Below are 112733 nucleotides of genomic sequence, written 5' to 3'. Positions count from 1 at the left end.
GCAGTGGACGACCTGACCCGGATCGTCGCCATCGAGCTGTATGCCGCCACCCGTGCCATCGAGCTCCGCGAGGGCCTCACCCCGGCTCCCGCCTCCCGCGCCGTCATAGACGCGGTCCGTGCGGCGGGCGTCCAGGGGCCGGGCCCGGACCGTTTCCTCGCACCGGACCTGGAGGCCGCCGACGCCTTCGTGCGCGGGGGGCATCTGGTCGCGGCGGTCGAGCCCGTGACGGGCCCGCTGGCGTAGGAGTTCCGGGGGTCCCTCGGAAGGTGTGAGCGGGGGCACGCCGACAGACCGTGCCCCCGCCGGGATCTGTGCTAGGGTTCGTAACGAAACGTTTTTGGTACCCATTAACTTTGTGCGCCTGAAAGGAATCCTCTCTCAGGCGCGTTTTGTTTTACCGGTCATTTCCGGATGGGGCCCACCTATCAGGAGAAATGACACATGGCAACTGGCACCGTGAAGTGGTTCAACTCGGAAAAGGGCTTCGGCTTCATCGAGCAGGAGGGTGGCGGCCCGGACGTGTTCGCCCACTACTCCAACATCGCCACCTCGGGCTTCCGTGAGCTGCAGGAGGGCCAGAAGGTCACCTTCGACGTCACGCAGGGCCAGAAGGGCCCGCAGGCGGAGAACATCGTCCCCGCCTAATTTTTAGGGACACGCTCAAATCGAGCCGGGGTCCGCACCTTCGGGTGCGGGCCCCGGCTCGTGCCGTCCGCGCGTCCAGCAGGTCCTTGAGGCCCGCGATAGGAAGGAATTTCCCATCAGCATGACTCGATTCGAACGCCCTGAACGACCCGCCGGTAAACGGCCGGCGAATTCTCGAGGTGCTCGCGGTTCCCGTGGCGCTCGCGGCGGGGCTCCCGCTGCCGTGAACGGCGGCGCCAGGAACGTACGCAAGAAGCCGTCGTCGCCCGCCACCCCTCCGCGGGAGTTCACGCTGCCGGTGACCGTCACGCCCGCGCTGCCCGCCGTCGAGTCCTTCGACGCGCTGGACATGCCGCCCGCGCTGACGAAGACCCTGGCGGCTCAGGGCGTCATCGAGCCTTTCCCGATCCAGGGCGCGACCCTGCCCAACTCACTTGCCGGGCGTGACATTCTGGGCCGGGGCCGGACCGGTTCCGGAAAGACCCTCGCCTTCGGTCTCGCGCTGCTCGCCCGCAATGCCGGCCGCCGCGCCGAGCCCAAGGCGCCGCTCGCGCTGGTCCTGGTGCCCACGCGCGAGCTCGCGCAGCAGGTCACCGACGCACTCACGCCGTACGCCACCGCCGTCAACCTGCGGCTCACCACCGTCGTCGGCGGAATGTCCATCGGCCGACAGGCGGGCTCGCTGCGGCGCGGCGCCGAAGTGCTCGTGGCCACGCCCGGGCGGCTCAAGGACCTCATAGACCGCGGCGACTGCTCCCTTGCCCGGGTCGGGATCACCGTCCTCGACGAGGCCGACCAGATGGCCGACATGGGCTTCATGCCGCAGGTCACGGCGCTGCTGAAGCAGGTCGAGCCGGACGGGCAGCGGATGCTGTTCTCGGCGACGCTGGACAAGAACATCGACAAGCTCGTACGGATGTTCCTCTCGGACCCGGTCGTGCACTCCGTCGACCCCTCGGCCGGCGCGGTGACGACCATGGAGCACCACGTGCTGCACGTCCTCGACGAGACCGACAAGAAGGCCGTCGCCCTGCGGATCGCGGCCCGCGACGGTCGCGTGATCCTCTTCGTGGACACCAAGCGCGGCGCCGACCGCTTCGCCAAGCGGCTGCTGGCCAACGGCGTACGGGCCTCCGCGCTGCACGGCGGTCGCTCGCAGCCCCAACGCAACCGCACCCTCGACCAGTTCAAGAACGGTCAGGTCACCGCGTTGGTCGCCACGAACGTCGCGGCCCGCGGCATCCATGTCGACGATCTCGACCTCGTCGTGAACGTAGACCCGCCGACCGACCACAAGGATTACCTGCACCGCGGCGGCCGTACCGCCCGCGCGGGCGAGTCCGGCAGCGTGGTCACTCTGGTCCTGCCGGAGCAGAAGCGTGAGATGACCCGGCTGATGTCGGACGCGGGGATCAGCCCGCGGACGGTACGGATCAAGTCCGGCGACGAGGAGTTGACGCGGATCACCGGCGCTAGGGAGCCGTCCGGCGTGCCTGTGGTCGTCGAGGTGCCGCCGCCCGCGGCCGCGCAGCCGAACGCGAAGTCCCGGCCGCGTAGGGGTGGTGGAGCACGGCGGGGCGGCCCGCGTCCGCGCAGCCGTAGTTAGCCGTCTAGTACGCCCCTGACGCCCCGTCCCGCTCCCGCCGCACCGAATAGACGACGAAGCCCGCGCCCAGGCCCAGGAACAGCGTTCCGCCGACCACGTACGGGGTCGTGTCGAAGCTGCCGGTGTCGGCGAGTTGTGTTTGGGCGGACTGGTCGGTGGAAGCCGAGTCGGTGGAGGCGGACTTGGCCTGCGTGATGGTCGACGTCCGCTCTGCTCTGGCCTCCGCCGCGGGGCCGTCCCACGTCGCATTGGCGGACGGGACGAACCACAGGGCGCCCAGGAGGGTGCCCGCGGCGGTGGCGGTCAGCAGCGATCGACGAGCGGCGGACACGGAATATCGATCCCCTTGCGGTGCAGGCGAATTGGCCGTGAGGACCGATGTTAATGAAAGACGCGGGTCTCAGGAAAGTCACGGTACCTGTGAGCCCGACGAACGGCCCCCGTGAGGGCACGGTGATGGTGCAGTGACGGAAGACACTGCGGCAGCGATTCGCCTGATCGGTACGTCGGCGAGGATGATGTCGCGGTGGACGACAAAGTCGCGCTGGGCGATCAAGACCAGGCTGCCTGACGCGATTTGGGGTAATCGTGACCCTGGGCGGCAACCGGAACCCGGGGCTCTGTCGTCTCAGGGGTAGCGCTGACCGACACCGGCACCAGTCGTACGAGGTCGTACCGACGTGGTGTGCCCCACACCGGCGACATAGGTGGAACGGAATGAATCGGTTTTAGCGTTTCTAGAAGTTACGGGGACTCTCAGGTGTCTTGGGGATTCGGCAACGATGGAGAAGCGTGTGATGACGAACAGTAAGCGGCGCAAAGGCCTGACGGTCGCGTCCGCACTGCTCGGAGGGGTGCTGGTGCTCTCTGCGTGCAGCGGGAGTGGCGACGAGGGCAAGTCCGGCGCCGAGGGGGACGGCACCTCGCAGTCCAAGGTCGACGAGGCGGCGGCCGAGAAGAGCTCCGAGGCCGAAATCAAGATCACCCCCAAGGACGGCACCGACAACGCCTCCATCAACAACGCCGCCAAGGTCACCGTGAGCAAGGGCACGCTCACCGACGTCACCATGAAGACCTCGGCCGGCGACGCCGTCGAAGGCGAGATATCGGCCGACAAGAAGAGCTGGTCCCCCAGTGTTCAGCTGGAGCGGTCCACCACGTACAAGCTCGCGGTCGCCGCCAAGGACTCCGAGGGCCGCGCCGCCCACGAGAACGCCTCGTTCACGACCGTCTCCCCGTCCAACAGCTTCATCGGCACCTTCACGCCCGACGACGGTGCCACGGTCGGCGTCGGTATGCCGGTCTCGATCAACTTCGACAAGGGGATCACCAACAAGGAGGCCGTGCAGAAGGGGATCACGGTCACCTCCAGCAGCGGCCAGGAGGTCGCCTGCCACTGGTTCAGCACCCAGCGCATGGACTGCCGCCCCGAGGCGTACTGGAAGAGCGGCTCCAAGGTCACCCTCAAGCTGGCCCTGGACGGCGTCGAGGGCGCGGAGGGTGTCACCGGCGTACAGCAGAAGACGGTCTCCTTCACGGTCGGCCGCAACCAGGTCTCGGTCGTCGACGCCAAGACCAAGCAGATGAAGGTCACGCGCGACGGCAAGACCGTCAAGACCATTCCGATCTCCGCCGGTTCGCCCGAGAACAAGACGTACGAGGGCCAGATGGTGATCTCCGAGAAGTTCAAGGAGACCCGGATGAACGGTGCGACGGTCGGCTTCACGGACGACGACGGCAAGGGCGAGTACGACATCGAGGACGTACCGCACGCCATGCGCCTGTCGACCTCCGGCACCTTCATCCACGGCAACTACTGGGGTGCCGACTCCGTCTTCGGCAACGTCAACACCAGCCACGGCTGTGTCGGTCTGAACGACACCAAGGGTGCGAACGACCCGAACACCGAGGGCGCCTGGTTCTACAACAACTCGATGATCGGTGACGTCGTGGTGGTCCAGAACACCGGCGACAAGACCATCACTCCGGACAACGGCCTCAACGGCTGGAACATGGACTGGGCCCAGTGGAAGGCGGGTTCGGCGGTCTGACGGCCGGCTCCGCGGGCGCGGATGTGACGCGTCCGGTTCTTACGCGGTGGGCATAGACAGACGATGGCCCGCCGGGACCTCATGGTTCCGGCGGGCCGTTCGTGTTTGTGTGGGGGAATGACCGTTCAGACCGTCGAGTACATCCGGTACCGGATTTCCGAACAGCAGTCGGCTCAGTTCCTGGCCGCCTACACCCGTGCCGCCGTCCACCTCGCCGCGGCCCCCCAGTGCGTCGACTACGAACTGGCGCGCTGCGAGGAGGACTTCGAGCACTTCATCCTGCGGATCACCTGGACCTCGACCGAGGACCACCTCGAGGGCTTTCGGAAGTCGGAGCTGTTCGCCGACTTCCTCGCCGAGATCCGGCCGTACGTGGGCAACATCGAGGAGATGCGCCACTACAAGCCGACGAGCGTACGCGGCACGGGAGCGTCCATGCCGACGCTGTACGCCTGGGCGGGCGGCGCCGAGGCCTTCTCCCGGCTCACCGAGGTGTTCTACGACAAGGTCCTGGGGGACGACGTCCTCGCCCCCGTCTTCGCCGGTCTCGCCCCCGAACACGCCTCGCATGTCGCGCTCTGGCTCGGCGAGGTCTTCGGCGGTCCGCCCGCCTACTCGGAGACGCAGGGCGGCCACGGTCACATGGTCGCCAAGCATCTCGGCAAGAGCATCACCGAGGTGCAGCGCCGCCGATGGGTCAACCTCCTCCAGGACGCGGCGGACGAGGCGGGCCTCCCGACCGACGCCGAGTTCCGCTCGGCGTTCGTCGCGTACGCGGAGTGGGGGACGCGGCTCGCGGTGTACTTCTCGGGTCCGGACGCGAAGCCTCCGGCGGAGCAGCCGATTCCGAGGTGCAATTGGGGGGCGGCTCCGCCGTATCGGCCTTGACCTGTGCGGCTTCCGCGGCCGGTGGCTACGCCTGGGGAGCGGTCCTGCCCGCGCGCGTGGCGTCCGTGCCCCAGCTGGCCAGCAGGCGCAGGGCCTCGGCCGACGGGGAGCCCGGTTCGGCGTGGTAGGTGATCAGGGTCTGTTCGGCGTCGTCGACCATGCGGAACGTCTCGAAGGACAGCGTCAGGTCACCGACCAGGGGATGCCTCAGACGCTTGACGCCGTGGCTCTTCTCCTTGACGTCGTGCCTGGCCCACAGCCGCCGGAACTCCTCGCTCTTGAGGGAGAGTTCGCCGACCAGGGCGGACAGCCGCGGGTCGTCCGGATGGCAGCCGGCGTCCATGCGCAGAAAGCTGACCATGTCGGACTGCTTCTGGTCCCAGTCCACGAACAGCTCGCGGTACGCGGGGTTCAGGAACACCAGCCGAGCCCAGTTCCGCTCCTTCGGCGGCAGCTCCGCCCAGTCGCCGAAGACCGCCGCGGACATCCGGTTCCAGGCCAGGATGTCCGAGCGGCGCCCCACGATGTACGCCGGGACACCGTCGATCGAGTCCAGCAGCTGCCGCAGCGCGACCCGCACCTGCTGGGCCCGAGCGGTGGGCTTCTTCTTGTGCTGCTTCGGCTTCGCCAGGTGCGTGAGGTGTGAGTGCTCGGCATCGGTCAGGCGCAGGGCGCGCGCGATGGAGTCCAGCACCTCCGCCGAGACGTTCTGCCCGTTGCCCTGCTCCAGGCGCGTGTAGTACGCCACGGACACCCCGGCGAGCTGCGCCAGCTCCTCGCGGCGCAGTCCCGGCACCCGGCGATGCCGCCCGAAGTCGGGCAGCCCCACGTCCTCCGGCTTCAGCCGGGCACGCCGGGTGCGCAGGAACTCGCTGAGCTCGGCGCGCCGGTCCAGGCCGGTGCCGGGCTCGTGTGCGGGGTCGCGCTGTACGTCCATCCATCCAGTATTCACGGCCGATACGCGGTCGTACGCACAGGAGCCTGACCCCGCCAGTGGTACGCACGGCGTGCATACGCAGAACGGTGGTCTGGGTGAATGTTGAACTGTCCGGCAGGCTGGATGCCGTGCCCGGACGGAAAGAAGGCAGCCGGGCGCGAAACTCTGCTAGGAGAACCCCGGCATGACCACTGTTGCTGCGTACGCCGCCCCCGCGGCCAAGGCTCCGCTGGAGCGCACCACCATCGAGCGCCGCGCGGTCCGCGAGTTCGATGTGCTGATCGACATCAAGTTCGCGGGCATCTGTCACTCCGACATTCACCAGGTGCAGGAGGGCTGGGGCGAGGCGATCTTCCCGATGATCCCGGGCCACGAGATCGCGGGCATCGTCTCCGAGGTCGGCCCCGGCGTCACCAAGTACAAGGTCGGCGACCGCGTGGGCGTCGGCTGCATGGTCGACTCCTGCCGCGAGTGCGACAACTGCAAGGCCGGCCTGGAGCAGTACTGCACGGGCGGCGGCATGGTCGGCACGTACAACGCTCTCGACAAGGACGGCGAGCCCACCTACGGCGGCTACTCAGAGAAGATCGTCGTCGACGAGAACTACGTCGTCCGCATCCCCGACGGCCTGTCCCTCGACGTGGCCGCGCCCCTGCTCTGCGCCGGCATCACCACCTACTCGCCCCTGAAGCACTGGAATGCGGGCCCGGGCAAGAAGATCGCCGTCATCGGCATGGGCGGCCTCGGCCACATGGCCGTCAAGCTCGCGCACGCCCTCGGCGCGGAGGTCACCGTCCTCTCGCAGTCCCTGCGCAAGCAGGAGGACGGCCTGAAACTGGGCGCCGACCACTACTACGCCACCAGCGACCCGAAGACCTTCCAGGAGCTGGCCGGCACCTTCGACCTCATCGTCTCGACGGTCTCGGCCCCGCTCGACTTCAACGTGTTCCTGTCCCTGCTGCGCACGGACGGCGCCCTGGTGAACGTCGGCGCCCCCGAGGAGCCCGTCAAGCTCAACCTCTTCTCGTTGATCGGCGGCCGCAAAACCCTCGCCGGCTCCGGCATCGGCGGCATCCAGGAGACCCAGGAGATGCTGGACTTCTGCGCCGAACACGGCATCGGCGCGGAGATCGAGCTGATCGGCGCGTCCGAGATCAACGAGGCGTATGAGCGGGTGCAGAGCAGCGATGTGCGGTACCGGTTCGTGATCGATACCGCGACGATCTGAGCCGGTCCCCTCCGGTTCCGCGCTCATCAGCAACCCGAAGCCAGGTAGCGTCTGTTCACGTCGAACGGAAGCTCATAGGCAGCCGACTCGTGACCTTCGTGGCGGAGAGTGGGGTGGGAGCGCAGACCGAGGGGAGACACCAGATGACGAGGCCGGAGACGGGCGACTTCGGTCCCAGCCCCGTGGGAGTTGGTGACAGAGTCGGCCCGTACCGGCTGCTCAGAAACCTCGGTGCCGGCGGCATGGGCCGGGTCTGTCTGGCCCGCTCGGAGGGCGGGCGCACGGTCGCGGTCAAGCTCATCAAGCCGGAGCTGGCCGCCGAAGCCCAGTTCCGCGAGCGCTTCCGGCTGGAAGTGGCGGCGGCGCGCAGGGTGAGCGACCGCTGGACGGCGCCGGTCCTCGACGCGGACACCGAAGCGGAAACGCCGTGGGTGGCGACCGGCTACATAGCGGGACCCTCGCTCGAACGCATCGTCTCGCCACGCGGGCACGGCCCGCTGCCCGCCCCGTCCGTACGCACCCTCGCCTATGGACTCGCCTGCGCCCTGCTGGACATTCACGGGGCCGGACTGGTCCACCGGGACCTCAAGCCCTCCAATGTCCTGATCACCATCGACGGCCCCCGGGTCATCGACTTCGGCATCGCGCGGGCGCTGGACGCGTCGCCCGGCTCGACCCTGACCAGCTCGGGCATGCTGGTCGGCTCGCCCAGCTTCATGTCGCCCGAGCAGATCAGGGACGAGCCGGTGGGCCCGGCCGCCGATGTCTTCTGCATGGCCGCGGTGCTGGCGTACGCGGCGACCGGGCACACCCCGTTCGGCGGTGGCGGCTCCGGCGGCGTGCACGCCGTGATGTTCCGCATCGCGCAGGAGGAGCCCGACCTGACGGGGATCGAAGAGCCGCTGCGGGGCCTGATCGCCGACTGCCTCGCCAAGGATCCGGCGGCCAGGCCGACTCCCGAGGAGGTGGCCGCACGGATGCAGCCGGTGGCGACCGGCACGTCGTCACCGCCGTGGCTGCCCGCCCAGATCATCGCCGAACTGGGGCGCAGCGCCGTCGAGTTGCTCGACACGGATACGCCGGCGCAGGCGCGTCCGGCGGCAGTTCCGGCTCCGGGCGCGTCTACGCCGTCACCCGCACCGTCGCCGGCCGCGGCCACGCCGCCACCCGCCGCATTCCCCGTGACCTGGGAGGAAACTCCCGTGTCGGAACGGTCGGAGTGGGGGACGCAGATCGTGCCGAAGCCCGACCTGCGGTCCGCGGAGTCTGCTCCGGATCCGGCTCCGTCGCCGCGCCCTCGTCGCGCGGGCAGGGGCCGGCGGGTCGCGATCGCGCCGGCGGCCGCCGCCGTGGTGGCAGGAGCCGCGTTCGCCGCGTCGGCCGCCGGTCTGCTGCCCTTCGGGGGCCCGGACTCCGGCTCCGGTGACAAGGGGAGAGCGGCATCCGAGGCATCCGATGTGCCCAAGGAGTTCGTGGGCATCTGGGCGGGCGAGGTCGAGCGGGACGGGAAGGCCACCGGTCAGTACCGCCGGTTCGCCGTCTCGCCGGGGCAGTTGGGCGAGATCGTCGCCACCAGCATCAGTCTCGGCAAGAACTACGAGTGCAAGAGCGACGGCAAACTCACCGCCAAGCCCTCCGGCGGCAGCGGTACGTCACTGCGGCTGGACACCAAGGTCGTCAGCAGTGTCCCCGCGGACACCTGCTCAGCCCTCGGCGAGCACGTCCTGTCCCGGACCGCAGGTGACTCCCTCCGCTGGGAAGCGGCGGGGCGTACCGCCGAACTGCACAGGATCGAGGGCCCGGAGAAGCTCCCCGAAGCACTGCTCGGCACCTGGCAACGCCCCCTGCCCGACGGCGGCACACAGCGGATGACCATCGAGCAGAAGCCGGTGGGCAGCCCGGCCGCCACGCTGGTCTCGGACGGCGCCGACAACCACTGCGAGGCCGGCATGAACCTGGTCTCCACAGGCGAGACGAACAGTCCGATCCGGTTCGCCCCGCCCGAGGCCGACCGGACGAACTCCTCCGGCCCCTGCCGCTTCGGCCCCTCCTCCACGGTGCGCCACGAGGGCGACACACTCGTACGCGTGCTGGCTGACGGCGAGCGGCTCACTTATACGCGGGGGTGAGAGGCCGCCCCCGGGTAGGCGCCCCTCCGGTCACCCTCCGGTCATCCTTCGGCGGGCGCCACACCGATCGGGTACGAAACTCCTGTCCCGGCGGGCCTGGGCTGCCATGCGCCCCGAGGCCGACGGCCGGCGGTCCGGCGGGATCGTCCGGTCACGGGCGGGCGCAGTGCCCAGGGCTGTCGCGGGGGTGCGGAGGCTCAGTCGCCGCGGCCCTCAACTGACGAGGCAACGTCGTCGAGATCCTTCGCGATGGCTCTGCTCACTGCCCGCGCGCCCACGCCGCCAAGAATCTTGGCGAGCAGTCCCATGACGCCGCCTGGTGCCACGGCACTGAACGTCATGCGGACGGTCGTCGCCGACGGGCCGTCCGCCCGCAGCAGCCACTCCGAGACGTAACGGGTGCCACGCGACTGGGCCTCCACCACATAGCGCCCGGGTGGTTCGCTGGCGGTCACCCACATCTCCTCGGTGGCGTCCTTGCCGAACATGCGCCGGGTCTCCCGCCACCGCGTGCCGACGTCGAAGGTCCCGTCCGTGAGGATTTCGACCTTCGAGACGCTGCCGAGGACGCGATCCATGCCCTCGAGGTCGGTCAGAGCTTCCCACACACGTCTCCGGCCTGCGGCGATGCGCCGCTCCACGACCACGCTTCTGCTGGTCATGCCATCCATCAAAGCACCGGGCTCCGACAACTGCATCGGCTTCCCGACGGCGTTCCTCCCGAACGGCACGGAAGCCGTACGGGAACTCGCAGAACGTCGGTACGTGTGCGTCGAGCGGCAGCTGAGCGGCAGCTGAGCGGCAGCTCAGCGGCATGCAACGAGGCTCATGAAACCCTGAACTCGATCTGGCTGATGACCGGTCCGTCGCCGGTGACCTGGCCTTCGCTGATTGTTTCCGTCCAGGAGTCCTCCGTTTGGAGTTTTGCCAGAACCATCGGAGAAAGACTGACCGTGATCTGGATGCCACCCCCGGGAGCGGGGGCGCGGTCTATGCGGACTTCATCACTCATACCGACGACGTTACTTGCAACAGGCCGGCCGGCAACGGTCGTTGAGCCTTTACCCGGGGTTGTAGGGGTACGGGCTGATCGGTCCTGTAAGAGAAATGTCATACGCCTACATCATGTCTTTCAAGGCTCTCGGTGACTCTTGGGCTATAAGCCGAAATTCATCGAACCCAGGGGAAACGACCAGGGAAAGGCGCCGTCCGAGCGGCCATACACGCAGGAATCGCAGCTTGCGCCATGACGCTGACGACCCTTCTCACCGGTTGCGGCAGCACGGGGGCACCGTCTGACGCGGGGCGCTCTGCCGCGTCGGAGGACTCGTCGGAGCCCCTTCCACAGCGCCCGGCGCCGACGGCGAGGCCGACCCGGACCGGATCTTCACCGCAGCAAGGCTGAAGGCTGCGCTCCTGCCGCCGGGGCGTTCGGCGGGCGCGCGAAGATGATCGCGACTGATCTGGGGCTCTTCGGCCCGTAAACCCGCTGCAGGCCACACGGCGGATGCCTTGGCGGCCTCCGGTTCGGCCTCCGGTTCCGGCTGACGGGACCCGCACATGGCTGCCTGGCAGTCGTGCAGTTCAGGTGACGGCCAGTGCGCCGACCGGACAGCCGAGTACCGAGCCGGTGTCCCGTGGTCGGCCGCCTCACCGTACGGGCGGGCCGGTCTGCCCTGTGGGGAATTCCTGGATGCCGAGTACTCGCAGCAGGTCCAGCCGCTCGCGGGTCTCGGCGTCCGCCGGGGTGAGCACCAGCAGTTGCTGGCCCTGGTCGGGGGTGACCAGGGTCTCGCAGTCCATCAGCAGGCGGCCCACCCGCGGGTGCAGGAAGGTCTTGCGGTCGGCGCGCCGGACGGCCACCTCGTGCTCGGCCCAGAGTCGGCGGAAGTCGGCGCTCGCGGCCTGCAACCGGTCGATGAGTCCGGCGACCGTCGGGTCGCCGGAGCGGCGGCCGACGGCCGCGCGCAGGTCGGCCACGAGCCGGCGGGCGTGGTACTCCTGCTCCTCGGGCGGGCAGAGCGTGCGCGAAGCGGGGTCGGTGAACCAGCGGTGTACGACGTAGCGCCGGTCGCCGGAGAAGCCGGTGTGGTCGCCCGCCAGCAGGACGGCTGCCCGGTTCTGGGCGAGGACCTCGCCCAGGTCGGACAGCACCAGGGCCGGGGTGTCGCCGAGCAGGTCGAGCATGCGCATCAGGCCGGCGCGGGCCAGGCGGGCCACCCCGTCGGCAGGCGCGGGCCGGTGGCCGGCCAGGTGGAACAGGTGGTCGCGCTCGTCCTCGGACAGACGCAACGCCCGGGCCAGCGCCCCGAGTAACTGGGGCGAGGGCTGGCTGCTGCGGCCCTGCTCAAGGCGTACGACGTAGTCCACCGACACGCCGGCGAGCATGGCCACCTCTTCCCGGCGCAGGCCGGTGGTGCGGCGGCGGGGGCCTTCGGCAATGCCGACCTCGGCCGGGCGGATCGCCTCGCGGCGGCGCCGCAGGAAGTCGGCGAGCTGGTCACGCTGCATGGCCCCATGTTCCCTCGCGGCGGGTGAGCCAAGCCAGGGAGCGGCTCTCCCATGACGAACGCTCCGCTCCCATACGTCGTGGCGCCAGCGCACAGTGGGTGACAGATCGACGACGAAGGAGAACGCGATGCAGATACGAAACCTGGGCGGCACCGGCCCGGCCGTCTCCGCGCTGGGTCTGGGCGCGATGAGCATGTCGGGCGCCTACGGCGCGGCCGACCGCGCCGAGAGCATCGCCACCGTGCACGCCGCGCTGGAGGCCGACGTCACACTGATCGACACCGGTGACTTCTACGCCATGGGCCACAACGAACTGCTGCTCGCCGAGGCGCTGCGCGGCCGGGAGAGAGACAGCTACCAGCTGAGCGTCAAGTTCGGCATGCTGAGGGGGCCAGGCCCGCAGTTCGGCGGGCATGACTGCCGTCCCGAGGCGGTGAAGAACTTCCTCGCCTACTCGCTGACCCGGCTGGGCATCGACCACATCGACATCTACCGTCCCGCCCGGCTGGATCCGGCGGTCCCCATCGAGGAGACGGTGGGCGCGATCAAGGAGATGATCGACGCCGGGTACGTGCGGCACCTCGGCCTCTCCGAGGTCGATGCGGCGATGATCCGCCGGGCGCACGCCGTGCACCCGGTAGCCGACCTGCAGATCGAGTACTCGCTGATCTCCCGGGCGGTGGAGGCCGAGATCCTGCCTACGCTGCGGGAGCTCGGCATCGGCCTGACCGCGTACGGCGTCCTCAGCCGCGGCCTCATCTCCGGGCACTGGTCCGCCGGCCACACCGCCGCCCCCGGCGACAGCCGCGCCTTCAGCCCGAGGTTCACGAGCGGGAACGTGGAACGCAATCTCGCCCTCGTGGAGGCTCTGCGCCAGGTCGCCGAGGCGAAGGGGTGCACCGTCGCCCAGCTGGCCATCGCTTGGGTGGCTGCACAGGGCGAGGACATCGTGCCGCTGGTGGGCGCTCGCACCCGTGAGCGGCTGGCCGAGGCTCTGCCCGCGATGGAGCTGGACCTCACCGCGGACGACCTCGCCGAGATCGAGAAGGCGGTCCCATTGGGCGCGGCTCACGGCGACCGGTACCCGTCCGCGTTCATGTCCAGCCTCGGCGTGGGGAACTGAGTCCGGCTCTCCCGGCGGGGCCGGCTCCGGGGCAGGTTCCGCCGGGCTTTGAGCCACGGTCAATGCCACCTCTCCACCGACCATCCAGAGACTTTGTTCACGCGACACCAGGTCCCCCATCATTCGACCTGCACACCCCACAGCAGGAAGTCGCTCTCGTCGCCGGGGCGCTGGTAGCGGTCGAGGATGTGCCCTGACTCCAGTGCCTCGGCGGTGTGGTGCATCAGTGAGGCGAGGGAATCCCACATCGGATGGGACGAGAGGGGGGAGCCGCCCTCCTCGTCATGGGCGGGCGCAGTGCCCAGGGCTGTCGCGGGGATCCGGGAGGCTCAGTCGCCGCGGCCCTCAACTGACGAGGCAACGTCGTCGAGATCCTTCGCGATGGCTCTGCTCACTGCCCGCGCGCCCACGCCGCCAAGAATCTTGGCGAGCAGGCCCATGACGCCGCAGCCGCACCCCCGGCCGGTCGGGGACGGCGAAACCGCGGGTCGCGAGCAGCGGCCGGACCTCGCGGATCGCTCCGGAGACGGTAGAGCGGTCCACCCCGTACAGTTCAGCCAGCGCGGCGTGCGGGATCCCAAGCCGCAGGTGGACCAGCGTGACCAGGAGCCGGTCGACGAAGACCATGCGCTGCTTGGGCCCGGCGCCGGCCGCCCGCCTCCGGTCTCCGCCACGCCGCTCGTGTAGCGCCGACTCCCGCGCGGCCTGCCACCGGGGCGCGAGTTCTTCGAGTAACTCGCCGAAGTGTGCGCGCGAGATGCCGGACAGGGCAGGATGGGAACAGGCCGCACGGGCCCAGGTGAGCTTCACAACTCACCCAACCCGTACGTCCGTTCTCATGTCACGGGCCAGTGGCACAGCACTCTTGATCGTCTTCTGAGCGGTGCCTAGGCTCTCATGCCCATGGAGATGGGGGAACCAGACCGCGGGCGGCGGGCATGGCCCGACGGGCTGGTCAGGCGCCGTGTAGCCGCAGGTCTGCTGGCCGGGGCGGGGCTGGTCATTCTGGGCACGGTGTTCGTCGTACTGCCGGGGGTGGTGGTCGACCACGATCTCGCCGGGGCGAGCGTCGCCGCGCAGGATCGGCTGAAGGCGGTGAACGATGTCCGTACGACGCTTCTGCAGGTGGTCGGCGGCCTGGTCGTGCTTTTCGGCGCGTACGCAACCTGGCGGCAACTGCGGGTGAGTCAGGACGGATTGCGCGCCACCCAGGAGGGCTACGTCACCGACCGATTCAGCCGGGCCGTCGACCAGCTCGGCAGCGACAAGCTGGATGTACGCATCGGCGGGTTGCACGCGCTGTGGCGTATCGCGGAGCAGTCCGCCCGCGACCGGGAGGCCATCATCTCCATCCAGGCCGCGTACCTGCGTACACACCTGCCCTGGCCACCCGCCGGGCCGGAATCACCGGCGGCAGACGTGCCCATCAACGACATCGCACCCCTGGAGACTCGCGCCGCCGACGCCCAGGTGGCGCTGACCGCGCTCGGCGTGCTGTGCCAGCACCGGGAGCAGTCCTGGGTCAATCTCAGCATCACCGACTTGCGCCGGGCCGACTGCGACGGATTGTGGTTCCCCGAGGTCAACTTCGACCGCGCCTGCATGGAGGCGGCGGGCCTGTACCACGCCAATCTGACCCAGGCGTCCCTGGTCTCGGTCAACCTGCGGCATGCCGACCTCACGACTGCGATTCTCCGCCGCGCTCGCTGCATTATGGCCGACCTACGGGCCGCGAAGCTGGTCGAAACCGACTTGCGTGACGCCGACTTCACCGAGACCGACCTGCGCGAGGCAAACCTGCGTAAGGCCGACGCCCGCGGCGCGGTCTTCCACCGCGCCGACCTCCGCATGGCCGACTTGCGCGGCACCGACTTGAGCACCGCCAACTTTGTCGAAGCACGCCTGACCGGCGCCCTGGGCAGTGAACACACCCGCTGGCCCGCTGACTTCGACCACACGGTCGCCGGAGTCGTCGACACCGATGACCCCGGACCCGAGCCCTCGCCCCTACTCCAGCCGCCCGGGATGACGTGGCAGGCACCGCCGCTGCGGTCCACTCCCTGACCAAGACGCGCCGGTCAAGGCTGCGGCGACCGCGATCCGCCTGACCGGCGTCACTGCTCGTCAGCGGCGTCCGGATCGCGCAGAGCCCCAGGCAGCCAGGCAGATCCGGGAGCTGATATCGCTCCCCAGGTCGTTAGCCTCGATCTTTCGTGACGGCGGTTCATCTGGTGGGCCGTTTCGGCTTGTTGGATGGGGTGCGGGCAGGCCAGTGGCCCGGCTGTCGCGTCGGGTGGGCGCCCGGTTCCACGGTTGCGGCATGCGGGTTCTGGTCGTGGGGCTGGGTCCCTGCTGGTCAGCCGGGTTCGTGCAGTTCGACTTCGGTGCGTGCACGCGGTCTCCGACACGGCCTCGTGCCCGCTGAACTGGCTGCTGTTCCTGCCCAAGGAGTGGGCCAAGGGCACCGTCCGGCGTCGGCGGACCGGCGTCCCGGAAGAGGTCGGGCACCGGGAGAAGTGGCGCCTCGTGCTGGACGCCCTGGACGAACTGGCCACATGGCACCTCGTGCCGCCGGTCGTGGTGGCCGACGCCGGCTACGGCCAGAACGCCGACTTGCGTGCCGCCCTGGCCGAGCGGGAGATCCCGTATGTGGTCGGCATCCGTGGCGATCTGACCGTCCAGCCACATGACGCGCACCCCGCCGCCCCGGCCTTCTCCGGCACCGGACGCCCGCCCCTGCCCCGCTACCGGCAGACACCGGTGACGGTGGCGGAACTCGCTGCGGCCGCTGGACGGGGAGCCTTCCGGGAAATGACCTGGCGGGAGGCTCTCGCGGCCCGATGGCCTCTGCTTTCCTCACCGTGAGGGCCGGCCGGCCGGGGTACGCTCGCGTCGGCGGGCACTTCGAAGGGCGCTCCTGGCCGGGCTGGCACCATCACGCCACCCTGGTCACCGCCGCCCACGCGTTCCTCACCGAGCAGCGGCTGGCCCCAAAAGCCGACACACCGGACTCACCCTCTACCAGATCCTCGACGTCCTCCAAGACCTGCTGAACTGCTGGACCGGCATCTGCACCACCTGCCACCAACCCCTGCCCAGTAGGACGACACCAAGATCAAGACAGACCCAACGGAGTCCTACCAGCCGTGAACGGTGTTGAGGACGGCGGCGAGCTTTTCCGGTGCGCTGATCATTGCCATGTGACCGGTGTCGAGGTCGATGACGTCCGCCTGGAGCAGCGCGATGGATCGCTGCTGGAGTTCCTCGACGTAGCACTGGTCCCGGGTGAGGTGTACGTACGTCCGTGGGATGTCCCGCCGGTAGCCGCTCAGGTCCACGGGCTCGCTCAGCAGCGCGGCTGAATCGTCGGCCAGCCGGTCCAGGGCGGATGCGGCAGTCGCCTCGTCCATGTCGTTGCACAGCATCGCGGCAGCACCCTCGCGGGTCTGTTGGTAGACCCCGGCGGTGATGGACTGCTCGACCAGTTCCCGTACGCCGGGATCGATCTGGTCGAGCACCCGGGATCCGTCGGGAGGTACGACGGCCGACACGAGGACGACCTGACGGATCCGTTCGGGTATGAGGTTCAGGACGAGCGGCACCGTGACTCCCGCGAAGGAGTGGCCGACCAGGACCACGTCCCGCAGGTCCTTCGTCTCGATGTCCTCCCGGACCGCGTCGGCGCAGTCCGCGAGAGTGACCGTGCCCAGTTCGACTTCGGCCCTCGTGCCGCGGCCAGGAAGGTCGACCGCCAGCGCATCCGCACTCAGGTGAGGAATCAACTCGCCCCAGCAGTCCGCGCCGAAGCCGGCGCCGTGAATGAGAACGAAAGACATGTGCGACCTCCTAGTCGATGACGCGGAACCTTAACTGAATTCAGGTCAGTTGCCTAGAGGTTCTGGCGGCCGGGAGCTGCTGATCCGCGTAAGGCTCCTTGTCCGCCACCTCCGGAGCAGGTGCGATGCCCGTCGAGCACGAGGCCCCCAGTTCGTCTCGAAGGGGTCACGTGGCTTGTCCCTCACCCCGGGAATCTGTGCTGCTGCCGTGTGACCCGAGGGCGGCGGTTGGTTTGACCACGCGTTCAACATCCCGCCGGAAGACCGATCAGTTCGGTCCTGCCGCGGGGTCTGACCCTCTGAATGCCCGATCGCACCCCACATGGAGAGGCGGTTGTCCCATGAGCAAGGTGGTCGTGAACGTCACCATGTCGCTCGACGGCTTCATGGCCGGACCGGACGTCAGTGTCGAGCACCCCATGGGCCGAGGTGGTCTTCGCCTGCATGAATGGATCTTCGACACATCGGCGAGCGAGGTGGACACCGCAGTCACACGAGAGACCTTGGATTCGACGGGCGCGGTCGTGCTGGGCAGAAGGACATTCGATGTGGGCGTCGGGGTGTGGAAGGACACGCCCTTCCCCGTCCCCTGCTTCGTACTCACCCACAACGCTCGAAGCCAGATGGCCATGAAGAGCGGGTCCTTCACCTTCGTCACTGACGGCGTGAAAGGCGCGCTCCAACAGGCACAGGCAGTGGCGGACGGAAAGGACGTCACGTTGATGGGCGCGGACATCGCTCAACAGGCGCTCAGAGCCAGGCTCCTCGATGAGATCAACCTGCAGATCGCACCGGTGCTGTTGGGTGGCGGTCGCCGACTGTTCGATCATCTGGGGATGGAACCCATAGAGCTGGAACGGACCAGAATCCTCGGCTCACCGCACGTCACACACCTGCGATTCCAGGTCGCATATGCCCGGAAAACACCGTCCAACGGAGTGCCGACCCCAGACCTTGACGGCTGACATCGGGGCGATGCCCGTAGAGCACGACTCCCGGGTTCGTCTCGAACGGGGTACTTGGCTTGACTCCCGTTCCGGGAGCCTGTGCTGCCATCTGCCCCGTCGGTCGCAGCCGGCTGTTGAGTGAAGCAGCCCGCTATGACAGGACGACGGCGCCGGTGTCCGGCTCGTCTGTCCGCGGTTCCTGTGACGGGTCGCTGAGTTGCTCGCGCACGTAGTTCCAGACCACCGCGATCAGTGCGGCGATCGGTACGGCGAGCAGACTGCCCACGATCCCAACCAGACTGCCGCCCAACGTCACCGCCAGCAGGATCACGGCTGAATGGAGACCAAGCCCACGGCTTTGGATCATGGGCTGGAACACGTTGCCCTCGAGCTGCTGCACCACGACGATGATGGCCAGCACCATCAGCGCGTCCGTCAGGCCGTTCGAGACCAGCGCGATAAGAACCGCGACGAAACCGGCGAACAGGGCGCCAATGATCGGCACGAACGCGGAGACAAAGGTCAGCACCGCCAGCGGGAGCACCAGCGGTACCCCCAGAACCCACAGGCCCAGGCCGATCAGGACGGCGTCGAGCAGTCCGACGGCCGCCTGGGATCGCACGAACGCGCCCAGGGTGTCCCAGCCGCGCGCGGCCACGGTCGGGACGTCGGTGGCGAGCCGACCGGGCAGCTGACGGGCAAGCCACGGCAGGAACCGTGGGCCGTCCTTGAGGAAGAAGAACATCAGGAAGAGTGCGAGTACGGCGGTGACCACGCCGTTGACCACGGTGCTCACTCCCGTGACGACAGTGGTGACCATGCTGCCGAGGCCGTCCTGAGCCCGGTCGACCGCGGTGTCGAAGGCCTTGTTTATCTGGGCGTCCCCGATGTTCAACGGAGGGCCGGCGGCCCACTCGCGCAGCTTCTGGATGCCTTCGACCACGCCGTCGGTCAGCTCGCCGGACTGGGACGCCACCGGTACTGCGATCAACGCCACGACGCCTGCGGCGACCAGGAGGAACAGCACGGTCACGACCGACGCAGCGAGGGCGGGTTTCCATCCGTGCCGACGCAGGAAACGAGTCAGGGGCCAGGTCAGTGTGGTGAGAAGCAGGCCGAGTACCAGCGGCCAGACGACTGACCACATCCGGCCCACAACCCACAGCGTCACCACGAGCATCAGCAATACCAACAGCAACTCTGCGGATACACGCGCCGATGTGCGGAGCGCGGCGCGGGTTTTCGTGGAACTCAGCGTGGCAGTCACGGGCTCACCCTATTGGCACTCAAGTCACACTGGCGTGCAGGTCCGCGCTGCTGTGCGCCGACTCAAGAGCACTGGTGCCCCGTCGCGCACTTCCGGGACCGGAGACGCTCGTCGAGGCGGCGACCTGAATGCCGCGGCCGGACTCTTCAGCAGACGACGCTCGCGCCAACGGCTACCTGTCCGTCGCCTCCGGCGTCGGCGAGCCTGCGCTGCCATGTGACCCTCACCCTCGGGTAACCGTTGGTTGTGGTCACGGACGCAGGTGAGCCGGCAGTTCGTCTGCGGCAGGACAGGGCCGCTCCTGGGGCAGTAGCCGTGCCGCCGAGTCGAGGTCGCCGCTGCTCGCGAGCATGTGGATCTCATGCGCAAGGGGGGGCACATCGCTGATGGCGACCGTCCATTCGTCCGCGTAGCGTCGTACGGCTTCACCGGCCAGGCCGAGTTGCGGGGAGCGGTACGGCAGGGCTTGCAGGTGCAGATCGCGCTCTGGGGCCCACTGAATGCGAGTGGGCGCACGCTTCAGCTGACGCTGCCAGGTGGCACGGTCGGGGTGCACCCCGCGTACGTAACTGGACAGGCACGCGTTACGCAGCGCCCACTCGAAGCCGTCGCGCGTGATCTCGACAGCCAGGACGCTTTCCTGTCCTGCTTTCGTGCCCCAGCCGCAGCGGTACATCATCCACAGGAACGACGGCTCGATCCACGTCAAGCCTCGCTCACAGGCCTCTTGCGGTACTGCTCTCCTGGGCTTCAAGAAGTTCGTCACCGTGCTCGATCGCCCAGCGTCCAAGCGTCCTCATCGGGCCCTCGACCAGGCTCTGCCCCAAGCCAGTCAGGGCGTAGTCGACGCGTGGCGGCGCCTCGGCATGGGCGTGGCGCTCGATCAGTCCGCTCGCGAGCAGGCGGTGCAAGGAGTCGGTCAGAACCTTGTCGCTGATGCCGCCAATCGCGGCGCGCAACTCGCGGCGTCGGTGCGGTCCCAGGCGAAGCGCCGCCAGTACGACGGGATCCCAGGTATGGGCGAAGAGATCGGTGGCCGCGCGCAAACGGCAATCGGCGACCAACTCATAGCAGTGGACGTCGTAATCAGTCATCTCGCCGTCCATCATCGCGCCCCGGTCACGCACTGATCGGTGCGTAACGCCTTCCCTACCGTGACCACCCGACCGACCACTAGGGGAGAGGCACGGACAGATGCGCATCGGGATCCTGGGAACAGGGACATTGGCGGCGGCCCTGGGTGAGGGCTGGGCACGTGCGGGACATGACGTGGTGATCGGCGGACGGTCGCAGGTCAAGGCGGAGAAGCTTGCTGAGCGGCTGGAGCACAAAGTGCTCGCTGTCGCACCGCGTGAGGCGGTCACCGGGCGCGATGCGGTGCTCCTCGCCGTGTCCTGGGACGGTGTCGAAGAGATGCTGGGAATGGTGGGCGCGTCCGACGGCGTGCTCCAAGGGATGCCGTTGATCGATCCCACGAACGCCGTTACGCATGGCGTCGGCACTCTGCTCACCGAACACGGCAAGACGATGGCGGGGCGGATCGCCGAGCTTGCTCCGGGAGCCCGGGTCGTGAAGGCGTTCCATCTCTTTCCCGCTGACCAGTGGACGAGCCCGACCTGTGGTGGCCAGTCCCGTGTGACGGTGGCGATGTGCGGCGACGATGCGACGGCCCTGCACGTCGTCGGTGGACTGGTACGTGATGTCGGCGGAGTCCCGGCGACTCTGGGGAAGCTGGATCGCGTCCGCCAGTTGGAGGAGGTGGCGGGTTTCGTGATCGGCTTGGCTTTCGCAGGCTTCGACCCTGGCTCCGCCGTCCCTCACGTCCCCTCGAACGGCAGGCGCGCCGGCTCACAGGGGTAGGCGTGTCTCTCACACGCTCGATGATCTGCCACGGACAGGGTCCGTGAACGCGGCTTGGTGACCCACGTCATCCAGTCCCGCTTCCAGGCGGTGGGGAACCGGCCCTCTCGTACGGCCGGCAGGCCGATTTCCGGGGAGTAGGCCTGGTAGACGGTGACCGTGGAGGTTGTGTAGACCGCCCGGATCTCGCGCTGGGGTTCTTCCATGGCCTACAGCCTGGGGCCGGGCGGTGCGCGCGACCACTGATTTTCGACAGCCGAGTCCCTGTGTGCGCGAGGTGGCCGTAGCGCGGCGTGAGTTGCCGGTGCTACTGCCGTCCTCTTGACGCGTGGGATGGAGTGCCGCGGCTACTTGTCCGCTACCTCCAGCGTCGGCACGACATCCGTCGGGCAGGATGCCCCAGTCCCGCAGCACCACCACGCCAACAGGTCGGTGCGCTCCTCGCGGTGGCCGGCGACCGCAGTGCCGGTTGGGCAGGCACGGAATCGCCTGGAACCCTCGCGCGTTGAGCAGAGTGGGCATGGGGTGCAGATGGTGTGCGAGCCAAGAAGCCCGAGTGACCGAGCTGACAGATATTGGAGGGCCGCAATGGCTGCGCAGACGCAGAGGGCCGTGCTGGCGGGCGGATGCTTCTGGGGGATGGAGGAGCTGATCCGCCGACTCCCGGGCGTGACGGCGACCCGGGTCGGATACACCGGGGGTGACGTGCCGAACGCGACGTACCGCAACCATGGCACGCACGCGGAGGCCATTGAAATCCTTTTCGACCCCGCGGGTACCGATTTCCGCGCGATCCTGGAGTTCTTCTTCCAGATCCACGACCCGAGCACCAAGAACCGCCAGGGCAACGACGTCGGCCTCAGCTACCGCTCAGCGATCTACTACGTGGACGACGAGCAGAAGCGGATCGCCGAGGAGACGATCGCGGATGTGGACGCCTCCGGACTGTGGCCGGGCAAAGTCGTCACCGAGGTGGAGCCGGTCGGCCCCTTCTGGGAGGCCGAGCCTGAGCATCAGGACTACCTGCAGCGCTACCCGGACGGCTACACCTGCCACTTCCCGCGCCCGGGATGGAGGCTGCCCGCCCGCGCGGAGGGCTGACCACGAGGCGGCCTGAAAAGGCACGCCAAGACGGCTGGCGATGCGCGAGGTCTCCTCGGCGATGGGTCCAGTGAGTGAACGTACGGGGCCCGTCCGGAAGTCCAACTGGGCTGTCAGTGCGGCAGCGTGGCCGGGCTCCCTCCGTTCGCCTCGTATCCCGCGACCGCCAGCGCCCGGTACACCGCGTAGTCCGCCGCCGGGTCCGGCGTCAGCGTCCACGGCAGCGCCCCTACGTGGCCGTCGACATGCACGAGCTGGTTCATCGCCTCGGCCCAGCGCTCGCTGCGCACGAGGAAGAACACCAGGAGATGGCGTACGTGGGCGAGCATCGGATCGTCCGGGCGGGCCGCGTGCACCGCGTAGAGCGCGCCGTGGATCGCCTTGGTGACGACCTGGCTCTGGTAGAAGCCCTGGACGAGGTTGACCTCCGGCAGGTGCTCGAAGACCGCGAAGAGAGGCATCGCCGCGAGCAGCGATCCCTGCGGGGCGCGCGCTGCAGCGGCTTCCGCGAAGGCGTACGCCACCTCCCGCGAGCCGTGCCACTTCTCGCACCAGTAGTGCAGCGCCGCCAGATGCGCTCCCATGTGCGCGGGAGCGCGGTCGAGGATCTTCAGCCAGACCTTTTCGAACTCCGCCTGTGGATACGCCAGTCCGCGTGCCACGGAGAGCTCGATGATGTACGGGATCGGGTCACCGGGGGAGAGCAGCGCCGCGTCGTCGCAGGCCGACTTCGCCTCCTCCATGATGATCCGGAACTCGTCCGTGCCCGGTGTCGACGTACGCCACGCCTGCTGCACCAGGAACTCCGCGTGCACGGCCGCGCCGCCCGCGTCCTTGGGCTTCTCGGCCCGCCAGACCCGCAGCCACTGCCCGCCGGGGCTCTCGCTGACCCCGCCGGGGCGCTGGTGCAGCTCCAGCGACGCGGCGCCCGCGAAGGCCTGCACGCGCTGCCAGCGCAGCTCGCCGTCCGTCTCCGTGCCGGCGAGGAGCTGCGACGCTCCCCGGTAGTCCTGGCTGCGCTGCACCAGGTCCAGGACCTCCAGCAGGTCCTCGTCGGGGCCGGGCATGCGGATGTCCAGCTCCTCCTGGCGCAGGAAGCCGTAGTTCGCCGGGTCGGCGGCGTCCGGGTCGCCGGGAGCGACCTGCTGGATACCACCGGCACGCCTGCGCATCAAGATCGGCCCGAGGACGAAGCCCATCATGACCAGCGCCATCAGGACCCAGAGAATCTCCATGCCTCAAGCGAACCAGACGCGTCCGACAATTGGCCAACCTGGTCGGCAGTTCCTGTGGAAAACCGTCGGTCGCACCGTCGTCCCGGCCCGGCCACGGCCTCCCGCCGTCACATTCCGCGCGGGCGCACTACCCTCGGTGCCCATGAGCGACAGGCACATCAGCCAGCACTTCGAAACCGTGGCGATCCATGCGGGGAACACCGCCGATCCCCTTACCGGCGCGGTCGTCCCGCCGATCTACCAGGTCTCGACCTACAAGCAGGACGGCGTCGGCGGGCTGCGCGGCGGCTACGAGTACAGCCGCAGCGCCAATCCGACCAGGACGGCCCTGGAGGAGAACCTCGCCGCCCTGGAGGGCGGTCGCCGCGGACTCGCGTTCGCGTCCGGACTGGCGGCCGAGGACTGCCTGTTGCGTACGCTGCTCAGCCCCGGCGACCACGTGGTCATCCCCAACGACGCGTACGGCGGTACGTTCCGCCTCTTCGCGAAGGTCGTCTCCCGGTGGGGGGTGGAATGGTCGGTCGCCGACACCAGCGATCCCGCCGCCGTACGGGCCGCCGTCACCCCCAAGACCAAGATCGTCTGGGTGGAGACGCCGTCCAATCCGCTTCTCGGCATCACCGACATCGCCGCGGTCGCCCAGATCGCGCGCGAGGCGGGCGCCAGGCTGGTCGTCGACAACACCTTCGCCAGCCCTTACCTCCAACAGCCGCTCGCGCTCGGCGCGGACATCGTGGTGCACTCGCTGACCAAGTACATGGGCGGCCACTCGGACGTGGTGGGCGGCGCGCTCGTCGTGAACGACGAGGGGCTGGGCGAGGAACTGGCGTACCACCAGAACGCGATGGGCGCGGTCGCAGGCCCCTTCGACTCCTGGCTGGTGCTGCGCGGCGTCAAGACGCTCGCCGTACGGATGGACCGGCACAGCGAGAACGCCGCCAAGGTCGCCGAGATGCTCAGCAGGCACGCGCGCGTGACGCGCGTTCTGTACCCGGGCCTTGCGGAGCACCCTGGTCACGAGGTTGCCGCCAAGCAGATGAAGGCGTTCGGTGGCATGGTCTCCTTCCAGGTCGCGGGCGGCGAGGAGGCGGCCGTGGAGGTCTGCAACCGCGCCAAGGTGTTCACCCTGGGCGAGTCCCTGGGCGGCGTCGAGTCCCTGATCGAGCACCCGGGGCGCATGACACACGCCTCCGCGGCCGGCTCGGCGCTCGAGGTGCCCGCCGATCTCGTACGCCTCTCCGTAGGCATCGAGAACGTCGATGACCTCCTCCAGGACCTCACACAGGCCCTGGGCTGAGCGCTTGCCGACCGGTGGGCCTACCAGCCGGTGAGCGGTGGAGTCACCTCCGACGGCGGCTCCACCCACGGCCGGGCCATCGACGCCCACACCACGAAGGCCACGGCGGCCGCGAACAGCAGCAGCCACAGCAGCCGCCGTGCTGCCTTCTGCCGGCGCAGCATGCGGCCGCCGCGCCGCACGACGTCCGCGTGCAGGTTGGGCGGTACGGAGGGCGGCGCGTCCTCCAGGATGCGGCGGACTGCGTCCTCCCTGCGGCCCATCGGGCTCACGACGGCACCACCTTCGCCACCGCCGGAGCCGCGTCACGCGGCGGATGCAGCAGGTTCGCCATCGCGCGGGCACCGATCGCCCGTACGCGCTCCAGGGGCAGCCCCAGCAGCGCCGCCGTCTGCTCCTCGGCCACGCCCTCGAAAAAGCGCAGGACCAGAATCAGCCGCTCCTGGGGAGCGAGCCGGTGCAGTACGCCGCCGGTGTTCGGCCGGCCGCGAAGGTGGGACCAGCCCAGGGCGCCGTACTGATGCCAGGCCCCGCGAGCGAAGCGCACCGCCAGTTGCTGCCGGGTGAGGTCGTAGGGGTCCTCGCCGCGCAGCCGGTCCCAGGAGGCGTACGTATGGGCCAGGGACGCCGTGAGCAGGCGCCGCGCGCGCGGGTTGTCGTCCGACGACTCAGCCGTGAGAAGTGTGGCCGCATGCAGCAGCCGCCCTGCCGCGCCCGCGACAAACGCCTCGAACTCCCGGGCCCGGCGGGCATCTTGGGACGCCTGCCGTTCTCGCACCGCGCCTCCCGACTCTGGGAAACCGGGCCCCAGGGCGTACGGCGAGGAAATCGCGTACTACAGGGACCCGATCTCATCTGAGGCCAGGCACGGCCCCCTGGTCAAGAGGCCGACGCGATGCGGGGGCGGTCAGGAGGGCGAGGGCGCCTCTACGGAGGCCCCTTCCACGGATGCCGCGGCCATCCGGGTGGACAGCGCGACGTTGAAACGCGTGAGGAGCGTGCAGAACGCCTCCCGCTCCTGAGGTGTCCAGTCCTCGGTGAGTTCGGCCATCAACTGGCGCCTGGAGGAGCGGACTTCCTCCAGGCGGGAGAGCCCGCGCGGCGACAGCTGGAGCACCACGGCGCGCCCGTCCTCCGGGTGCGAGGTGCGCTTGACGAGCCCGGTGTCCACGAGCGGCGCGACCTGACGGGTGACCGTCGACGAGTCGATGCCCATGCTCGCGGCGAGCGCCTTGACGCCCATCGGGCCCTCCTTGTCGAGGCGGTTGAGCAGCAGATACGCGGCGCGGTCCATGGAGTTGCGGACCTGGCCGACCCCGCCGAGCCGGGTCTGTTCTGCACGGCGGGCGAACACCGCCACCTCGTGCTGGAGCGATTCGAGAAGACCGGTGTCACCGACGGTCGTCATGTCCATCGACATTTCTGGTGTTGTGGGCATGGCCGGGGGCTCTATTCATGCGTGGGGCTGGGTTGGAGGACAGAGTACGCGGACGGGGGGCAGGGCGTACCGGCGCTGCGTAAACCTGTACGGGAGCTTGGTCACGGCCCGTGGGGCATGGCGTGAGCTGCGAGACTGGTGGTCATGAGCTACAGCACGGCTGACTCCTTGCCGACGGTGACCCTCGACGATGTGCGCGGCGCCCAGAAGATGCTCGCGGGCGTGGCGCGGGTGACCGCCATGGAGGGCAGCAGGCATCTGTCCGGGCTGGTGGGCGCGCCCGTGCACTTCAAGTGCGAGAACCTCCAGCGGACGGGTTCGTTCAAGCTGCGCGGCGCGTACGTGCGGATCGCCGGACTGCTTCCAGAGGAGCGCGCCGCGGGTGTCGTAGCGGCGAGCGCAGGCAACCACGCCCAGGGTGTGGCCCTGGCCTCCTCGCTGCTCGGAGTGCGCTCCACGGTGTTCATGCCGACCGGCGCCCCGCTGCCGAAGGTCGCCGCGACCCGCCATTACGGCGCCGAGGTGCGACTGCACGGCACGGTGGTCGACGAGACGCTGGCCGCCGCGCAGGAGTACGCGGCCGACACGGGCGCCGTGTTCATCCACCCCTTCGACCACCCCGACATCATCGCGGGCCAGGGCACGGTCGGCCTGGAGATCCTGGAGCAGTGCCCCGAGGTGCGCACGATCGTCGTCGGGATCGGCGGCGGCGGTCTCGCCGCGGGCATCGCGATCGCCGTGAAGTCGCTGCGGCCCGACGTGCGGATCGTGGGGGTGCAGGCGGCGGGCGCGGCGGCGTACCCGCCCTCGCTGGCGGCTGGGCGCCCGGTGTCCATCGACAACCCGGCGACGATGGCGGACGGCATCAAGGTGGGGCGTCCCGGCGATGTGCCGTTCCGGATCGTCGGCGACCTGGTGGACGAGGTCCGTACGGTCTCCGAGGACGCCTTGTCCAGCGCACTGCTGCTGTGTCTGGAGCGGGCCAAGCTGGTCGTCGAGCCGGCCGGCGCGAGCCCCGTCGCGGCGCTGCTGAGCACGCCCGAGGAGTTCGAAGGGCCGGTCGTGGCGGTACTGTCCGGCGGCAACGTGGATCCGCTGCTGATGCAGCGCATCCTGCGGCACGGCATGGCCGCGGGCGGCCGCTACCTCCAGGTCCGGCTGCGGCTGACGGACCGTCCCGGCGCCCTGGCCACGCTCCTCGGGGTGTTGTCAGTGGTGGACGCTAACGTCCTCGATGTGAGCCACGTACGGACCGATCCGCGGCTCGGGCTCTCAGAGGCGGAGGTGGAGTTGCACCTGGAGACGAAGGGTCCGGAGCACTGCGCCGAGGTGGGGCAGGCGCTGCGCAAGGCCGGTTACACGGTCATCGACTGACGCCCGGCAGTCCGTCACGCCGGGAGCGCGTCAGGCCGTCAGACCGGTGGAGGGCCAGTCCCTCGGACCGGCGGCCGAGGTCAGGGCCCAGTTATCCACAGCCTGGAAAAATCCGTTGAGCGGACGCGATACATCGCGTTATGGTGTGTCTCTGTCGTCGCTCATGACAGGACCAAGCGCGCAAAATCCAGTATTTCCGAAGCAACCCCAACGACGTGGAGAACTCACATGCCAGGCGCCATCTACGCCGAAGGCCTGGTGAAGACCTTCGGTGACGTAAGGGCTCTGGACGGCGTCGATTTCGATGTCCCGGAGGGCACCGTGCTGGGCCTTCTCGGGCCGAACGGCGCGGGCAAGACCACCGCGGTCCGCTGCCTGACCACGCTGCTGCGCCCCGACCGGGGCAAGGCGGTCGTCGCAGGCATCGACGTGCTCAAGAACCCCAACGAAGTGCGGCGCTCGATCGGCCTGTCCGGCCAGTTCGCCGCGGTCGACGAGTACCTGACCGGCCGCGAGAACCTCCAGATGGTCGGCCGGCTCTACCAGATGAAGGCGAAGGACGCGAAGGTGCGGGCGGGTGAGCTGCTCGAGCAGTTCAATCTCGCCGACGCAGCCGACCGCCCCGCCAAGACGTACTCCGGCGGCATGCGCCGCCGACTCGACCTCGCGGCGGCGCTCGTCGTCTCGCCGCCGGTCATGTTCATGGACGAGCCGACCACCGGCCTCGACCCGCGTAACCGCCAGCAGCTGTGGGAGGTCATCAAGCAACTGGTCTCCGGCGGCACGACCCTGCTGCTGACCACCCAGTACCTCGAAGAGGCCGACCACCTCGCCCACGACATCTGCGTCGTGGACCACGGCCGCGTCATCGCCCGCGGCACCTCCGACCAGCTCAAGGCGCGGACCGGCGGCGAGCGCGTAGAGGTCGTCGTCCACGAGCGCGAGCACATGGCCACCGCGTCCGAGGTGCTGCGGGGCTTCGGCAAGGGGGAGACGACCGTCGAGGAGCACACGCGCAAGCTGACCGTGCCCGTCACCGGCGGTGCCAAGCTCCTGGCGGAGGTCATCCGCGAGCTCGACACCCGCGGCATCGAGATCGACGACATCGGCCTGCGCCGCCCCACCCTCGACGACGTCTTCATCTCCCTGACGGGACACCACGCCGAGACCGAGGCCGAGGAGAACGGCGGGGCGCAAGGCGCCAAGGGCCGCAAGGCCAAGGCGAAGCAGGAGCCGGTGCAGGACAAGGACAAGGCCGAGAAGGAGGCCGCCTCATGAGCGTCGTCAGCGACACCGTGCGCGTCGCACAGCCGGGGAGTGCCATCGGCCAGTCCGTGCGGGACTCCCTGGTCGTCGCCCAGCGCAATCTGATCCGGATGAGCCGCATCCCCGAGATGGTGATCTTCGGGCTCATCCAGCCGATCATGTTCGTGGTGCTGTTCAGTTACGTGTTCGGCGGCTCCATGACCATCGCGGGCTCCAACGACCCGGGCAGGTACCGCGAGTTCCTGATGGCCGGCATCTTCGCGCAGACCGTCACCTTCGCCACCGCGGGCGCCGGAGCGGGCATCGCCGACGACATGCACAAGGGGCTCATCGACCGCTTCCGCTCACTGCCCATGGCGCGCGGAGCCGTCCTGACCGGCCGCACGTTCGCCGACCTGGTACAGACGGCGCTCACGCTCCTCGTGCTGGCCGTCGTCGCCCTGCTGGTCGGTTGGCGCACCCACACCAATGCCGGTGAGGTACTCGGTGCCTTCGGACTGCTGCTCCTGACCGGGTACGCGTTCACCTGGATCGGCGCACTGATCGGCCTTTCTGTGCGGACGCCGGAGGCGGCCACCTCCGGCGGGCTGATCTGGCTCTTCCCGGTCACGTTCGTCTCGAATGCGTTCGTGGACACCGGCCAGATGACGCCCTGGCTGCGTCATGTCGCCGACTGGAACCCGTTCAGCGCCACGGTGCAGGCCTGCCGCGAGCTGTTCGGCAACCCGGGAGTCTCGCAGTCGGACGCCTGGCCCATGCAGCACCCGGTCTGGGCTTCGATGATCTACTCGATCGCGATCATCGTCATTTTCCGGACGCTGGCTGTGCGGAAGTACCGCTCGGCGACGGCGTGACGCAGGAGGAAACCCCGGCCACGAGGAAACCCCCGGCGCGAGGGAGGCCTCGGCCGGGGGCTCAGGTCGGATTCAGGCTGTGTACGGCTTGGCCTCGAGGATCTTCACTGAGGCGAGCTTGCCGTTCGGCAGTTCGTACTGGGCGTCCTCGCCGACCTTCTTGCCGTTGACCCCGGAGCCCAGCGGGGACTGCGGCGAGTACGTCTCGATGTCCGTGCTCGCGTATTCGCGCGAGGCAAGCAGGAACGTCAGCGTGTCGTCCTCGTCACCGTCAAAGGCGATGGTGACGACCATGCCGGGCGCGACCACACCATCGGCCGCCGGCGCCTCGCCGACCTTCGCGTTCTCAAGGAGCTGGGTCAGCTGGCGCACCCGGAGCTCCTGCTTGCCCTGCTCCTCCTTGGCCGCGTGGTACCCGCCGTTCTCGCGCAGGTCGCCCTCCTCGCGCGCGGCCGCGATCTTGGCGGCGATCTCCGTGCGCGCAGGACCAGACAGGTACTCCAGCTCGGCCTTCAGCTGGTTGTACGCCTCCTGGGTCAGCCAGGTGACGTTCTCGCTGGTCTGGGTCACAGGTGCTCCTCGTCGGTACTGGGAATACAAAGCATCGCCCTACCCAGAAGAATGTTCCTCCAGGGGAGGGCGAAACCACGAGCCTAACAATTCAGCGGGCGAAGGGGGAGGACATAAGCCATCAGTATCGCATCAACGCAGGTCAGCGCTTACGTATTCCGGTCGGCGCGAACGGATCGAGCCGCGGCGCCACCGGTGCGCACCGAGCCCGCGGTCAGTCGGCGTGGCAGCCGAGCAGCTCCGCGGTGGTGCCCGGGGACGTCGTACGCAGCGTGACGACCTTGTCGATGCGCGTGGCGTTCTGGTCGAAGTGGAAGTCGTGACGGCCCACCTCGGCGCCGTCCTCGGCCTGCGAACGGATGGTGCAGTAGCCCTCGACGTCCACGTCCTTGCGCACCTCCAGGTGCACCTTGACCGAGTCGGCGGAGGTGTCGAAAGAGATCAGTTCGGCGCTGATCTTGTTCCCGCCCACGTAGTAGTAGGCGAACCAGCCGACGAGGACGAGGAGACAGACCCCCAGGACACCGCCGATGATCTTGAGCTTGCGGTCGGCGCGCTCGTCCGCGGAGCGGCCGTAGCGGCCCTCGGGCAGCTGCGTACTCGCCGTACTCATGATCGTCCTCTCTGCGGGGCGCAAAAAGCCGGACCCCGGAATTTTCCGCCCCCGATTTCGGTCACTATAGAAGCCGCCGATCGCCCCCATACACACTGGGGCGCCGACTGACGAGGATTGTGATTTGACTGACCAGCTGCGACTGATGGCCGTACACGCCCACCCCGACGACGAGTCGTCGAAGGGCGCGGCCACCATGGCGAAGTACGTGTCCGAGGGGGTGGACGTGCTGGTCGTGACCTGCACGGGCGGGGAGCGCGGCTCCATCCTCAATCCGAAGCTTCAGGGCGACAAGTACGTCGAGGAGAACATCCACGAGGTACGCAAGAAGGAGATGGACGAGGCCCGCGAGATCCTCGGCGTCAAGCAGGAATGGCTCGGCTTCGTCGACTCGGGACTGCCCGAGGGCGACCCGTTGCCGCCGCTGCCCGAGGGCTGTTTCGCGCTGGAGGACGTCGACAAGGCGGCGGGTGAGCTGGTCCGCAAGATCCGCTCCTTCCGCCCGCAGGTGATCACCACCTACGACGAGAACGGCGGTTATCCGCACCCCGACCACATCATGACCCACAAGATCTCGATGGTGGCGTTCGAGGGGGCGGCGGACACCGAGAAGTACCCGGAGTCGGAGTTCGGCCCCGCCTACCAGCCGCAGAAGCTCTACTACAACCAGGGCTTCAACCGCCCGCGCACCGAGGCGCTGCACAACGCGCTGCTGGAGCGCGGCATGGAGTCCCCGTACGGGGACTGGCTGAAGCGCTGGGACGAGTTCATGCGCGCCGAGCGCACGCTGACGACGCACGTCCCGTGCGCCGACTTCTACGAGATCCGCGACAAGGCCCTGATCGCACACGCCACCCAGATCGACCCCGACGGGGGCTGGTTCCGCGTCCCGATGGAGATCCAGAAGGAGGTCTGGCCGACGGAGGAGTACGAGCTCGCGAAGTCCCTCGTCGATACGTCCCTCCCCGAGGACGACCTCTTCGCGGGCGTCCGGCAGCCCTGAGGGACAATGCCTGACATGAGCGCAAGCGCAAGCCTGGCAATGACGCACCTTGTCCCCCTCGCGGCAGAGGTCGACGAGGACAAGGTGACCCCTGGCGTCCTCGGCTTCATCGTCTTCGCGGTGATGGCGGTGGCGGTATGGGGGCTTATGAAGTCGATGAGCCGGCACATGGGGAAGGTCGACTTCGAGGAGGAGAAGGACCCGAAGGGGGATGCCTCCGACAAGAAGGCCGGTTCCGGGGGGAAGGCCTCGCCCGCCAAGGGCTGAGAGCTCAGCGGCATGGGCTGGTGCAACGGCACGGCTTCATGGCACCCACCGGGTGTCATGAAGTCCCTGCGCCGTCCCCACCCAGGATCGACCCGCCCCTACGAAGACCGAGCCGTCACCGCCACACCCATGACCTCCCGCGCATGCCGGCTCGGCACCATCCCCAGGCGCCACGCCTGCCAGCCCGCGTCCAGGTCGACGCCCCGTTCCAGCAGCAGCTGATACGCCTCGATGTAGTCGTCGAGCTTTCCGTCGCGGGACGGGTGGTTGGTGCGGGAGAGCTGGGTCAGCTCCTCCTGGGCCACGGCTGTGCCGACCTCGATGCCGCCCGGTGAGGCGTAGGGGAGCAGGGTGCAGCGCAGGAAGCGGGCCCAGTCCTCGCCCCGCCGGTCGCCGTACGACGCGAACAGGCTCGCCGCCTCGTCGCACAGCGAAAGGGCGGACTGCGTACGGGCGTTGCCCGCGTCCACCACGGCCAGCTCCAGGCACGTCCACGCCTCGCCGTGGGCGACGCCGATGCGCTGGAAGTCCGCCCGGGCGTCCACCAGGAGCTGGCGGGCGAAGCCGGAGTTGCGCAACGAGCCCGTCTGGGCCGCCCGTTGGTCGCGGGTCGCCCGGGCCGAGTGGTGACGGGCGCACGCCAGGCCGTACACGTCCCGGATACGGGAGAACATCGTCCGTGAACGCTCCAGTTCCCGCACCGCCTGGTCCAGGTTGCCCGACTCCTCCAAGGCCTGGCCCAGGTAGTACACCGTCCACGCCTCGCCCCGCGCGTCCTCGTTGTCACGGTGGCGGGAGATCGCCTGACGGAGGCCGTCCATGGCGGAGGACGGGTCACCGTCCACCAGGCGAGCGCGGGCCAGCTGGGTCAGGGCCCAGGCCTCGCCGCGGGGGTCACGGGTGCGGCCGTACAGATCGAGGGCCTCGCGGAGTTCCGCCTCCGCACGCGGTACGTCGCCCATGCGCAGGCCCAGCTGGCCGAGCTGGAAGTGCGCCCAGGCCTCACCGTGCAAGGACTCGCCCTGGCGGTGCAGGACCAGCGCCTGGGTGAGGAGATCCAGGGCCGTGGCGAGACGGGCCCGGTCCCGCTCCACCGCCGCCAGCGCGTGCATCGTCCAGGCGCGGTCCGCCGCGAGGGCGGGAGAGGCCTGCAGGTCCATGGCCTCCTGGAGCTTCGCCGCCGCCTCGGAGAGATTGCCCTGGTGGTGGAGCGTGATGCCGAGCGAACACAGCGCCCTTGCCGCGCCCGCGTCATGATGGGCCTCGAAATAGAGATCCACCACCGAAGCGAGCTGCGTACGCGCCTTGTCGAGCTCGCCGAGCTGGCGGGCCGCGATACCCGTACGCCACTGGACCGAACGCACCAGCAGCCCCTGGTCCACCGCCTGCGTCAGCTCGCTGATCTCGCCCAGCCGGTAGAGGTCGCCGCGCAGCAGGCAGTAGTCGCACAGCGCGCCGAGCAGATTCAGTACGGCCGCCTGGTCCACGCCCTCCGCATGCCGCAGCGCCGCCGTGATGAAGCTCGACTCGTCGTCCAGCCAGCGCAGCGCCGCGTCCAGCGAGGTGAAGCCGTGCGGGCCGACCGTGTCCGCGCGCGTCGACGTCTTGCCGTCGACCAGGCGGATCACCGAGTCCGCCAACTCGCCGTAGTTCACGATGAGTCGTTCCTGCGCGGCCGTACGCTCCGCCGGTTCCTCCTCGTCCAGCAGGCGGGCCTGCGCGAAGGCACGGACGAGATCGTGCAGACGGTAACGGCTGCCCCGTACATGATCAACGAGACCGGCCCGCGACAGCGCCTCCAGGTGCCGGGTCGCCTCCGCCTCGTCCGTCGCCAGCAGGGCGGCCGCCGCCGCGGCACCCAGGGAGGCGCGGCCCGCCAGCGCCAGACGCCGCAGCAGCCGCCTGGCCGTGTCCGACTGGTCGCTGTAGCGAAGCCACAGCACACGTTCGACCGGCTCGACCGGGCCGTACGCATCGAGATCCGTGGCCAGCTGGCGATGCGTACGCGGGCCGAGTGAGGAGCCCGCGATCCGCAGCGCCAGGGGCAGGCCGCCGCACAACTCCCGTACGCGGTCGCAGGATTCGGCGTCGTACGGACCCGACGCGTCCTGCGCGGCCGCCTTCAGCAGTTCCTCGGCGCCCGCCGAGTCCAGCGCTTCCACGGGGAGCTGGTGCACCCAGGCGGGGAGGTCGGCGGGCAGATCGAGCGGCTTGCGCGCCGTGACCACGACGAGGCTGTCGGAGCGCTCGGGCACAAGGGTCCGTACCTGCTCCGCGTCGCTCGCGTCGTCCAGCACGATCGTCACCGGCAGGCCCGTCAGATGCTGGTGGTACAGCTCGCTCAGCCGCCGTACCTGCTGCTCCGGCGAGGAACGCTCCCGGAACAGCAGTTGTTCTCGGGACGCGCCGAGCCGGTTGAGCAGGTGCAGCAGCGCGTCACGGGTGGACAGCGGCGGCTCGTCCGTGCTGTCGCCGCGCAGGTCGACCACGCACGCGCCCCGGAACTGGTCCTTGAGCGCGTGCGCCGCACGGACGGCGAGCGTGCTGCGGCCCGAGCCCGGCGCGCCGTGCAGTACGACCACCGTCGACTTGGTCTCCGTACTCGCGCGGGCCGCGTGCACCCACTGCGCCACCCGCCCCAGCTCCTGCCTGCGACCCGCGAACGGGCCTTCAGGCTCCGGGAGTTGATCGAAGGACCGCTCCAGCACACTGCGTCTGCGCGCCGCCGCGCTCTTGTCCGTGCGCCGCAGCTGCGGCGCCTGCCGCTTCGGACCGGTCGAGGCGCTGAGCACCCGCTGCTGGTCCAGGAACGGACGGATACCACGCACCTCCAGCGCCGTCAGCCACTGCAGCCGCAACTGCTCCGGCCCACCCGGCTGCCCCAGAGCCCCGGCCCGGCGACTCGCGGCCGGCAGATGCGAAGCGGTCACCTTCGCCACCGTCGCCGCGGCGCCCGCCACACCGACCACGGCTCCGGCACCGAGCGCCGTCCCCGCATTCGTGCCGAGCGCCAGATCCGCCACACAAGCCGCGACGGCGGCAACGACCGCGACCAGCAGGGGGGTTCCGGCACCCTCACGCGCATACCGCTGCCCGAACGTCAGCCGTCCTGCCTCAGCCTCGTCCAGCGCTTTCGTGTACGCCTCGTACTCCTCCGCCGCCGTCCCCGCGATGGCGTCCAGCGCCCCACGCGCCCGCGACAGCAGCACACTCCCGTCGGTCCGCCCGCCCGACCGCCGAACCTCCTCCTCCACGGCCCGGGCCAACAGCCGCTCGGCTTCAGCCCGATGGCTGTCCCGCATGTCAGGTCCCCCTCCGCCAGCAATGGCTTTCCGGGTCAAGTGTGCTGCGGACGGCACCTCGGCGCGAGAGGGCAGCGATCACAGAAGCGTGCGGGTGCTGTACCGGGGGTGAACGAAAAGCGGGTTCGGCGGGTTCCGTATGGGGGCGGCCGGGTGCGGCTTGTCCGGGGAATTCCGGGTACTGCGGCAGGATGGACCCCATGCCGAAGCGACTGGCCCGCGAGACGTCCCCGTACCTCCTCCAGCACGCCGACAACCCCGTCGACTGGTGGCCCTGGTCGGCCGAGGCCTTCGAGGAGGCGCGGAAGCGTGGTGTGCCGGTGCTGCTGAGTGTCGGCTACAGCAGCTGCCACTGGTGTCACGTTATGGCTCACGAGTCGTTCGAGGACCAGGAGACCGCCGACTACCTCAACGCGCACTTCGTCAGTATCAAGGTCGACCGCGAGGAACGCCCCGACGTAGATGCCGTCTACATGGAAGCCGTGCAGGCGGCGACGGGGCAGGGCGGCTGGCCCATGACCGTCTTCCTCACTCCGGACGCCGAGCCGTTCTACTTCGGGACCTACTTCCCGCCCGCGCCCCGGCACGGCATGCCGTCCTTCCGGCAGGTGCTGGAGGGCGTGCACAGTGCCTGGGCCGACCGGCGGGACGAGGTCGCCGACGTTGCCGGGAAGATCGCGCGGGATCTCGCCGGGCGGGAGATCTCGTACGGGGACACGACAGTGCCCGGTGAGGAGGAGCTGGCGCAGGCGCTGCTCGGGCTCACGCGGGATTACGACGCCCAGCGCGGCGGATTCGGCGGAGCGCCCAAGTTCCCGCCGTCCATGGTGATCGAGTTCCTGTTGCGGCATCACGCGCGGACCGGCTCCGAGGGTGCGTTGCAGATGGCCGCCGATACGTGTGAGCGGATGGCTCGCGGGGGTATCTACGACCAACTCGGCGGCGGATTCGCGCGGTATTCTGTCGATCGCGAGTGGGTTTTGCCACATTTCGAGAAGATGCTCTATGATAATGCACTTTTGTGCCGCGTCTACGCTCACCTGTGGCGAGCCACCGGCTCCGATCTGGCCCGCCGTGTCGCCCTGGAGACCGCCGACTTCATGGTCCGCGAGCTTCGTACGAACGAGGGCGGGTTCGCCTCCGCGCTGGACGCGGACAGTGATGACGGGACCGGGAAGCATGTCGAGGGCGCGTACTACGTGTGGACACCTCGGCAGCTCGCCGACGTCCTCGGCGATGAGGACGCCGAACTCGCCGCCCAGTACTTCGGCGTGACCGAGGAGGGCACCTTCGAAGAGGGCGCTTCCGTTCTTCAACTCCCGCAGCAGGACGGCGTGTTCGACGCCGAGCGGATCCAGACCATCAAGGAGCGCCTCAGCCGGGCCCGCGCCGAGCGGCCCGCTCCCGGCCGTGACGACAAGGTGGTCGCCGCCTGGAACGGGCTCGCGATCGCCGCCCTCGCGGAGACCGGTGCGTACTTCGACCGTCCCGACCTCGTGGACGCCGCGCTCGGTGCCGCCGATCTTCTCGTACGGCTGCATCTGGACGAGCGGGCCCGGCTCGCCCGTACGTCGAAGGACGGCCAAGTCGGCGCGAACGCAGGGGTGTTGGAGGACTACGCGGACGTGGCCGAGGGCTTCCTCGCCCTCGCCTCGGTGACCGGCGAAGGGGTCTGGCTGGAGTTCGCCGGGTTCCTGCTCGACCACGTCCTCGTGCAGTTCACCGACGCGGAGTCGGGAGCCCTGTACGACACGGCCGCCGACGCCGAGAAGCTGATCCGCCGCCCGCAGGACCCGACAGACAGCGCCACGCCCTCCGGGTGGAGCGCGGCGGCAGGCGCTCTGCTGAGCTACGCGGCCCAGTCCGGCGCCGAGCCCCATCGCGCCGCCGCGGAACGGGCGTTGGGCGTCGTCAAGGCCCTCGGCCCGCGGGCGCCGCGCTTCATCGGCTGGGGGCTCGCGGCCGCGGAGGCCCTGCTCGACGGGCCGCGTGAGGTGGCCGTGGTCGGCCCGGCGGACGCCCCGACGACGCGGGAACTGCACCGCACCGCCCTCCTCACCACCGCCCCCGGCGCGGTCGTCGCGGTGGGCACCCCCGGCAGCGACGAACTCCCACTCCTGGTCGACCGCCCGCTGGTCGAGGGCGAACCGGCCGCATACGTCTGCCGCCGGTTCACCTGCGACGCACCGGTGACGGACGCGGGGTCCCTCCGGGAGAAGCTGGTTTCTTAGCGTCTCCCGGAGGCCCCCTCAGCGGAGAGGGCCGGGCAACGGATCCGGCACCGGTTGCGTCGCCGCCAATGGCTTCGGTGCCTCCGCCCGCCCCCGCGCCCGCCGGTACAGTCACCGGTCGACCACCAGAAAGCGGGCCGCAAACACGATCGGTCAGGAACCGAACTCCGACACGGCGCGCGTCACGATCGCCTCAAGGCGGTCGTGATGAGCGCCCCGCCAGTACACGCGCCCACACTCCTCGCACTGTGCGAAGACGTCGTACGACCGCTGCGTCCCGCCTTCGAGCCGGTCGGCGATGTCTTCCTTGACGGTCTCCTTGAGCAGGCCGTTGCAGGCCGTGCAGCGAGTCCACGGCTTCAGCTCGGGCGTGAACCGCCCCAGTACGTCCCGGAGTTGGTCGTCGGGCCGCGTGCTGTAGACGAACGCGCCGGCCCACAGCTCGCGTCGGCGCAGCAGACCGCGGTCCCGGCTGAGCATCACGCGCCGCTCGGCCGCCGAGCGCGCGGCGAGGGCCGGGTCGCCGATGTCGGTGGACTCGTACGCGGCGTCCACGCCCAGGAGACGCAGGCGGCGGGCGAGCGTGCCGAGGTGGACGTCGAGGAGGAAGCGCAGCGGCGCCCCCGGTACCCGCTGCGGGCGCTCGACGGCGCGCACCTCGACGGACTCGCCCGCCGACGGGACGTGCGACACGGGCACCTCCCGGCCGTCCACGACGAGCCCGCCGACCTCCGTCAGCGGCACCCCCAGCGACTCGACGACATGGCCGAGCGTGGAGACACCGTCGGTGACGACCTTCGTGGCCGCCGCACGCCGCACCTGCGGGACGAACATCCCCAGTTCGGGGGCGAACTCGACGTTGATCTCCGGTCCGTTCACGGGGTCAGGATGCCATGACCGCCGTGCGGCGTCCCGGTCCTCTTCCGGCGCCCTGAGGTCATCGCTTCGGGAGGTCCTTGAAGGTGCCGAGGGTGCGGTCGAGCAGGTCCAGCAGGTCGCCCTGGTAGTCGTGTTCGGTCCAGTAGAGGGTCGCCTCGAGGAGCGCGCCCATCAGCCCCATCGTGTAGACCCGTACCTCCAGGTCGTTCTCGTCCCGCCCGGTGCGGTCCGCGATCGCCCGGCACATCAGACGGCCCGTGACGGACATGCTCTCCATGGCCCGGGAGCGCACGGCCGGGATCTCCGCCATGAGGCGAAGGCGCAGCTTCATCTCCCGCTCCGCGAAGCTCGGGTCGTCGGCGATCGCCATGGACAGCGACTGCCGGATGATGAAACGCAGCGAGTCCAGCACGCTCTCGTCCTCCGGACGCGCCCGCAGCAGGTCCTCCGCCAGGGGGTCGTACTCGTCCGTGAGGACGATGTCCTCCTTGGCCGGGAAGTAGCGGAAGACGGTGCTCGGCGAGACCTCCGCGCGCTCCGCGATCTGCTCCACGGTCGTCGCGTCATACCCCTGCTCCTCGATCAGCTCGTAGGTGGCGTTCCTGATCGCGATACGCGTCTTGAGCTTCTTCCGCTCCCGCAGGCTCATGTGCCGGGCGGCTTCGGGGAGAGAGGTTCGTGCCGTGGTCATGCTCGTCATTGTCGGCCATCGGCCTCCGTACCTGCCATGACGCTCTCCGGGACCTCGTCGGCCGCGGAGGCCTTGGCGGGCCGCACGTTCGGCAGCAGCGCCGCCGTCAGCAGGGCGGTCGCGAGCGCCGCGATGCCGCACACCACCAGGACCGCGCCCATGCCGTCCACGTACGCGGCGTCGGCGGAGCGGGTGAGGCCGGGCAGGCCGAGCCGCTCGGCGACCGCGTGCGCGCCGGTCAACGACTCGCGCGCCGCGTCCGCGGCCTCGGCCGGGAGGCGCGAGGTGTCGATCCGGTCGCCGTAGGCACCGGCGACCAGGCTGCCGAGCAGCGCGATGCCGATCGCGCCGCCCACCTGGCGCAGCGTCATCAGCAGCCCGGAACCACTGCCGGCCTCGTCGCGCGGGATCCCGCCGAGCGCAGCGTCCATCGCGGGCACCATCGCGAGGCCGAAGCCCAGGCCCGCGATCGTCAGCCAGAGCGCGGTGAACCCGTAGCCGCTGTCGGCCTCGGTGCGCGAACCGAGCAGCGCGGCGAAGCAAAGCACCGCCAGGCCCGCGGTGACCACCGGGCGGGGGCCCATGCGCTGCACCAGGGGTGTGCTGGCCCGCGCGGAGACCATCAGACCGCCCATCAGCGGCAGCAGCCGCAGCCCGGTGCCGAACGCGTCGCTGCCGCCGACCTCCTGGAAGTACGTCGGCAGCATGAACAGCAGCCCGGAGAAGACGAAGACGCCGAGTGTCGCGGCCAGACTGTTGAACAGGAAACCGCGATGCCCGAGCAGCTTCAGGTCGAGCATGGGCCGCGTCGCCCGGCGCTCCCGTACGACGAGGGCGGCGAGCAGTGCCGCGGCCAGCGCGAACGAGCCGAGGACGAGCGGGCTGCCCCAGCCGTGGTCGGGCGCCTCGATGATGCCGAAGACCAGCGCGCCGAGGCCGAGCGCGCTGGACGCGGTGGACAGGAGGTCGACGCGCGGCGTGGCCGAGTCGCGGGACTCCGGCAGCAGGAGGAGGCAGGCGGTGATGCCGATGGTCACCAAGGGGATGTTGATCAGGAAGATGGAGCCCCACCAGTAGTGGTCGAGCAGCAGCCCGCCGACGAGCGGCCCGAGCGGCATGCCCGCGGCCATGGAGGCGGTGACCGCGGCGACGGCCTTGCTGCGTTCCTCGGGGCCGAACATCGACGGCAGTACGGACAGCCCGAGCGGCATCACCGACGCGGCGCCGATGCCCATGACGGTGCGGGCGGCGATGACCAGCTCGGGCGTGCCGGCGAGGGTGCCGAACAGGGCGCCGGCGAGGAACACGAGAAGCCCGGCGATCAGCATCCTGCGCCGTCCGAAGCGGTCACCGAGCAGTCCGGCGGGCAGCATCAGCGCCGCGAACACGACGACGTACGAGTCCACGATCCACTGGAGCTCGCCCGTGCTCGCCTCCAGTTGCTCGGCCATCGTCGGCAGCGCGACGTTGAGGATCGTCAGATCGAAGCCGAGGACGAGCATGCTCGCGACGAGGGCGCCGAGGGCCCACCAGCGGCGGGGGTCGGGCCGGGTCTCGGCCCGTGCAGTGACAGTAACCATGAAATGAGAGTAGCTCTCAAAAGAATGGACCTGTCAATACTCGGCGATGTCCGCGCACACAAAAAGTGGCCGCGGCTGGAAAGCCGCGGCCACTCGAAGCGAGGTCGGAGCGCTTACCCGTGCTGGTAGGCCACGATCGAGATCCCGATGTAGTGCGTCACGAACGCCACCAGCGTGAGCGAGTGGAACACCTCGTGGAAGCCGAACCACCGCGGTGACGGGTCGGGGCGCTTGAGGCCGTAGATCACGCCGCCCGCGCTGTAGAGCAGCCCGCCGACGATCACCAGCACGAGGACGGCGATCCCGCCCGTGCGCATGAAGTCGGGGAGGAAGAAGACGGCCGCCCAGCCCATCGCGATGTAACACGGGGTGTAGAGCCAGCGAGGGGCGCCGACCCAGAAGACCCGGAAGAGGATGCCCGCCGTGGCCGCGGCCCAGATGCCCCAGAGCAGCCACTGCCCCTTGGCGGCGGGCAGGAGCAGCATCGTCAGCGGTGTGTACGTTCCCGCGATGATCAGGAAGATGTTCGCGTGGTCGAGCCGGCGCAGTACGCCGTCGGCCCGCGGTGACCAGTCTCCCCGGTGGTAGATGGCGCTCACGCCGAAGAGCAGGCAGGCGGTCAGGACGTAGATCCCGCAGGCTATGCGTCCGCGCGTCGATTCCGTCAGCGCGGTCAGGACCAGGCCGGCGACGAGCACGGCCGGGAACATGCCGGCATGCAGCCAGCCCCGGAGTTTGGGCTTGACCGGGTGCGGCAGGTGGGAGAGCGCGGCGGAGACGCGGCCGGCGGCCGGCGAGTCCAAGGGCGCGTCGGAGGCGGACGCAGTCATGGGCCGAATCGTACCTACGGAACCGTAAGTCCTGAATCAGTTCGGTCCTGTGATAAGCGCCAAGTGGCCTTCCTCTCACCGAGGTTTGAGGGTGAGGCGGCTCGGTACGCTACGACGAATTGGGGGTGAAGCGGACAATAGATGGTAAACCCCCGGGGGGAATCGCGTGGCGATGGTCACGTCTGCTCAGGTGTGAGGCCCTCTGGACATATGCGCGAACCCGTCGGATGATCATATGAGTGCGGTCGGCACCGGATGAGCGCCATGATCCAGACGTACAGCATCCGGGCCGCAGCCCCCAAGGGGCAACGACAACAAAATCCCTCATCTAGGAGCAATCGTGGCGCGCGACATCGCGGCTCCCCCTGCCGTTCCCACCAACCACCAGGAACTGATCTCGTGGGTCAACGAGATCGCGGAACTCACGCAGCCGGACAACGTGGTCTGGTGTGACGGCTCAGAGGCGGAATACGAGCGACTGAGCGAGGAGCTCGTCCGTAAGGGCACCTTCAAGAAACTCGACCCGATCAAACGCCCGAACTCCTACTACGCGGCCTCCGACCCGACCGATGTCGCCCGGGTCGAGGACCGCACCTTCATCTGCTCCGAGAAGGAGGAGGACGCGGGTCCGACGAACCACTGGAAGGACCCCGCCGAGATGCGGGAGATCTTCGCCGGTGAGCAGGGTGTCTTCCGGGGCTCGATGCGTGGCCGGACCATGTACGTCGTGCCGTTCTGCATGGGCCCGCTGGGCTCGGACCTCTCGGCGATAGGCGTCGAGATCACCGACTCCGCGTACGTCGCCGTCTCCATGCGCACGATGACGCGTATGGGCCGGCCGGTCCTGGACGAGCTCGGCTCCGACGGCTTCTTCGTGCGTGCTGTGCACACGCTCGGGGCGCCGCTGGAGGAGGGCCAGGAGGACGTTCCGTGGCCGTGCAACTCCACCAAGTACATCTCGCACTTCCCCGAGACCCGCGAGATCTGGTCGTACGGCTCCGGATACGGCGGCAACGCGCTGCTCGGCAAGAAGTGCTACGCCCTGCGCATAGCCTCCGTCATGGCCCGCGACGAGGGCTGGCTGGCCGAGCACATGCTGATCCTGAAGCTGACCCCGCCGCAGGGCGAGTCGAAGTACGTCGCCGCCGCCTTCCCGAGCGCCTGCGGCAAGACCAACCTCGCCATGCTGGAGCCCACCGTCCGTGGCTGGACCGTCGAGACCATCGGCGACGACATCGCCTGGATGCGCTTCGGTGAGGACGGCCGTCTGTACGCCATCAACCCCGAGGCCGGATTCTTCGGCGTCGCGCCCGGTACCGGTGAGCACACCAACGCCAACGCGATGAAGACGCTGTGGGGCAACTCCGTCTTCACCAACGTCGCGCTGACGGACGACGGCGACATCTGGTGGGAGGGGATGACCGAGGAGACGCCCGCCCACCTCACGGACTGGAAGGGCAACGACTGGACGCCCGAGTCCGAGACCCCCGCCGCCCACCCCAACGCCCGCTTCACCGTCCCCGCCTCCCAGTGCCCGATCATCGCGCCCGAGTGGGAGGACCCGAAGGGCGTGCCGATCTCGGCGATCCTGTTCGGTGGCCGTCGTGCCACCGCGGTCCCGCTGGTCACGGAGTCCTTCGACTGGAACCACGGCGTGTTCCTCGGCGCGAACGTCGCCTCCGAGAAGACGGCCGCCGCCGAGGGCAAGGTCGGCGAACTGCGCCGCGACCCGTTCGCCATGCTGCCGTTCTGCGGCTACAACATGGGCGACTACATGGGGCACTGGATCGACGTCGCCAAGGACAAGGACGCGTCCAAGCTGCCGAAGATCTACTACGTGAACTGGTTCCGCAAGAACGACGCAGGCAAGTTCGTGTGGCCCGGCTTCGGTGAGAACAGCCGTGTCCTGAAGTGGATCGTGGACCGGCTGGACGGCAAGGCGGAGGGCGTCGAGACGCCGATCGGCATCCTTCCGGCGAAGTCCGCCCTGGACACGGAGGGTCTGGACCTCTCAGAGTCAGAGCTGGACTTCCTCCTCACGGTCGACAAGGACGTCTGGCGCGAGGAGGCGGCCCTGGTCCCCGACCACCTCAACACCTTCGGCTCGCATACGCCGACGGAGCTGTGGGACGAGTACCGGGCGCTGGTGAAGCGCCTGGGCTGAGGCCCACGCTGCGCTGCGCGACCAGCCGGAACAGAATGTGCCCTGACCTGCGATGTCACCTTGGCCGGTCGCGGCGACAGCATCGGCAAGACCGAGGGCCGGCACCACGGAGTGCGGGCCCTCGGTGATGCCCACAGCTGGAGTTACTGGTCGATCCGGACCGACCGACTCAGGTCGGGCAAGTACAAGGGAAATGGAAGCGATACGGCGGCTGTCAGGGCGCGGCGCCGCAGCCATGGCGCGGGCACTCGCGCGCAGCCGTTCAGCGCGTCCTCGGGAAGAGGCGGGCCTGCGACGAGGAAGAGGCCGTGGCTGCGCAGGCCGAGCCGCTCGGCGAGGTGGCCGAGGAACTCCTCGCTCGGAGGATGCCCCGCCGGATTGGGAGGAGTGGTCGTCGGGGGCAGGACCTGAGGGTCCGACATCCCGGAGGTCTGGCAGGTCGCCACTATCATCGACCGCTGGCGGCTCAAGATCGAAGCGTTCATCGGCACTGGTCACCACAACGCCATGAGTGAGGGCATCAACCGGATGATCAAGCTCGTCGTCCGGGCAGCGTTCGGCTTCCACAAGGCCGAGTGCCAACGGCTACGGACACGTTGCGACACCATCCGCCGAGCTCACGGACACCTCCGCAGACTTTGAAGGCCCGGTTGTCTCCTTCTCCTGGGTGGTTGTGGCGTTGGCGGCGAGGAACGCGCCGGCTGCGGCTGCGGCTTCCTCGCTGGAGTCATAGGTGACTTCCTCGGGAGCCTCGTCGCCCCGTCCGCTGGCTGCCTTCGCGATCCACCACCAGGTTCCTTCCTCCGGGCGCCAGGTGATGAGGGCCTCGCCGCCGAACGCCTTGAAGTGACTGGACCCGGCACGCCCCTTCTGAGGGGTGACCGCTCCGGGCCAGCGCTTGCGAGCGGCTTGCCGGGAGATCTTCCACGCAGCTCCCAGGTCGGCGTAGCTCGCACCCTTGGCTCCCGCTATCCGCGCAGACCTCGCGGCAAGGCGCTCGATCTCCTCGGACGCGGCCCGCCAGGCGGCCAGTGTCACCAGCGGGGCCTCCACGGAGGTGTCGTCCCACGTGGTGTTGTCGTGGGCGTCACTGGTCATTCGCCTGCACATGGCCTGGGCCAGCGGTTGAATCGAGCCGTACAGCGCTCCAATCAACGCGGTCATCTCGGTCTCGGTCGGTTCTGGCATATTCACGGGGGGCACCCTAGCCATCGGCAACCTGACATGTCGAGACAATCTGAATTGTCGCTCTGTGTATGGTCTCTGACCTTGTCCACGCGTGGCGAGGCACGTTGACGGGCCCCGGGGGCGTGAGTGCCCGTACCGCGAGCCTTCTCCAGAACGATGGCAGCTCGGTCGAGGTATGCCGCGTCCTGGTCGTCGCCGAATGCTTCGCGTAGGGCCGTGTCACGGCACAGGGCGTAGTTCGACATCTCGCTGCTGAGTATTGCTGGTGCGCGTTCAGTGCAGCTCATTGGGACGCTACGACGCGAGGCCCTCGACCGCGTGCTGATCTGGGTTGAGACCCACGCTCGGCACGTTCTCGAAACATGCGAGCGGCACTACAACCGGCATCGACCACATCGGGTCCGAGGGTAACGACCTCCCCTCGCCGGCCACCGGACCGGGCCGTTGGCCGAGCTGAACACCACCCGACGGCTACTTCGGACTCGTGTTCTCTGCGGCCTGATCAACGAGTGCAGATATGCAGCCTGACCAGTTTCGCGATCACGGACGGATCACGACCTTGGACGTGTGATTGAACCTTGTCTGGCATATGCCAAGATCAGTGAACTTTTCAGATGGCCTGCTGAACAGTGGGCCATCTGAGCGGTTCCACAAGGTGAAGCAGAGGGTGCGAGGGCGCGCCCTGTCCTGCTTCTCAGGTGCGGCACAGTCCTGGTGGCTGCGCCAACAAGGGAGGGAACTTAACCATGCAAAGAGAGTCCATCAGACGACGCGTGACCGTGGCCATCGGGACGGCAGCAGTGGCCGCCGCGCTCCTGGGCGCCACTCCGGCTTTTGCCCAGGCCGCCTACCTGGGGGATGACTGGGCGAGCAGCCGAGTCGGGGAGGACTACCGCATTCCCCGGGTCGGAGACCGCACGGCTGACGGAGAGGCGGTGGCGGGTAAGTACTTCCGTCTGGCCAGCCCTACCACTGAGCGCACTCTCTGGAACAAGTCCGGTTCCGGCACGACGGTGACTGGCGGCGACGGCAGTTCGATCACGACGCAGAAGGTATGCCGGCAGGCGACCTTCACGGACCCGTGCAGCGGTTGGGTGAACAACTACTAAGCGGAGTCCGAGGCCTGGTCAGTCAGGCGCATCGAATCAAACGGGCGGTGGTGGTCTCCAGCGACCTCCACCGCCCCTCGTGCCCTGCCGGGAAGAGTGGCCGGGCCCCGAACCTCCGGGCCGTTAAGCGGTCCGGAGAGTGGAACGGAGCGAAGGAACTATGACGACGGACACGTGTGTGCTTTCCGTCAAAGGTCTGACGTACCAGGTACCTGGCCGGATCCTTCTGGACGGTTTGGAGCTGACCGTTCGCAGCGGCGAGTCAGTGGCGGTGGTGGGGCCGAGTGGGAGCGGAAAGAGCACGCTGTTGTCCTGCCTGCTTGGGTTGGTGCGTCCGCAGCGGGGCGTGGTCGAAGTGGCGGGCAAGGACATGGCCGTGCTGGGGGAACGGTCCCGCACCCGGCACCGCCGGGATCACATCGGCATGGTGTTTCAGTTCGGCGAACTGCTACCAGAGTTGACGCCAGTGGAGAACGTGGCTCTTGCTGCACTGCTGTCCGGCGCCGAGCGTCAGGATGCCTACCAGCGTGCCACCGCTCTCCTTGACGAACTCCGTGTGCCGTATGGGAGTACTCCGACCGGTCAGCTGTCCGGCGGTGAGCGGCAGCGAACCGCTGTGGCCCGGGCGTTGATCAACCGGCCCGCACTCCTGCTTGCCGACGAGCCGACCGGATCACTGGACTCCGCAAGTCGCGACCAGGTCTGCGAACTGCTGTTCTCTCTGCCAACGCGGTGGGGTTGCGGGCTGGTCGTCGTCACCCACGACGATTCCGTCGCCGCCCGCGCGGGCGGACGGCTGACACTGGACTCCGGCAGATTGCACGAGGGGGACGCGGGCGAGCAGCAAAAGGCGCGCCCGGCCGACTCAGGGAGCGTGAAGTGAATCGCGGCGGCGTACGAGTGTGGCGGCAGCTGGCTGTCATCGGCCGCGGCGCGGCACGGGAGGCCGAGCGCGGCCGAGTTCGGATGACCGCCATGGCCCTGGCGGCACTCGCGCTGTCGATAGCGGTGAGCGTGCTGATAGCGGGGATAGCGACCTACAGCGGGCGGGAGCAGCGCGGCTCGGCACGGCTACCCCAGTACGTGTCGAAGGACAGCTCCGCGGCGAAGCTCTGGGTGGTACCCACTTTTGACACGATCGACGGCGTTCAGCACTCCGTGGTGCGCTTGGAACCGCTGACCGACGATGCACCCCTCCCACCAGGAGTGACGACATGGCCCCGCCCTGGGAAGGCGGTGCTCTCCCCGAAACTGCGCGCTCTACTCGCTGCCGAGGGAGACGTGGACCGCTACGGGGACGTGGTGGGGGCCATCGGCGCGGAGGGTTTGGAGGTTCCGGGCGAGCGGTTGGCCTACGTCCGTTCGACCCCGCAGGCCGCGGAGCATCTGCACCGACTCCCTGCTGCGGGGTTCGGCGGTGGGCAACGGGCACCCTTTGGCGACATGCTGTTCAGCGTGCCGGAGGAGGTGTTCCTGAGAATCTGCGCCCTGCTCTTGCTGCCTGCCCTGGCGCTGACGGTCCTGGCCGTCAGAGTGGGGTCGGCCGGCCGGGACCGACGCATCGCGCTGCTTCGGGCTCTGGGGGCTGGCAGCCGGGCCCGTGCCATGGTCACCTTGGGAGAAGCGGCGGGTCCGGTGTGCCTTGGCGCTTCGGCCGCTGCGCTACTCGTCATCGGTGGCACAAAGACCGACGTGACGATCCCCTTCGTCGATTTCACGCTTTCTGCTGCTGACCTGCGACGTTGGTTTCCAGAGCTACTGGCAGGGATCCTGGCTGCTGTTGTGACGATTCTGGTGGCTGCTGTCCTACTGCACCGCGTGCAAGGGGGCGACCAACAGTCCCGGCTGGCCAAGCTCCTTCGCGCGCACTGGCTGGCTGGCGTGTGTCCGCTCTTTCTAGTGGCAGCAGTGATGGGACCCGACTTCCTCTTCCCTCTGGACACGCCGGGGAACGGTACGGGGTGGGTAGCGGTTTACCTGACGGGAGTGCTTGGCACCTTGGCAACGCTCCCGGCGCTGGTATCGGCCATGGTCGCTGCGCTCACACGGTTGTTGCGACGAGCGGGGAACAGACGCGGTAACCCAGGGATGCTAGTCGCCGGCGGATGGCTGACCCCTCGAACAGGCGCTGTGACCCGCATGGTCGCTGGTGTAGTGGTCACGGTGGGTCTGCTCGGGCAGATCCAACTCCAGACGACCCAGCAGTCCGAACTGGTACAGGCTGCCACGCACTTGCAGCGGCAGTTCGGAGGCCGTGTCCTGACACTCTCGCTTCCTCCTGGGGACACCGACACGCTCAACGCGCTGCTTGAGGATCTCCCCGAAGAAGTGCATGCTCTCGCGCTCACCGAGTCACGCAAGGACGGCCGCGTCAAGCTATGGGGGACCTGCGAGGCACTGACAGCTCTGGACGCCCCATGCCGTGCCAGCGAGGGTGACCGGTCCGACGCACGGATCGACGGAATCGCCCGCTGGACTGGTGGCGGAGCGGCATCTCGCTCGGTCACCTTGCGCCCAGTGAGCACGCTCGCGTCCGCCAAGCCCTCCACCCTGGTGCTGGTGAACAGCGGTAAGTCACCGCTTCCCATTGGGGAGATCAAGCACGTCGCCTACCGGAACTTGGCGTACGGGCAGGTCGGAGCACCAGGATCCGAGTGGGACATCAGTGAGGTCATCGCTCAGCGAGGCCGCTGGATTCAGCTCCTCGGCGGGGTCGGCGTGCTCTTCCTCGCCCTCGCGGCTGTGGTGACCAATCTGTCTGACTTTGTTCGGCTCGGCCGAACGCTGGCACCATTGGCTGTACTTACCGGTCAACGCCGTCTGTTCTGGACGACGTCGATGTTCGTGCTGCTGGGGCCCCTCTTGCTGGCGGCGGTGGTTGCCGTGGTGGCCATGGTGTGGCTGGGGGCGCCGATGATGACCGCGTTCGCGTCAACTCTCCCCGCTTCGTTCGTCATCTCAATGCTCGCCGGGGCGGCCATGCTGGCCTTGGTCTGCTGGCTGTGGGGGGCGCGCACAGTGATTTCCGCGGCCCGCCGCTGGCACCCGACCGCCGAATAACCGGCGGAAACGGCCGTACCGTTTGCGTATGGGGTGGCGCAAGTAGGGGAAGCTTCCCTGTCCCTGCTGCTCCAGAAGGCCGTCGCCGCCGAGGAGGCCCTGAAGGACGCGTCTGACGCCGCGAAGGCCAGGACCGAGGCACAAGCGGCCTGGCACGCCGTGGCCGATCTGGCCGACGAGGCACGCCAAACGTGGCTGGCCGAGCAGGAGGCGACGGCGACGCAGGCGGAGAACTGGCGGGGCATCGCCGAGGCCGCCAAGGCGGGCGTGGACGGGATCTGGAAGAACATCGCCGGGGCCAACCAACAATTCTGGACCCAGGGAAGGCACGGGAGCGGCCGAGACCGTCGCCTGCTGGCAGGGCGTGTTCGACCGGGCCCAGGGGGCGAGAACCGTGTGAAGGGCTTCGGCGTCGGCTACTGAGCGCACAGGCGCTGCTCGACGCGGGGCTGACCGAGGCGCTGGGGAAGCTGGTACGCAGCCTGGTGGTGAGCTGCGCGACGGCGCGTGATGCACGGCGCGGCCGGGTTCGCCCTGAACGCCCTGCCGCTGGTCGCGGGCCTTGCCGCTCTCATCGTGGCGAGCCTCTTCGTCTCCCCGTCGCCGTGCCGGTGGCACGTGGCGACGCCTGGCTCCTGCTCGGCCCCCTCCGCCTCCGGCCGGGAACCCGATCCTGATCGTGGTCAGCAGCCGCTGAGCTCAGTTGGAACGGTCCTCCAGATACCGCGTATGCGACTCCTGACGACGAGCCTCCACCTCCCGGAGGCTCGTCGTCAGCGTCTCCATCTCGCCCTGCAGCAGCGCGAGCTGGCGCTCCAGATGCCGCTCCGGCGGATCAGAGCCGGGAGTCAGGCGTGTCCACCAGCGGGCACGCACGTAGGCGTCCACCGCCTCCGGAACGTCCTGGCGCACCGTCCGGGACAGAGCGTGCACGCCCTCCGGGTCCTGGGCCAGAACCTCCGTGACCCAGCCGGGAGCGAGCAGGGCCGTGAGGAGTTCCGTCAGCTCGGTGAGGCGGCCGGAGGCCGCGGGCGGGAGTCCGACGTCGGCCAGGTAGTCGCACAGCTTGGCGAAGTCGTCGCGCAGCTCGTCCAGCTGGGCCGACGGATCGGGGAAGTCCGGCAGCGGCGGGCGTTCCGGCGGGGCGAGAAGAGCCCCCGCGCCGTACAGACCCGCGACCACGACCGGCCAGTACGCCCCCGCCAGCCCCGTGAACGTGAGCCCAAGACCCACGATCCCCAGCGCACTGCCCGTGAGGTTCTTCCGGGACTCCAGGTACACCACGAACTTATTGGTAGCCACGGATCTCCTCGAATGCACCGTCGAGCGAACCCTTCTGGGCGTCGAAGAGCCGGCCACCGGTCAGCTCGGCGATGTGCTCCAGCTCGGCCCGGTCGGAGTCCCCGAAGAGGATCGGGAAGACGGGGATCTCCCGCTGCTCGCCGGGCAGCCCGGCGTAGAAGCCGTCGAACTGCTCAGGCCCCGCCCCCACCGTGTTCTCGCCGTCCGTCATCAGCACGATCGACGTGAACGTGTCGGCTTCGGCGCCCAGATGCTCGTACGCCTTCTCCAGCGACGTATAGATCGCCGTGTCCCCGGAGGCCGTGAGGGCCTCGGTGTCGCGGCGGATCCCGTCGAGACCCGTCTGCGGGTCCTCGGGCCGCACCACATGCGTCCGTGCGCTCTTGACGGCGGACCCGAACGGCATCAGCGTCACCTCCTCACGGTCACGGAAGTCGCTCGTCAGATCGGTGAGCGCCTTCTTCAGCCGGCCCAGCCGGCCGCCCTCGCGCATCGACCCCGAGGTGTCGAGGACGTACACCGTGCGCGAGGGCCGGCGCAGCTTGTTCTCGTACGCGTCGAGGAGCCCGTCGGCTACGGACTTGCTGCCGGGGAACGGGAGTTCACGACGGCGGCTCGTGTCGAGACCGGATGCGGGTGGCACGGAGGCGACGACCGGACGCCGCAGCGTGCTGTGCGTGATCTTCCGCTGGACGTCCGCGCCGCGCAGGGCGTCGGTGAGACGTCGTACGGTCTCGCGGGTGCTCTGGTCGGTGGCGGCGAGCGAGGCGAGCGGGTAGTCGGCGGTCACCACGCCGTCCTTGGGACGGATCACGGTGAGGTCCTTCATGCCCAGTAGCACCGACTCGTAGTTGAGCAGCGCGTCGACGGAGCCGCGCCGCTTGTACGCGGACGCCAGCCAGCCGGAGGAACCCGATGTCAGCTCCTGCCCCTTGAAGAACTCCGCCAGCTTGGGCGTCGCCCGGTCCACATCGGCGTCCGTCAGCGCGGACTGGGCGCCGGAAAGACCCGAGGCCACCGAGATCAGCGCGGAGAAACCGGAGTTGGAGCGGGCCGGATCCGTCATGCCGTACGTCAGATCACCGGCCGCCACCGCCTGGTGCACCTGCGACCAGGTCAGGTCCTCCGGCTTCCAGCCCAGCCGCCGTACGGTCTCCGGCTTCACGCCGATCGCCACTGGGCTGGACATGATCGGCGTCTGGGACACGACCTTCTTCGCGGCTCCCGCGTCCAGGCGCAGGTAGTCGCTGGAGGCCAGCCACGCGGCGTCGTACGCGCCGTCCGCCTTCCCCGACGCGAGCTGATCGACCACGTCGCGCGTGCCCATATAGGTGGGGACGACCTTGATGTCGGTGGTCTTGTAGATCTCGTGCAGTACGAAATCCATGTCGGACAGCTCGCTGGAGGCGAGGATGCGGACGGTGCCGGGTTCAGCCCTGGCGGGCTGCCCGGGCTTCTCGGAGCTCTCGCCCGATGTGCACGCGGTGACCGCCAGCAGCAGCACGGCGACCAGCGCGGTGCGGTGACCTCTCACGCGAGCCCTCCTTCCAGTGCGCCCTGCGAACGGGACCGCTCCAAGTACGCGGAGGCGTGCTGGAGTTCGGAGGTCAGGGACTCCACTGTGGCGGCCATCGTCTCCGTGGCCTGGACCTTGTAGTTGTCGATCGTGTCGAGGGTCCGGTAGATCTGCTGGAAGGCGCTGCGGAGCGTCTCCGCGCCGACCGCCGGGTCCGCCGCGATGCGCTGGATCTCGCCGGACTGCGTGGCGAGCATCTCCGCGTTGCCGCGGATGAGGTCCTCCGTCGTGCCGCGCAGCGCGTTGACCTGCTCGACGACCTTGCGCTCGTTGTCGAGGGCGGAGGCCAGCATCACCGAGATGCGCAGTGCGGACACGGTGGTGGTGGCCGCGCGGTCGACGCCCTTGATCAGTTCCTCGTTGTTGCGGCGTACGACATCCATGGCCAGGTAGCCCTGCGCAGACACCGCGAGTTGGGTGAGCAGGTCCTGGCGCTTCTGGCGCACCGGGAACAGGACATCGGCACGCAGGGTGTCGGCCTGCGCCGGGTCCGTGGCCTCGACGCCGGCGATGTGCCGCTCGACCGCCTCGTCCAGGGCCTGGGTCAGGACGACGTACTCCTGGAGCTTGCCCATCGTGTCCCAGAGGCGGACGCGCTCGGTCTGCAGGGCGGCGTTGTCGCGGCGCAGTTCGTCCTGGCCGCCGCGCAGGGAGCCGACGATCTTGTTCAAGGTGCCTTGTGCGGAGGCGTACTTGGCGACATGGTCGCGCAGCTTGTTGCCGCCGGGGAGCCTGGACAGCAGCTTGCGGCCCTTGCCCGCGGGCAGGTCGCGCGGGTCCAGGTCCTCGACCGTGCGCCGGAGTTCGACGAGCGAGGACGATACGCGGGACTGGGCGTCCTCACCGTTCGAGGGCAGGCTGCGGATCGTGCGGTCCAGCATGCGGTTGGACTGCGCGGACGCGGCACGCATCTCGCCCGAGCCGAGGGCGACGATCTCCCCGATCTTCCCCGCGAACTCGGGGGAGCGGGCGTCGAGGGCGGCGAGCCCGCCGACGTACTCCTCCGCCTTGCGCGCCATGTCCGTTCGCACCGACTCGTCGACGGGTACGAGCCCGCCGGCCTTCTCCTTCGGCACGGCCGCGACGGGCTCGGGCGGAGTGAGGGTGAAGTCTTCGTTGTTGCTGGTCACTTGCTGTTTCCCCCTAGCCCCGGGCCTGGCGTGCCATCTCGTGCAGCACCTTGGAGGCGGGCACGGGCGCCTGCCGGACGCCGGTCAGCTTCTGGTTGAGATACGTGGCGTGGGCGGCGGTCGCCGCCGTGAACTCCGCGCTCGCATCCTGCGGCCGGAACCCGTGCCGCACCGCCAGCTTGCGCAACTCCTTGTCGGTGGCGAGGAGTTCACCGAGCGAGCGGCCCTCTTCGGTGAGGGGTACGACGGTGTGGTCGCTGTTGGCGGTGGTGTCCGGGTAGAGGACGGTCAGGTCGTCGACGGACTGGCCCCGCATGAGCAGCGAGGCGACCTGGGACTCGTACACGAGGACGAGCGGATTGCCGACCCCGCTGACGAAGTCCCGGAACGCCGCGTCCGAGCTGGTCTGCTGGGCGCCCTGGACGCTGATCAGCTTGCGCATCAAAGGCGCGGTCTCGTCGACGGCCGAGGTGTCGGCGGCGACACGGCCGCCGGCGGCGACGTACGAGGCGGCGGCGAGGTAGAGCGCGCCGGAGTTCGAACTGGTCGGGTCGGTCGTGGACACGAAGAGCGTGCCCGTCAGTTCGCCGTACCTGTCCGCGCCCTTGAGTTGCTGCCAGGTCTTGTTGTCCTGGGCGGCCTTCAGATAGGCGGTCATCTTGAGGGTGCCGTTGCCCTTGCCGACGGTCGCGAGTCCGTTCGCGGCCAGTACCTCGGCGGCGTTGCGGTGCGCCACGACCACGAGGGGCGAGTAGAAGGGGCGCGGCAGTGGCTGCCGTACGCCGTACTTCTTCGCCAGTTCCTCGGCGGGCGCCTGGCTGCCCGGAAACGCGAAGTCGTATCCCTTCAGATCCAGGCCCTCCATGGCCCAGGAACCCGACGTCTCCGTCTCCACGGTGTAGCCCTTTGCAGCGAGGGCCTTCACCACGTCGGGATCGGAGAAGAACTCAGCCTTCTCCGACCCGATCACTCCCCGCACGGTCTTCGTTGCCGTGCCCTTGTCCTGCCCTTCGCGGCCCGCGACGACGGCTGCTGCCACTCCGCCGATCAGGAACACCGCGAGGACGACTGCGACGATTCTTCTCACACCGGGAGAGTGCTCGCGGAATCCAAAATTCCCCGGCGAAGGGGATGAACGGGGGGTGACTGGCCGGTCCCGGTATCGCCCCCAGAACGGGGGTGGGGGACGGGTTTCTTTTCCCCAGCCCCGCCCCTTCCCGAAACTGGGGGCTGCGCCCCCAGGCCCCCGCCAGGGGGTGGGGGGTGACAGGTCGTTTCTCGACTGCGGGTGCGTCGTGGCTGGTCGCGCAGTTCCCCGCACCCCTGAAAAAGCAAAAGCCTGCGACTCCCGGCGCCCGGATAGGGCCCGTACCCCCAACTACCCGCAGCCTCCCACCGGCGGGAGGGGACGTGGGCCGGTGCGTCGTACGCCCGTCGCGTAGGTTCTGTCTCAGGAAACCCGCACCCTGTGTCAGCAAAGGGCCGTATGCCCACCCTGCGACGGGCTGACGCACCGGCCCGCGGCCCCGCACCCACCACCCACCCAGGGGCGCGGGGCTGCGACATCAGCGGCTCCGCCGCGGGGCGCGACCAGCCACCCGCAAACCCACAGCTTCAAACCGCCCAAGCGAACGCAGTGACGTGGCACCCGGTCCGCGCGTCGCTGCGGGTGCGCGCGGACCGGGGCCGTCGAGGGGAGCCCGGAGGGCTCAGTGCGGGGCGAGTTCGGAGGCGAGCGCGGCGGCATGCGCATCCATGCGCTCCGCCGCAAGGATCGCCGCCGCGGTGTCCGCCCGGGACGCCGCCACGACGAGGGCGCGCCCGGCGAGGGCGTGGGCGCGCTCGTGCAGCGAGACGATCCGCGGCTCGTGCAGGCCCTGAGACGTGCGGACCGGCGGCCGGCCGCCCCGCAGCCGCGCCACCTGCCCGCCCAGCCGCTCGGCGGCCGTGTCCAGGTCGGCCGACGGCTCCAGCCCGCGCAGCTCATCCGTCACCGCGAGCAACGCCGCGAGATGACCGGCGAGCTGGATGTCCAGCTCTTCCTCCCGCGACCGGTGCGGAAAGTCGGTGACACCGGCCGGCGTGTGGACCGACTTGGTGCGGAGCGGTTCGTACATGGGGGACGGCCTCCTGTGCTCTGACAGGAAGCCATCCTAGCTTGGATTTAGTCTAAAGTTGAGCTGATTCGCAGAAGAGGTTCAGAGAATCACGCAGCGTCACGGCTGGCTGTAGCCGTCGAGGAAGTTCCCGATCCGCGTCACCGCGTCCGTCAGATCCCGCGCCGTCGGCAAGGTCACCACCCGGAAGTGATCGGGCTCCGGCCAGTTGAACCCCGAACCCTGCACGACCATGATCTTCTCGGCCCGCAGCAGGTCCAGCACCATCTGCCGGTCGTCCTTGACCTTGAACACCTTCGGATCGAGCCGCGGGAAGAGATACAACGCCCCCTTCGGCTTCACGCACGTCACGCCCGGAATCTGCGTGAGCAGCTCATGCGCCACATCCCGCTGCTCCCGCAGCCGCCCGCCGGGCAGCACCAGTTCGTTGATCGTCTGCCGACCGCTCAATGCGGCGACCACCCCGTGCTGACCAGGCATGTTCGCGCAGAGCCGCATGTTCGCCAGGATCGTCAGCCCCTCGATATACGAGTCGGCGTGCGCCCGCGGCCCGGAGATCGACATCCACCCCACCCGGTAGCCCGCCACGCGATATGCCTTCGACATCCCGTTGAAGGTGAGCGTCAGCAGGTCCGGGGCGATCTTGGCGGTCGCGGTGTGCGTGGCGTCGTCGTAAAGGATCTTGTCGTAGATCTCGTCGGAGCAGACGAGCAGATTGTGCCGGCGCGCGATGTCCGTCAGCCCGCGCAGCATCGCCTCGTCGTACACCGCGCCCGTCGGATTGTTCGGATTGATGATCACGAGGGCCTTGGTCCGGTCGGTGACCTTCCGCTCGATGTCGGCGAGGTCCGGCATCCAGTCGGACTGCTCGTCGCAGCGGTAGTGCACGGCCGTGCCGCCGGACAGTGACACCGCGGCCGTCCACAGCGGGTAGTCGGGCGCAGGTACGAGGACCTCGTCGCCGTCGTCGAGCAGGCCCTGCATCGCCATCACGATCAGCTCGGAGACGCCGTTGCCGATGAAGACGTGCTCGACGTCCGTCTCGATGCCGAGGGTCTGGTTGTGCATGACGACTGCGCGGCGCGCGGCCAGCAGGCCCTTCGCGTCGCCGTAGCCGTGCGCCGACGACACGTTGCGGAGGATGTCCTCGAGGATCTCGGGCGGGCATTCGAAGCCGAATGCGGCCGGGTTTCCCGTGTTCAGCTTCAGGATGCGGTGACCGGCCGCCTCGAGTCGCATCGCCTCCTCGAGAACCGGGCCCCGGATCTCGTAACAGACGTTGGCGAGCTTGGTCGACTGGATCACCTGCATGTCCGCGAGCTTACGGCCGAGTAACGCTCCGTGGGACGTGTTTTCCACCACGCGAGACGTGGTGTTTTGGGTGTATATCGTCCTCAGTTACAACAGCGGCACCTCTTTTCTCTACAATCACCCACCATGTTCCGGACGCAGAGCGCGACAGAAGTACGCACGACGTCTATGTCGCGAATAAGACAGCCGGTGCGCACGACGTGAACGACGCATACCGGGAGAACGTCGAAGGCCAAGGCGTGCCGCCTGTGTACCACCCGCAGGGCGACACGGCTCCGCCGTACTCCGAGTACGCGGACCCGGCGATCGCGCACGGGTGGCAGAACGCGTACGACGAGACGATCCGCATCGAGCTCGTGGAGGATGCGGGGGATGCGGGGGGCGCGAGTCTCCCCGATGACGTGGGGCGTCACGAGCGGCTGATGCGTCGCCGGCGGGTCCGGATGAAGAGACGCGGAGCCCTGGCGGCCGGTGTGGCCGGTGTCGGAATCTTCGCCGTCGTGATCGCCGGACTCTTCGGTTCCGAATCCTCCGGGAAGGAGGACCGGGAGGCGCCGAAGAGTCGGCCGTCCTCCTCGGCCACGGACGAACCGGGCTCGACGGCCCCGTTGGCAGACGACCCGTCAGGAGCGCCCGACGACTCGGACGGGTCGTCGTCCGAGTCGTCGGACACGGCCTCGGGGAGCCCCTCACCGAGCGACTCCCGGTCCGAGGAGTCCGATGACTCCGGCGAACCCGCCACGGGAACACCCTCGACTACGGCCGCCGCCCCTACGAGCGAGCCGGACAAGGGGAATGGCAACGCCGGTCGGGGGCAGGGAGCCACCAAGCGCCCCAAGTAGCGGCAACCGCTGGGCCGTACGGGGTGAACCGACCCCAACCGGCGGCGTGATACAACTCCTTGCTCATACGCCCCTCTACGATCACAATGCGCATGACAATGCAGCGGGCGGCCGGAAATTCTCCGGTCGCCCAAGTCGTAAGAGGGGACCCCCACATGAGAAAGCCTCTCGTCGCCGCGCTCAGCGCCCTGGCGCTTGCCGGGCTCGGCGCGGTACCGGCCGGTGCGGCAACCGCCGACGCGGCCGGGCCCGCGGCCTCGACCGCGGGCAAGGGCGTGGACACGGACACCGTCACATCGGTGGCCCATGACGTGGTCACGTCCACCACGGCGAACCTGTCCCGGGCCACCGCGCCGAAGGCCCAGGCCGTGGACTTCGCCGGCACGGTCTCGCTCAGCAACTGTTCGGGTTCGGTCATCCGGCTCCCCGACTCCGAGGACAACGACCCGGCCCTGGTGATGTCCAATGGCCACTGCCTGGAGTCCGGCTTCCCGGAGCCCGGCGAGGTCATCGTCGACCAGCCGTCCAGCCGCACCTTCGGGCTGCTCAACTCGGCCGGTACGCGCGTAGCGACACTCCGGGCCAACAAGATCGCGTACGCGACGATGACGGACACCGACGTGTCGCTGTACCAGCTGACCAGCACGTACAAGCAGATCCAGGACTCGTACGACATTCAGGCCCTGGAGCTCAACGCCACGCGCCCGGCCGCCGGAACCGCCATCAGCGTCGTCTCCGGTTACTGGAAGCGGATCTACAGCTGCAGCGTGGACGGCTTCGCGTACCGCCTGCGCGAGGGTGCCTGGACCTGGAAGGACTCGGTCCGCTACACCTCCGCCTGCAACACCATCGGCGGTACGTCCGGTTCGCCCGTGGTCGACGACGCCACCGGCAAGGTCGTCGCCGTCAACAACACCGGCAACGAGGACGGTGCCCGCTGCACCGACAACAACCCTTGTGAGGTCGACGAGAGCGGCAACATCACCGTCCGCGAGGGCATCAACTACGGGCAGCAGACGTACCAGATCGTCCCCTGCGTCGGGCTCGACAACAAGATCGACCTGAGCCGGCCCGGGTGCACCCTGCCCAAGCCGTAGCTTCCGGAAGGGCGGGCGGTCACGTGGCAGTCCGGCGGACCGCCCGCCCCGCCAGTACGTCAGTGCGTCGGCCGTCCTCGATGACGAAACGGCCGTCGACCAGGACGTACGGGATGCCGGCAGGGAGCGTGCGCGGCGCGTCGAACGTAGAGCCCGCGGCGACCGTGGCCGGGTCGAAGAGGACCAGGTCGGCCCGGTACCCCTCGCGCACCAGCCCGCGGTCCGGCAGCCTCAGCCGGGCCGCCGGGCGCGAGGTGAGATGCGCGACGCACTCCTCAAGTCCGAGGACGCCCAACTCCCGTACGTACCGGCCGAGGTACTGCGGGAAGGTCCCGTACGCGCGCGGATGCGGTTTGTCGCCCTGGAGGATGCCGTCCGAGCCGCCGGTGTGGACGGGGTGGCGCATGATCTGCTGGACGTTCTCCTCGTGGCCGACGTGCTGCAGGATCGTCGAGCCGAGTCCGTCGTCGAGGAGGAGGCGGCGGGCGGTGGTCCAGGGGCTCTCGCCGTGCTCGTCGGCCGACTGCTGGACCGTACGGCCGACATGGTCCCCCAAGGCCGGGTTCGTCACGCCCGAGATCTCGATGGTGTCCCACTCGATGGGGACGCCGTGGCAGCCGTCCGCGCCCACGACCTCCATGTGGTGGCGGATCCGTTCGGCGGTGTCCTCGTCCTTCAGCCGGGCGAGGGTCGCCTCCGGGCCGCCCTCGCTCGCCCAACTGGGCAGCATCGCCGCGAGAGTTGTGCTGCCGGGGGTGTAGGGGTACGTGTCGAGGCTGATGTCGGCACCCGAGGCGAGCGCCTCGTCGAGGAGCGCCAGCAGGTTGGGAGCCTTCCCCTTGTTCACGCCGAAGTTCATGGTGGCGTGGGCGAGATGGAGGGAGCAGTTCGCCGTGCGCGTCAGCTCCACCATCTCCTTGTACGCGTCCAGGGCACCCGCTCCGTACGAACGGTGATGCGGGCAGTAGTAGCCGTCGTACTCCGCCACCACCCGGCACAGTTCGGTGAGTTCGGCGTCCTTGGCGTACATGCCGGGGGTGTACGTGAGCCCGGACGACAGTCCGACCGCGCCCTCGCGCAGCCCCTCGGCCACCAACTGCCGCATCCTGTCCAGCTCTTGGGGCGTTGCCTCGCGGTCGTCCCAGCCGACGGCCAGCATGCGGACGGTGCCCTGGGGGATGAGGTACGCCGCGTTCACCGCGATGCCCTCGCCGTCGAAGCCGTGGTCGAGGCGGTCCAGATACTCGCCCACGGAACGCCAGGTGAAGTCGATGTCGTCGCCGTGGCCGTTCCAGCCGGTGATCGCGCGGCGCACCTCGGCGAGCGTACGGTCGTCGACCGGCGCGTACGACAGCCCGTCCTGGCCGATGACTTCGAGGGTCACCCCCTGCGCGGCCTTCGCACTGTGGTCCGGGTCCCTCAGCAGGGCGAGATCGCTGTGGGCGTGCATGTCGATGAAGCCGGGGGAGAGGACGAGGCCTTCGGCGTCGAGAACACGGGTGGCGGTGGGCCGCAGACAGCCGGCCGCCGCGGCTTCCTTGACGATCGCGGTGATCCTGCCGTCCTCGACGGCCACATCGGCGCGGTAGGAGGGCTCACCGCTGCCGTCGACGACTTCCGCGTCGCGGATGACGAGGTCCATGCCGGGCTCCCAGGTGGTCTCAGAAGTAGGTGCGGATGTAGTCCACGACCGTGCCGTCCGCCTCCACAAGCGGAATCAGCTGCCACTTGTCGAAGGACGTGCACGGGTGGGAGAGGCCAAGCCCGAGCCAGTCGCCGACTCGTAGGTCCGCCTCCGGGGCCGTACGGAGCCAGCCGTGCTGGTCGGAGAGGCCGGTGACCGTGATTCCGGTTGCCGGGCGCTCCTCGGCACCGGAGCGGACCACCTGGGCGAAGGGGAGGTCCAGGTCGTACGCCGCGTCCCGCTTGCCCGCGTTGATGAAGGCCTGCTCGGGGGAAGGGCGGGAGACGACCTGGGCCCAGAGGCGGAAGGAGGGGTGGAGGGCGCCCTCCTCGGGCACGCGGTTGAAGGGGGTGATCCGGCGGTAGTGGCCGTCGTCGTGCGAGACGTACGCGCCGGAGCGCAGCAACTTCAGTACGGGCAGGGAGAGTTCGGGGATCCCTTCGAAGACGTCGGCCACCGCGTCGAACCAGGCGCTGCCGCCCGCGCTGACCACGATCTCCTCCAGGCCCGCTCCGGCGAAGCGGCCCGCCTTGTCGAAGTCGGAGGCCAGCGCGACCAGACGCCGCAGCCACGCGTGCACGCGCTCAGGGTTCGCGTCCGGCACCTCGCCCTCGTAGCCCGCCACGCCCACAAGCCGCAGCGAGTCCGCCGCGGCCACCGCGCCGACGACCGCCGCGCACTCCGCCTCCGTACGGACGCCGGTGCGGGCGTCGTCGCCTGCGGCCAGCTCGACGACCACGTCCACGGGGCGTGCGGATCCGCTGCGGGATGAGTGCAGCGCCGCGTCCATCAGCTCGACGCCGTGCACGGAGTCGACGTAGCAGATGAGCCGGAAGGACGGGTCGGCGGCGAGCTCGGACGCGACCCACTTCAGGGCGGCCGGGTCCACCAGCTCGTTGGCCAGGAAGACGCGTTGGATGCCGAAGGCGCGGGCCACCCGCACCTGGTGCGGTACGGCCAGCGTGATGCCCCACGCCCCGTACTCGATCTGGCGGTGGAAGAGCTGGGGCGCCATCGAGGTCTTGCCGTGCGGGGCGAAGGCGAGGCCGTGACGGGTCGTGTACGTCTCCATGAGCTGGAGGTTGTGCTCCAGGCGCTCGGCGGAGAGGGCGAGGACGGGGGTGGTGAATCCGTCGGTGAAGAGGTTGCGGCGCTCGGCGGTCAGCTCGCCGATCGTCAGGCCCTCGGCGTCGGGAGGGAGGCCCTTGAAGCGGTGGTCCACGCGTTCCTCCGCGAGCGCGGCGAGACGTTGTGCGCCTTCTGCGGCGGTGTCGCCGGGGGTGTCGGCGGCCATGGAGCCTCCCTGTTCCTGAGGTATTGCATTATATGCAACGGTCATTGCGTATAGCGCTCCCTGCTGTCTAACATCTCGGCCAACGCCGGGTCAACGGAGCCGCTGCGACCCGCGAACCCACGAGGAGCCTGCGCCATCGTTACCCCTACAGGACCCGCTCGCACCGAAGCTGCCGTGGACGTCGTCACGCTCGGCGAGTCCATGGTCACGTTCCTGCCCACCCGGCCGGGGCGTCTCGCCGACGTACCGTCCTTCGACCGGGGCATCGGCGGCGCGGAGTCCAACGTGGCGTGCGGGCTGGCTGCTGCCGGGCACTCGGTGAAATGGGTCAGCCGGGTCGGCGACGACGGCTTCGGCCGGCACCTGGTGGAGCGGATCGCGGCGCACGGCGTCGACACGAGCGCGGTCCGGATCGACCCCTCCCGGCCCACGGGGATCTACTTCCGTACGGCGGGGGAGCGGGCGCTTACAGCGGACGCGGGCCCTGCGCGAGGCGAGGGCGGGCCGAAGGGGGCGCGGAGCGCGGACGCCGTGCGTGGTTCGAGGGATCTCCGTGAACCGGACGCCACCGGAGCCTCCCACAGGGCCGGGGGCTTCGACGAGGGCGCCGAGGGCTCCGACAAGGGCGCCGAGAGTGACCCGGCCGCCGAGGTCGTCTACTACCGCACGGGTTCCGCCGCCTCCGCGATGTCACCCGCGAACATGCCGGCCGAAGAGATCCGCTCCGGCCGCGTGCTCCACCTCTCCGGCATCACCGCCGCCCTCTCCGACGACTGCCTCGCCCTTCTCCACGACCTCACGGCACCCCGCCCCGGCCGCCCCCTCATCTCCTTCGACGTCAACTACCGCGTGGACCTCTGGCGCGACCGCTCCGACGCGGGCGCCACCCTCCTCGGCCTCGCCCGCGCCGGCGACATCGTCTTCGTGGGCGCCGACGAGGCCGAGGCCGCCTGGGGCGTCACCGGCGGCTCCGCGGCGATCCGTATGACGCTGCCCGAGCCGCGTCTGCTTGTCGTCAAGGAGGGCGGCCGGGGCGCCACCGTCTTCGAGCGCGAGTCGCACGAGGAAGCGTCCGGTGAAGCCGTGGCTGTCGGTCGTCCGGGAGCCGGCGCGGCCGGCCGGCTCCACGGCCCCGACACCGTCACCCACGTCCCCGCCCTCCGCGTCGACGTCGTCGCCCACGTCGGCGCCGGAGACGCCTTCGCCGCGGGCTTCCTGTCCGCGACGCTTCGCGGGCTCCCCGTGCGGGACCGCATCCGGCACGGGCATCTCATGGCCGCCGCCGTGCTCACCGTGCCCGGGGATCTCGGGGCCCCTCCCGCCCGCGAGCACGCCGACCGGCTGGTCGCGCTGGACGACGGGGCGTGGGGGACACTTCGACTCGGCCCCGGGTGGACGCGGGCCGAGGAGGAGGTACGTACCCCATGAGCCAGACCGTCGATCGTGCCCTGAGCATCCTGCCGCTCCTCGCCGAGGGCCCCGCCGACCTCGGCCGGGTCGCCGAACGGCTCGGCGTCCACAAGTCCACCGCGCTCCGGCTCCTGCGCACCCTCCACGAGCACGGCCTCGTCTACCGCCAGTCCGACCAGCGCTACCGCCTCGGCGCCCGACTCTTCGCCCTCGCCCAGGAAGCCGTCGAGAACCTGGACATCCGGGAGATCGCCCACCCCCACCTCGTACGCCTCAACGAGCAGTGCGGTCACACGGTCCACCTGGCCGTGTACGAGGAGAGCGAGGTCCTCTACATCGACAAGGTGGAGAGCCGCTACCCGGTGCGCATGTACTCCCGTATCGGCAAACCCGTCGCCATCACCGTCGCCGCCGTCGCGAAGCTGCTCCTGGCCGATCTGCCCGAGCCCGAGCGCCGCGTCCTCGCGGAGAAGCTCGACTACCCCATGTACACGGCCCGTTCGGTCCCCAACGCCCCCGCCTTCCTCAGGGAGCTGGCGGCGGTACGCGAACAGGGCTGGGCCACCGACCTCGGCGGCCACGAGGAGTCCATCAACTGCGTGGGCGCCCCCATCCGCGGCACCGACGGTCGCGTCGTGGCCGCCATGTCGGTCTCCGCGCCGAACGTCGTCGTCACCGCCGACGAACTCCTTACGCTGCTCCCACTGGTGCGCCGTACAGCCGAGGCCATCAGCCGTGAGTACTCCGGCACCGCCCCCCTCAAGGAAGCGAATTCATGACGGAAAAGATCGCCCTCACCCCGAAGACCCACACCACCCCGCCCGCGAAGTTCTCGCACGGCGTCAAGAAGGGGAACATCCTCCAGGTCGCCGGGCAGGTCGGTTTTCTGCCCGCCGTGGAGGGGCAGCCGCCGACGCCCGCCGGGCCCACGCTGCGCGAGCAGACCCTCCAGACCCTCGCCAACGTCAAGTCGGTCCTCGAAGAGGGCGGCGCCACCTGGAACGACGTGATGATGGTCCGGGTCTACCTCACGGACGTCGACCACTTCGCCGAGATGAACGGCATCTACAACCAGTACTTGGAGGAGCAGAACCTCACCGCTCCGCCCGCCGCCCGCACGACCGTCTACGTCGGCCTGCCCGCGGGCCTCCTCATCGAGATCGACGCGCTGGCCGTACTGGGCTGATGTCGCCGGTACTGGGCTGACGTCGCCGGTCCGGGGCTGACGCCGCCGGTACGTGGCCGACGCCCCCCTTCAACTCCCGCACCCCGTACGCCATCACGGTGCGGCGCCCCCTCACATGGCGCCGCACCGCGATCCCCCCTGCCCGAAAGCTTCATGCACTTAAGACGAGGTCCCCCCCATCATGTCGTCCCCCCTCATAGCCACACCCCTCGCCGCGGAGACCCCACAAACCCCACCCCACACCGGCGGCCTGCTCCTCCTCATCGACGGAACGGCCGGACTGCTGACCATCGCGGCGCTCGGCATCGTGCTTCTGCTCGTCCTGATCATCAAGGTCAGACTCCAGCCGTTCGTCGCCCTGCTCGCGGTCTCCATAGCCGTCGGCCTCGCGGCCGGCCTCTCCGTCACCGAACTCTTCGGCACCGTCCAGCGGTCCGACGCCGTCTCGCTCATCGAAGACGGGATGGGCGGCACACTCGGCCATGTCGCGATCATCATCGGCCTGGGCACCATGCTCGGCGCCGTACTCGAAGTCTCCGGCGGAGCCGAGGTGCTCGCCTCCCGGCTGCTGGGCCTCTTCGGCGAGAAGCGCGCCCCGCTCGCCATGGGCCTGACCGGCCTGATCTTCGGCATCCCGGTCTTCTTCGACGTCGGCATCTTCGTGCTCGCGCCGATCGTGTACGCGGCGGCCAAGCGCGGCGGCAAGTCGATCGTGCTCTACGCGATGCCGCTGCTCGCCGGCCTGTCCATGACCCACGCCTTCCTGCCGCCGCACCCCGGCCCCGTAGCCGCCGCCGGACTGCTGAAGGTCGACCTCGGCTGGGTCATCCTGATGGGCATCGTCTGCGGCATACCCGCCGTGCTCGCCGCCTGGGCCTGGTCCGCGTGGATCGGCAAGCGGCTCTTCGTCCCCGTACCGCAGGACATGGTCGAGGCCGCCGACGAGGCGAAGGCGGCGCTCGCCGAGGAGCAGCGCAAGGACGGCGTGACGCCGCCGGAGAAGCCGGTTCCGCTGGGCATCGTGTTCGCGATCATCGGCACCCCGCTGCTCCTGATCCTCCTGGCAACGTTCTCCTCCATCGCCTTCGACCCCTCCACGGGCCGCAGCGTGATCGAGTTCTTCGGCCACCCCTTCGTCGCGCTCACCCTCGCGCTGCTGCTGGCGTACTACCTCCTCGGCATCCGCCGCGGCTGGTCCCGCAAGTCCCTGGAGACCGTGTCGACCGCCTCCCTCAAGCCGGTCGGCAACATCCTGCTGGTGGTCGGCGCGGGCGGGATCTTCGGCGCCGTGCTCAAGGGCAGCGGGGTCGCGCAGGCCCTGTCGGACACCTTCAACGACGTGGGCCTGCCGGTGCTCGTGCTCTCGTATCTGATCTCGCTGGTGCTGCGCGTGGCCCAGGGCTCTGCGACGGTCGCGATCGTGACGACGGCGGGCATCGTGGCGCCGCTGCTGTCGGAGGGCGACCACTCCCAGGCCTTCGTCGCCCTGGTCATCATGGCGATCTCGGCAGGCTCGATCTTCGCCTCGCACGTCAACGACGGCGGCTTCTGGATCGTGGCCAAGTACTTCGGCCTCTCCGAACGGGACACCCTCAAGACCTGGACGGTCCTGGAATCGGTGCTCTCTGTCGCCGGGTTCGTGGTGGCGGCGGCGCTGAGCGTGTTCGTATAGCGGCTGTCCGGGCGGATTCCGGCCTCGCTCAATGACGAGTGACGCCCCGGCCCCCCACGCCACAGCTTCATCGGCCATACTGCCCACCGTGGAGCAGCGCATAGGACCCAGCATCCAGCCCTTGCAAGGCGCGGCAGCCGACCCGGCGTTCGTCCCCGGCATAACGGGCCCGCGCCCTGCCGATCCCAAGGACCCGGCCGAGGAGACCGCGGCAGCGGAAGGGACCGCCTCCGTGGAGACGGAGGCGGAGACGGCCGCCGAGCAGGCCGACGACGTCTCCGACGAGGGCGCCTCGGCGGAGTCCGCTGAGGCGGATCCCTCGGACGAGGCGGAGGAGACCGCCGAGTCGGAGTCGGACGACGCGGAGGCGGCCCCCGCCGACGGCCCCGTCTTCGAGGCTTCCGACTACCGCGCGAAGATCACCGCCGACCACCGCGGCGTACGACTGCGCCTGGACGACCATGAGGCCGAGTTCCGCTGGGACGAGATCGGCGCGGTCGAGTCGGAGACCTCGCGCTTCGGCCGCTGGTACACCATCACGGTGCACACCCCCGAACGCCGTTGGTACCCGGTCGAGCTCCGCATCCCGTCCCGCGCCAAGGTCAAGGAGTGGGAGAAGGAGCTGGACGAGGTCCTGGACGCGTACTTCCAGGAGTAGACGCGTACTTCAGGGGAGTGAGGGTACGCCCCGAGCCAAGCCGGGGCGCACCCTCACACACCACCCGTCAGCAGTACTGGTCCTCCTTGCCTATGGACCGGTACATACAGTCCGCGTTCTCCAGCAGTTGGAGCACCGCGTCCCGGTTGCGGGACGTCTCGCGCTCGATGACCTCGTCGGGCGGGTAGAAGCCGCCGCCCGAGGCGGACGACGGGTACAGCTCGAAGGTGTAGCCGAAGATCTTCTGGCTGCCCCACAGCCAGTCGTCGATCGAGCCGTCCGTGATGTAGAGGTCGCTGGACTGCTCGGCCGTGTAGCCGTTGCTGGCGGCCATCTTCCCGCCGACCGTGGCGAAGGCGTTGCGGTCGTCGGCCGTCATGCCGGTGGTCGTGTCCGAGTTCGTGTAGCCGAAGGGCCACAGCACCAGCTCGCTGTACGTGTGGAAGTCGATGCCCGCCTTGATCTGCTGCGTACCGCCGACGACCCGGCTGCGTACGAAGTCGGCGACGACCTTCACCTCGGGCGCGGACTCGGCGGCCGGACCCCGGTAGGTGTCGGAGGACGGCGACCCCGAGGAACCGCCGCAACACCCCCAGCGATAGGCCCAGTTGCGGTTCAGGTCCGTACCGACGTACGAGGAACCGCTGTTGGGCTGCCGGTTCTTGCGCCACGAGCGATACCGCCCGGTCGCGATGTCGTACTCGCCGCCGTCCGGGTTGAGGTCCGGGACGATCCAGATCTCGCGGTTGTTGACCATGTTCGTGATGCGCTGGTCGGAGCCGTATCCGGCGCCCAGCTCACGCAGCAGGTAGAGGGCCATCTCCACGGTGAGGTGCTCGCGCGCGTGCTGGTGGTGGGTCATCAGGACTTCGGGCTCGGACTCGTCGGTCGCGACGTTGTCGCTGATCTTGATGGCGACGATGTCCCGGCCCTGGTGCGACTTCCCGATCACGTGCCTGTTCATGATGTTCGGGTACGCCGAGAGCCGCTGGCTGATCTCCGTGTTCATCTCGGCGTAGTTGTGATAGCGCGAGTCGGCGGAGGGGAAGTCGAGTACGCCCGCGTCCGCGCTGCTGGACCGGTCCGGAGCCGCGCCCAACGGCGAGACCTCGTAGCCGAGTTGGCTCAGCTTCTTGGCCTGGGACGCGCGGCCGGAGACGACGACGGTCTCCTCGTCGGCCTCGTCCACCGTCACGCCCGTGCGGGCGATGGCCGTCCGGGTGGTCGCGCTGTTGTTGTGCAGATGGATCTCGTACTGGCGGATCTCGTCGTCGGCCTCGGACACGGCCACCGGTGCCGGTGCGCCACCGGGCGCGCCGGACGCGCTGGTTGTGGCGCTGATGGGCGCCGCGAGGGCGAGCGCGAGGAGGGTGCCGAGGAAGGCGGTGCGCCTGCCTCTTATGCGTAGCCGCATTGAGTCTCCTAGTTTCTCCAGGACGTCCGGGGTCTCCGGACAGGTGGGGGGTTGGAGCGGGGGGTGGTTCAGTGCGACGTCTGTGCGGGTGTGGCGCTCATCGTGAAGGTATGGCATGACCGGGTCAAGACCAGGCGAAGGTCCATCGCGCCTGCACGCACGCCCCCTTGTGTCATCGCGCGCTTTGCGCTTTCTTGATCGGCATGGCGGACACCACGGGAAACACCGGCAAGAGGGCGGGAAACTCAGGGGAAGCGGCGTCGGGCGAGGGCAACTCCAGCCCTCGTAAATCCAGTTGGAAGTACATCGGCCCCGGCATCGTGGTCGCCGCCACCGGTGTCGGCGCGGGCGACCTCGTCGCGACCCTCATCGCCGGCTCGAACTTCGGCTACACCCTCCTGTGGGCCGCCATCCTCGGCTGCCTCGTCAAGATCTCCCTGGCCGAGGCGGCGGGCCGCTGGCATCTGTCCACCGGCCGCACCCTGTTCGAGGGCTGGGCGAGCCTGGGCCGCTGGACGACGTGGTTCTTCGCCGTGTACCTCGTGATCTGGGGCTTCGTATACGGCGCGGCAGCGATGTCCTCGTCGGGCCTGCCACTCCAGGCGCTCTTCCCGGACGTCATGGACCTCAAGTGGTGGGCCATTCTCACCGGGTTGGTCGGCCTGGTGTTCGTCTGGTTCAACAAGTACGCCGTCTTCGAGAAGGTCATGACGGTGCTGGTCGGCGTCATGTTCGTGGTGACGGTGTACTTGGCGATCCGCGTCACCCCGAACCTCGGCGACGCCTTCGCGGGCCTGCTCCCCGTCCTCCCCGACGAGAAGGACTCCATCCTCAACACCCTCGGCCTGATCGGCGGCGTCGGCGGCACCATCACCCTTGCCGCGTACGGCTATTGGGTCAACGCCAAGGGCTGGACGAACACCGGCTGGATGAAGGTGATGCGCCTCGACAACCGCGTCGCGTACGCCACGACCGGAATCTTCGTCATCGCCATGCTCATCGTCGGCGCGGAACTCCTGCACGCCTCGAACATCGCCATCGCGAGCGGGGACCAGGGACTCATCCAGCTCGGCGACATCCTGGAGGACGAGTACGGCACGGCGACGTCGAAGTTCTTCCTCATCGGCTTCTTCGCCACGTCGTTCACCTCGCTGATCGGCGTCTGGCACGGAGTCAGCCTGATGTTCGCGGACTTCGTCGAGCGCTACCGCGCGCGCCGCGAGGTCACCGGCGACGAGGTGGCGTCCGGCGCCCGCGAGAAGTCCTGGCCGTTCCGCGCGTACCTGCTGTGGCTGACCTTCCCCCCGATGGTGTTGCTGTTCGAGGGCCAGCCCTTCCGCCTGATCATCCTGTACGGCGTCCTGGGCGCGGCCTTCCTCCCCTTCCTCGCCCTCACCCTGGTCTGGCTCCTCAACTCCTCCCGCACGCCCGCGGAATGGCGCAACGGCATGCTCAGCAACGCCATGCTGCTGATCGCGGGCCTGCTCTTCATCGTCCTGTGCGCGAAGCAGATCTGGGACCAGCCGTGGTCGGAGTTCTTCTGAGTCCTACTTCTGTGACTCCTGCTCCTGTAGCCACTTCTGGCTCGTGGCGATCTCCTTGAGCTGCTGCATCGTGAGCGCGGGAGTCTCACGGGTCGCGGCGGCGTGCTGGGTACCGGAGTTGAAGGCGCTGACCACCACCCGCATGCCGTCGGTCCTGATGGTGTCGACGGTCCACATGACGACCCCTGCGCCGCCCTTCTCACTCGGGCCCTGACTCGTGGCGACCTTGGTGCCGTCCGGCAGGACCTCGGCGTCGGCGCCGAAGAGCTGGTGCTCGACATCTGACATGTCCTGCTGCACGTTGATCTCGACCAGGCTCTCCCCCTTCCCGTCGTCCACCACGACATAGGCGTACTCGTCCTCCTGACCGCCCTTCGACACGACCTCGACGTTCTTGGGGAGCAGGGAGGCGAGCGTCTGCCCGACCTTGGCGCCGTCGGCACCCGGAGGCGGGCTCGGGACGGCTTCCGGGCCCTGGCCCTTGGTGTCCTCGGGGACGGCGTCGATGGCCGAACGCCAGGCCACGGCGGTGACCACGTCCGTCAACCGGTCGGTGGACAAAGGCGGGTCGGCCCGGGTGACCGGTGCGTCCTTCTGGGCCTCGGCGTTCCACTCGCTCACACTGATGTGGTGGCCCTCGGGGGTGACGAGGTCGGCGGACCACCACTTGGTGTCCACGCGCCGGTCCGGGTACTCATACCCCTGGAAGAGCTTGAGGGCCGAGCCGTCGGCCAGTTCCGTCGTGGTGCAGCGGTCGTACGGCACCTGCGTTTTGTCCGGGCACCCGGTCACCTGCCGGGCCTGCTCGCTCCCCGGCTCCACCCGGTCCAGAGCGACGGCGACGGCACCCTTGCCCTTGCCGTCGTCGAACACGACCTGGGCGTACGGCATCGACTCCGCGCCCGTCCCCCGCCCCTGCTCCGCACTGAACTCACCCTCGGGGAGCAGCTTCTTGAGGGTGCCGACCAGGTCGGCGGCGGAGACCGTGCCATCGTCATCGGTGAGTGGAGCCTGGGTCGACCGGCCGGCGGCCACGGACTGCCGCCCATCGTCCGCCCCGCCCCAGGGCACGAGCAGCGTCCCGCCCACCCCCACGAGGGCGACGGCGGCCACGCCTCCCACGACGGCGGCCCGGCGCCGCAGCAGGAGCCTGCGACCGCGTACCGCTCCGGCGGCGACGAGGCCACTCCGGTCGGTCTCGAAGGAGTCGCCGGCTTGGCGCATGGCGAGGCCGAGCCGGTCCTCGAAAAGGTCCGTGTCGACGTCGTGGGCCTCGTGTTCTTCAGCGGGCATGGCAAACCACCGTCTCTGCAAGGTCGTTGGAAGTCGGAAAGGGAATCGCACTGGCTCGCGGTGGCCGTTCAGTGGGCCGCGTACTCGCTGAGGCCGTCGCCTAGGAGCACCCGCAGCCGACCGAGTGCCCGTACGCAGCGTGTGCGTACAGCGGCCGAGCTGACGTTCATCGCGTCGGCGGTCTCCTCGATGCTGCGGTCCTCCCAGTACCGCAGGACGACCACGGCCCGGTCCTTGGCGGGCAGCCTTCCCAGCGCCTCCACGAGGGTCAGCCGCAGCGGCGTGTCGGCGGTGGCGCTGTGCGGATCGGGCAGGTCGGGAAGGACGTCCGTGGCCCGCTCGGTGCTGCTGCGCCGCCGCTGGTGCGCGAGGAACGTACGGGTGAGGACGGTCTGCGCGTACCCGGCGGGGTTGTCGGCCCGCGACACCCGCCGCCAGCTGACGTACAGCCGCCCGAAGGTCTCCTGCACGAGATCCTCGGCGAGGTGGGTGTCACCGCCGGTGAGCAGACACGCCGACCGATAGAGATGCCCGGCCCGCGCCGCAGCGAACTCGGCGTAGCCGTCCTCGCCCCTCTGTCTCATGCCTACGTCCCCCGTGATCCTCGGCAATCCCCGTACCGCCCTCACTACATTGATGCGGTGGACTCCCGGAAATGTTTCATCCCCTGGACGTGACCTCGCCGAGGCGCCGTGTCCGTGAGTTGTTCCGATGCCGGAAGCGGGTGGCCACGCGGGCCGGGCGTCACCGTGCTCTCATCCGCAGGTGGATCGCCTCCGCCTCGCGCCTCAGGGAAAGGGCCGCGGTGTTCCCATGCGTCTGCTGTACCGCCCTGGCGAGCTGGTGCAAAGCCTGAACCCGGCCCATGCGATGCCCGGTGGCACGGTGGACTTCCACTGCGCGCTGGGCGTGTTCGGCGGCCTGGGATGGCGCACCGCCGACGAGAGCGATGCCGGCGAGGACGGTGAGGGCTTGGCCTTCCAGGAGGCGGTATCCGGTGCGGCGGCTCGTGTGGAGAGTGCGGTGGGCCAGTTCCGCGGCCGGTGTTCCGCGGCCGGTGCGGTGGTGAGTGTCCGCCAGTCCGACGAGGCTCTCGACCGCCGCGTGGCAGTGGTCCTGACCGGTTTCCCGCAGGATCCGCAGCGCCTGCTCGTAGTGGCTGAGAGCCCTGTCGTGATCAGCGAGCATGAGATGGGCGCTCGCCAAGGCGTTCAGGGCATCCACCTCGTGCCGCGTGTGGTCGTTCTCCCGGGCGAGAGCGAGCGCTGTCCGCGCGGTGTCGAGGGACTGACGAGGGCGGTCCAGGTCACGCTGGAGCCGGGCCAGGACGTACAGCGTGTAGCTCTCGGTGTCGCGGTCGCCGAGTTCCCGGTGCAGGTGCAGAGCCCGTAGCAGGACGTGCTCCGCCTCAGCGAGGCGTCCTTGCAGGCAGATCGCCTCGGCGAGATTGGCCAGGTCGATGGCCGCGGGCACGGCGGAGCCGATCCTCTCGTCGAGGACGAGGGCCTGTCTGTGGTACTCCGCGGACCGGTCCAGCTGTCCGAGTTCCCGGCACAGGATGCCGAGGTTCCCCAGGATGGCAGCCTGTCCGGCGATCCGGCCGGTCTCGACGTTGATCACCAGGGCGCGGGCGAGGTGATCGGTCGCCTGGCGTGGACGGCCCTGTTCCCAGTGCACGCCGGCGAGGTTGCTGAGAACGGCTGCCTGCCCGTCCCGCCATCCCACGCTCTGGGTGCAGGCCAGCGCACCTGTGTAGTGCTCCAGCGCACTGCCGAACCGGCCTTGTCGCATACAGGCGTCCCCGAGGCTGAGCCGGGCCGCGCCCTCCGCCCATGCATTGCCGTCGGCCCGTGCGGCAGCCAGGCCGGCCTGTGCCACCGCCAGCCAGTCGGAAGCGTGGGAGCCGAGCCAGAAGAAGCCGCGCAGCCTGTCGGCGAGCAGCCACGCGGTCTTCCGGGAGCCATGCCGGGCGGCGTCCTCGATGACCGAACGCATGTTGGGCTGTTCGGCATTGAGCCAGCCCAGAGCCGCGGACTCGTCTTTCAGCACGGTGGCGGCCTGTTGCGGTACGGACTCGGTGCTGCCCACCGCACCCATGGCATCGGCCGGCAGGCGTAGTTTGTCCGGATAGAGCAACTGTGAGGCGGCGGTCACCGTGGCGAGGTAGTACCTGTGAAGGCGGCTGGTCGCTTCGGCACGGTCGGCCGGGCTCTCCTCCTCGGCACATTCGGTGCCGTACAGGCGCACCAGGTCGTGGAACGAGTACCGGCCGGGCGACTGCTGGTGCACGAGGCTCGCCGCCGCCAGCCGGGCCAGCACCTCGTGGGCCTGCCGCGGCGTTACGTCCGCGAGGGCGGCGGCCGCGTCGACGGTCACGTCCGGGGTGGGGGCGGCCGCGGTCAGCCGGAACATCCTCCTGGCCTCCGGCGGCAGAGCACGGTACGAGTGGTCGAAGGCCGTACGTACGGCGGACTGCGCGTCGCCGTCCACAGCCAGCGATCCGAGCCGGTCGGTGTCTTTCAGCTCGGCCGCGTACCGAGCCAGACCGAGGTTGTCCCGGCCCGCCACATCCGAGGCCGCGATCCGCAGGGCGAGGGGCAGTCTGCCGCACCACTCGACAAGCCACGCCGCGGCCTCCGCGTCGGACCGGGCACGCTCCTCGCCCAGCATCTGGGCCAGCAGGTCGTGGGCCTCCGCGTTGGTCAGCACCTCCAGGACGAGCGACCGGGCGCCGTCACGCGCCACCAGACCGCTCAACCGATCGCGGCTGGTGACCACCGCCAGGCAGCCGGGGGCCGCGGGCCGCAGCGGCCGTACCTGGTCCGCACTGGCCGCGTTGTCGAGGAGGACCAGCATGCGCTTGCCTGCCAGCAGGGAGCGGTACAGCGCCGCGGCCTCCTCCTGCTCGGCGGGCACCTGTTCCGTCGGCACGCCCAGTGCACGCAGGAACCGGCCCAGGACGTCGACCGGTCGCAACGGTGCGGTGGGCCCGAAGCCGCTGAGGTCGACGTACAACTGCCCGTCCGGAAACCGGTCGCGCATCCCATGGGCCCAGTGCACGGCCAGGGCCGTCTTGCCCACACCGGCCGTACCGGACATCACCATGATCACGCCCGTGGCTCCCGGGGCCTGGTCGTCCTGTGCCGGAAGCAGCGCATCGAGCTGTTTGAGATGGCCCTCCCGGCCGACGAACCCCAGGACTCCGGCGGGGAGTTGCCGTGGGACGGCCTGGGGGGCCGGGACCGCGCCGGTGTCCGTCGGCACGCCGGTGTCCGACGGCGGACCGGCGACGACCGGCGTCGCGGGGTGCTCCGGTGTCCGGGGCCCATCGGTGTCTCCGGCCGGCCGGGTGTCTGCGGCCAGCCGGAAGTCTCCGGTCGGCCGATGCGGGGTGGCGCGATGGCCGCGCAGTACTTCCCGGTGGACCTGCTGCGCCTCAGGCCCGGGGTCGGTGCCGAGTTCCTCGGCCAGCCGGTCCCGCAATCCGGCGTAGCAGGCCAGCGCCTCCGAGCCGCGGCCGACCGCCTGCAGAGCCCGCATCAGCGCGGTCACCAGGGGCTCGACCAGCGGGTGTTCGGCCACCAGATCGGGCAGCCGTTCGAGCACCAGGGCCGGGCTGCCCGACCGGGTCGTCGCGTTCGCCCACTCCACGAAAGTGTCGATGCGCCGCTGCGTCCAGCTCTCGCGGGTGCGCGCCGCCCACGGGCCGGGGACTCCCGCCAGTGGTTCGCCACGCCACAGCCCGAGAGCTTTGAACAGCAGCGCGGCTCGCGCCACGTCGGCGAGGGCGGGGTCGCGTGCCTGCTCGGACAACTGCCGGTAATGGTGCAGGTCGACTCGGTCCGGCGCGACCTGCAGCAGATAGCCACCAGCCAGGCGCAGCAACTGCGGCGGCGTGCCGTCGACCTGCTCGCGGGGTTCCACAGCGGTGGCCGCATCGGCCAGGACACGGCGAAGACGGCTGACGTGGGAGTAGAGCGAGGCGCGGGCCTCCGTCGGCGGATCCTCGCCCCAGACCCGGTGGATCAGTGTCTCGGCGGAAACCGAGCGGTCGGCCTCAGCCGCCAGGACGGCGAAGAAGGCGCGCCGCAAAGGTGGCCCGAGCTGCACCGCCTGGCCTGCCACCCGCAGTTCCACCGGGCCAAGCAGCCGTAACTCCACCATGGCATCTGTCCGTTCAAGGCCCGCCGACATCGAGCAAGGTCATCACAGCAGGTCCATACAACCGCGACAAGATATCGACAAGGTTTTCACACAGGGCTTCCGTCCACGATGTCTTACGTGCGAAGCGCGCAGGCACTCGAAGGGCCCGCGAAGCCGTGTGCCGGCAAGCCGTGAGACCAGGAAAAACGACCACCACGGCGAAGGCACCGCAACACGCAGATAACTCAGAAGGGGGAAACCAATGTCTGTACGCCTGATGTCGACATCCCGGAGAAAGGCCCTCGGCGTCTCCGGACTGGCAGTGGCCGCGACGCTCATGGGGGCGGCGGTCGCGCCGGCTCCGGCCGCCGCCGACGACGGCGACCGCACCAAGACCGTCGCCTGCGAGTCGTTGCACGTGGACGACAGGAACGGAAATGTCCACGCCAAGACGCGGAACTGCACGGTGACCTGGGGAAAGAACATCATTGACGGCGCCTACTGGCAGACGGTCAAGTTCCAGTTGCTCGACGCCAGGACGGACGGAGTGTGCGGCTACGCGAATGTCATCGCGTCCGACACCGGGAACAGCGAGCGGTTCAAGGAGTGCAACGGCGTCTGGACGACGAAGACCGCGAGCTTCGGCGGCCGGAGCTCGAACATCTTCATCAGGGTCGCTTACGGCGATAATTCCGTGTACGGCAACATCAGCACGAATGTCCCGCGTCCGTCCGGATTCTGAGGGATCGTACGCCCGGGCGGTGCCGCTGCCCTCCTGACGACCTCGTCGGCCATTGCGGCTCGGTCGTCGAGTGCCGCCGGCGGGGGCTGGGGGAGAGGGGGGTCGGCGCGGGGGGCCGCCCCCCCCCACGCCGCTGAGTGGCCTGCGCCCCGCCGCGCGGCTGCGATCGTGCAGTCCATCGTCGTGGTGGCACGCGTATGCAGGCCCGTGCTGACACCGGGCTCCGGTACAGGAGGGTGCGTCCCGTTACGGCAGCCCGTGCACGTGCGGCCCCACCGCCTCGGACCATGCGTTGCCCGCCGCCGCGTCCCAGTTCGTCGACCACGTCATCGCGCCACGCAGGTCGGGATACGTCCTCGGTGGCTTGAAGGAGCCGCAACCGGTGCCCTTGGTCAGGCAGTCCAGGGCGTTGTTCACCACGGAGGGTGGGACGTAGCCGCTGCCCGCACCGCTGGGGGAGGCCGGGAGGCCCAGGCCCACCTGGGACGGGGACAGGCCGCCCTCCAATTGGATGCAGGCCAGCGCCGTCAGGAAGTCCACGGACCCCTGGCTGTACACCTTGCCGTCGCAGCCCAGCATGGAACCGCTGTTGTAGTACTGCATGTTGACGACCGTGAGGATGTCCTTGATGTTCAGGGCCGTCTGGAAGTAGCCGTTCGACGTCGACTGCATGTCGATCGTCTGCGGCGCCATCGTGATGACCAGCGACGCGCCCGCCTTCGAGGACAGGGAGCGGAGCGCCTGCGTCATGTACGTCGCGTTCAGGCCGTTCTCCAGGTCGATGTCCACGCCGTCGAAGCCGTACTCCTGCATCAGTGAGTGGACCGAGTTCGCGAAGTTCGTCGCCGACGCGGAGTCGTTCACCGACACGGTGCCGCGTTCGCCGCCGACCGAGACGATCACCTTCTTGCCCGCGGCCTGCTTGGCCTTGATGTCCGCCTTGAACTGGTCGACCGTGTAGCCGCCGAGCCCGGCCGAGTCGAGGTTGAAGGTCACCGCGCCCGGCGTCCCCGTCGCGTCCGCGAAGGCGACCGCGATGATGTCGTACTGGGACTGGACGTCGGAGATCTTCTGGACCGTCGCGCCGTTGTTGAAATTCTGCCAGTAGCCGGTCACGGCGTGCTTGGGCAGGGCTGCTGCGTCTTGCTCCGCCGCCGGCGCCTGGCCGGCCAGGGCGGCGAAGGTGAGCGCGGACCCAGTCAGGACGGCGGCCAGGGCTCGCGCCCACCGCCGTCGTCTGGATCCGGTGGATCCGGGCATGCCTGGTACGCGGTTCATTTCGGCCTCCGGTGGGGGGAGTTGAGGGGGAAACGGTGGCCACCGCTGGCCGTACAAGCTGGTCCAGACCAATAGAGTTGTCAAGACCTCTCGCTCGACAGAGCGACGTGGACGCCGGCTCGTCACGGTCAGCCGGCAACCGTCGCGGCTCTCTCGCGAAGTCGCCAGGGCCGCACGGCAGTTAGACTTCCGCCCATGACGTACTTCTTCCACCTCCGCTAGGCACCGTCGGCGAAGCGAGGTTCTCCCCGTCGCCGACGAGGCGGGGCAGCGGAGCGCTGCCCCGAGTGCTGACGTGGAAGAAGAACAACACCATGCACACGCCCCTCGTGGCGCGCTGCCTCCGCGGCCTGGAGGCCGTGGTCGCCGCCGAGGTTCTGGGGTCCGGGCTCGGCGCCGTCACCGATCTACGCCACCGCGAAGTCCATTTCCGCTCGCACCGGTCCACGCCGCCGCTGCGCACCGCGGACGACGTGTTCCTGCTCGCCGCCCAGCGCCCCGACGTCGGAACAACGCGACAGCGCCTGCACGAACTCACCGAACTCGCTCATCTCGCCGACCCGGACCACCTCCTGTCCCTCCGTCACAGCGCGACGGAGTCGGCCCTTGGGGTCACCGGCATCGACGTCTCGGCCTCCTTCCTCGTCAGGCGCACGTTCACCCGGTACGACGCCGAGGACGTCGTCGGCCAGGCCCTGGCGCGACGGCTCGGCGTCCCCTACCACTCTCGGCGTATGGGGACCGCGCCCCCGCCGGGCTGCTGTGGCTGGCGGCTGACCCTGGACGGTGAGCGGGCCACGCTCATGCTGCGGGTCGACGACCGACCGCTGCACCGCCGCGCGTACAAACAGCGCACCATCCCGGGCACCCTGCACCCGCCGCTCGCCGCCGCCATGGCCGTGCTGGCCGACATCCGCCCCGGCCACGTCGTCCTCGACCCGTGCTGCGGCGCCGGCACCCTGCTGATCGAGGCGGCGCTTGCCCAACCCGACGCCCGCTTCCGCGGCTTCGACCTGTCCGCGGACGCGGTCACCGCGGCCCGCGCCAACGCCGGTGAGCTGCCCGTAGCCATACGCCGCTCCGACGCCGGCCACCTCCCCCTCCCCGACAACTCCGTCGACCGGGTCCTGTGCAACCCGCCCTGGGGCACCCAGGTCCACAGCCGAGGTCTGCTCGCGACCGCCCCCTCCCGCTGGTGGACGGAACTGCGCCGTGTCCTCACCCCCGAGGGCACAGCCGTACTCCTCCTCCCCGACCGCGAGGACCTGACCACCGCCATCCGGCACCACTTCACCCCCGTACACATGCAGCGCCTCCGCCTGTCCGGGGCCCAGCCCTTCCTCGTACACCTGGCGCTGACGGATGTCGGGCGAAGCCGCCCTTCCCGGCAACTACTCGAAGGAGACGGCCCCGTACGCTCCGGGCCTGGCGCAGGTCGGGGCGGCGGCAAATACCGCAGGCTCCAGGGACTGCACCCGCCGACCTCTTCCAACCGCCACTGACGCAGGCCGGCGCGGGTCCTCAGCGCTCGAGAGGATGCAAGCAGAGGGTGGTCGCTTGATCCTCGCTGTACTCCAGGCCGGCGAGCAGGTCCCCGGTGGGGCACCCCGCCTCCGGCGGTTCTGTGACACGGAATTGCGCGTCGGACGAGCCGCAGGACACTGTCTTCAGGTCCTGGTCGCTCCAAGAGCCGTCGTTGCGGGCGCACGATCCGATCGTGAGCGGTTCCGGCCGGTCGTCCCCCACGACCAGGCCGATGACCAAGAGCACGGGAACGGCCACCAGCGCCACCGCCACCGCTGCCAGCGGCACGGCGGCGATCAGCCCCGCCGGACGCTTGATCACCGGTTTGCCTGGATCAAGCGGCGGCCGCCAACCTGGAACCTGTGTCTGGGGTATGCGGCGCACGGTGGACAGGGCGCCGAGGTTCATCAGCAAGGTGATGGGCGTGATGAAGGCGGACAGCGGACTCCACCAGCCCTGCAGCAGAGTGTCCGCCTGCATTTGCCGGAAGACGGCCAGCCCGCAGGTCCGGCAGAACGCACCCTTGCGCCGCAGGAAGCGCATGATCACGATGATGCCCTGGTGGCCGCGAACCGTTACGGGCGCCGCGGGCCCAGCCCCGCACACCTCGCACACGAGGGCGGGGGGCCCGCCCATGGGTGCCGCCCCGGCGTACGGCTGCGGCGGATACGGATACGCCGGGTACGGCGCGGGGGGCTGGTGAGGGAACGTGGGCCCGCCCTGTGCCGAGTACGGTCCCCGGGGAAATTGAGAGGGGGATGCGGGCGGCGGTGTGCTCATCAGTATCTCCGGTAGTGGGCAGCTCGGACCAGGACGCTAGGATTGGCGGCCAGGGGGCCAGGGAGTGTGCTGCCACTCCCTTTCAAATTCTTCGCGGCTAATGACGCAGGCGGAGAACTCGGGCTGGCTGGAGACATCCTCGATGGGGCCAACCGGAATTTCACTGAGACCGATCTCGCCGGATTCATGGAGCGCGTCGGTCTTCAACTTACGCCCATCCCTGTACAGCTGCACCTTCCGTACTTCGTACCCGTCCTCGCCGATTTCGCTGTAGAATCTGATCGGCTCGGACTGGAACTCATGCAGCCAGTCCACCTTCCAATATTCCATGCGATCAGCTCTTTCCGTGGCTAACAATACGATCTGCCAGGTCAAGCGGCCCCAGGTTCGGTATCACGTAGACGTCTGGTCGCTCAACCGACCGCATGACCTCAAGTCCTTGCACATCTATCTCTAAATAGTGACTGAATTTATGACCGGCCCAGGGGACGCGTACAAAGGCGTAAGACAGCTGCCCAGGCGTCTTGGTTCCGGGTGCGATGTCAGACAGGTACTGTCCGTCTCCGAACCGTGCGTCCTTGGGGTTGTCCGATTTCAATGAAGCGCGCAGTTCATTGCTTTCAAGAATTCCGTTGTATCCGTTCTCGTTGGTGTAGTGGTACAGGGTACCGAGGTCATCGTCCGGAACTCTCTCCACGCGATACGGGCATGCGTCCGGGGCCAGGCCTAGGGCGTCGCTCCACGTATGGGGATTGTCGACGTACACCGCCGGGTTCGGTGAGGGCGTGAGACCGAGAGGGTCCTGGGTCAGGTACCGCGCCGTCTCCGGGTCGTAATGCCGGAAGTAGTTGTAGTGCAGGCCCGTCTCGGGGTCGAAGTACTGCCCCGGGAAGCGGAGTGGTGTGTATGCCGTGCTGTTCGCGGCCCAAGCCGTGGTGCCCCACAGGGTGCTGCGAGTCCGCCAGGCGATCTCGCCCCGCTCGTCCACGAGTTCGTTCGGCGTGCCGACCAGGTCGGTGACGATCGCGAAGAAGCGGGAGTCGATTTCCTCCTGGGGTGCCTCCGCCGCTGTGATGCGTTCCGTCTGGGCGATGGGCCGTAGGCCCTGGTGGTCCCATGTAAGGGTGACCGGGTTCGGCAGCTCCGCGGAGGTTGTTGTCTGTTCGCAGAGGGTCGTGCCGTCCCAGGTGAAGTCGATGCGTTCCGCGATCGTTTCGCCGTCGTCTGCCAGGCGGAGTTTTGCCGTGCGGCGGCCCAGCGGGTCGTACGTGTAGCGCCAGCGTGTGCCGTCCGGCGTGACCACCGACGTCAGGCGGTCTTCCGCGTCCCACTCGTAGCGCCAGGTGTCCGGCTTGCGGGACAGGCGGGTCTTCTGGCGCAACACGATGCGGCCCAGCGCGTCGTGTTCGTAGCGGACGTTGCCGGCGCGGGTGATGCGTGTGCCCTCGTACGAACGCGGGCCCGTCGCCTCTTGACCCGGGTGGCCCGACGGCCAGGCGGCGGAGGTCTGGTTGCCCGCCTCGTCGTAGGCGTACGTTTCCGTCCACCCCGCCGCGTGGACCGTCGTCACCCGGCCCGCCGCGTCCAGGTCGAAGCTGCGGGAGCCGGAGAGCTGGTCGTCGATGCCGATGAGGTTGCCGTCAGGGCGATACGTGTACGCCCGGTGCTGCAGCGACCGGCCACCGGCACCGGTCACCGATTGCTCAGTCAGGCGGCCCAGAGGGTCGAAGGTGTGCTCCATGGTGACCGTCTCGCCGATTCGGCGGGACAGCTCGCGGCCCGCTGCGTCGTACGTGAAGTCGATGCCGCGTCCCGAAGACACCATCCCAGTGCGGCGGCCCGCCCAGTCATACGTCCACGTACTGGTCGCACCAGTCGGCGTCGTACGCCCCGTCCGGCGCCCCAAATCGTCGTACGTATACGTCAGTTTGCGGCCGTCGACCGTCTCCGAGCGCACCCGCCCGTACCGGTCCCGCAGCAGCGTCAGCGTGGCGTCCGGACCTGTCGCCTGGGCGAGCTGGTCCGTCAGGTCGTACGCGTACGTCGTAACGGAACCGGCCGCGTCCTTGCGCACCACCTGCCCGAGCTCGTTGCGCTCGAAGGCCACCGTCTGGTCGAGGGCGTTCGTGCGGGAGGTGAGACGGCCCGCCGCGTCATGCGAGTACGTGAGCGTGCGGTCGTCGAAGTCCATCTCAGCAACCAGGCGGCCCGCCGGGTCGTACGCGTAATCCCACGTCAGGCCCTGCGGGTTGGTCACCCGCGTCAGCCGCAGCGCCGTGTCGTGGGCGAATTCGTAGCGGACGCCATCCGGGCCTGTGCGCGCCGACAGCAGGTCGAAGTGCGTGTACTCGTAGCGGGAGACCCCGCCCATCGCGTCCGTGTGGCTGGTGCAGTTTCCCTCACCGTCGTACGTCCACGACTCCGTCGTGCCGTCGGCGGCCGTACGGCGGGTCAGGTGACCCTCGACCGTCCACTCCAGGCGCGTTGTCGCGCCCGTCGGCTCCGTGATCACGACAGGTCTGCCGAAAGCGTCACGTTCGTATCGCGTGACCGCACCCAGCGGATCCGTGATCTCGACCGGCAGCCCGGCCCGGTCGCAGCGGACCGCCGTCGTCTGCCCGAGCGGATCCGTCACGGCGGTGAGGTGGCCGGCCTCGTCATACGCGAAGCGGGAGGTCTGGCCTGTCGGGGCCGTCACCGACGTCCTGTTGCCACAGCCGTCATACGTCTGGCGCATGACGGTGCCGTCCGGGTTCACCACCCTTACCGGCAGCCCGAGTTCGTTGTACTCGGCACGAGACTCGCGGCCGTCCGGGCGTACCACCGCTGTCAGGTTGCCCGCCTCGTCGTAGCGGAACGACATCGTGTGGCCGAGCGGGTCCGTCTGGGAGAGCAGGCGGTTGTAGCGGTCCCGTTCGTAGCGGGTGACCGCGCCCAGAGGGTCGATGTCCGCGACCACCTGCCACGCCTCGTTGACGAGGAAACGGCGGGTGTGGCCCTCGCCGGTCGTCGTGGTGGTGACGCGCAGGCCGGTGTCCGGGTCCGTCCCGTCGTAGGCGACACGCAGGTTCATGTGGCCCTCGGAGCCGCCCTCGGCGACGCAACGGTCCTGGTCGTCGTACTCGTACTGGTACGAGCGGTCGTTGGTGTCCGTCCACGACGTGACGCGACCCGCCTCGTCGTACGTGAAACGGAGCGGCAGGCCGGAGGAATTGGTGACCTCGGTCAGATCGCCCGCTTCCGAATAGCCGTAGTGCATCAACTCCTGTTCCACGCCTGTCAGATGTAGCGCCGTGACCCGTTCGTCCTCCGTGCTGATGCGCACGTGGTGGCCGCCGCTCGACAGGATCGCGAGCGGAGTGCCCTCGGCGTCGTACTCGAAGGTGATCCAGTTGCCGTTGCGGTCGTCGATCTGCTCCAGGACAGCCAGGTCGTCGCCGCGGTCGGCGAAGTGCCAGACACGTCGCGTCTGCGGGTCGGTGATCGTGTAGCCGCCCACCTCGCGGTCCAGCGGCCAGCGCGGGCCGTGGCTGGGCAGAGTCGGCAGGCCGGGCGCCGGGTGCGAGTAGGGGAGGAGGAGACCGTCCTCCGTGACGAAGACGACGCCCTCGGAATCGATCTCCAGACGCTGGTCGACCGTGGACGACCACGACGGACCGAACCAGCGGCCCAGCCGGTAGCCCGACTCCACCCGCCGTTTGAACACCAGAGGCAGGGCGCCCGGCAGGGTCACGTCCGTCTGCGGCAGGTACATCTTGCCGGTGGCGAGGTCGATCGGGTCCGTGTCCTTGTTCACCCGGGAGTCTTCGGTGTGGGAGCCCTTCGCGGGATCCTCCCCGACGGCGTCCCGCGCCGAGTTCCTGGCCCCCGACTCCGCCGCCCCTTCCGCTGCCTGCTTGGCCCCGCCCCGCAGCAGCCCGCGCAACGTCCCCGTCCCCTTGGAACCGAAGAGCTCGGGGAGAATGCGGCCGCCGCCTTCGGACGGGTCCTTCATGAAGCCCTCGTACGCGGCCTTCAGCGCCCGCTCCGGCTGGGCGACGGTCGAGGTGAGCCCGGAGAGCGTCATGCTGACGTTCTGCAGGTACTCGGCGGGGTGGGTGAGGTTGTACGCGTCGAGCGCGTTCATGCTGCGGGCGAAGGTGAGGATGCCCGCGGTGCCCTTGATCAGGCCGCCGCCGACATGGGTGAGCTCCATGTCGGCCGCCTTGTACAGGTCACCCGCGTCTGCCGTGAGCTGGTCCAGGGGCGGAGGCTCGGCCGGGGCGTGCCGGAGCGCGGCCCTGACCGACTCGGCCGTGGTGCGGCCGGCGTCGTTGCGCTGGCGGCGGGCCTCCCCGAGGATCTCGTGGGCCCGCTCGATGTCCTGCTTGCCCGGGTCCTGGAAGGGCTCGGGCTTCGGGCCCGGATCCTCGTTCGCCGTCACCTTGGCGTTGTAGGCGTCGACCTTCCTGTTGTACGCGTCCACCGCGTCGTCGGAGGCCTTCCTGCCCTTCTTGTAGAGGTCGACGGCTTCCTGCGCCTGACCCTGGGCCCACTTGACCGTGTCCGCATACGAGTCCAGTGCCTTGGCGGCGGCCTCGCAGGCGTCGGCCGCGTGCAGCCACTTCTTGGGGTGCATGGCGAACTTCTCGCGGAAGGCGTCGGCCGCCTTGCCCTTCCAGTGCGAGGAGTCCAGCTTGCGCATGCCCCCACCGACCTTGTCGAAGGCCTTGTGGAAGTCCTTCAGATGCTTGGCACTTTCGCGGATGCGGCCCGGGTTGCCGTGCACGAGTTCGTTCGCGTCCTCGGTGTCGCCGAGTTGCTGCTCGCCCGGAGTGGCGCCCAGGGCCGAGGCCGCCCCGTCGCCCCAGTCCTCCACCTTGTCAGCGACACCCTCGGCACCGACGTAGTCCAGCCCGTCGCCGACGATGTCGGTGCCCTTGTCGATGCCCTCGCCGACGAGTTCCTTGCCCGCGTCCCAGCCGTCCTCCAGCTTGCCCAGACCGCTGTTGAGCGCGTCGCGCCAGTCGCCCATCAGCCGGCGCCCCCGCGCTGCTGACCTTCGGCGCCGCTCTGCTGTCCTTCGGCCTGGGCCTCGGCGGCTGCCGCACGCTCCTCCGGTGACGGGCCGAACTGCCGGTCCAGCATCGCCTCGTACTCCGCGTCGGTCATGCCGGTCGAGCCCTGGATGTCGACGGGCCCGAGCATGTCCGACGTCATCACGTCACGGGAGGCGTCCTTCCAGCCCTGCTTGCTGTTCTCCCACGCCTGATCGAAGGACTCTCCGCTGTAGTCCGGGTCGGCGAGCGCGTGGTTCTCCGCCAGGTCACCCCAGCTCATCTGCGTGACCTGGTCCTCGGACAGGTGCGGGTTGCCCATGAGTGAGTTCGCCGCGACCTTCATCGTGCCCTCGACGTACTGATCCGTCTCGTAGAACGTCCCCGCCGACAGGCCCACGGCCTGCGCGAAGTTGTTGCCCTCGTTGATCAGCGAGCGCACCCCCCACTCCCAGCGCTCACAGAACGAGTCGAGCGCCGAAGTCAGCCCGCCGTGCCCCAACTCCAGCCCTGACAGCGCCAGATCGGAGAAACCCCGGCCGGCGCTCGCCGTGCCGATCATCCCCAGTTCCCGCAACTCGTCCAGCGCCAGCGTGATGCCCTCGGTGATGAGGCCCAGCCCCTGAACTTGCAGATCCCTGCCGTCGCCACCGCCGCCGCCGCTCATCGCGCGAACTCCCCGTTCTCGTCAGCCTCTTTGGTCCCGTGCACGTCCGTGGGGCCGACGTCCTCCGAACCCTCCACGTCCACCGCGGCCCCGTCCGGCACGATCCCCCTCACCGGTGGAAACAGAGCCCCCTCGCCCTCACTGCCGACATCCAGCGCCACCCCGCACGGCACCGGCATCGCAGGAATCGCCGCATCCAGCAACCGGGCGCCCAGGACACGCTCATACGCCCACTCCTGTGCTCCTTCACCCCTCACGATGGCGAATCGGGCAAGCGTCGCTTCGTCCGAGAAGGCGTAGATCCACCGGATACCGCCGAACTCCGCGGTCAGCGGGGAGCCGTTCTCCCCGAGCGGCAACAGCACGGCCGTACGCCGGAACTCGCCGAGCAGGGCGGCGGCTTCGCGTCGGCGGAGGCTTGCCTGGTCCGAGTCGTGAGCCGAGCCCGTACGAGGTGATGGGCCCTGCTCCGCCGAGGGGGAGGGAGGCGAGGGAGTCGACGGGCTCGACTGCTCCTGCGCCGGAGCGTCGCCCGCGGTCGTGCTCGCGTCGGAGTCCTCTATGTAGTCCCAGATCCGTGACCTACGTATATGTCCTGCCGCCGAGCTGTCTCCCCCGTGATCAGACATGAGTGCGATCATGACATCGGCGCATTATCGAACGCAACGCGGCCAACGGTTGAGGCAGGAGCTCAACACGCCCGCTATGCGGCCGAGTTGAGGCATATGCGTCTCACGCTGTGTCGATCACCCTGCACCTTCGGTGAGTTGATCTCGGAGATTCGGTGTTGATCGGCCCATGCCGTGGATATGGTTCTGCTGCAAGACGACGTCACAGGGGCGATCTGAGGCGGTGGTCGACCACCCCGCCGCAGTGGACGGGGTGGTGTGCAGCGTGCCGACCGCGATAGCAGTCACCAGTTCCGATCTGGTGCTCCCGGTTCACGACCGGCAGACGCCGCCCGCCGCCGTCCAGCCCCTCGACAGCCTCGAGAGCTCCCTCACCGGGATGCACACGCTCATCGAGCAGCACGGATACGTGATCGCGTTATACCCGGCGTCCGCCTCCACCGACGTCACCCGGCGGCTGCACGCCGTACGTTCCGTACTCGAAAGTGACCGCATCGCCCTCCTCGGCGTCGATCTGCCGCCGCTCGGCCTCGCCCTCCTCGCCCAGCAGCTCCGCCAGCTCTCCGTCTGCGACTTCAGCCCGGGCGTGCTCGCCTCCTCCGCACGGCTGCTCGCCCACTACATCTACGCCGGCGCCCTGCTCGGCTCCGTCGCCAAGCTCGACCGGATCCCGGTGTCCCTGAAGTCCCACGCCAAGTCATGGGTGCCGGGGGCCCAGTTCGCCGTACTGGCCAATCCGCGGCCCCAGTTGATACGGCTCGGACAAGAGCAGGAGAAGCTGGCCGGGCCCGAGTTCGGCACGCGGCTGCTCATCGCGCCCGGGCAGCTGCCCGGCGACTGGATCACCACGACGCTCGCGCCCGCCTGGCGCGTGCAGGGCGTCGCCACCGTGCCGCTGCCCGCCGAGTCCGCGCGCTGGTGGGGCACGGGGAAGGTCGCGGAGTTCGCGGCGGGACTGCACGACGTGTCCGTGCTCTACCAACTGGTCTCGTCCGTACGGCGCGAGGAGTGCCACTGGTGCGGCCTTGAACTCATCGGCGACCGATGCGGTTTCTGTGCGGCACCTTTGCCTCCGCCGCCGGAGCTTCCGAACGCCGCCGTACGGGCAGTTTCTTCTGTACGCGCCTTGCCACGAGGCGCTACGTAAGTCACGTACGTACATCTGAACAGCCAGAGCCACAGCCACTGCACCAAGAGCGCAAGCTGAGCACCAGGCACGACCGCTCGACCCCCGCTGTCCCCGCTCCCGATCGAGGTTGTCCGCGTCATGCTGCATCACCCTGAGGGACAACCCCCAGACCCCCGGCCGGTAACGCATGGCCCGCTCAACTACCCGGTACGCCCCTACGAGGTGAGATTTCAGTGAACTCGCGCCAGCGCCGCGGCGTCATCCTGCTGGTCCTCTCGGTCCTGTGCGCCCTGGGCGCCTTCGCCGGAGTGCTCTCGCTGATCCGCGACGTGAACTCGAAGGTCGGCCCAGAGGTCGCGGCGTACCGCCTGAAGAGCGATGTCGCGCCCTACCGGGAGCTGTCCGCCGACCAGTTCGAGAAGGTCTCGATGCCCGAGCGGTGGCTGTCCTCGACCGCCGTCACCGATCTCTCCCAGATCCGCGGCAAGATCGCGGTCACCCGCCTTGAGAAGGGCTCCCTGCTACAGAGCGACATGATCGTGGACCGGCCCGAGCTGGAGGCGGGCCAGCAGGAGATCGCGATCATGATCGACGCGGCGACCGGTGTGGCGGGGAAGATCAACCCGGGTGCGCGGGTCAACATCTACGCCACCTTCGAGGCCGAGAACGACGCGGGCAAGGACCAGTCGAAGGTCATCGTCGAGAACGCCAGGGTCATCGACGTCGGCAAACTCACCGCCCTCGACCCCTCCCAGAACAGCGACGACCGCCGCCGTACCGCGAACGAGGCGGTCCCGATCACCTTCGCCCTCACCACCGCCGACACCCAACGCGTCGCCTACGCCGAGTCGTTCGCGACCCATGTACGCCTCGCCCTGGTCGCCGGCGGTTCCGACACCGCCGTCGCGCCCGGCGACCGCTCGTACACCCTCGACGAGGACAAGTAGGAGGCCGTGATGCGCTCAGCCCTCACGAAGGCGTCCCCGAAGGTGTGCCGATGACCATCCGCATCCTCCCCGCAGTCGGCGACATCGACTCGGCCCGCGCCCTCTCCACGCTGCTGAGCCAGCTCCCCGACGCCGAACCTGCCCCGCCGGTCCCGGACACCACGGCACTCCTGGACACGCTGGCGCGACTCGCGGCGGAGTCCCTGGACGAGTTGCCCGAGGTCGTCCTCGTCCATGAGCGGATAGGTCCGGTGCCCGTGCTGGACGTCATCCGCGATGTGGTGATGCGGTTCCCGGCCGTCGGAGTCGTCCTGATCACCGCCGACACCAGTACGGGCGTACTGACCGCGGCGATGGACTCCGGCGCCCGCGGCATCATCGGCCTGCCCCTCGGCTACGACGGCCTCGCCGAACGCGTCCAGGCCGCCGCGGCCTGGTCGCTCGGCATGCGGCGCCATCTGGGCAGCGGTACGCCGGAGTTGTACTCGGGGCCCGGCGGCACCGTCGTCACGGTGACCGGGGCGAAGGGCGGTGTGGGCGCGACGGTGACGGCCGTCCAACTGGCGCTCGCGGCACGGGCATCGGGCCGTACGGTCGCACTGCTCGACTTCGATCTCCAGTCGGGGGACGTGGCCTCGTACCTGGACGTGCAGTTCCGCCGCTCGGTCGCCGACCTCGCCGGGATCAGCGACATCAACCCGCGGGTCCTCCAGGACGCCGTCTACACCCACGACACCGGGCTCGGGCTGCTGCTGGCCCCGGCGGAGGGCGAGCGCGGCGAGGAGGTCACCGACCGGGCGGCCCGCCAGGTCCTGCAGGCCCTGCGTTCCCGTTACGAGATCGTGGTCGTCGACTGCGGCGCCCAGATGAACTCGGCGACCGCCGCGGCCGTCGAACTCGCCGACCAGGCCCTCCTCCTCGTCACGCCGGACGTCGTCGCCGTCCGCGCCGCCAAACGCATGATCCGCCTGTGGGACCGCCTCCAGATCCGCAAGGCCGAGGAGACGCTGACGGTCGTCAACCGTGCCTCACGCGGTACGGAGATCCAGCCGTCCCTCGTCGAACGCGTCACCGGCACGAAGATGGCCCACGTCGCGGTACCGGCCGCCTTCAAGGAACTCCAGTCCGTGGTCGACGCGGGCCGCATGCAGGATCTGGACGCCCGCTCAACGGTGAAGCAGGCGCAGTGGGCCCTGGCGGGCGAACTGGGCCTGGTTGCCACGAAGGAAGGGGGCGGTGGCAAGCGCCGCAAGTCCTCCGGTGACCGAGGCGCCCTGGCGCTGCGCCGCAAGGGCGGCGACCGGGGTGCGGTGACGCTGGAGTTCGCCGGGATGTTTCCGCTGCTGCTGGTCGTGATGACGATCCTTTGGCAGTGCGTGCTGTACGGCTACACGTACTCCCTGGCCGGGAACGCGGCGGATGAGGCGGCGCGGGCGGCGACTGCGGCTGCCGCCTCCGGTGCCGGGGCGGATGCCGCCTGTGCGGAGGCGGGCCAGGAACGCCTCCCCGACGCCTGGCAGGGCGCCACCATCGGTTGTCAGCAGGAAGGCGACGTCTGGAAGGCCAACGTCACCGCCCAGGTCCCCCTCTTCTTCCCGGGCTTCGACGCGGGCTGGGAAGTCCAGGGCGAGGCCGGCGCGGCCGTGGAAGGGGAGGGCGACGGGTGAACGTACTCCGGAAACTGCGGAGGAGGGCGGCGGCGGCCCGAGGCGACCGTGGCGTCTCCATGCTGGAGTTCGCCGGTTTCCTGCCCGTCCTGCTGCTCGTCGGGCTGGCCGCCATTCAGCTGGGCCTCGTCGGATACGCCGCCAACCAGGCCGGATCCGGCGCGCGTGCCGCCGCGCGGGTCGCCTCACAGGGCGAGGCGGGGGAGGCGGCGGGGTACGCCGCGATGAGCGACTGGCTCGACGCGAACGTATCCGCTCCGGGAGGAGGGGGAGACACCACCACTGCCACCGTGACCGTGCAGGTCCCGCTGCTCATTCCGTTCGTTGGGGAGGGCTGGCAAGTGGAGAAGAGCGCCACGATGCCCAACGACGATGACGGCTGAACCCGTATGACGATGACGACCGAGCGCCGTGACGAACGACCGCCCGCCGAACAACCCTCCCCCGGAAGGGAGTTGAAGACATGAGCCTCAAGGCCCGTATCGCCGCCCCCGATGAGGGCGGAGCCGCGCGCGAGGACGGCCACCTCGTCGCCGTCTACCGTGCCAAGCTGCTCGAAGAGATCGACCTGGCCGAGATGTCGAGCCTCGCGGCGGCCGAGCGGCGAGTGCGCCTTGAGCGGGTGCTCGGGCACATCATCAGCCGCGAGGGCCCGGTCCTGTCGTCCTCCGAGCGCTCCCAGCTCATACGGCGGGTCGTCGACGAAGCTCTCGGGCTCGGCGTCCTGGAACCCCTGCTCGCCGACGCGTCCATCACCGAGATCATGGTCAACGGGCCGGACTCCATCTTCGTGGAGCGGGCGGGCCGCGTGGAGCAGTTGCCCTTGAGGTTCGCCTCCAACGAGCAGCTCATGCAGACCATCGAGCGCATCGTCTCTACGGTCAACCGCCGCGTGGACGAGTCGAACCCCATGGTCGACGCCCGCCTACCCACCGGCGAGCGCGTCAACGTCATCATCCCGCCGCTCGCCCTCACCGGCCCGACCCTCACGATCCGCCGCTTCCCCCGCGCGTACACGCTCCCGGAGCTGATCGGCCTCGGCTCGCTCGACGAGCAGATGCTGATGCTGCTCGCGGCGTTCGTCCGGGCCCGCTTCAACGTCATCGTCAGCGGCGGTACCGGCACCGGCAAGACCACCCTCCTCAACGCGCTCTCCGGACTCATCCCGGCCCACGAGCGCATCATCACCATCGAGGACTCCGCCGAACTCCAGCTCCAGCAGGAGCACGTGATCCGTCTCGAGTCCCGCCCCCCGAACGTGGAGGGCAAGGGCCAGATCACCATCCGCGACCTGGTCCGCAACTCGCTGCGTATGCGCCCCGACCGCATCATCGTCGGTGAGGTACGAGGCGGCGAGACCCTCGACATGCTCCAGGCCATGTCCACCGGCCACGACGGTTCGCTGGCCACCGTGCACGCGAACTCCGCCGAGGACGCCCTCATGCGCCTCCAGACCCTCGGCTCGATGTCCGAGGTCCAGATCCCCTTCGAGGCGCTGAAGGACCAGATCAACTCGGCCGTGGACGTGGTCGTCCAGCTCGCCCGCCACGCGGACGGCTCCCGCAAGATCACCGAGATCGCCCTGCTCGTCTCACACGGCCGCGAACAGTTCCGTATCGCCCCCGTCACCCGTTTCGTGCCGCGCCCCACCGGCCCGGACCGCGTCGTCCACGGCCACTTCGAGCATCTCCCGCTGCCGCGTCCGGTCGCCGAGAAGCTGTACGTCGCCGGCGAACCGCTGCCTCCCGCCTTCCGCGTGGCCGAGGCCATCGACGTACTCCAGACGAGGCAGGCCATCGGATGACGTCCACTGTCGGCCCCCATGTCGGAAGGAGCGAGCCATGAACAACCCCGCCCTGCTCGCCCTCGGCGCCACCATCCTGTGCGGCACACTCGCCGTCGCGGGCGTGCACACATACGCGTCCGGACGTGCCCAGCGCCAGGACCTCGTCGACCGCCTCTCCGGCGGCCCGCTCCGCAGCGCCGCGGGGCGCGCTCGCCGTTTCGCGGCCGTCGACCGCCGACTGCGCCACACCCGACTGGGCCGCACCATCCACATGCGGCTCTCGGCCACGGGACTCGACCTCACGGCGGGTGAGTTCTTCACGTACGTCACTGCCGTCGTCGTGGCGCTCTGGCTGATCGCAGCCGCCGTGCTGGCCCCCTTCTTCGGCCCCATCGCAGCTGCGATCGGCGTCTGGGGCTCCGCGATCTTCCTCAACTGGCAGCGTCAGAAACGTATCGAGGCCTTCATCAACCAACTCCCGGATGTGGCACGCCTCCTGGCCAACGCCTCCGCCGCCGGCCTCGCCTTGCGTACGGCCCTGGCGATGGCCGCGGAGGAGCTGGAGGCCCCGGCAGGTGAGGAACTCGCCCGCGTCGCCGACCAGTTGAGCCTCGGCCGCTCGATCGACGACACCCTCGGCGAACTGGCCGAACGCCTCCCGTCCCGCGAGCTCGTCGTGCTCGTCACGACGTTGGTCCTCTCCAACAAGGCGGGCGGATCGGTCGTCAACTCCCTGCGGAACCTCACCCAGACCCTGGAGGACCGCAAGGAGACCCGCCGCGAGGTCCGCACGATGCTCTCCGAGGTCAACGCGACCGCCTTCACGGTTCCCCTCCTCGGCCTCGGCTCCCTCCTCCTGATCAACTCCTCGAACGAGGGCGCCCTGGCCCGAGTGACCGGCTCCCCGGTGGGCCAGGTCCTCGTCCTCATCGCCATGGGCCTCTACATGGTGGGCTTCTTCGTCATCCGCCGACTCGGCAAGATCGAAGTGTGAGGAGGGAGTTACGTTGCTGGCCTTGCTGCTCGCTCTCTTGTCGGGCCTCGCCGTCGCGGGCCTCCTCTTCGGCATCCGTATGCTCCGCGCGGAAGCCAAGCTCCCCGGCGACCTGGCCCTCGCCCTGGAGGTCGGATCCACCCGCGTCTCGAAGGCCGACTCCGCCGTAGACCGCCTCGGCATGCGCTTCGCACCCCTGGTGCTGAGCCTGATGGGCCCGCGCCGCGTCGACGCCAAACGCCGCCGCATCGACATGGCGGGCAACCCCGGCGGCCTGACCCTGAACCGTTACGCGGCCCGCCGGGCGGTGTACGGCATCTTCGGCGTCGTACTCGGACTGGTCTTCTTCACCAACGGACAGCTCCTGTTCGCCGTGCTGACCCTGGCCTTCGGCCTGCTGGCCGCCGACGCCCTCATCTGGCAGGCCATCCGCGACCGCAAGGAGGTCATCGACCGCACCCTCCCCGACTTCCTCGACGTCCTCGCGGTCGTGGTCTCGGCGGGCCTCGGCTTCCGTCAGGCCCTGGACCGGGTGGCGGACCACTACGAGGGCCCGTGGGCGGACGAGTTGCGGATCACGTTGCGCCAGATGGACATGGGCGTCAGCCGCCGCCAGGCCTTCGACGAACTCCGCAAACGCAACTCCTCCGAGCAGGTCGCCCAGTTCGTCTCGGCCCTGCAGCAGGGCGAGGAGCTGGGTTCCCCGATCGCGGACACCCTGATCCAGCTGGCCACGGACATGAGGAGGACGGACGCCCAGAACTCCCGCCGCAGGGCGGCGAAGACGATCCCCAAGGCCACGATGGTCACGCTGGTCTTCATGCTCCCGGCCACGATGATCCTGATCGCGACGGGGATGTTCCTGGGCTCGGGGACGAACTTCGGCTCGATTTTGGGGCGCTGAGATGGGCGGGGTCTGGAATCGTGCGCGCGAGGCAAGGCCAGCCGTGGCAAGCGGGCTCGGTGGTGCGCCCCTTCAGGGGCGCGGGGAACTGCGCGCCCAGCCACGGACGGCCCGCGGCTTCCAGGCTGCCTCGCCTTATCAGGGGCGCGAGGAACTGCGCGACAAGCCACAACGGACCCGCAATGTCCAAACTGTCCCCCCTGCCAAGCGAGCCGCAGGCTACTTCGCAGAGGACGCGGCAGCGCCCAGCGTCCGCCTCCAGCTCAACGCCCTACAGGCCCTGTGCCGCCAGGCGTTCGCCGTCCGCCTGACGCTGATCGCGATCGGCGCCCCCTTCGCGATGGCCAACGCGACGGACGGCCCACCCCGCTACGGAGTACTCGCGGCAGCAGTCCTCGGCGTCATGGGCTCGTACGCCATGCTCAGGGACTGGGACCGTTTCGCCCCGCGCCTCCTCGCCCACCCCACCCTCATGGCGGTGGACCTGATCTTCGGCGCGATACTCCTGCTGACCGCGTCCCCGGCCTCCCCTCTCGCCTACGCGGCTGTCTGCACCCCGCTGCTCTCCGGCCTGCTGTACGGCTGGCGCGGCTCCGGTATCTTCACCGGCCTCCAACTCGTCGTCCTGCTCACGGTGTTCAGGGCCTGGGAACACCGCCCCGGCACCGGCGCCAGCACCCTTCTCATCGCCGGCTTCTGCATCGCGGCCGGCATCATCGGCGTAACCCTGCGCAATCTGATGTTCCACTTCGGTACGGCCAGCCAGGCGCTCGCGGAGGCCAACTCGCGGCTGGCGGTGGCGGAGGCCGTCGAGTCCGAACGGGCCAGGCTCGCCCGCGAGATGCACGACTCGGTGGCCAAGACCCTGCACGGCCTGGCCCTGGCGGCGGAGGCGCTCGCGGTCTCCGCCGATCACGCCACGGATCCGCGTGTGCTGAAGGACCAGGCGGCGACGGTGGCGAGCGCGGCCCGCCGCGCGGCGGCGGAGTCCCGCGACGTCCTGACGGACCTCCGCCACCACACAGCCCTGTCGAGCCCACCCACAGACCTGAGAACGGAACTGACGGCACGGGTGGACGACTTCGCATCCCGTACGGGCATCAGGGCCGCCCTCGCCTACAGGGCAGCCCCCACCCTCGTACTCCCTCCCGGAGCACACCACCAACTCCTCGCCATCCTCTCGGAGGCACTGGAGAACACACACCGGCACGCGACCGGCGCGACGGGGGTGGAGGTAACCCTCGAAGCCGAAGCCGAAGCCGAAGCCGAAGCCGAAGCCGAAGCCGAAGCCGAAGCCGAAGCCGAAGCCGAAGCCGACGCCGACGCCGACGCCTCGACACTGCACCTGACCGTACGAGACGACGGAACCGGCACGTCCGTATCCCTCGATGACGTACAACAGCTGGCGAAATCCGGCCACTTCGGTCTGCTGGGAATGCTGGAGCGCGCGACATCGATTGGCGCGGGCATCCAGCTGCGCCGAGGCGAGCACGGAGGCACGGAGGTCAAGGTGGACCTCCCCCTGAGAACGCCGGGCACCCCGCTGCCCGCCCCTCCCTCACACACCCCCCAAGAGGAGGCCGCACATGCCTGACCAGGCACTTCCCGGCCCGCCCTTACGAGTGCTCGTTGCCGACGACAACCCGGTCGTCCGGGCGGGTCTCGCGGCCTTGCTCGACGCCCATCCGGACATCCGGGTCGTCGCGCAGGCGGCGAACGGAGCGGAGGCGCAGGCGTCCGCGTCCCGCGCCCGCCCCGACGTGGTTCTGCTGGACGTACGCATGCCCGGCACCGACGGCCTGACCGCGCTGCCCGCGCTGGCGCGCCTGGCGCCGGTGATGATGCTGACGTACAGCCGTGAACCCGAGGTGGTGGCGGAGGCGTTGCGCCTGGGTGCGGTCGGTTATCTGGTCCACGGCGAGTTCACGGCCGAGGAACTGATCACGGCGGTACGGGACTTGAGGGACCGCAGGCCTACGTTCACGGCGTCAGCCGCGGCGGTCGTCTCGCACGCGGCTGTCTCAAAGTCGGCTGTCCCGCGGTCTGTATCGGAATGTGTCTCGGAATCGCTCAGCGTTTCGTACGAACCGAACGAATTCTCTTCGCAGCTGCAACCTGTTGTGGCACAGTCGTCAACGGCCCGGTCCGCCTATGCGGCGGGACTTCATGGCCGCGACCGCAACGCACGGGATTTCGGACTGAGTTCACGGGAGGTGGAGGTCATGGATCTCATCGCGGCCGGCATGAACAACCGCCAGATCGCCGCCACCTGCTTCATCAGCGAGAAGACCGTCAAGAACCACATCAACCGCATCTTCGCAAAGCTGCACAGTTCGTCGCGCAGCGAAGCGATCGCTTATTGGCTGGGTACGGCTCACGGGGGGTGGAACCGATGACTCCGATGTCGGGAAGTTGGGTCCCTGGGCCCACCCGGAGTGGGCGGGGTGTCACGTACGGTGCGCGGGACGGTAGTGGTGTTGTTGGGTGGGAGGACAGCGGCCATGGTGGCGAAGATGTCGATGCACGGCGTCAAGCGCGGGCTCGGGACGTGGAGGCGGACCGTTGTCTCCCGGATGCGGGGGAGCGAGCGGGATCGCGGGGCGGGTTTCGTGGAGTATGCGGGGCTGATGATTTTGATTGCGGGGATCTTTACGTTGATCGACGGGCTGGGCTTGGACGGGTTGATCTCGGGAGCGATCCTGGAAGCGGTGACCAACGTCGTCGGAGGCTGATAGCCCGGCGACACTTCGGCGACCGAGGGCAGACTCTCCCGATCTACATCTGGCTGACGGGGATTCTGCTCTTTGCCGCGTTCGCACTCTTCGCGTTTGCCCAGGCAGCGTCCGCGCGGAATGGAGCTCAATCCGCGGCGGACGCTGCTGCGTTGGCGGCTGCACAGGCGGATCGGGATGAGCTGATGGAGGGCCTGGAGGGCGCCATCGGGGTGGACGACAACTGGCTGGACTGGCTAAACCCGGATGAGGCCACGGGTGCCGGAGCCACGGCCGCAGCTCAACAGCTGGCCGACGCGAACGACTCGACCCTCCAGGGCGGTGCCCTGCCCACAGAGGTGAACGGCTTCCCCGGATACCAGGTGGAGATCCAGACCAACTACACGGTCGGAGACTCGATTATCCCAGGCACGGAGACGCAGGAGGCGACAGCCCGGGCCACGGCCGTCATCGAACCGCGCTGTGACTTCGATGTGCCCGAGGACCCCCTGGACCTCGTTCAGCTTGACTGCGACGGCCAACCCATCGACATCGACCCCGAAGATTTCGTTTTGGACGACCTTCCCGACGCGTCCGTGCTGTTCTCTGTGTATCTGGTCGAGTGAAAGGAAGCCGGACCAATGAATCTTCGGCACACCATGAAGGGCCGCACGGTACTGACCGCGGTGGCGATCACGACTGGGCTGGTCCTCACGGTGGCCGGATGCGGCGGGGGAGACGACGGCGACGATCCGGACAAGAACGCTTCGTCTTCGTCGCCTGCGAAGAACGAAGGAAGCGACGACAAGCAGGAATCCCAAGCTCCTTCCCCGGAGCAGGTGTTGGCCGAGGTCAAGGGGGGCGGTCTGACCTTGGCTGTCACATCGGCCACCCGGGACGAGGGCGGCTTCGTCACCGTCGAAGGAACCGTGACGAACGGCAGCGGCAAGCCGTGGGTGGCCGCTGACTGGCGGGGCGACGAGAGCGAACTGGTCAAGAACGGCGGGTCCATCGCCGGCGCGAGTCTCATCGACCAGACGGGCAAGAAGAGGTACCTCGTCCTTCGCGACACAGAGGGGCGCTGCCTGTGCACCAGGTTCACCGGCGGCGTGAGGTCGGGCGACACCACGGAGTGGTTCGCTCAGTTCCCCGCCCCGCCTGAAGGCACCACCAAGCTCGACTTCCAGGTCGGCTCCATGCCACCCGCCTCCTTCGAACTCACCGAGGGCGAGTAACCATGCCCCTCCCCTCACCCCTCCGTGCCACGGCGATCACCGCCACCACCCTCACCGCCCTCGTCTTCATGACCCCCCTCACCCCCGGGTACGCCGACGAAGGCGGTCCCAGCGAACCCCCGGGCAGCGTCACCACCTCCCAACCACCGGAGGTGGACGCCAACAGCCCCGGTCTGAAGCTCGCCGACGGCGCGACGCTCGCGCCCGCACGCGTACTGGACATCAAGTCGGTGGTCGAGGACCTCGGCGGCGAGGAACGCCGCGAGGACACGAACGAGGATGTGACGTTCGCGCTGCAGGCGGAGGTGCTGTTCCCCAAGGACAGCTCGAAACTGAACCCTGAGGCCCGCTCACGTATCCAGGCGATCGCGGAGGAGATCAAGGCCCAGAAGGCGACGAAGGTCCGCGTCTTCGGCTTCACGGACAACCTCGGCTCGTACGCCCACGGGGTGACCCTCTCCAAGAACAGGGCCGAGGTGGTGCACGACGAGCTGGCGGCCGCCGGATTGGGCCCCGACGTCACCTTCGAGGTACGCGGCTACAGCGAGGACTACCCCATCGCCGACAACACCTCGGAACAGGGCCGCCGCAAGAACCGCCGTGTGGAGGTGACGTTCCCGAAGGGCGACTGAATCGAGCTGAAGAGGGATCCGCGACGTTGCCGTACCGCCGTCCTGCTGACCGTCTTCCGCAAGACGAGAATGCGGGAGGACGCCGAGGTCAGGCGCGCCAAGTTCGCGCAGAAGATCTGCGAGGCCGAACATGGTCCGGCCCACGAGGAGTTCATCCCTATCGCCGAGGAAGGAGAGGTGGAGCAATGAGCCACAGTCGCTGGAAGACCCTGCGCGAGCGCAAGCTCGCCGAGGGCTTCACTGAGCCGGAAGACGTGGCAGAGGCCCGTCGTGAGATCCGGCTGTCCACGGCACTGGCCCAGGCTGTGTACGACCGGCGCACCGAACTCGGGCTCACTCAGGCTGAACTGGCCGCCCGAGCGGGCCTCACCCAGGCGAAGACCTCCCGCATCGAGGGCTCCGACACCGTCCCGACACTGCCTCTCCTCGCCAAGCTCGCCACAGCCCTGGACGCCACCCTGAACATCGCCCTCGACAGCGACGACACTCAAGTGACCTTCACAGGGCATCACACCGACGCGGCTTGAGACCCGACGCAAGAACCGCCGCGCGGAGGTGACGTTCCGGGACAGCCAAGCCGCTGACGGCCGGTGGTGGGTAGGTGAGCTGCGGAGATGTGACACTTCCGGGGGGCACTGTCACATTTTTCCGTGGTCGGTACGGGCCGTGGTCGGATGGACGCATCAGCGCAACTCCGAAGCGATCAAAGCGGCGCGAAAGGCCATTTCCGCTTTCGATCAGCCCTCTACGGGTCCAGGAAATCCGGGCTGATGCCGAGGCCTTGTACGTCCCGCCACACATCCGAGATGAAATCTCCCTTACAGGTGACGAGTCCGTCCCATGGAATGGGAGCAGTTTTCACCTCCGGCGTGAACATGGACCCGACCGTCCATCCTGATTCTCCGCGGAGAATCACTACCGCGCCCGGATCCTCGAAGGAGAGCGAGGAGAAGTGGAAGTCCGGAGCTCGCGACTCGCCCAGCTGCAGCCAGCGAGCCAGCTCGCGAGCAAGTTCCGCCACGGGAAAGCAGGGCTCCGAGTAGATCACTTCACGTCCGTCGACCACCTCGAAGAAGGCCTCGATGTTCACGAGGTAGTCCGCAACCGTCGACCCTCTCAAGTCGTTCGCGTTGAAGTCGCGGTACAGCATGCGCATCAAATCACCTGACGGTCTGCGGCCTCACGGTCGCCTGCCGGTGTGTTTGCGAGCCAGCAGACATTTCCTGCAGGCTCCCACCCGACTTCGTCAAGGGCGTGGATGACTCTCCGCACCGCGCCGTCCGCGTCGTCGGACCATGCCTCGAATCTGTTCTCTCCCAGGTCGCCCACGTTGGCCAGACTATCGCGCAGCAAGTGAGCGAGGACCTTCTCGCTGACGTCGCGATGGCTCACATCGCGCCGCTCGGAGAGTTCCCTGGCAAGGCCAACCAGCCGGTCCACCGGAACCCAGTCGTCGAGGCCCTCTTCAAGGATCCCGCGGCAGATCTGTTCCTCATCCATCGGGAAGACACACCTCCATTCCGGGGAAGTAAAAGCGACATCCAGAACGGATCGAACTCCCCTGACTTCACCCTTCCATCGATCACTCTTCATGATCTCGCGATCCCAGGTGACCACAGGCTCGTCCCCTGCCACGCAGTAACCGTAGATCTGGTCCGCGATGTCGTCCGTGAAAAGGTGGTCGAAATGAAAGGCTCCCTCGAACGTCAACCACGCGATTCCCTCCGCGCGCGCAGACGCTTTCCGCAGGCACTCCCGCAGATAGGCGGGGAAATCCGGGTCGTCCAGGCGACCTTCCTCGAAGGTAAGGTCGTACTCTCGGACGACCGCCTGCCACTCCCTGGGCTCAGAGGACATCTCATGGAGCCCGACCTCGTCCGGACGTATGCCGGAGACGTCGAACTCGCCCTCCTCCAAGCGGGATTCGGCCCGCCCGATCGTGAAGAGAATGACGACCGCAGGGCCACTCCAACAGATGGCCTCTCTGATCGAACTCGCCAAAGGGTCCCACTTCGTCTCGTTCCATGCGCCAGGCCCGAGGAGCGGAGCCTGACTTGTGCGCTGCCTCACCTGGACGCGGAGTGTTGTGTAGCACAGACGGCCTGCGCTGAGCCCGCCCTGTAGTCCGTCCTCCGACGCCATCCAGGGAAGAGACGACCCCAAAATGCAATAAGAAATTAGATTAACCATTTTCAGGAATTTGAAAGCCAAATTCAGACTTTTCACTCAAAGTCTTCTTGACGGAGTCATGACCTCGAGTTCACACTTCCTTCACTGTGGTCCCGCAGGTGGTTCATGGACCTCCCGCCCTCAGTGAGGGCTACCCGTCACGCCTGCCCACATCAGATTGGAGAGGCGTGAGCCTGTGAGAAGACTGTGGACGTCTGTGCCGGCCGTGGCCGCACCGGTGGCCGGTGCGCTCTCACGGAGCCCGGCGACAAGCGCGGCGGCGGAGCGCCTGGAAGACAGCTCCGCCCACGGCGGCGTCCTGCCGGCCATCCCCGGAATGCCGGAAAAGATCCTCTCCTGGGCCGAGGCTCACGTCAGACCCGTCTGACCCGTCTGTCTCCCCGCCTCCCCGGCTTCTCTTCGATCCCTGCTTTTCCCTTTGCAGACCGCCCACCCCACCTGAGCCATGAGGTCTGCCTCCATCCTCACACCGCCGGTCCGCACCCCCCTCGACCGGAGAGAGCTGGATACCGCGATGCCCATCTCCTTATCCGCCGCCACCGAGCGCCTCCTCCCCCGCCGCATCCGCGAACGCCGCGAAGAGGAGCAGCGCCAGGCCGAGGCCGCCGAGAGGGCTCGGCGCGAGGCCAGGACCCAGCGGGCCAAGGAGGAGAAGATCGCGGCCCTGCGGGCGGCCATGCTCGCCGCCGACCCGGCCATCGCCGCAATCACCGCCGAGGGCCGCACGTACTACGGCCGCACGGTCAGCTCGTACACCGCCGAGGCCGCACGCGCCCGCAACCTGCACCTCGTCACCGACGCCTTGGACCACGCCGGGCTGGACTACTTCCTGGTCCCCGGCCGCTCCGTACTGCGCCACGTGGTCGGCGTCCGCCTGGCCGACCGCAAAGCGTTCCTGACCGCGCTGCGCGCCCTCTACCCGACGGCTCCCCTCTACGCGGTCAAGCCCGGCAACGATCTCTGGCCTGCCTCCGCCGTCCTGTACGCCGACGGCTCCCTGCCCACGGCCCTCAAGCGCCAGAGCGTGATCCGCTTCGCCGAGCTCCAACTGGGTCCGGCCGAGCAGGTCCTCTCGGGTTTCTCCCAGGGCTGCGACGTCGAGTTCTGGCAGGACGGCGACGCCCTGCTCGCCGCCCGGGAAGCCGCCGACGACCCTGCCAAGGCCGAACGAGCCGCCGAGCGTCTGACGACCCTGCGCACCCAGACGCCCGACGCCGCCCTGCCCGGCGCCCTCGTCGCGCCCCGCCCCAACGCCATCGCCGAGGCCGTACCCGCCGACGCCCGGATACCTGCCACTCGCGAGATAGCCGGCCGCCCTCACCCCACGTTCCGCGACCTGTTCCAACCCACCATCGAAACCGTCGACTTCCCCGTCGACATCGTCTACACCTGGGTCGACGGCGACGACCCCGAACTGGCCGCCAAGCGCGAGGCACACCGCACCGGTTCCACCGCCGTCAGGCGCATCCACGCCCGCGAGACCGGCGCCTCCCGGTACACGAGCCACGACGAACTGAAGTACTCACTCCGCTCGCTGGAGATGTACGCCCCGTTCATTCGGAACGTCTACATCGTCACCGACGGCCAGACCCCCACCTGGCTCGACACTTCCGCCCTTGGCATCAGGGTCGTCGACCACAAGGAGATCTTCACCAACCCCGACGCCCTGCCGATCTTCAACTCCCACGCCATCGGCACCCAGCTCCACCACATCGACGGTCTGTCCGAGCACTACCTCTACTTCAACGACGACGTCTTCCTCGGAGGCCCTGTCACCGCGGGCCACTTCTTCCACGGCAACGGCATCGCCAAGCTCCCCTTCTCCGGCTTCCAGTTCGGCCTCGGCGCCCCGCATCCCGACGAGCCCGCCCCCAACTCCGCAGGGAAGAACGTCCGTTCCCTCCTCCAGAAGGAACACGGCCGCTTCATCGTCAACAAGTTCATGCACACCCCGCACCCCCAGATCCGATCCGTGATGCGGGAGATCGAGCAGCGCTACGCCGAGAACGTCCAGCACACCAGCCGCTCCCGCTTCCGCTCCGTCACCGACATCGCCATGGGCGCCACCCTGCACCACCACCACGCCTACCTGACCGGCCGAGCCGTCCCCGCCGGCTACAAGCTCCGGTACATCGACGTCGCCAAGCCCGACGCCGCCGAGAAGATGGCCGAACTGCTACAGACCCGCCGCTTCGACTTCTTCTGCCTCAACGACGTCAACACCCCCGCCGACCAGCAACAACGCATCACCGAGGAACTCCACCACTTCCTCGAAACCTACTTCCCCTTCCCCAGCCGCTACGAGCGCCCGACCGTGACCGAGACCAACCCCTCGGCACCCAAGGCCCTCGATCGCACGAGCTAGTGCGTGCGCCGAGGGGTCCATGCCGAGTTGGGACACGACTCCGTCCGCGTACAGCAGCGCGTGCCCGCATCCGGAACCCCGCCGCGGGGAATTCCGGGTGCGGGAATCTGCACACTCCTGGGGTGAACGATCAGGACGAGTTGTCTGAGGTCGTTGCGGCGCCTTACATGTACTGGAAGTACCGGTCCCACCAGGCCAGCGGCAGCTCCGGCTCCTCGTCCTCCTCTTCGCCGTCGTCCGCGAACGCCGCCAGTATCTCGGCGGGGATCTCCTCATCCGCGAGGGACGGCCCGTCGTACGGCTCCAAGAGCAGCTCGATCGGGACGAAGGTAAGGCCCTGCGCCGTACAGATACCGTCGAGCTATCCACTGGCCGTTCTCGTACTTCGGGACGATGTCAGCGCAAAATGCGCCGTTGGTTCCTCCTTCGTAGGAGAGGGCGAAGGGAAACTCGTTGCACGAATCGTTGGGAACCACGTCGTCCATGTAGACGAAGGGGTCGATGCTCAGATTGCCGCAGGTGTATTCACGTCGGGTGTCGGCCGTGGTCTTGCTCGGGTCACGCGTCAGGGGTGCTCCGCTACGCAGTGTGTTCTGGGTCCACCCGTAGGTTGCCCCGGCACCGCCGAACTCCGCGAGTGAGAACTCGAAGGTGGCCCGGATGCTCGGCACCACGCAGCCGGGGTTGGGGCCCAGCTGGTTGTCGCACCGGATCTCACGGGGGTTGTCCCAGGAGGCGTTCGGGTCGACAGCCGTGGCACCCGGAGACGTCACGTACATCTTGTAGCCAGTGGTGAATTGGGCGACTCCGCCTGCGGTGGGGGACGAGGAGTAGGTGACGTTACCGGTGAGGGTCTGGCCGACGGTGAGGTCGCCGCCGTACCAGGGCGCGGTCTTCGTGGCCGTGCAGCCGGTCCCGCAGGAAGCCCGGAACTGGGCGTTGAGGGCAGCTACATCGCAACTCGATCACCGACTTCGGCCTGGTGGACGCCTTCCCGGAGGACGTCAAGGAAGCTCGCCAGCGGTACTACGCGTCGATACACATGGGCGACAGGGCCACCGACGCAATGCGCTGGCATGGTGGGCCAGCAAGTCCAGCAGGGCGTGTATCCCGCGCAGATACGCAGAAGTTCCCGCACACGGGAGCCGCCTTCGGTGGGATCGGCGTCAGCCCAATCGCCCGGCCGACGACGGACTGCGTTTCGTCACCCACACAGCCCCATTTCGTCGGTACGCCGCTGGCGGCGGGGAGAGGCCTGGGTGTTCTGGACCCTGGCCTCAGCGGCGGCATCCGCCGGCTTCCTGCCGGCTCTCGTGGTGCACACCGCGATCCACTACACGGACTTCATCCACCTGGCGCCGGTCTACTTCGGCATCACCATCACGGGCACCGGCCTGCTGCTCGCACGTCCGTACCTCTGCGCCAAGGCGACGACGGGGCCGACGGGGCCGAAGAACTGACGGACCGTCGCGACGAGCGTTCCACCGCTCGTCGTGCGCCGTCCGCTCGTCCTGCATCGCCGCGCCGCCCGCCGCACACTCCGGGACAACTCATGCCGGCTCCCGAGGGCGCGAACTTGCTGTGATCCGTTGCCGAGGTTGAGCAACCCGGTGTTTCCCTTGGTGTTGGGGACATAGACGTTGGGGAACAGCTCCTCGGTCGTCCCATTCGCCCGTTCGATGTCAGTGGTTAGTGCTGTGACCGCATACGTTCACCGGGTTGGGGATCCGTGACGCCAAGAGCTGAGCTGCTGTCAGAGACGGCTTGTACGCTGCACTCCGACGATCGGACGATCACGAACACGGGCATGCGGGCACGGGGCGGGCGTCCAGGGGCGGGAGCGCGGGGATTTCAATGAGTGACGCACATCCGATACGAAGCCGTAGACCGGGCCTCTCGGCCGGTGCGCTGATCATCGCCGGGGTCGTCCTCGCCGCGATCGGGGCCGTCGGCGCCTGGCTCCAGCGCGACGCTCCCGGCCGGAGTGCGGAGCCGCGTACGGAGCCGCGTACGGAGTTCACCGCGAACAACCCGCCCGCCGGTCTGCCCACCGCGCTCACCACCGGCCAGCACCTCCGCTGGTCCCGCTGCACCTCGCCGCCCACCGCGCGCACGGGCTACGACTGCGCCACCATGAAGACCCCCCTCGACTACCGGAAACCAGACGGCAGGACGATCGAAGTCGCCCTGATCCGCCGCAAGGCCACCGGCCCGAACGCCCGGCGCATCGGCTCACTCGTCCTCAACTTCGGCGGCCCCGGCGAGTCCGGCGTGAGTGGACTGCCCGAATACCTCAACCAGTACAAGCCGCTCCTCGACCGCTACGACCTGGTCTCCTTCGACCCGCGCGGCGTTGGCGCGACCATCCCCGTGCGCTGCGGGAAGACCGCGGACGACACCGGCTACGACGGGACCGACGCCTGCGCCGAGCACTCCGGGGCGCTCCTCCCGTACATCGGCACCTCGCACACCGCGCGCGACCTCGACCTGATGCGCTACCTCCTCGGCGACGAGCGGCTGCACTACTTCGGCGTCTCGTACGGAACGACGCTCGGCGCGGTCTACGCCCACCTGTACCCCTCGCACGTCGGACGGCTCGTCCTCGAAGCGCCCGTCGATCCGACCAAGGACCTCAACGAGGCGAAGGTGTCGCAGGCCAAGGCGGTCCAGGCCGCGTTCGACCGGTTCGCTGCGCACTGCGCGGCCCGTATCCGCCACTGCCCGACCGGCGATGGGCCCGAGGAGGCCGCGCGACGCATGGCGCGCCTGGCCGACCGCCTGGAGAAAAAGCCCGCCCCGGCCGGCGGCGGAAAAAACCTCGACGCCGACGACCTCGCGCTCACCGTTGGCGACCATCTCGACCTCGGCACAGACGGCTGGGCGCCGCTCGCCAAGGCTCTCACCGCGCTGATCGACCACAACGACGGCGGTCCGCTGAGCAAGGGCGAGGACGACGCCGGCTCCGCCGACCGCGCGCCGGCCCCGCGCGACAACAGCCGCGTCGCCCTAGTCGCGATCACCTGCGCGGACTCCAGCCTGCGCCCTGGCTCCGAACGCCTCGACAGAGACCAGGCCCGCATCAAAGCCGCCTCACCTGTCTTCGGCGCGGCCTGGTCCACCGGCGTCTACCTCTGTTACGACTGGCCGTTCGACGGCGAGCGCGCCACGCCCCAGGTGAACGCCGACGGCGCGGCCCCCGTCCTGGTGGTCGGCGGCACCGGCGACCCGACCACCCCATATCCCGGCGCCCGCCACATGGCCCGCGCCCTGGGCGACGGTGTCGGCGTGCTCCTGACGGCCGAGGAGGAGGGCCACGGCACATACCCGCAGAACCGCTGCGTCACGAAGGCGGTCGACAAATACCTCCGCACGGGCCGCACCCCGGCCGTGGGGACGGTGTGCCGGGGCAGCATGTCCTGAGGCCCGTACGGATCCGCCGGGCGGCCGTCAGCACAGCGGTTCGCTCACAGGGGCCCTGGGCGTGCACCACCACACCGACCGGTCCGAGACCGCGTTTGGGTGGGTGCCGGTGCGGTGGTCGGGGCAGAGCGGCCGGATGATGCGCAGGCGGGCTGCGAGGTCGCTCCGGACGGCCTCGGCCACAGCGAGGTGAATCCCCGGCGCACGACCTGCTGGAGCTTCTGCCCCTCCTGGTCGGTCAGTCTGCGCACCCGCACAGGCTCAGCCACCACACCTCCAGCGGTCGGAACGGACGTCACCGCTCATCCGGACGTTCCAATTGCCAACCCGGCGGACCTTCCCGGTCAGTGCATTGGCGTCGTAGGACGCCCGGACGTGTGCCTACAAGATTTCGATGGCGCCCGGCGGGACAGGGCCCTCGCCCGCGTAGGAATCACCGCGCGGTGCGGACGGGGCGTCGTCCTCGGCCAGGGTCAGGGTAGGCCAGGGGGCGGCCAGGGTGGCGTCGTCCAGGGTGACGCCGAGGTGGTCGAGGACGAGGGCGACCACGGGGGCCATTCCGGAGTCCCCATGCTCGCTCAGGGCTTCCTGGGCTCTGTCCCACCAAGGGCTGGGATGTCCGGGCCGGGGGTGTTCCAGGCCGGGTTCGAAGTTCTCCAAGCACTCGCCGTCGCGCCAGTGCTGGAAGACGGCAAGCCCCTCGGTGGACAGGACGCTGTAGGTCTCGGTGCCTCGGGACAGTGCGGCGAGGGGTTCGGGCCAGGAGCCGATGACGCCGTTCTCCTCGACGCAGAACGTCCACTCGCCGAGCCTTCCGGAGCGTAGGAGCGACACCGTTCCGGCGGCGAATTGACCCGTGGGCAGGTCGAATGCGGCGTCCGCATCGAGCAACCGGGAGCGGGCTGGGTCGGCGCCGTAGCGGGTGAACACCTCGGCAGGTTCCAGGCCCCGGGTGAAGGTGACACAAATATGGTCCACCGCCCAGTCGAGCGCGTCTGCCGTCATGTTCTGACTCCGTCCTGTGTACCAGCGCCGTCTGCCGGATCGTGTCTGCCGAGGTACCGCCGACTTGCTATCGCCGACCGGTTGCGGCGCTGCAGTCGAACGTTGTCCGGTGACACGGCGGGGTTTACGTGGTCCCACACGTGCGGTCCATCACAGTGCGGCCACGGCTCGTCGGCGGGCCACAGGAGCGGCCCGCCGACGGAGCTGTCGCGCCCCGTCGGTGAGCCCGGCCGCGGGTGCAGCCGGGTCGCCGTCCGCGCCAGCGGGGCCAGTTGAGGGAAGAGCGCGTTCACGTCGAGTGGCCGCGGTGGGGTGGTGAAACTCCTGCCGGCTCCTGGCGTGCCGGTCACTGGATCAGCTCGATGTGAGGGTGGGACGGGTCGGCCGGGCAGGCGTGGAGCTGGAGGTTGTTGTCGCCGACGATGCCGATCTCGGTGAAATCGCCGGCCTGGGTGCCCAGGGGAAGCGGGGTCGGGTTCGTCCGTTCCTCCTCGGGGATCCAGGTCTCGCTGCCGCCGTCCCATTCCGTGGAGGCGATGGTGAGGAGCGGGACCTCCTCGGTGCCGCACTCGGGGCAGGGGCGGGGTATGGGGTCGGTGGGGCTCCAGCGGGTCCAGCCGCCGGTCTTCCAGCCGGGGGCGGTGGAGAGGTTGTTCAGGTAGAGCTCGCCCGGGTCGTACGCGTATGTGTTGTACCGCGCGGGGTCGATCGTCTCCCAGCGGCTCATGTCGTCCAGCTGGTCCTGATGTTCCCTGTCCAGCTCCGAGGGGTTGGGGTACTCGGTGACCTGCTCCGGTGAGAACAGGCACGGCTCCGGGAGGTAGCAGTCCCGCTGGACGATGGGCGGCTCGGGCGGTGCATCGAGAACTTCGGTGACGGTGGTCGAGGAGCGCCAGAAGATGGCGGTCCTGGGGGAGGCGTGTTGCGCGTGGTCGAAGGGGCACCACAGGACCTGGAGGAGGTCCGCGTCGGGCAGGCACGGGAAGGGAATGTCGCGAGCGTAGAGCTGGGCGACGGGGAGGAGGGGGATCGGGCCGTCGAACCACGGGCGGTCCGAGAGCCGCTCCCAGGTCGCCCGTTCCTCCGGAGTCCACTGGGGTGCCTCGGGGTCGAGGCGCCGCCGCTCGGCCGCTGCGGCGCGGTCGTGACGGAGGATCCGGACGTCGTCCGGGGAGTGGACCACCGGCGCCGCGTGCCGGTCGTGCGGCTCGTCGCAGTACGGCCACGGCTCGTCGGCGGGCCACAGGAGCGGCCCGCCGACGGAGCTGTCGTGCACCGTCGGCGCCCCTGGCCGCGGGTGCAGCCGGGTCGCCGTCCGTGCCAGCGGGGCCAGTTGAGGGAAGAGCGCGGTCACGTCGAGTGGTCTCGGCGGGGTGGTGAAACTCATGTCGGCTCCCGAGGGCACGAACAGGCTGCGGAGGGCGGGATCAGTTCCCCACTGATCCGTCCTCTCGCTCGATAATGGCGCTCACCGAAACTCCCAACCGGATTCGTGCTGGTGGCGTCCCGATGCCTGGCGGATAGGGAATGCGGTGTCGATTGGAAGCCGAATGGAACGGCGCAGGCAGCGTGAGGCGGAGGCCGACCGGCTACTGCATCAGCTCAAGATGGGGGTGATCCGACGACAGCGGGCAAATGTAGAGCTGCTGTCGGCCGCCGCGACCGATCTGGACTGCTGTCGGTTGCCGAGGGGCCAGGTCGGGGACAGGCGGTGCGGCGTGGGTCCGGCCAACGCGACCTCGGTCGTGCACGGCGATGCCTTGAGCCCGGAAGAAGTCGACCACGGCTTGGGTTTCCGAATCAGTCTCCGCGGCGGACGGCCTGGGACGGGCTTGCTCTGCCTCTGGGCTCCAACTGCGAGTGTCGTCGTCCCATTCGAAGGTCGCGATGGTCAGCAGCGGGTCCATTTCAATGCTGCATGCAGGGCACAGCCGAGGTAGGGGATCGGTGGATCCCCAGAATGGCCACCCGCCGACTTTCCAACCGGGCGCAATGGAGAGGCAGTTGCGGTAGAACACCTCCGGAGCGGTGGAGCAGGATCCGTCCAGCGCGGCTCCGGCCCCCTGCCACCGGCTCGGATCGGCCAGCTGCTGTTGCAGCTCCTTGTCCAGCTCCATGAAGTTGGGGTACTCCGTGACCTGTTCGGGTGCGAGCAGGGACGGCTCCGGAAGATAGCCCTGAGACTTGATCGCAGGCGGCTCGGGGGGCGTGTCGAGTACGTCGGTGACGGTGGCGGCGGAGCGCCAGCGGAGGACGGTGCGGGGGTGGGTCGGGTGGTCGAAGGGGCACCACAGGACCTGGAGGAGATCGGCCCCGGGCGGACTCGTCGGGAGAGGGACGTCGCGGGCGTACAGCTGGGCCACGGGCAGGAGGGGGATCGGGCCCTCGGGCCAAGGGCGGCCCTGTCGGATCCGCTTCGAGGTTGCCAGTTCGTCGGGCGTGGGCAGGGACGCCGGGTGGCCGAGGTGCCGCCGGCTTGTGATAGCTGCCTGGTTACGGCGAAGGAGCCGGATGTCGTCCGGGGAGAGGGCCACGGTCGTCGCGCCCTTCTCGTGCGGTTCTTCGCAGTGCGGCCACGGCTTGTCGGCGGGCCACAGGAGCGGCCCGCCGACGGAGCTGTCGTGCGCCGTCGGCGCCCCTGGCCGCGGGTGCAGCCGGGTCGCCGTCCGCGCCAGCGGGGCCAGTTCAGGGAAGAGCGCCGCCACGTCGACCGGCCGCGGTGGGGTGGTGAAACTCCTGCCGGCTCCTGGCGTGCCGGTCACTGGACCAGCTCGATGTGAGGGTGGGACGGGTCGGCCGGGCAGGCGTGGAGCTGCAGGTTGTGGCCGCCGACGATGTCGATCAAGGTGAAGTTGCCGTCCCGGGCGCCCAGGGGGGGCGGGACCGGGTCCGTCCGTTCCTCCTCGGGGATCCAGGTCCCGGTGCCGCCGTCCCATTCCGTGGAGGCGATGGTGAGGAGCGGGACCTCCTCGGTGCCGCACTCGGGGCAGGGGCGGGGTATGGGGTCGGTGGGGTCCCAGCGGGTCCAGCCGCCGGTCTTCCAGCCGGGAGCGTGGCAGAGATTGTTCAGGTAGAGCTCGCCCGGGTCGTACGCGTATGTGTTGTACAGCGCGGGGTCGATCGTCTCCCAGCGGCTCATGTCGTCCAGCTGGTCCCTAAGCTCTTTGTCCAGCTCCAGGGGGTTGGGGTACTCGGTGACCTGCTCCGGTGAGAGCAGGCACGGCTCCGGGAGGTAGTAGCCGAGCTGGACGATCGGCGGCTCGGGCGGAGCGTCGAGGAGTTCGGTGACGGTGGCGGAGGAGCGCCAGAAGAGTGCGGTCCTGGGGGAGGCGTGTTCCGCGTGGTCGAAGGGGCACCACAGGACCTGGAGGAGGTCCGCGTCGGGCGGCCGCGGGAAGGGGATGTCGCGGGCGTAGAGCTGGGCGACGGGGAGGAGGGGGATCGGGCCGTCGAACCACGGGCGGCCCGCCTTGATCCGCTCCAAGGTCTCCAGTTCCTCGGGGGTCCACTCGGGTGCCTCGGGGTCGAGGTGCAGCCGCTCGGCCGATGCGGTCCAGACGCGGCGGAGGAGCCGGACGTCGTCCGGTGAGTGGACCACCGGCGCCGCGCGCCTGTCGTGCGCCTCGTCGCAGTACGGCCACGGCTTGTCGGCGGGCCACAGCAGCGGCCCGCCGACGGAGCTGTCGTGCACCGTCGGCGCCCCTGGCCGCGGGTGCAGCCGGGTCGCCGTCCGCGCCAGCGGGGCCAGTTCAGGGAAGAGCGCCGCCACGTCGAACGGCCGCGGTGGGGTGGTGAAACTCACGCTGGCTCCCGATGGCGCGAATTGGCTGTGATCAGTTACCGAGGTTGAGCAACCCGGTGTTCTCGTAGGTGTTGGTGACGTAGACGTTGGGGAACAGTTCCTCGGTCGTCCCGTTCGCCCGTTCGATGCTAGCGCTCATCGTGACGCCCATGGGGATGGTGCTGTTCGCGTCCTTGTAAACGGGTGTCACCTGGTAGAAGACCGCGTCGTTCGTTCCAAGACCGGAGCCGGGCTCCTTGATCATTTTCTGCGCAATAGTCTCGTAGGTCCGCATGCTGGGCGTGCCCGTGTTCATCCCGGCCTGCCAGCAGGGGACGAGGTTGGGCCGAGTGAGCGCACTCGTACCCTGTCCGCCGAGGACGCTCGCGATGAGATGACACCGGGACAGCCCGGAGGTGACGTTGTTCGCCTTCTTGAACGCCTCCGCGTCCGTCCAGCCGGTGATGGGACCGCTGGTTCCCTTCCCCCCGCCGGTCTTCCGCCCCAGGCATGCCTGCGCCTGGGTAGGCCGCAGTCCGGGCCCGCCCGCCGGGTCGCTCTGGTTGACGAGCGGAACCGGCTCGGTGGTGTTCTTGAACCAGCCGTCACCGTTGGGAATCGAGTTGATCGGCGAGGGGTCGTTCAGGCAGCTGGCCTGCGGTCCGGTGTCCGGCGTCGAGACCGGCAGCTCGAACTCGTCGCCGTCGATCACCCGCTGGTCCTTGAAGCCGTCGGCGAGCTGTGTGTCGGCGAACTGCTTCTCGGTGGGCGTGACATGGGCCTGCACGCAGGGTGAGGCGGGGTCCACGACACGGGCGTCGTTCAGGATGTAGGTGTCCCATTCCCCGTTGCCGAGGTTGGGGATCACCTCAACGCACCGGCCGCCGGCGGCACCGCCCTCCTTCGCCTCGCCGAAGGGGAAGTCGCCGCAACTGTCCGCGTCGACGAGTTCCGGCTGCGCCACGAAGCCCCCGCAAGTACTGGCGGTGCGGCCGGCCACGCCGCTGGTCGACCGGGTCAGCGGGCTGCCCTTCTTGCCCCAGGCGCCGTTGAGGTTCTTCTGCGCCCAGCCGTAGGCGGCCACGGCGCCGCCCGCGTCCCCGCTCGTCGCCTTCATCGGAACGACGGCCATGACGGAGGGGACGGCACAACCCGCCACCGACGACCCGCCGACCGCGTCGTCGCACCTGATCTGACGCGAGTTCTTCCACGACGCGTTCGGGTCGGTCGCCGTCGCGCCAGGGGACGTCACGTACATCGCATAGGCCGTGTAGAAGGAGGCGGAGGAGCCCGTCGTCTGGGGCGAGGAGTAGGTGACGCTTCCGGTCAGGGTCTGGCCGAGGGTGATGTTGCCGCCGAACCAGGGGGCGGTCTTGGTGGCCCTGCAGCCGGCGTCGCACGAGGCGCGGAACTTGGCGTTCAGCGCGGTGACATCGCCGACGGCGCTGGTCATGGTGACGGAGACCTGCTCGCTCCAGGTCGTGGCCGTCGGCGAGAGGTCACCGCCGGCGGAGACCTCCAGGACGCCGCGTCCGATCTCCACGCCCTTGCTGTCGCGGAGGATGTAGGTGACGTTGATGCCGTTCACGCAGTACGAGAAGCGCTCGTAGCCGTAGTTGCCGGGGCCGGTGATGCCGCAGCTTCCCGCGGCGGCTGCTGCTGCGGAGGCGGCAGGAGCGGCGGCGGCAGGAGCGGCGCCGGCCGCGCGGGTCTTCGCCTTCGCGGGGGCGGCGGTGACCGTCACACAGGACTCGACGGCACCCGCGCGGCGCTCCTTGGAGCCCGGCGCGGTGGCGGTGCAGTCCTCACCGGAGCCGGCCGCGAACTTGCTGGTCTCGATGGTCTCCGCACTGGGCGCTGCAGACTTGGTGGTGGACGAGGCTTTCGCCATCGCGGGCGGCTCGGCCGCCTGGCTCGTCGCGGCTGTCGTAGTGACGAGGGTCAGTGCGGTGAGGACGGTCAAGACCGTCGAGCGGGCGCGTCTCCTTGAGGCGCGCCCGCCACGTATTCCATGCACGGGGGCAGGACCTTTCCATGAGAAGAGGGGGACAGGGGGCGCCGCCTGATTGCGGCGCCCCGGGAGATGGGAGGAATCAGGCGGCCAGGCCCCAGTCGCTGAGGCCCTTCGTGATGCCGGAGACCAGGTCCTCGCCGGCGTCTGTGATCTTGCTGACGACGGGCTTGACGACGCCGCCGCCGAGCGCCTTGTCGGCAGCGCCGACCCACTTGTAGGCGCCGAAGGTGACCAGGCCCAGGCCGGTGCCGGCGGCGGACTCCCAGAAGGCGCCGCTGGTGAAGCCGTGCTCGATGCCCGTGAAGAGGGTGCCGAGGGCGCCCGCGCCCGTAGAGACGCCGGCCAAGAAGCCGGCCGCGAGGAGGGCAGGCGGGAAGACGAAGGCTGCCAAGGCGCAGCCGGCCGCCAGGAATCCGGCGCCGATGCTGACCACGTTGGCGGCGTCCGCGTAGAACTGGGCGTCGCTCCACCACTCGTCGGCGTCGCCGTCCTCGGTGCCCTTCGGGTTGACCTTGTTGTTCTTTTCGTTGTCGGCCGGGTT

103 protein-coding genes and 6 pseudogenes (2 of these 109 running past the window's edge) are annotated in these 112733 nt (G+C 69.0%); 55 read left to right on the top strand and 54 right to left on the bottom strand.

What is annotated here, in order from left to right; all coding sequences use genetic code 11:
• The 3 genes from hutH to ACFYO0_RS38965 form a co-directional block, all read left to right on the top strand.
• A protein-coding gene (hutH, locus tag ACFYO0_RS38975) for a histidine ammonia-lyase (protein WP_388686004.1) crosses the window boundary here: on the top strand, positions 1-246 show its 3' end. 1293 nt of this gene lie to the left of the window's left edge; the window shows 246 of its 1539 coding nt (coding positions 1294-1539); its start codon lies off the left edge, out of view; its stop codon occupies positions 244-246.
• Between the two features lie 198 nt (positions 247-444).
• Positions 445-648, top strand: coding sequence for a cold-shock protein (locus ACFYO0_RS38970; RefSeq protein ID WP_003991681.1), 204 nt, complete (start codon positions 445-447; stop codon positions 646-648).
• Positions 649-769: 121 nt separating this feature from the next.
• A complete protein-coding gene (locus ACFYO0_RS38965) occupies positions 770-2254 on the top strand; it encodes a DEAD/DEAH box helicase (RefSeq protein WP_388685955.1) in 1485 nt (494 codons plus the stop codon).
• A gap of 4 nt (positions 2255-2258) precedes the next feature.
• Here ACFYO0_RS38965 and ACFYO0_RS38960 read toward each other — a convergent pair whose 3' ends face one another.
• Entirely contained in the window at positions 2259-2585 is a 327-nt protein-coding gene (locus ACFYO0_RS38960) for an LPXTG cell wall anchor domain-containing protein (protein ID WP_388685954.1), read from the bottom strand.
• Between the two features lie 466 nt (positions 2586-3051).
• Here ACFYO0_RS38960 and ACFYO0_RS38955 point away from each other — a divergent pair, with 466 nt between their 5' ends.
• Positions 3052-4305, top strand: coding sequence for an Ig-like domain-containing protein (locus ACFYO0_RS38955; RefSeq protein WP_388685952.1), 1254 nt, complete (start codon positions 3052-3054; stop codon positions 4303-4305).
• A gap of 117 nt (positions 4306-4422) precedes the next feature.
• Positions 4423-5193, top strand: coding sequence for a group II truncated hemoglobin (locus ACFYO0_RS38950; protein WP_388685950.1), 771 nt, complete (start codon positions 4423-4425; stop codon positions 5191-5193).
• Positions 5194-5218: 25 nt separating this feature from the next.
• Here ACFYO0_RS38950 and ACFYO0_RS38945 read toward each other — a convergent pair whose 3' ends face one another.
• A complete protein-coding gene (locus tag ACFYO0_RS38945; RefSeq protein WP_388685949.1) occupies positions 5219-6130 on the bottom strand; it encodes a helix-turn-helix transcriptional regulator in 912 nt (303 codons plus the stop codon).
• Between the two features lie 184 nt (positions 6131-6314).
• Here ACFYO0_RS38945 and ACFYO0_RS38940 point away from each other — a divergent pair, with 184 nt between their 5' ends.
• Positions 6315-7358 carry an NAD(P)-dependent alcohol dehydrogenase gene (locus ACFYO0_RS38940; RefSeq protein ID WP_388685947.1) on the top strand — a complete coding sequence of 348 codons (1044 nt, stop codon included), beginning with the start codon at positions 6315-6317 and terminating at the stop codon, positions 7356-7358.
• Positions 7359-7501: 143 nt separating this feature from the next.
• On the top strand, positions 7502-9487 hold the full coding sequence (locus ACFYO0_RS38935; RefSeq protein WP_388685945.1) for a serine/threonine-protein kinase: 1986 nt from the start codon (positions 7502-7504) through the stop codon (positions 9485-9487).
• Positions 9488-9684: 197 nt separating this feature from the next.
• Here ACFYO0_RS38935 and ACFYO0_RS38930 read toward each other — a convergent pair whose 3' ends face one another.
• Positions 9685-10149, bottom strand: a complete 465-nt coding sequence (locus ACFYO0_RS38930) for an SRPBCC family protein (RefSeq protein WP_388685943.1) — start codon at positions 10147-10149, stop codon at positions 9685-9687.
• Between ACFYO0_RS38930 and ACFYO0_RS38925 the strand changes: the two genes are divergently transcribed.
• Positions 10148-10285 (top strand): hypothetical protein, encoded by a 138-nt coding sequence (locus tag ACFYO0_RS38925; protein ID WP_388685940.1) that lies wholly within the window; start codon positions 10148-10150, stop codon positions 10283-10285. The genes ACFYO0_RS38930 and ACFYO0_RS38925 overlap by 2 nt on opposite strands.
• 28 nt (positions 10286-10313) lie before the next feature.
• On the opposite strand, the gene ACFYO0_RS38920 is transcribed toward ACFYO0_RS38925, so the two are convergent.
• On the bottom strand, positions 10314-10499 hold the full coding sequence (locus ACFYO0_RS38920; protein ID WP_388685938.1) for a hypothetical protein: 186 nt from the start codon (positions 10497-10499) through the stop codon (positions 10314-10316).
• A 638-nt stretch (positions 10500-11137) separates the two neighbouring features.
• Entirely contained in the window at positions 11138-11998 is an 861-nt protein-coding gene (locus ACFYO0_RS38915; RefSeq protein WP_388685936.1) for a helix-turn-helix transcriptional regulator, read from the bottom strand.
• A gap of 127 nt (positions 11999-12125) precedes the next feature.
• Here ACFYO0_RS38915 and ACFYO0_RS38910 point away from each other — a divergent pair, with 127 nt between their 5' ends.
• Positions 12126-13121 carry an aldo/keto reductase gene (locus ACFYO0_RS38910; protein WP_388685934.1) on the top strand — a complete coding sequence of 332 codons (996 nt, stop codon included), beginning with the start codon at positions 12126-12128 and terminating at the stop codon, positions 13119-13121.
• 119 nt (positions 13122-13240) lie between these two features.
• On the opposite strand, the gene ACFYO0_RS38905 is transcribed toward ACFYO0_RS38910, so the two are convergent.
• Both ACFYO0_RS38905 and ACFYO0_RS38900 read right to left on the bottom strand, forming a co-directional pair.
• Positions 13241-13369: a hypothetical protein gene (locus tag ACFYO0_RS38905; RefSeq protein ID WP_388685931.1), complete on the bottom strand. Its 129-nt coding sequence runs from the start codon at positions 13367-13369 to the stop codon at positions 13241-13243.
• A 97-nt stretch (positions 13370-13466) separates the two neighbouring features.
• A complete protein-coding gene (locus ACFYO0_RS38900; RefSeq protein WP_388685929.1) occupies positions 13467-13748 on the bottom strand; it encodes a transposase family protein in 282 nt (93 codons plus the stop codon).
• A gap of 282 nt (positions 13749-14030) precedes the next feature.
• Between ACFYO0_RS38900 and ACFYO0_RS38895 the strand changes: the two genes are divergently transcribed.
• Positions 14031-15185, top strand: a complete 1155-nt coding sequence (locus tag ACFYO0_RS38895; protein ID WP_388685927.1) for a pentapeptide repeat-containing protein — start codon at positions 14031-14033, stop codon at positions 15183-15185.
• A 324-nt stretch (positions 15186-15509) separates the two neighbouring features.
• A pseudogene (locus tag ACFYO0_RS38890) lies at positions 15510-16174 on the top strand (transposase); the annotation flags it as partial.
• A gap of 84 nt (positions 16175-16258) precedes the next feature.
• Here ACFYO0_RS38890 and ACFYO0_RS38885 read toward each other — a convergent pair.
• Positions 16259-16957: an alpha/beta fold hydrolase gene (locus tag ACFYO0_RS38885; protein ID WP_388685924.1), complete on the bottom strand. Its 699-nt coding sequence runs from the start codon at positions 16955-16957 to the stop codon at positions 16259-16261.
• 341 nt (positions 16958-17298) lie between these two features.
• Between ACFYO0_RS38885 and ACFYO0_RS38880 the strand changes: the two genes are divergently transcribed.
• Positions 17299-17922 (top strand): dihydrofolate reductase family protein, encoded by a 624-nt coding sequence (locus ACFYO0_RS38880; protein WP_388685921.1) that lies wholly within the window; start codon positions 17299-17301, stop codon positions 17920-17922.
• 133 nt (positions 17923-18055) lie between these two features.
• Here the strand turns inward: ACFYO0_RS38880 and ACFYO0_RS38875 are convergent, their stop codons facing one another.
• The 3 genes from ACFYO0_RS38875 to ACFYO0_RS38865 all read right to left on the bottom strand — a co-directional run bounded on the left by ACFYO0_RS38875 (position 18056) and on the right by ACFYO0_RS38865 (position 20265).
• Entirely contained in the window at positions 18056-19171 is a 1116-nt protein-coding gene (locus ACFYO0_RS38875) for an AI-2E family transporter (protein WP_388685919.1), read from the bottom strand.
• Between the two features lie 250 nt (positions 19172-19421).
• Positions 19422-19937 carry a DUF4291 domain-containing protein gene (locus ACFYO0_RS38870; protein ID WP_388685918.1) on the bottom strand — a complete coding sequence of 172 codons (516 nt, stop codon included), beginning with the start codon at positions 19935-19937 and terminating at the stop codon, positions 19422-19424.
• Positions 19888-20265: a winged helix-turn-helix transcriptional regulator gene (locus ACFYO0_RS38865; protein ID WP_388685915.1), complete on the bottom strand. Its 378-nt coding sequence runs from the start codon at positions 20263-20265 to the stop codon at positions 19888-19890. Before ACFYO0_RS38865 ends, ACFYO0_RS38870 begins: the two co-directional genes overlap by 50 nt.
• 94 nt (positions 20266-20359) lie before the next feature.
• On the opposite strand from ACFYO0_RS38865, the pseudogene ACFYO0_RS38860 reads away from it, so the two are divergent.
• Positions 20360-21031, top strand: a pseudogene (locus ACFYO0_RS38860) (NADPH-dependent F420 reductase); the annotation flags it as partial.
• Between the two features lie 59 nt (positions 21032-21090).
• Here the strand turns inward: ACFYO0_RS38860 and ACFYO0_RS38855 are convergent.
• Positions 21091-21237 (bottom strand): annotated as a pseudogene (locus ACFYO0_RS38855) (DUF4291 family protein); the annotation flags it as partial.
• A gap of 382 nt (positions 21238-21619) precedes the next feature.
• On the opposite strand from ACFYO0_RS38855, the gene msrA reads away from it, so the two are divergent.
• Positions 21620-22132, top strand: coding sequence for a peptide-methionine (S)-S-oxide reductase MsrA (msrA, locus tag ACFYO0_RS38850; protein ID WP_388685913.1), 513 nt, complete (start codon positions 21620-21622; stop codon positions 22130-22132).
• 113 nt (positions 22133-22245) lie between these two features.
• Here the strand turns inward: msrA and ACFYO0_RS38845 are convergent, their stop codons facing one another.
• Positions 22246-23367, bottom strand: a complete 1122-nt coding sequence (locus ACFYO0_RS38845; protein WP_388685911.1) for a hypothetical protein — start codon at positions 23365-23367, stop codon at positions 22246-22248.
• 142 nt (positions 23368-23509) lie between these two features.
• Between ACFYO0_RS38845 and ACFYO0_RS38840 the strand changes: the two genes are divergently transcribed.
• Positions 23510-24664 carry a cystathionine gamma-synthase gene (locus tag ACFYO0_RS38840; protein ID WP_388685908.1) on the top strand — a complete coding sequence of 385 codons (1155 nt, stop codon included), beginning with the start codon at positions 23510-23512 and terminating at the stop codon, positions 24662-24664.
• Positions 24665-24684: 20 nt separating this feature from the next.
• Here the strand turns inward: ACFYO0_RS38840 and ACFYO0_RS38835 are convergent, their stop codons facing one another.
• From ACFYO0_RS38835 to ACFYO0_RS38825, 3 genes are all read right to left on the bottom strand, one after another.
• Entirely contained in the window at positions 24685-24927 is a 243-nt protein-coding gene (locus ACFYO0_RS38835; RefSeq protein ID WP_388686001.1) for a hypothetical protein, read from the bottom strand.
• 5 nt (positions 24928-24932) lie between these two features.
• Positions 24933-25442, bottom strand: coding sequence for a sigma factor-like helix-turn-helix DNA-binding protein (locus ACFYO0_RS38830; protein WP_388685906.1), 510 nt, complete (start codon positions 25440-25442; stop codon positions 24933-24935).
• 129 nt (positions 25443-25571) lie between these two features.
• Entirely contained in the window at positions 25572-26084 is a 513-nt protein-coding gene (locus ACFYO0_RS38825) for a MarR family winged helix-turn-helix transcriptional regulator (RefSeq protein WP_388685998.1), read from the bottom strand.
• Between the two features lie 162 nt (positions 26085-26246).
• Between ACFYO0_RS38825 and ilvA the strand changes: the two genes are divergently transcribed.
• The 3 genes from ilvA to ACFYO0_RS38810 all read left to right on the top strand — a co-directional run bounded on the left by ilvA (position 26247) and on the right by ACFYO0_RS38810 (position 29596).
• A complete protein-coding gene (ilvA, locus tag ACFYO0_RS38820; RefSeq protein ID WP_388685903.1) occupies positions 26247-27476 on the top strand; it encodes a threonine ammonia-lyase in 1230 nt (409 codons plus the stop codon).
• A gap of 228 nt (positions 27477-27704) precedes the next feature.
• On the top strand, positions 27705-28754 hold the full coding sequence (locus ACFYO0_RS38815) for an ATP-binding cassette domain-containing protein (protein ID WP_388685901.1): 1050 nt from the start codon (positions 27705-27707) through the stop codon (positions 28752-28754).
• Complete coding sequence (locus ACFYO0_RS38810; protein ID WP_388685898.1) at positions 28751-29596, top strand: ABC transporter permease; 846 nt, start codon at positions 28751-28753, stop codon at positions 29594-29596. The genes ACFYO0_RS38815 and ACFYO0_RS38810 overlap by 4 nt, the downstream gene beginning before the upstream one ends.
• Before the next feature lie 72 nt (positions 29597-29668).
• Here the strand turns inward: ACFYO0_RS38810 and greA are convergent, their stop codons facing one another.
• Together greA and ACFYO0_RS38800 are read right to left on the bottom strand one after the other, a co-directional pair.
• Complete coding sequence (greA, locus tag ACFYO0_RS38805) at positions 29669-30166, bottom strand: transcription elongation factor GreA (RefSeq protein ID WP_388685895.1); 498 nt, start codon at positions 30164-30166, stop codon at positions 29669-29671.
• A gap of 214 nt (positions 30167-30380) precedes the next feature.
• Positions 30381-30779 carry a DUF4307 domain-containing protein gene (locus ACFYO0_RS38800; RefSeq protein ID WP_388685893.1) on the bottom strand — a complete coding sequence of 133 codons (399 nt, stop codon included), beginning with the start codon at positions 30777-30779 and terminating at the stop codon, positions 30381-30383.
• Between the two features lie 124 nt (positions 30780-30903).
• Here ACFYO0_RS38800 and mca point away from each other — a divergent pair, with 124 nt between their 5' ends.
• Both mca and ACFYO0_RS38790 read left to right on the top strand, forming a co-directional pair.
• The gene (gene mca / locus ACFYO0_RS38795) at positions 30904-31782 is read left to right on the top strand and encodes a mycothiol conjugate amidase Mca (protein WP_386353683.1); all 879 of its coding nucleotides are present in this window, start codon (positions 30904-30906) and stop codon (positions 31780-31782) included.
• Positions 31783-31788: 6 nt separating this feature from the next.
• Positions 31789-32049 (top strand): hypothetical protein, encoded by a 261-nt coding sequence (locus ACFYO0_RS38790; protein ID WP_388685890.1) that lies wholly within the window; start codon positions 31789-31791, stop codon positions 32047-32049.
• 98 nt (positions 32050-32147) lie between these two features.
• On the opposite strand, the gene ACFYO0_RS38785 is transcribed toward ACFYO0_RS38790, so the two are convergent.
• A complete protein-coding gene (locus ACFYO0_RS38785) occupies positions 32148-35351 on the bottom strand; it encodes an AAA family ATPase (protein WP_388685888.1) in 3204 nt (1067 codons plus the stop codon).
• 200 nt (positions 35352-35551) lie between these two features.
• On the opposite strand from ACFYO0_RS38785, the gene ACFYO0_RS38780 reads away from it, so the two are divergent.
• Positions 35552-37582, top strand: coding sequence for a thioredoxin domain-containing protein (locus ACFYO0_RS38780; protein ID WP_388685885.1), 2031 nt, complete (start codon positions 35552-35554; stop codon positions 37580-37582).
• 153 nt (positions 37583-37735) lie between these two features.
• On the opposite strand, the gene ACFYO0_RS38775 is transcribed toward ACFYO0_RS38780, so the two are convergent.
• The 4 genes from ACFYO0_RS38775 to ACFYO0_RS38760 form a co-directional block, all read right to left on the bottom strand.
• Entirely contained in the window at positions 37736-38461 is a 726-nt protein-coding gene (locus ACFYO0_RS38775; RefSeq protein ID WP_388685883.1) for a Mut7-C RNAse domain-containing protein, read from the bottom strand.
• Positions 38462-38519: 58 nt separating this feature from the next.
• Positions 38520-39152 carry a TetR/AcrR family transcriptional regulator gene (locus ACFYO0_RS38770; protein ID WP_388685880.1) on the bottom strand — a complete coding sequence of 211 codons (633 nt, stop codon included), beginning with the start codon at positions 39150-39152 and terminating at the stop codon, positions 38520-38522.
• Between the two features lie 5 nt (positions 39153-39157).
• Positions 39158-40732, bottom strand: a complete 1575-nt coding sequence (locus ACFYO0_RS38765; protein WP_388685878.1) for an MFS transporter — start codon at positions 40730-40732, stop codon at positions 39158-39160.
• 113 nt (positions 40733-40845) lie between these two features.
• Positions 40846-41562: a hemolysin III family protein gene (locus ACFYO0_RS38760; protein WP_388685875.1), complete on the bottom strand. Its 717-nt coding sequence runs from the start codon at positions 41560-41562 to the stop codon at positions 40846-40848.
• Between the two features lie 340 nt (positions 41563-41902).
• Here ACFYO0_RS38760 and ACFYO0_RS38755 point away from each other — a divergent pair, with 340 nt between their 5' ends.
• Entirely contained in the window at positions 41903-43726 is a 1824-nt protein-coding gene (locus tag ACFYO0_RS38755; RefSeq protein WP_388685873.1) for a phosphoenolpyruvate carboxykinase (GTP), read from the top strand.
• Positions 43727-43869: 143 nt separating this feature from the next.
• Here ACFYO0_RS38755 and ACFYO0_RS38750 read toward each other — a convergent pair whose 3' ends face one another.
• Positions 43870-44148: a hypothetical protein gene (locus ACFYO0_RS38750; protein ID WP_388685870.1), complete on the bottom strand. Its 279-nt coding sequence runs from the start codon at positions 44146-44148 to the stop codon at positions 43870-43872.
• Between ACFYO0_RS38750 and ACFYO0_RS38745 the strand changes: the two genes are divergently transcribed.
• Positions 44147-44368 (top strand): transposase, encoded by a 222-nt coding sequence (locus ACFYO0_RS38745; RefSeq protein ID WP_388685996.1) that lies wholly within the window; start codon positions 44147-44149, stop codon positions 44366-44368. The two genes, ACFYO0_RS38750 and ACFYO0_RS38745, sit on opposite strands and share 2 nt — an antisense overlap.
• On the opposite strand, the gene ACFYO0_RS38740 is transcribed toward ACFYO0_RS38745, so the two are convergent.
• Positions 44312-44920: a hypothetical protein gene (locus tag ACFYO0_RS38740; RefSeq protein WP_388685868.1), complete on the bottom strand. Its 609-nt coding sequence runs from the start codon at positions 44918-44920 to the stop codon at positions 44312-44314. The genes ACFYO0_RS38745 and ACFYO0_RS38740 overlap by 57 nt on opposite strands.
• A gap of 767 nt (positions 44921-45687) precedes the next feature.
• On the opposite strand from ACFYO0_RS38740, the gene ACFYO0_RS38735 reads away from it, so the two are divergent.
• The 4 genes from ACFYO0_RS38735 (at position 45688) to ACFYO0_RS38720 (ending at position 49506) form a co-directional block, all read left to right on the top strand.
• Positions 45688-46023, top strand: a complete 336-nt coding sequence (locus ACFYO0_RS38735; RefSeq protein WP_388685866.1) for a hypothetical protein — start codon at positions 45688-45690, stop codon at positions 46021-46023.
• 160 nt (positions 46024-46183) lie between these two features.
• On the top strand, positions 46184-46906 hold the full coding sequence (locus ACFYO0_RS38730) for an ABC transporter ATP-binding protein (protein WP_388685863.1): 723 nt from the start codon (positions 46184-46186) through the stop codon (positions 46904-46906).
• Positions 46907-46989: 83 nt separating this feature from the next.
• Complete coding sequence (locus ACFYO0_RS38725; RefSeq protein WP_388685861.1) at positions 46990-49083, top strand: hypothetical protein; 2094 nt, start codon at positions 46990-46992, stop codon at positions 49081-49083.
• Positions 49084-49116: 33 nt separating this feature from the next.
• Complete coding sequence (locus tag ACFYO0_RS38720) at positions 49117-49506, top strand: hypothetical protein (protein ID WP_388685859.1); 390 nt, start codon at positions 49117-49119, stop codon at positions 49504-49506.
• Between the two features lie 276 nt (positions 49507-49782).
• Here ACFYO0_RS38720 and ACFYO0_RS38715 read toward each other — a convergent pair whose 3' ends face one another.
• From ACFYO0_RS38715 to ACFYO0_RS38690, 6 genes are all read right to left on the bottom strand, one after another.
• The gene (locus tag ACFYO0_RS38715; RefSeq protein WP_388685857.1) at positions 49783-50385 is read right to left on the bottom strand and encodes a hypothetical protein; all 603 of its coding nucleotides are present in this window, start codon (positions 50383-50385) and stop codon (positions 49783-49785) included.
• Positions 50372-51919, bottom strand: coding sequence for a substrate-binding domain-containing protein (locus tag ACFYO0_RS38710; protein ID WP_388685856.1), 1548 nt, complete (start codon positions 51917-51919; stop codon positions 50372-50374). The genes ACFYO0_RS38715 and ACFYO0_RS38710 overlap by 14 nt, the downstream gene beginning before the upstream one ends.
• Complete coding sequence (locus ACFYO0_RS38705; RefSeq protein WP_388685854.1) at positions 51916-53091, bottom strand: toxic anion resistance protein; 1176 nt, start codon at positions 53089-53091, stop codon at positions 51916-51918. The genes ACFYO0_RS38710 and ACFYO0_RS38705 overlap by 4 nt, the downstream gene beginning before the upstream one ends.
• A gap of 13 nt (positions 53092-53104) precedes the next feature.
• Positions 53105-54178 (bottom strand): hypothetical protein, encoded by a 1074-nt coding sequence (locus tag ACFYO0_RS38700; RefSeq protein ID WP_388685852.1) that lies wholly within the window; start codon positions 54176-54178, stop codon positions 53105-53107.
• Positions 54179-54800: 622 nt separating this feature from the next.
• Positions 54801-55208, bottom strand: a complete 408-nt coding sequence (locus ACFYO0_RS38695) for a hypothetical protein (RefSeq protein WP_388685851.1) — start codon at positions 55206-55208, stop codon at positions 54801-54803.
• Positions 55209-55307: 99 nt separating this feature from the next.
• Entirely contained in the window at positions 55308-56519 is a 1212-nt protein-coding gene (locus tag ACFYO0_RS38690; protein WP_386353655.1) for a pyridoxal phosphate-dependent aminotransferase, read from the bottom strand.
• A gap of 200 nt (positions 56520-56719) precedes the next feature.
• Here ACFYO0_RS38690 and ACFYO0_RS38685 point away from each other — a divergent pair, with 200 nt between their 5' ends.
• Positions 56720-57361 carry a hypothetical protein gene (locus ACFYO0_RS38685; RefSeq protein ID WP_388685849.1) on the top strand — a complete coding sequence of 214 codons (642 nt, stop codon included), beginning with the start codon at positions 56720-56722 and terminating at the stop codon, positions 57359-57361.
• A 155-nt stretch (positions 57362-57516) separates the two neighbouring features.
• Positions 57517-58458: a serine protease gene (locus ACFYO0_RS38680; protein WP_388685847.1), complete on the top strand. Its 942-nt coding sequence runs from the start codon at positions 57517-57519 to the stop codon at positions 58456-58458.
• A gap of 19 nt (positions 58459-58477) precedes the next feature.
• Here ACFYO0_RS38680 and ACFYO0_RS38675 read toward each other — a convergent pair whose 3' ends face one another.
• A complete protein-coding gene (locus ACFYO0_RS38675) occupies positions 58478-60100 on the bottom strand; it encodes an amidohydrolase family protein (protein WP_388685844.1) in 1623 nt (540 codons plus the stop codon).
• Between the two features lie 19 nt (positions 60101-60119).
• A complete protein-coding gene (locus ACFYO0_RS38670) occupies positions 60120-61436 on the bottom strand; it encodes an amino acid deaminase (RefSeq protein ID WP_388685842.1) in 1317 nt (438 codons plus the stop codon).
• Between the two features lie 201 nt (positions 61437-61637).
• On the opposite strand from ACFYO0_RS38670, the gene ACFYO0_RS38665 reads away from it, so the two are divergent.
• The 5 genes from ACFYO0_RS38665 (at position 61638) to ACFYO0_RS38645 (ending at position 66362) form a co-directional block, all read left to right on the top strand.
• Positions 61638-62864: a sugar kinase gene (locus tag ACFYO0_RS38665; protein WP_388685993.1), complete on the top strand. Its 1227-nt coding sequence runs from the start codon at positions 61638-61640 to the stop codon at positions 62862-62864.
• Positions 62861-63625 (top strand): IclR family transcriptional regulator, encoded by a 765-nt coding sequence (locus ACFYO0_RS38660; RefSeq protein WP_388685839.1) that lies wholly within the window; start codon positions 62861-62863, stop codon positions 63623-63625. The genes ACFYO0_RS38665 and ACFYO0_RS38660 overlap by 4 nt, the downstream gene beginning before the upstream one ends.
• Positions 63622-64032, top strand: a complete 411-nt coding sequence (locus ACFYO0_RS38655; protein ID WP_388685837.1) for a RidA family protein — start codon at positions 63622-63624, stop codon at positions 64030-64032. Before ACFYO0_RS38660 ends, ACFYO0_RS38655 begins: the two co-directional genes overlap by 4 nt.
• Before the next feature lie 181 nt (positions 64033-64213).
• On the top strand, positions 64214-65704 hold the full coding sequence (locus tag ACFYO0_RS38650; RefSeq protein ID WP_388685834.1) for a GntP family permease: 1491 nt from the start codon (positions 64214-64216) through the stop codon (positions 65702-65704).
• An 88-nt stretch (positions 65705-65792) separates the two neighbouring features.
• Positions 65793-66362 (top strand): hypothetical protein, encoded by a 570-nt coding sequence (locus ACFYO0_RS38645; protein ID WP_388685832.1) that lies wholly within the window; start codon positions 65793-65795, stop codon positions 66360-66362.
• 67 nt (positions 66363-66429) lie between these two features.
• Here ACFYO0_RS38645 and ACFYO0_RS38640 read toward each other — a convergent pair whose 3' ends face one another.
• Complete coding sequence (locus ACFYO0_RS38640; RefSeq protein WP_388685829.1) at positions 66430-67776, bottom strand: M14 family metallopeptidase; 1347 nt, start codon at positions 67774-67776, stop codon at positions 66430-66432.
• Positions 67777-67979: 203 nt separating this feature from the next.
• Here ACFYO0_RS38640 and ACFYO0_RS38635 point away from each other — a divergent pair, with 203 nt between their 5' ends.
• The gene (locus tag ACFYO0_RS38635; RefSeq protein WP_388685827.1) at positions 67980-69320 is read left to right on the top strand and encodes an Nramp family divalent metal transporter; all 1341 of its coding nucleotides are present in this window, start codon (positions 67980-67982) and stop codon (positions 69318-69320) included.
• A 3-nt stretch (positions 69321-69323) separates the two neighbouring features.
• On the opposite strand, the gene ACFYO0_RS38630 is transcribed toward ACFYO0_RS38635, so the two are convergent.
• The 3 genes from ACFYO0_RS38630 to ACFYO0_RS38620 form a co-directional block, all read right to left on the bottom strand.
• Positions 69324-70613, bottom strand: a complete 1290-nt coding sequence (locus ACFYO0_RS38630; RefSeq protein WP_388685824.1) for a hypothetical protein — start codon at positions 70611-70613, stop codon at positions 69324-69326.
• Positions 70614-70681: 68 nt separating this feature from the next.
• On the bottom strand, positions 70682-71197 hold the full coding sequence (locus tag ACFYO0_RS38625; protein WP_388685821.1) for a SigE family RNA polymerase sigma factor: 516 nt from the start codon (positions 71195-71197) through the stop codon (positions 70682-70684).
• Between the two features lie 160 nt (positions 71198-71357).
• The gene (locus ACFYO0_RS38620) at positions 71358-74777 is read right to left on the bottom strand and encodes a BTAD domain-containing putative transcriptional regulator (RefSeq protein WP_388685819.1); all 3420 of its coding nucleotides are present in this window, start codon (positions 74775-74777) and stop codon (positions 71358-71360) included.
• Positions 74778-75018: 241 nt separating this feature from the next.
• Here ACFYO0_RS38620 and ACFYO0_RS38615 point away from each other — a divergent pair, with 241 nt between their 5' ends.
• Positions 75019-75498: a hypothetical protein gene (locus tag ACFYO0_RS38615; RefSeq protein ID WP_388685816.1), complete on the top strand. Its 480-nt coding sequence runs from the start codon at positions 75019-75021 to the stop codon at positions 75496-75498.
• A 246-nt stretch (positions 75499-75744) separates the two neighbouring features.
• Here ACFYO0_RS38615 and ACFYO0_RS38610 read toward each other — a convergent pair.
• Positions 75745-76632 (bottom strand): annotated as a pseudogene (locus ACFYO0_RS38610) (chitinase); the annotation flags it as partial.
• A 458-nt stretch (positions 76633-77090) separates the two neighbouring features.
• Here ACFYO0_RS38610 and ACFYO0_RS38605 point away from each other — a divergent pair.
• Positions 77091-78278 (top strand): methyltransferase domain-containing protein, encoded by a 1188-nt coding sequence (locus tag ACFYO0_RS38605; RefSeq protein ID WP_388685815.1) that lies wholly within the window; start codon positions 77091-77093, stop codon positions 78276-78278.
• 19 nt (positions 78279-78297) lie between these two features.
• On the opposite strand, the gene ACFYO0_RS38600 is transcribed toward ACFYO0_RS38605, so the two are convergent.
• The 5 genes from ACFYO0_RS38600 to ACFYO0_RS38580 form a co-directional block, all read right to left on the bottom strand.
• A complete protein-coding gene (locus ACFYO0_RS38600) occupies positions 78298-78843 on the bottom strand; it encodes a hypothetical protein (protein ID WP_388685813.1) in 546 nt (181 codons plus the stop codon).
• A 273-nt stretch (positions 78844-79116) separates the two neighbouring features.
• Positions 79117-79410, bottom strand: a complete 294-nt coding sequence (locus ACFYO0_RS38595) for a DUF6881 domain-containing protein (RefSeq protein ID WP_388685811.1) — start codon at positions 79408-79410, stop codon at positions 79117-79119.
• Positions 79411-79414: 4 nt separating this feature from the next.
• Positions 79415-84094 (bottom strand): putative T7SS-secreted protein, encoded by a 4680-nt coding sequence (locus tag ACFYO0_RS38590; protein WP_388685809.1) that lies wholly within the window; start codon positions 84092-84094, stop codon positions 79415-79417.
• Positions 84094-84783 (bottom strand): hypothetical protein, encoded by a 690-nt coding sequence (locus ACFYO0_RS38585; protein ID WP_388685808.1) that lies wholly within the window; start codon positions 84781-84783, stop codon positions 84094-84096. Before ACFYO0_RS38585 ends, ACFYO0_RS38590 begins: the two co-directional genes overlap by 1 nt.
• A complete protein-coding gene (locus tag ACFYO0_RS38580; protein ID WP_388685805.1) occupies positions 84780-85412 on the bottom strand; it encodes a hypothetical protein in 633 nt (210 codons plus the stop codon). Before ACFYO0_RS38580 ends, ACFYO0_RS38585 begins: the two co-directional genes overlap by 4 nt.
• Before the next feature lie 253 nt (positions 85413-85665).
• On the opposite strand from ACFYO0_RS38580, the gene ACFYO0_RS38575 reads away from it, so the two are divergent.
• From ACFYO0_RS38575 to ACFYO0_RS38505, 15 genes and pseudogenes are all read left to right on the top strand, one after another.
• Positions 85666-86559 carry a hypothetical protein gene (locus tag ACFYO0_RS38575; RefSeq protein ID WP_388685991.1) on the top strand — a complete coding sequence of 298 codons (894 nt, stop codon included), beginning with the start codon at positions 85666-85668 and terminating at the stop codon, positions 86557-86559.
• Positions 86560-86774: 215 nt separating this feature from the next.
• Positions 86775-87488 carry a Flp pilus assembly protein CpaB gene (gene cpaB / locus ACFYO0_RS38570; protein WP_388685803.1) on the top strand — a complete coding sequence of 238 codons (714 nt, stop codon included), beginning with the start codon at positions 86775-86777 and terminating at the stop codon, positions 87486-87488.
• A 50-nt stretch (positions 87489-87538) separates the two neighbouring features.
• Positions 87539-89155, top strand: coding sequence for a CpaE family protein (locus tag ACFYO0_RS38565; RefSeq protein ID WP_388685802.1), 1617 nt, complete (start codon positions 87539-87541; stop codon positions 89153-89155).
• Between the two features lie 59 nt (positions 89156-89214).
• Positions 89215-89538: a TadE/TadG family type IV pilus assembly protein gene (locus ACFYO0_RS38560; protein WP_388685989.1), complete on the top strand. Its 324-nt coding sequence runs from the start codon at positions 89215-89217 to the stop codon at positions 89536-89538.
• An 80-nt stretch (positions 89539-89618) separates the two neighbouring features.
• A complete protein-coding gene (locus tag ACFYO0_RS38555; protein WP_388685800.1) occupies positions 89619-90959 on the top strand; it encodes a CpaF family protein in 1341 nt (446 codons plus the stop codon).
• A 37-nt stretch (positions 90960-90996) separates the two neighbouring features.
• Positions 90997-91935, top strand: coding sequence for a type II secretion system F family protein (locus ACFYO0_RS38550; protein ID WP_388685798.1), 939 nt, complete (start codon positions 90997-90999; stop codon positions 91933-91935).
• Positions 91936-91948: 13 nt separating this feature from the next.
• A complete protein-coding gene (locus ACFYO0_RS38545) occupies positions 91949-92839 on the top strand; it encodes a DUF5936 domain-containing protein (RefSeq protein ID WP_386353593.1) in 891 nt (296 codons plus the stop codon).
• A gap of 154 nt (positions 92840-92993) precedes the next feature.
• Positions 92994-94433, top strand: coding sequence for a sensor histidine kinase (locus tag ACFYO0_RS38540; RefSeq protein WP_388685986.1), 1440 nt, complete (start codon positions 92994-92996; stop codon positions 94431-94433).
• Positions 94426-95235 (top strand): response regulator, encoded by an 810-nt coding sequence (locus tag ACFYO0_RS38535; RefSeq protein WP_388685796.1) that lies wholly within the window; start codon positions 94426-94428, stop codon positions 95233-95235. The genes ACFYO0_RS38540 and ACFYO0_RS38535 overlap by 8 nt, the downstream gene beginning before the upstream one ends.
• Before the next feature lie 105 nt (positions 95236-95340).
• Positions 95341-95571: a hypothetical protein gene (locus ACFYO0_RS38530; RefSeq protein ID WP_388686006.1), complete on the top strand. Its 231-nt coding sequence runs from the start codon at positions 95341-95343 to the stop codon at positions 95569-95571.
• On the top strand, positions 95568-96176 hold the full coding sequence (locus ACFYO0_RS38525; RefSeq protein WP_388685984.1) for a pilus assembly protein TadG-related protein: 609 nt from the start codon (positions 95568-95570) through the stop codon (positions 96174-96176). The genes ACFYO0_RS38530 and ACFYO0_RS38525 overlap by 4 nt, the downstream gene beginning before the upstream one ends.
• Before the next feature lie 15 nt (positions 96177-96191).
• Complete coding sequence (locus ACFYO0_RS38520; protein WP_388685794.1) at positions 96192-96785, top strand: hypothetical protein; 594 nt, start codon at positions 96192-96194, stop codon at positions 96783-96785.
• 2 nt (positions 96786-96787) lie between these two features.
• Positions 96788-97417 (top strand): OmpA family protein, encoded by a 630-nt coding sequence (locus ACFYO0_RS38515; protein WP_388685792.1) that lies wholly within the window; start codon positions 96788-96790, stop codon positions 97415-97417.
• A gap of 30 nt (positions 97418-97447) precedes the next feature.
• A pseudogene (locus tag ACFYO0_RS38510) lies at positions 97448-97606 on the top strand (type II toxin-antitoxin system RelE/ParE family toxin); the annotation flags it as partial.
• Positions 97603-97944: a helix-turn-helix domain-containing protein gene (locus ACFYO0_RS38505; protein ID WP_388685789.1), complete on the top strand. Its 342-nt coding sequence runs from the start codon at positions 97603-97605 to the stop codon at positions 97942-97944. The pseudogene ACFYO0_RS38510 and the gene ACFYO0_RS38505, both read left to right, overlap by 4 nt.
• 218 nt (positions 97945-98162) lie before the next feature.
• Here the strand turns inward: ACFYO0_RS38505 and ACFYO0_RS38500 are convergent, their stop codons facing one another.
• The gene (locus tag ACFYO0_RS38500; protein WP_388685787.1) at positions 98163-98567 is read right to left on the bottom strand and encodes a hypothetical protein; all 405 of its coding nucleotides are present in this window, start codon (positions 98565-98567) and stop codon (positions 98163-98165) included.
• Between the two features lie 5 nt (positions 98568-98572).
• Complete coding sequence (locus tag ACFYO0_RS38495; protein WP_388685784.1) at positions 98573-99418, bottom strand: hypothetical protein; 846 nt, start codon at positions 99416-99418, stop codon at positions 98573-98575.
• A gap of 703 nt (positions 99419-100121) precedes the next feature.
• Here ACFYO0_RS38495 and ACFYO0_RS38490 point away from each other — a divergent pair.
• A complete protein-coding gene (locus ACFYO0_RS38490; protein WP_388685783.1) occupies positions 100122-101972 on the top strand; it encodes a stealth family protein in 1851 nt (616 codons plus the stop codon).
• 163 nt (positions 101973-102135) lie between these two features.
• On the opposite strand, the gene ACFYO0_RS38485 is transcribed toward ACFYO0_RS38490, so the two are convergent.
• Positions 102136-102279 carry a hypothetical protein gene (locus ACFYO0_RS38485; protein ID WP_388685780.1) on the bottom strand — a complete coding sequence of 48 codons (144 nt, stop codon included), beginning with the start codon at positions 102277-102279 and terminating at the stop codon, positions 102136-102138.
• On the bottom strand, positions 102245-102745 hold the full coding sequence (locus tag ACFYO0_RS38480; protein WP_388685778.1) for a hypothetical protein: 501 nt from the start codon (positions 102743-102745) through the stop codon (positions 102245-102247). The genes ACFYO0_RS38485 and ACFYO0_RS38480 overlap by 35 nt, the downstream gene beginning before the upstream one ends.
• A 486-nt stretch (positions 102746-103231) precedes the next feature.
• On the opposite strand from ACFYO0_RS38480, the gene ACFYO0_RS38475 reads away from it, so the two are divergent.
• Positions 103232-103432, top strand: a complete 201-nt coding sequence (locus ACFYO0_RS38475; RefSeq protein ID WP_388685776.1) for a hypothetical protein — start codon at positions 103232-103234, stop codon at positions 103430-103432.
• A gap of 394 nt (positions 103433-103826) precedes the next feature.
• Positions 103827-105392, top strand: a complete 1566-nt coding sequence (locus ACFYO0_RS38470; protein ID WP_388685774.1) for an alpha/beta hydrolase — start codon at positions 103827-103829, stop codon at positions 105390-105392.
• Between the two features lie 381 nt (positions 105393-105773).
• Here the strand turns inward: ACFYO0_RS38470 and ACFYO0_RS38465 are convergent, their stop codons facing one another.
• The 7 genes and pseudogenes from ACFYO0_RS38465 to ACFYO0_RS38435 all read right to left on the bottom strand — a co-directional run.
• Positions 105774-106397 carry a DUF6461 domain-containing protein gene (locus ACFYO0_RS38465; RefSeq protein WP_388685772.1) on the bottom strand — a complete coding sequence of 208 codons (624 nt, stop codon included), beginning with the start codon at positions 106395-106397 and terminating at the stop codon, positions 105774-105776.
• A 139-nt stretch (positions 106398-106536) separates the two neighbouring features.
• A pseudogene (locus tag ACFYO0_RS38460) lies at positions 106537-106747 on the bottom strand (hypothetical protein); the annotation flags it as partial.
• Positions 106744-107784 (bottom strand): hypothetical protein, encoded by a 1041-nt coding sequence (locus tag ACFYO0_RS38455; RefSeq protein WP_388685770.1) that lies wholly within the window; start codon positions 107782-107784, stop codon positions 106744-106746. The gene ACFYO0_RS38455 and the pseudogene ACFYO0_RS38460, both read right to left, overlap by 4 nt.
• A gap of 202 nt (positions 107785-107986) precedes the next feature.
• Positions 107987-109159 carry a hypothetical protein gene (locus ACFYO0_RS38450; RefSeq protein WP_388685767.1) on the bottom strand — a complete coding sequence of 391 codons (1173 nt, stop codon included), beginning with the start codon at positions 109157-109159 and terminating at the stop codon, positions 107987-107989.
• A complete protein-coding gene (locus ACFYO0_RS38445; RefSeq protein WP_388685765.1) occupies positions 109156-110199 on the bottom strand; it encodes a hypothetical protein in 1044 nt (347 codons plus the stop codon). Before ACFYO0_RS38445 ends, ACFYO0_RS38450 begins: the two co-directional genes overlap by 4 nt.
• 31 nt (positions 110200-110230) lie before the next feature.
• Positions 110231-112141, bottom strand: a complete 1911-nt coding sequence (locus ACFYO0_RS38440; RefSeq protein ID WP_388685763.1) for a DNA/RNA non-specific endonuclease — start codon at positions 112139-112141, stop codon at positions 110231-110233.
• A gap of 130 nt (positions 112142-112271) precedes the next feature.
• Positions 112272-112733 carry the end of a hypothetical protein gene (locus tag ACFYO0_RS38435; RefSeq protein ID WP_388685760.1) on the bottom strand. It continues 2919 nt past the right edge of the window, so the window shows 462 of its 3381 coding nt (coding positions 2920-3381); the start codon falls outside the window, past its right edge; its stop codon occupies positions 112272-112274.

It is taken from the genome of Streptomyces sp. NPDC006365 (assembly GCF_042870755.1).
In the GTDB taxonomy this organism is placed as follows: Bacteria; Actinomycetota; Actinomycetes; order Streptomycetales; family Streptomycetaceae; genus Streptomyces; species Streptomyces xiangluensis.
The sequence above is the reverse complement of the archived record's forward strand: the minus strand, read 5'-3'. Positions and strand labels throughout refer to the sequence as shown.

Excerpts from the sequence above, each read along its gene's own strand:
- ACFYO0_RS38970 (WP_003991681.1), top strand. The coding sequence starts at position 445 with ATGGCAACTGGCACCGTGAAGTGGTTCAACTCGGAAAAGGGCTTCGGC.
- ACFYO0_RS38965 (WP_388685955.1), top strand. The coding sequence starts at position 770 with ATGACTCGATTCGAACGCCCTGAACGACCCGCCGGTAAACGGCCGGCG.
- ACFYO0_RS38955 (WP_388685952.1), top strand. The coding sequence starts at position 3,052 with ATGACGAACAGTAAGCGGCGCAAAGGCCTGACGGTCGCGTCCGCACTG.
- ACFYO0_RS38950 (WP_388685950.1), top strand. The coding sequence starts at position 4,423 with ATGACCGTTCAGACCGTCGAGTACATCCGGTACCGGATTTCCGAACAG.
- ACFYO0_RS38945 (WP_388685949.1), bottom strand. The coding sequence starts at position 6,130 with ATGGACGTACAGCGCGACCCCGCACACGAGCCCGGCACCGGCCTGGAC.
- ACFYO0_RS38940 (WP_388685947.1), top strand. The coding sequence starts at position 6,315 with ATGACCACTGTTGCTGCGTACGCCGCCCCCGCGGCCAAGGCTCCGCTG.
- ACFYO0_RS38935 (WP_388685945.1), top strand. The coding sequence starts at position 7,502 with ATGACGAGGCCGGAGACGGGCGACTTCGGTCCCAGCCCCGTGGGAGTT.
- ACFYO0_RS38925 (WP_388685940.1), top strand. The coding sequence starts at position 10,148 with ATGCCATCCATCAAAGCACCGGGCTCCGACAACTGCATCGGCTTCCCG.
- ACFYO0_RS38930 (WP_388685943.1), bottom strand. The coding sequence starts at position 10,149 with ATGACCAGCAGAAGCGTGGTCGTGGAGCGGCGCATCGCCGCAGGCCGG.
- ACFYO0_RS38920 (WP_388685938.1), bottom strand. The coding sequence starts at position 10,499 with ATGAGTGATGAAGTCCGCATAGACCGCGCCCCCGCTCCCGGGGGTGGC.
- ACFYO0_RS38915 (WP_388685936.1), bottom strand. The coding sequence starts at position 11,998 with ATGCAGCGTGACCAGCTCGCCGACTTCCTGCGGCGCCGCCGCGAGGCG.
- ACFYO0_RS38910 (WP_388685934.1), top strand. The coding sequence starts at position 12,126 with ATGCAGATACGAAACCTGGGCGGCACCGGCCCGGCCGTCTCCGCGCTG.
- ACFYO0_RS38905 (WP_388685931.1), bottom strand. The coding sequence starts at position 13,369 with ATGTGGGATTCCCTCGCCTCACTGATGCACCACACCGCCGAGGCACTG.
- ACFYO0_RS38900 (WP_388685929.1), bottom strand. The coding sequence starts at position 13,748 with ATGGTCTTCGTCGACCGGCTCCTGGTCACGCTGGTCCACCTGCGGCTT.
- ACFYO0_RS38895 (WP_388685927.1), top strand. The coding sequence starts at position 14,031 with ATGGGGGAACCAGACCGCGGGCGGCGGGCATGGCCCGACGGGCTGGTC.
- ACFYO0_RS38885 (WP_388685924.1), bottom strand. The coding sequence starts at position 16,957 with ATGTCTTTCGTTCTCATTCACGGCGCCGGCTTCGGCGCGGACTGCTGG.
- ACFYO0_RS38880 (WP_388685921.1), top strand. The coding sequence starts at position 17,299 with ATGAGCAAGGTGGTCGTGAACGTCACCATGTCGCTCGACGGCTTCATG.
- ACFYO0_RS38865 (WP_388685915.1), bottom strand. The coding sequence starts at position 20,265 with ATGACTGATTACGACGTCCACTGCTATGAGTTGGTCGCCGATTGCCGT.
- msrA (WP_388685913.1), top strand. The coding sequence starts at position 21,620 with ATGGCTGCGCAGACGCAGAGGGCCGTGCTGGCGGGCGGATGCTTCTGG.
- ACFYO0_RS38845 (WP_388685911.1), bottom strand. The coding sequence starts at position 23,367 with ATGGAGATTCTCTGGGTCCTGATGGCGCTGGTCATGATGGGCTTCGTC.
- ACFYO0_RS38840 (WP_388685908.1), top strand. The coding sequence starts at position 23,510 with ATGAGCGACAGGCACATCAGCCAGCACTTCGAAACCGTGGCGATCCAT.
- ACFYO0_RS38835 (WP_388686001.1), bottom strand. The coding sequence starts at position 24,927 with ATGGGCCGCAGGGAGGACGCAGTCCGCCGCATCCTGGAGGACGCGCCG.
- ACFYO0_RS38825 (WP_388685998.1), bottom strand. The coding sequence starts at position 26,084 with ATGTCGATGGACATGACGACCGTCGGTGACACCGGTCTTCTCGAATCG.
- ilvA (WP_388685903.1), top strand. The coding sequence starts at position 26,247 with ATGAGCTACAGCACGGCTGACTCCTTGCCGACGGTGACCCTCGACGAT.
- ACFYO0_RS38815 (WP_388685901.1), top strand. The coding sequence starts at position 27,705 with ATGCCAGGCGCCATCTACGCCGAAGGCCTGGTGAAGACCTTCGGTGAC.
- ACFYO0_RS38810 (WP_388685898.1), top strand. The coding sequence starts at position 28,751 with ATGAGCGTCGTCAGCGACACCGTGCGCGTCGCACAGCCGGGGAGTGCC.
- ACFYO0_RS38800 (WP_388685893.1), bottom strand. The coding sequence starts at position 30,779 with ATGAGTACGGCGAGTACGCAGCTGCCCGAGGGCCGCTACGGCCGCTCC.
- ACFYO0_RS38790 (WP_388685890.1), top strand. The coding sequence starts at position 31,789 with ATGCCTGACATGAGCGCAAGCGCAAGCCTGGCAATGACGCACCTTGTC.
- ACFYO0_RS38785 (WP_388685888.1), bottom strand. The coding sequence starts at position 35,351 with ATGCGGGACAGCCATCGGGCTGAAGCCGAGCGGCTGTTGGCCCGGGCC.
- ACFYO0_RS38780 (WP_388685885.1), top strand. The coding sequence starts at position 35,552 with ATGCCGAAGCGACTGGCCCGCGAGACGTCCCCGTACCTCCTCCAGCAC.
- ACFYO0_RS38770 (WP_388685880.1), bottom strand. The coding sequence starts at position 39,152 with ATGACCACGGCACGAACCTCTCTCCCCGAAGCCGCCCGGCACATGAGC.
- ACFYO0_RS38765 (WP_388685878.1), bottom strand. The coding sequence starts at position 40,732 with ATGGTTACTGTCACTGCACGGGCCGAGACCCGGCCCGACCCCCGCCGC.
- ACFYO0_RS38760 (WP_388685875.1), bottom strand. The coding sequence starts at position 41,562 with ATGACTGCGTCCGCCTCCGACGCGCCCTTGGACTCGCCGGCCGCCGGC.
- ACFYO0_RS38750 (WP_388685870.1), bottom strand. The coding sequence starts at position 44,148 with ATGTCGGACCCTCAGGTCCTGCCCCCGACGACCACTCCTCCCAATCCG.
- ACFYO0_RS38730 (WP_388685863.1), top strand. The coding sequence starts at position 46,184 with ATGACGACGGACACGTGTGTGCTTTCCGTCAAAGGTCTGACGTACCAG.
- ACFYO0_RS38725 (WP_388685861.1), top strand. The coding sequence starts at position 46,990 with ATGACCGCCATGGCCCTGGCGGCACTCGCGCTGTCGATAGCGGTGAGC.
- ACFYO0_RS38695 (WP_388685851.1), bottom strand. The coding sequence starts at position 55,208 with ATGTACGAACCGCTCCGCACCAAGTCGGTCCACACGCCGGCCGGTGTC.
- ACFYO0_RS38690 (WP_386353655.1), bottom strand. The coding sequence starts at position 56,519 with ATGCAGGTGATCCAGTCGACCAAGCTCGCCAACGTCTGTTACGAGATC.
- ACFYO0_RS38680 (WP_388685847.1), top strand. The coding sequence starts at position 57,517 with ATGAGAAAGCCTCTCGTCGCCGCGCTCAGCGCCCTGGCGCTTGCCGGG.
- ACFYO0_RS38675 (WP_388685844.1), bottom strand. The coding sequence starts at position 60,100 with ATGGACCTCGTCATCCGCGACGCGGAAGTCGTCGACGGCAGCGGTGAG.
- ACFYO0_RS38670 (WP_388685842.1), bottom strand. The coding sequence starts at position 61,436 with ATGGCCGCCGACACCCCCGGCGACACCGCCGCAGAAGGCGCACAACGT.
- ACFYO0_RS38665 (WP_388685993.1), top strand. The coding sequence starts at position 61,638 with ATGGTCACGTTCCTGCCCACCCGGCCGGGGCGTCTCGCCGACGTACCG.
- ACFYO0_RS38660 (WP_388685839.1), top strand. The coding sequence starts at position 62,861 with ATGAGCCAGACCGTCGATCGTGCCCTGAGCATCCTGCCGCTCCTCGCC.
- ACFYO0_RS38655 (WP_388685837.1), top strand. The coding sequence starts at position 63,622 with ATGACGGAAAAGATCGCCCTCACCCCGAAGACCCACACCACCCCGCCC.
- ACFYO0_RS38650 (WP_388685834.1), top strand. The coding sequence starts at position 64,214 with ATGTCGTCCCCCCTCATAGCCACACCCCTCGCCGCGGAGACCCCACAA.
- ACFYO0_RS38640 (WP_388685829.1), bottom strand. The coding sequence starts at position 67,776 with ATGCGGCTACGCATAAGAGGCAGGCGCACCGCCTTCCTCGGCACCCTC.
- ACFYO0_RS38635 (WP_388685827.1), top strand. The coding sequence starts at position 67,980 with ATGGCGGACACCACGGGAAACACCGGCAAGAGGGCGGGAAACTCAGGG.
- ACFYO0_RS38630 (WP_388685824.1), bottom strand. The coding sequence starts at position 70,613 with ATGCCCGCTGAAGAACACGAGGCCCACGACGTCGACACGGACCTTTTC.
- ACFYO0_RS38625 (WP_388685821.1), bottom strand. The coding sequence starts at position 71,197 with ATGAGACAGAGGGGCGAGGACGGCTACGCCGAGTTCGCTGCGGCGCGG.
- ACFYO0_RS38620 (WP_388685819.1), bottom strand. The coding sequence starts at position 74,777 with ATGGTGGAGTTACGGCTGCTTGGCCCGGTGGAACTGCGGGTGGCAGGC.
- ACFYO0_RS38615 (WP_388685816.1), top strand. The coding sequence starts at position 75,019 with ATGTCTGTACGCCTGATGTCGACATCCCGGAGAAAGGCCCTCGGCGTC.
- ACFYO0_RS38605 (WP_388685815.1), top strand. The coding sequence starts at position 77,091 with ATGCACACGCCCCTCGTGGCGCGCTGCCTCCGCGGCCTGGAGGCCGTG.
- ACFYO0_RS38600 (WP_388685813.1), bottom strand. The coding sequence starts at position 78,843 with ATGCGCTTCCTGCGGCGCAAGGGTGCGTTCTGCCGGACCTGCGGGCTG.
- ACFYO0_RS38595 (WP_388685811.1), bottom strand. The coding sequence starts at position 79,410 with ATGGAATATTGGAAGGTGGACTGGCTGCATGAGTTCCAGTCCGAGCCG.
- ACFYO0_RS38590 (WP_388685809.1), bottom strand. The coding sequence starts at position 84,094 with ATGGGCGACTGGCGCGACGCGCTCAACAGCGGTCTGGGCAAGCTGGAG.
- ACFYO0_RS38585 (WP_388685808.1), bottom strand. The coding sequence starts at position 84,783 with ATGAGCGGCGGCGGCGGTGGCGACGGCAGGGATCTGCAAGTTCAGGGG.
- ACFYO0_RS38580 (WP_388685805.1), bottom strand. The coding sequence starts at position 85,412 with ATGTCTGATCACGGGGGAGACAGCTCGGCGGCAGGACATATACGTAGG.
- ACFYO0_RS38565 (WP_388685802.1), top strand. The coding sequence starts at position 87,539 with ATGACCATCCGCATCCTCCCCGCAGTCGGCGACATCGACTCGGCCCGC.
- ACFYO0_RS38560 (WP_388685989.1), top strand. The coding sequence starts at position 89,215 with ATGCTGGAGTTCGCCGGTTTCCTGCCCGTCCTGCTGCTCGTCGGGCTG.
- ACFYO0_RS38555 (WP_388685800.1), top strand. The coding sequence starts at position 89,619 with ATGAGCCTCAAGGCCCGTATCGCCGCCCCCGATGAGGGCGGAGCCGCG.
- ACFYO0_RS38550 (WP_388685798.1), top strand. The coding sequence starts at position 90,997 with ATGAACAACCCCGCCCTGCTCGCCCTCGGCGCCACCATCCTGTGCGGC.
- ACFYO0_RS38535 (WP_388685796.1), top strand. The coding sequence starts at position 94,426 with ATGCCTGACCAGGCACTTCCCGGCCCGCCCTTACGAGTGCTCGTTGCC.
- ACFYO0_RS38530 (WP_388686006.1), top strand. The coding sequence starts at position 95,341 with ATGGTGGCGAAGATGTCGATGCACGGCGTCAAGCGCGGGCTCGGGACG.
- ACFYO0_RS38520 (WP_388685794.1), top strand. The coding sequence starts at position 96,192 with ATGAATCTTCGGCACACCATGAAGGGCCGCACGGTACTGACCGCGGTG.
- ACFYO0_RS38515 (WP_388685792.1), top strand. The coding sequence starts at position 96,788 with ATGCCCCTCCCCTCACCCCTCCGTGCCACGGCGATCACCGCCACCACC.
- ACFYO0_RS38505 (WP_388685789.1), top strand. The coding sequence starts at position 97,603 with ATGAGCCACAGTCGCTGGAAGACCCTGCGCGAGCGCAAGCTCGCCGAG.
- ACFYO0_RS38500 (WP_388685787.1), bottom strand. The coding sequence starts at position 98,567 with ATGCTGTACCGCGACTTCAACGCGAACGACTTGAGAGGGTCGACGGTT.
- ACFYO0_RS38490 (WP_388685783.1), top strand. The coding sequence starts at position 100,122 with ATGCCCATCTCCTTATCCGCCGCCACCGAGCGCCTCCTCCCCCGCCGC.
- ACFYO0_RS38470 (WP_388685774.1), top strand. The coding sequence starts at position 103,827 with ATGAGTGACGCACATCCGATACGAAGCCGTAGACCGGGCCTCTCGGCC.
- ACFYO0_RS38465 (WP_388685772.1), bottom strand. The coding sequence starts at position 106,397 with ATGACGGCAGACGCGCTCGACTGGGCGGTGGACCATATTTGTGTCACC.
- ACFYO0_RS38455 (WP_388685770.1), bottom strand. The coding sequence starts at position 107,784 with ATGAGTTTCACCACCCCGCCGAGACCACTCGACGTGACCGCGCTCTTC.